The organism is Litoreibacter sp. JB4-2, from assembly GCF_055693445.1.
In genome coordinates this window covers 3,713,819-3,823,718 of record NZ_CM146334.1, presented here as the reverse complement: position 1 = coordinate 3,823,718, position 109,900 = coordinate 3,713,819, and the positions used below count along the sequence as shown (strand labels likewise).

The 109,900-nt window shown below is 57.5% G+C and carries 117 protein-coding genes, 1 tRNA gene, 3 pseudogenes and 1 riboswitch (2 of these 122 cut by a window edge); of the genes and pseudogenes, 64 read left to right on the top strand and 57 right to left on the bottom strand.

Translation table 11 applies throughout. The annotated features are described in order from the left end of the window. Positions 1-615, top strand: the 3' portion of a protein-coding gene (locus ACZ1G7_RS19175) for a hypothetical protein (protein WP_472660974.1). Its footprint begins 324 nt before the window's first position; the window shows 615 of its 939 coding nt (coding positions 325-939); its start codon lies beyond the left edge, outside the window; it ends in the stop codon at positions 613-615. Between the two features lie 10 nt (positions 616-625). Here the strand turns inward: ACZ1G7_RS19175 and ACZ1G7_RS19170 are convergent, their stop codons facing one another. Continuing rightward, positions 626-886, bottom strand: a complete 261-nt coding sequence (locus ACZ1G7_RS19170) for a DUF2312 domain-containing protein (protein WP_472660973.1) — start codon at positions 884-886, stop codon at positions 626-628. A gap of 111 nt (positions 887-997) precedes the next feature. On the opposite strand from ACZ1G7_RS19170, the gene ACZ1G7_RS19165 reads away from it, so the two are divergent. Continuing rightward, positions 998-1,213 carry a hypothetical protein gene (locus ACZ1G7_RS19165; protein ID WP_472660972.1) on the top strand — a complete coding sequence of 72 codons (216 nt, stop codon included), beginning with the start codon at positions 998-1,000 and terminating at the stop codon, positions 1,211-1,213. On the opposite strand, the gene ACZ1G7_RS19160 is transcribed toward ACZ1G7_RS19165, so the two are convergent. Continuing rightward, positions 1,210-1,734 carry a GNAT family N-acetyltransferase gene (locus tag ACZ1G7_RS19160; protein WP_472660971.1) on the bottom strand — a complete coding sequence of 175 codons (525 nt, stop codon included), beginning with the start codon at positions 1,732-1,734 and terminating at the stop codon, positions 1,210-1,212. The two genes, ACZ1G7_RS19165 and ACZ1G7_RS19160, sit on opposite strands and share 4 nt — an antisense overlap. A gap of 73 nt (positions 1,735-1,807) precedes the next feature. On the opposite strand from ACZ1G7_RS19160, the gene ACZ1G7_RS19155 reads away from it, so the two are divergent. Next, positions 1,808-2,278 carry a DM13 domain-containing protein gene (locus ACZ1G7_RS19155; RefSeq protein WP_472660970.1) on the top strand — a complete coding sequence of 157 codons (471 nt, stop codon included), beginning with the start codon at positions 1,808-1,810 and terminating at the stop codon, positions 2,276-2,278. Positions 2,279-2,568: 290 nt separating this feature from the next. On the opposite strand, the gene ACZ1G7_RS19150 is transcribed toward ACZ1G7_RS19155, so the two are convergent. From ACZ1G7_RS19150 to ACZ1G7_RS19120, 7 genes and pseudogenes are all read right to left on the bottom strand, one after another. After that, on the bottom strand, positions 2,569-3,738 hold the full coding sequence (locus tag ACZ1G7_RS19150; RefSeq protein ID WP_472660969.1) for a sugar-transfer associated ATP-grasp domain-containing protein: 1,170 nt from the start codon (positions 3,736-3,738) through the stop codon (positions 2,569-2,571). 103 nt (positions 3,739-3,841) lie between these two features. Next, complete coding sequence (locus ACZ1G7_RS19145; RefSeq protein WP_472660968.1) at positions 3,842-4,888, bottom strand: ABC transporter ATP-binding protein; 1,047 nt, start codon at positions 4,886-4,888, stop codon at positions 3,842-3,844. Positions 4,889-4,893: 5 nt separating this feature from the next. Then, positions 4,894-5,778, bottom strand: coding sequence for a carbohydrate ABC transporter permease (locus tag ACZ1G7_RS19140; protein ID WP_472660967.1), 885 nt, complete (start codon positions 5,776-5,778; stop codon positions 4,894-4,896). Then, positions 5,775-6,805: pseudogene (locus tag ACZ1G7_RS19135) on the bottom strand (carbohydrate ABC transporter permease). The gene ACZ1G7_RS19140 and the pseudogene ACZ1G7_RS19135 overlap by 4 nt, the downstream one beginning before the upstream one ends. Positions 6,806-6,917: 112 nt before the next feature. Further along, positions 6,918-8,159 carry an ABC transporter substrate-binding protein gene (locus tag ACZ1G7_RS19130; protein WP_472660966.1) on the bottom strand — a complete coding sequence of 414 codons (1,242 nt, stop codon included), beginning with the start codon at positions 8,157-8,159 and terminating at the stop codon, positions 6,918-6,920. Between the two features lie 171 nt (positions 8,160-8,330). Beyond that, positions 8,331-10,376, bottom strand: a complete 2,046-nt coding sequence (locus tag ACZ1G7_RS19125) for a 3-hydroxyacyl-CoA dehydrogenase NAD-binding domain-containing protein (protein ID WP_472660965.1) — start codon at positions 10,374-10,376, stop codon at positions 8,331-8,333. After that, positions 10,373-11,401 (bottom strand): phosphotransferase family protein, encoded by a 1,029-nt coding sequence (locus ACZ1G7_RS19120; protein WP_472660964.1) that lies wholly within the window; start codon positions 11,399-11,401, stop codon positions 10,373-10,375. Before ACZ1G7_RS19120 ends, ACZ1G7_RS19125 begins: the two co-directional genes overlap by 4 nt. Positions 11,402-11,490: 89 nt before the next feature. Between ACZ1G7_RS19120 and ACZ1G7_RS19115 the strand changes: the two genes are divergently transcribed. Next, positions 11,491-12,711 (top strand): acyl-CoA dehydrogenase family protein, encoded by a 1,221-nt coding sequence (locus ACZ1G7_RS19115; RefSeq protein ID WP_472660963.1) that lies wholly within the window; start codon positions 11,491-11,493, stop codon positions 12,709-12,711. Between the two features lie 6 nt (positions 12,712-12,717). Here the strand turns inward: ACZ1G7_RS19115 and ACZ1G7_RS19110 are convergent, their stop codons facing one another. Continuing rightward, positions 12,718-12,900: a hypothetical protein gene (locus ACZ1G7_RS19110; protein ID WP_472660962.1), complete on the bottom strand. Its 183-nt coding sequence runs from the start codon at positions 12,898-12,900 to the stop codon at positions 12,718-12,720. A 237-nt stretch (positions 12,901-13,137) separates the two neighbouring features. On the opposite strand from ACZ1G7_RS19110, the gene ACZ1G7_RS19105 reads away from it, so the two are divergent. From ACZ1G7_RS19105 to ACZ1G7_RS19075, 7 genes are all read left to right on the top strand, one after another. Beyond that, positions 13,138-13,566, top strand: a complete 429-nt coding sequence (locus tag ACZ1G7_RS19105; RefSeq protein ID WP_472660961.1) for a YeeE/YedE family protein — start codon at positions 13,138-13,140, stop codon at positions 13,564-13,566. Next, positions 13,566-14,045, top strand: a complete 480-nt coding sequence (locus ACZ1G7_RS19100) for a DUF6691 family protein (RefSeq protein ID WP_472660960.1) — start codon at positions 13,566-13,568, stop codon at positions 14,043-14,045. Before ACZ1G7_RS19105 ends, ACZ1G7_RS19100 begins: the two co-directional genes overlap by 1 nt. Then, a complete protein-coding gene (locus tag ACZ1G7_RS19095; RefSeq protein ID WP_472660959.1) occupies positions 13,997-14,407 on the top strand; it encodes a protein tyrosine phosphatase family protein in 411 nt (136 codons plus the stop codon). The genes ACZ1G7_RS19100 and ACZ1G7_RS19095 overlap by 49 nt, the downstream gene beginning before the upstream one ends. A 54-nt stretch (positions 14,408-14,461) precedes the next feature. Continuing rightward, positions 14,462-14,767, top strand: coding sequence for a ScnB-like protein (locus ACZ1G7_RS19090; RefSeq protein ID WP_472663765.1), 306 nt, complete (start codon positions 14,462-14,464; stop codon positions 14,765-14,767). After that, the gene (locus ACZ1G7_RS19085) at positions 14,760-15,038 is read left to right on the top strand and encodes an SH3-like domain-containing protein (RefSeq protein ID WP_472660958.1); all 279 of its coding nucleotides are present in this window, start codon (positions 14,760-14,762) and stop codon (positions 15,036-15,038) included. The genes ACZ1G7_RS19090 and ACZ1G7_RS19085 overlap by 8 nt, the downstream gene beginning before the upstream one ends. Next, the gene (gene nthA, locus ACZ1G7_RS19080) at positions 15,028-15,672 is read left to right on the top strand and encodes a nitrile hydratase subunit alpha (protein WP_472660957.1); all 645 of its coding nucleotides are present in this window, start codon (positions 15,028-15,030) and stop codon (positions 15,670-15,672) included. The genes ACZ1G7_RS19085 and nthA overlap by 11 nt, the downstream gene beginning before the upstream one ends. Before the next feature lie 68 nt (positions 15,673-15,740). Beyond that, on the top strand, positions 15,741-16,670 hold the full coding sequence (locus ACZ1G7_RS19075; protein WP_472660956.1) for a lysophospholipid acyltransferase family protein: 930 nt from the start codon (positions 15,741-15,743) through the stop codon (positions 16,668-16,670). On the opposite strand, the gene ACZ1G7_RS19070 is transcribed toward ACZ1G7_RS19075, so the two are convergent. The 3 genes from ACZ1G7_RS19070 to acnA form a co-directional block, all read right to left on the bottom strand. Next, entirely contained in the window at positions 16,667-17,446 is a 780-nt protein-coding gene (locus tag ACZ1G7_RS19070; RefSeq protein WP_472660955.1) for a DUF1223 domain-containing protein, read from the bottom strand. The genes ACZ1G7_RS19075 and ACZ1G7_RS19070 overlap by 4 nt on opposite strands. Further along, entirely contained in the window at positions 17,443-17,889 is a 447-nt protein-coding gene (locus ACZ1G7_RS19065; protein ID WP_472660954.1) for a methyltransferase family protein, read from the bottom strand. The genes ACZ1G7_RS19070 and ACZ1G7_RS19065 overlap by 4 nt, the downstream gene beginning before the upstream one ends. 96 nt (positions 17,890-17,985) lie before the next feature. Beyond that, the gene (gene acnA / locus ACZ1G7_RS19060) at positions 17,986-20,673 is read right to left on the bottom strand and encodes an aconitate hydratase AcnA (protein WP_472660953.1); all 2,688 of its coding nucleotides are present in this window, start codon (positions 20,671-20,673) and stop codon (positions 17,986-17,988) included. A gap of 176 nt (positions 20,674-20,849) precedes the next feature. On the opposite strand from acnA, the gene ccmA reads away from it, so the two are divergent. The 4 genes and pseudogenes from ccmA to ccmD all read left to right on the top strand — a co-directional run bounded on the left by ccmA (position 20,850) and on the right by ccmD (position 23,116). Then, complete coding sequence (gene ccmA, locus ACZ1G7_RS19055; RefSeq protein WP_472660952.1) at positions 20,850-21,473, top strand: heme ABC exporter ATP-binding protein CcmA; 624 nt, start codon at positions 20,850-20,852, stop codon at positions 21,471-21,473. Continuing rightward, a pseudogene (gene ccmB, locus ACZ1G7_RS19050) lies at positions 21,470-22,125 on the top strand (heme exporter protein CcmB). Before ccmA ends, ccmB begins: the two are co-directional and overlap by 4 nt. Positions 22,126-22,199: 74 nt before the next feature. Then, positions 22,200-22,934 carry a heme ABC transporter permease gene (locus ACZ1G7_RS19045; RefSeq protein WP_472660951.1) on the top strand — a complete coding sequence of 245 codons (735 nt, stop codon included), beginning with the start codon at positions 22,200-22,202 and terminating at the stop codon, positions 22,932-22,934. After that, positions 22,931-23,116 carry a heme exporter protein CcmD gene (ccmD, locus tag ACZ1G7_RS19040; RefSeq protein ID WP_472660950.1) on the top strand — a complete coding sequence of 62 codons (186 nt, stop codon included), beginning with the start codon at positions 22,931-22,933 and terminating at the stop codon, positions 23,114-23,116. Before ACZ1G7_RS19045 ends, ccmD begins: the two co-directional genes overlap by 4 nt. On the opposite strand, the gene ACZ1G7_RS19035 is transcribed toward ccmD, so the two are convergent. The 3 genes from ACZ1G7_RS19035 to ACZ1G7_RS19025 form a co-directional block, all read right to left on the bottom strand. After that, complete coding sequence (locus tag ACZ1G7_RS19035) at positions 23,113-23,610, bottom strand: MarR family winged helix-turn-helix transcriptional regulator (RefSeq protein ID WP_472660949.1); 498 nt, start codon at positions 23,608-23,610, stop codon at positions 23,113-23,115. The genes ccmD and ACZ1G7_RS19035 overlap by 4 nt on opposite strands. A 91-nt stretch (positions 23,611-23,701) precedes the next feature. Continuing rightward, complete coding sequence (locus ACZ1G7_RS19030; protein ID WP_472660948.1) at positions 23,702-23,986, bottom strand: succinate dehydrogenase assembly factor 2; 285 nt, start codon at positions 23,984-23,986, stop codon at positions 23,702-23,704. Then, entirely contained in the window at positions 23,986-24,378 is a 393-nt protein-coding gene (locus ACZ1G7_RS19025; RefSeq protein WP_472660947.1) for a helix-turn-helix domain-containing protein, read from the bottom strand. The genes ACZ1G7_RS19030 and ACZ1G7_RS19025 overlap by 1 nt, the downstream gene beginning before the upstream one ends. 109 nt (positions 24,379-24,487) lie before the next feature. On the opposite strand from ACZ1G7_RS19025, the gene ACZ1G7_RS19020 reads away from it, so the two are divergent. Then, positions 24,488-25,690: a pyridoxal phosphate-dependent aminotransferase gene (locus tag ACZ1G7_RS19020; RefSeq protein ID WP_472660946.1), complete on the top strand. Its 1,203-nt coding sequence runs from the start codon at positions 24,488-24,490 to the stop codon at positions 25,688-25,690. Between the two features lie 158 nt (positions 25,691-25,848). On the opposite strand, the gene ACZ1G7_RS19015 is transcribed toward ACZ1G7_RS19020, so the two are convergent. Further along, positions 25,849-26,340 carry a DUF2306 domain-containing protein gene (locus ACZ1G7_RS19015; protein ID WP_472660945.1) on the bottom strand — a complete coding sequence of 164 codons (492 nt, stop codon included), beginning with the start codon at positions 26,338-26,340 and terminating at the stop codon, positions 25,849-25,851. A 103-nt stretch (positions 26,341-26,443) separates the two neighbouring features. Between ACZ1G7_RS19015 and ACZ1G7_RS19010 the strand changes: the two genes are divergently transcribed. From ACZ1G7_RS19010 to ACZ1G7_RS18995, 4 genes are all read left to right on the top strand, one after another. Beyond that, positions 26,444-27,220 (top strand): LytTR family DNA-binding domain-containing protein, encoded by a 777-nt coding sequence (locus ACZ1G7_RS19010; protein WP_472660944.1) that lies wholly within the window; start codon positions 26,444-26,446, stop codon positions 27,218-27,220. Between the two features lie 273 nt (positions 27,221-27,493). Further along, positions 27,494-27,904 (top strand): hypothetical protein, encoded by a 411-nt coding sequence (locus ACZ1G7_RS19005; RefSeq protein WP_472660943.1) that lies wholly within the window; start codon positions 27,494-27,496, stop codon positions 27,902-27,904. Positions 27,905-27,941: 37 nt separating this feature from the next. Beyond that, entirely contained in the window at positions 27,942-28,466 is a 525-nt protein-coding gene (locus tag ACZ1G7_RS19000) for a hypothetical protein (protein ID WP_472660942.1), read from the top strand. Positions 28,467-28,714: 248 nt separating this feature from the next. Further along, positions 28,715-30,175 (top strand): CAP domain-containing protein, encoded by a 1,461-nt coding sequence (locus ACZ1G7_RS18995; RefSeq protein ID WP_472660941.1) that lies wholly within the window; start codon positions 28,715-28,717, stop codon positions 30,173-30,175. Between the two features lie 58 nt (positions 30,176-30,233). Here the strand turns inward: ACZ1G7_RS18995 and ACZ1G7_RS18990 are convergent, their stop codons facing one another. Further along, the gene (locus tag ACZ1G7_RS18990) at positions 30,234-31,577 is read right to left on the bottom strand and encodes an MATE family efflux transporter (protein ID WP_472660940.1); all 1,344 of its coding nucleotides are present in this window, start codon (positions 31,575-31,577) and stop codon (positions 30,234-30,236) included. Between the two features lie 86 nt (positions 31,578-31,663). Beyond that, positions 31,664-32,737 carry a tetratricopeptide repeat protein gene (locus tag ACZ1G7_RS18985; RefSeq protein ID WP_472660939.1) on the bottom strand — a complete coding sequence of 358 codons (1,074 nt, stop codon included), beginning with the start codon at positions 32,735-32,737 and terminating at the stop codon, positions 31,664-31,666. A gap of 120 nt (positions 32,738-32,857) precedes the next feature. Here ACZ1G7_RS18985 and ACZ1G7_RS18980 point away from each other — a divergent pair. From ACZ1G7_RS18980 to parE, 3 genes and pseudogenes are all read left to right on the top strand, one after another. Next, positions 32,858-34,179: pseudogene (locus ACZ1G7_RS18980) on the top strand (mechanosensitive ion channel family protein). A 170-nt stretch (positions 34,180-34,349) separates the two neighbouring features. After that, positions 34,350-35,015 carry a VPLPA-CTERM sorting domain-containing protein gene (locus tag ACZ1G7_RS18975; protein WP_472660938.1) on the top strand — a complete coding sequence of 222 codons (666 nt, stop codon included), beginning with the start codon at positions 34,350-34,352 and terminating at the stop codon, positions 35,013-35,015. 127 nt (positions 35,016-35,142) lie between these two features. Beyond that, positions 35,143-37,098, top strand: a complete 1,956-nt coding sequence (gene parE / locus ACZ1G7_RS18970; protein WP_472660937.1) for a DNA topoisomerase IV subunit B — start codon at positions 35,143-35,145, stop codon at positions 37,096-37,098. Here the strand turns inward: parE and ACZ1G7_RS18965 are convergent, their stop codons facing one another. Next, positions 37,099-37,701: a hypothetical protein gene (locus ACZ1G7_RS18965; protein WP_472660936.1), complete on the bottom strand. Its 603-nt coding sequence runs from the start codon at positions 37,699-37,701 to the stop codon at positions 37,099-37,101. 527 nt (positions 37,702-38,228) lie between these two features. On the opposite strand from ACZ1G7_RS18965, the gene ACZ1G7_RS18960 reads away from it, so the two are divergent. The 3 genes from ACZ1G7_RS18960 to ACZ1G7_RS18950 all read left to right on the top strand — a co-directional run bounded on the left by ACZ1G7_RS18960 (position 38,229) and on the right by ACZ1G7_RS18950 (position 40,393). Next, the gene (locus ACZ1G7_RS18960) at positions 38,229-38,861 is read left to right on the top strand and encodes an MT-A70 family methyltransferase (RefSeq protein WP_472660935.1); all 633 of its coding nucleotides are present in this window, start codon (positions 38,229-38,231) and stop codon (positions 38,859-38,861) included. A 3-nt stretch (positions 38,862-38,864) separates the two neighbouring features. Then, positions 38,865-39,590, top strand: coding sequence for a BglII/BstYI family type II restriction endonuclease (locus tag ACZ1G7_RS18955; RefSeq protein WP_472660934.1), 726 nt, complete (start codon positions 38,865-38,867; stop codon positions 39,588-39,590). A gap of 101 nt (positions 39,591-39,691) precedes the next feature. Next, the gene (locus ACZ1G7_RS18950) at positions 39,692-40,393 is read left to right on the top strand and encodes a hypothetical protein (RefSeq protein ID WP_472660933.1); all 702 of its coding nucleotides are present in this window, start codon (positions 39,692-39,694) and stop codon (positions 40,391-40,393) included. On the opposite strand, the gene ACZ1G7_RS18945 is transcribed toward ACZ1G7_RS18950, so the two are convergent. The 8 genes from ACZ1G7_RS18945 to ACZ1G7_RS18910 form a co-directional block, all read right to left on the bottom strand. After that, positions 40,390-42,279 carry an acyl-CoA synthetase gene (locus ACZ1G7_RS18945; protein ID WP_472660932.1) on the bottom strand — a complete coding sequence of 630 codons (1,890 nt, stop codon included), beginning with the start codon at positions 42,277-42,279 and terminating at the stop codon, positions 40,390-40,392. The two genes, ACZ1G7_RS18950 and ACZ1G7_RS18945, sit on opposite strands and share 4 nt — an antisense overlap. A gap of 142 nt (positions 42,280-42,421) precedes the next feature. Then, positions 42,422-42,850 (bottom strand): peptidoglycan-binding protein LysM, encoded by a 429-nt coding sequence (lysM, locus tag ACZ1G7_RS18940; RefSeq protein WP_472660931.1) that lies wholly within the window; start codon positions 42,848-42,850, stop codon positions 42,422-42,424. A gap of 68 nt (positions 42,851-42,918) precedes the next feature. Beyond that, positions 42,919-44,706, bottom strand: a complete 1,788-nt coding sequence (locus ACZ1G7_RS18935; RefSeq protein WP_472660930.1) for an ABC transporter transmembrane domain-containing protein — start codon at positions 44,704-44,706, stop codon at positions 42,919-42,921. A 172-nt stretch (positions 44,707-44,878) separates the two neighbouring features. Beyond that, positions 44,879-44,952 (bottom strand) — tRNA-Gly (locus ACZ1G7_RS18930). A 274-nt stretch (positions 44,953-45,226) separates the two neighbouring features. Next, positions 45,227-45,946 carry an alpha/beta fold hydrolase gene (locus tag ACZ1G7_RS18925; protein ID WP_472660929.1) on the bottom strand — a complete coding sequence of 240 codons (720 nt, stop codon included), beginning with the start codon at positions 45,944-45,946 and terminating at the stop codon, positions 45,227-45,229. Continuing rightward, a complete protein-coding gene (locus tag ACZ1G7_RS18920; RefSeq protein WP_472660928.1) occupies positions 45,943-47,496 on the bottom strand; it encodes an ABC transporter permease in 1,554 nt (517 codons plus the stop codon). The genes ACZ1G7_RS18925 and ACZ1G7_RS18920 overlap by 4 nt, the downstream gene beginning before the upstream one ends. Continuing rightward, entirely contained in the window at positions 47,493-48,548 is a 1,056-nt protein-coding gene (locus tag ACZ1G7_RS18915; RefSeq protein WP_472660927.1) for a quaternary amine ABC transporter ATP-binding protein, read from the bottom strand. The genes ACZ1G7_RS18920 and ACZ1G7_RS18915 overlap by 4 nt, the downstream gene beginning before the upstream one ends. 75 nt (positions 48,549-48,623) lie before the next feature. Then, the gene (locus tag ACZ1G7_RS18910) at positions 48,624-49,589 is read right to left on the bottom strand and encodes an ABC transporter substrate-binding protein (protein ID WP_472660926.1); all 966 of its coding nucleotides are present in this window, start codon (positions 49,587-49,589) and stop codon (positions 48,624-48,626) included. Positions 49,590-49,836: 247 nt separating this feature from the next. Here ACZ1G7_RS18910 and ACZ1G7_RS18905 point away from each other — a divergent pair, with 247 nt between their 5' ends. Further along, the gene (locus tag ACZ1G7_RS18905; RefSeq protein ID WP_472660925.1) at positions 49,837-50,721 is read left to right on the top strand and encodes a LysR family transcriptional regulator; all 885 of its coding nucleotides are present in this window, start codon (positions 49,837-49,839) and stop codon (positions 50,719-50,721) included. Positions 50,722-50,725: 4 nt separating this feature from the next. Here the strand turns inward: ACZ1G7_RS18905 and cuyA are convergent, their stop codons facing one another. The 3 genes from cuyA to ACZ1G7_RS18890 form a co-directional block, all read right to left on the bottom strand. Further along, positions 50,726-51,739, bottom strand: a complete 1,014-nt coding sequence (gene cuyA, locus ACZ1G7_RS18900; protein WP_472660924.1) for a D-cysteate sulfo-lyase — start codon at positions 51,737-51,739, stop codon at positions 50,726-50,728. A gap of 225 nt (positions 51,740-51,964) precedes the next feature. Beyond that, complete coding sequence (locus ACZ1G7_RS18895; protein WP_472660923.1) at positions 51,965-52,369, bottom strand: hypothetical protein; 405 nt, start codon at positions 52,367-52,369, stop codon at positions 51,965-51,967. A 16-nt stretch (positions 52,370-52,385) separates the two neighbouring features. Further along, positions 52,386-53,237: a nuclear transport factor 2 family protein gene (locus ACZ1G7_RS18890; protein WP_472660922.1), complete on the bottom strand. Its 852-nt coding sequence runs from the start codon at positions 53,235-53,237 to the stop codon at positions 52,386-52,388. Positions 53,238-53,344: 107 nt separating this feature from the next. Between ACZ1G7_RS18890 and ACZ1G7_RS18885 the strand changes: the two genes are divergently transcribed. After that, on the top strand, positions 53,345-53,836 hold the full coding sequence (locus ACZ1G7_RS18885) for a MarR family winged helix-turn-helix transcriptional regulator (RefSeq protein ID WP_472660921.1): 492 nt from the start codon (positions 53,345-53,347) through the stop codon (positions 53,834-53,836). Here ACZ1G7_RS18885 and ACZ1G7_RS18880 read toward each other — a convergent pair. Next, positions 53,833-54,312: a luciferase domain-containing protein gene (locus ACZ1G7_RS18880; protein ID WP_472660920.1), complete on the bottom strand. Its 480-nt coding sequence runs from the start codon at positions 54,310-54,312 to the stop codon at positions 53,833-53,835. The two genes, ACZ1G7_RS18885 and ACZ1G7_RS18880, sit on opposite strands and share 4 nt — an antisense overlap. Before the next feature lie 69 nt (positions 54,313-54,381). Further along, the gene (locus ACZ1G7_RS18875; RefSeq protein ID WP_472660919.1) at positions 54,382-55,137 is read right to left on the bottom strand and encodes a globin domain-containing protein; all 756 of its coding nucleotides are present in this window, start codon (positions 55,135-55,137) and stop codon (positions 54,382-54,384) included. 110 nt (positions 55,138-55,247) lie between these two features. Here ACZ1G7_RS18875 and ACZ1G7_RS18870 point away from each other — a divergent pair, with 110 nt between their 5' ends. Further along, positions 55,248-55,583, top strand: coding sequence for a winged helix-turn-helix transcriptional regulator (locus ACZ1G7_RS18870; RefSeq protein ID WP_472660918.1), 336 nt, complete (start codon positions 55,248-55,250; stop codon positions 55,581-55,583). 228 nt (positions 55,584-55,811) lie between these two features. On the opposite strand, the gene ACZ1G7_RS18865 is transcribed toward ACZ1G7_RS18870, so the two are convergent. The 3 genes from ACZ1G7_RS18865 to ACZ1G7_RS18855 are packed head-to-tail and all read right to left on the bottom strand — an operon-like array spanning position 55,812 to position 57,945. Then, positions 55,812-56,357 carry an amino acid synthesis family protein gene (locus ACZ1G7_RS18865; RefSeq protein WP_472660917.1) on the bottom strand — a complete coding sequence of 182 codons (546 nt, stop codon included), beginning with the start codon at positions 56,355-56,357 and terminating at the stop codon, positions 55,812-55,814. 2 nt (positions 56,358-56,359) lie between these two features. Beyond that, positions 56,360-57,532, bottom strand: coding sequence for an MFS transporter (locus tag ACZ1G7_RS18860; RefSeq protein WP_472660916.1), 1,173 nt, complete (start codon positions 57,530-57,532; stop codon positions 56,360-56,362). Further along, positions 57,532-57,945: an ester cyclase gene (locus ACZ1G7_RS18855; protein WP_472660915.1), complete on the bottom strand. Its 414-nt coding sequence runs from the start codon at positions 57,943-57,945 to the stop codon at positions 57,532-57,534. The genes ACZ1G7_RS18860 and ACZ1G7_RS18855 overlap by 1 nt, the downstream gene beginning before the upstream one ends. Positions 57,946-58,130: 185 nt before the next feature. Here ACZ1G7_RS18855 and ACZ1G7_RS18850 point away from each other — a divergent pair, with 185 nt between their 5' ends. Both ACZ1G7_RS18850 and ACZ1G7_RS18845 read left to right on the top strand, forming a co-directional pair. After that, the gene (locus ACZ1G7_RS18850) at positions 58,131-58,937 is read left to right on the top strand and encodes a LuxR C-terminal-related transcriptional regulator (RefSeq protein ID WP_472660914.1); all 807 of its coding nucleotides are present in this window, start codon (positions 58,131-58,133) and stop codon (positions 58,935-58,937) included. Then, positions 58,934-60,388, top strand: coding sequence for a LuxR C-terminal-related transcriptional regulator (locus ACZ1G7_RS18845; RefSeq protein WP_472660913.1), 1,455 nt, complete (start codon positions 58,934-58,936; stop codon positions 60,386-60,388). Before ACZ1G7_RS18850 ends, ACZ1G7_RS18845 begins: the two co-directional genes overlap by 4 nt. Positions 60,389-60,703: 315 nt before the next feature. On the opposite strand, the gene ACZ1G7_RS18840 is transcribed toward ACZ1G7_RS18845, so the two are convergent. Beyond that, positions 60,704-61,537, bottom strand: coding sequence for a class I SAM-dependent methyltransferase (locus tag ACZ1G7_RS18840; RefSeq protein ID WP_472660912.1), 834 nt, complete (start codon positions 61,535-61,537; stop codon positions 60,704-60,706). 619 nt (positions 61,538-62,156) lie between these two features. On the opposite strand from ACZ1G7_RS18840, the gene ACZ1G7_RS18835 reads away from it, so the two are divergent. Beyond that, entirely contained in the window at positions 62,157-63,188 is a 1,032-nt protein-coding gene (locus ACZ1G7_RS18835) for a GlxA family transcriptional regulator (RefSeq protein WP_472660911.1), read from the top strand. On the opposite strand, the gene ACZ1G7_RS18830 is transcribed toward ACZ1G7_RS18835, so the two are convergent. From ACZ1G7_RS18830 to ACZ1G7_RS18785, 10 genes are all read right to left on the bottom strand, one after another. Beyond that, positions 63,166-64,830, bottom strand: a complete 1,665-nt coding sequence (locus ACZ1G7_RS18830) for an SDR family oxidoreductase (protein WP_472660910.1) — start codon at positions 64,828-64,830, stop codon at positions 63,166-63,168. The genes ACZ1G7_RS18835 and ACZ1G7_RS18830 overlap by 23 nt on opposite strands. Beyond that, on the bottom strand, positions 64,830-66,248 hold the full coding sequence (locus tag ACZ1G7_RS18825) for a gamma-aminobutyraldehyde dehydrogenase (RefSeq protein WP_472660909.1): 1,419 nt from the start codon (positions 66,246-66,248) through the stop codon (positions 64,830-64,832). The genes ACZ1G7_RS18830 and ACZ1G7_RS18825 overlap by 1 nt, the downstream gene beginning before the upstream one ends. A 10-nt stretch (positions 66,249-66,258) precedes the next feature. Further along, positions 66,259-67,191, bottom strand: coding sequence for a 3,5-dioxohexanoate:acetyl-CoA acetone transferase (gene kce, locus ACZ1G7_RS18820; protein WP_472660908.1), 933 nt, complete (start codon positions 67,189-67,191; stop codon positions 66,259-66,261). Next, positions 67,191-67,985: an SDR family NAD(P)-dependent oxidoreductase gene (locus ACZ1G7_RS18815; protein WP_472660907.1), complete on the bottom strand. Its 795-nt coding sequence runs from the start codon at positions 67,983-67,985 to the stop codon at positions 67,191-67,193. Before ACZ1G7_RS18815 ends, kce begins: the two co-directional genes overlap by 1 nt. Next, positions 67,982-69,490, bottom strand: a complete 1,509-nt coding sequence (gene betC, locus ACZ1G7_RS18810) for a choline-sulfatase (protein ID WP_472663764.1) — start codon at positions 69,488-69,490, stop codon at positions 67,982-67,984. The genes ACZ1G7_RS18815 and betC overlap by 4 nt, the downstream gene beginning before the upstream one ends. Before the next feature lie 23 nt (positions 69,491-69,513). Beyond that, positions 69,514-70,635 (bottom strand): aromatic ring-hydroxylating oxygenase subunit alpha, encoded by a 1,122-nt coding sequence (locus ACZ1G7_RS18805; protein ID WP_472660906.1) that lies wholly within the window; start codon positions 70,633-70,635, stop codon positions 69,514-69,516. Between the two features lie 431 nt (positions 70,636-71,066). Then, positions 71,067-71,567 (bottom strand): SRPBCC family protein, encoded by a 501-nt coding sequence (locus ACZ1G7_RS18800; RefSeq protein WP_472660905.1) that lies wholly within the window; start codon positions 71,565-71,567, stop codon positions 71,067-71,069. A gap of 85 nt (positions 71,568-71,652) precedes the next feature. After that, positions 71,653-72,882: an RNA polymerase sigma factor gene (locus ACZ1G7_RS18795; protein WP_472660904.1), complete on the bottom strand. Its 1,230-nt coding sequence runs from the start codon at positions 72,880-72,882 to the stop codon at positions 71,653-71,655. Next, positions 72,879-73,232: a YciI family protein gene (locus ACZ1G7_RS18790; RefSeq protein WP_472660903.1), complete on the bottom strand. Its 354-nt coding sequence runs from the start codon at positions 73,230-73,232 to the stop codon at positions 72,879-72,881. Before ACZ1G7_RS18790 ends, ACZ1G7_RS18795 begins: the two co-directional genes overlap by 4 nt. Positions 73,233-73,261: 29 nt before the next feature. After that, entirely contained in the window at positions 73,262-73,774 is a 513-nt protein-coding gene (locus ACZ1G7_RS18785; RefSeq protein WP_472660902.1) for an SRPBCC family protein, read from the bottom strand. Positions 73,775-74,220: 446 nt separating this feature from the next. Between ACZ1G7_RS18785 and ACZ1G7_RS18780 the strand changes: the two genes are divergently transcribed. From ACZ1G7_RS18780 to ACZ1G7_RS18765, 4 genes are all read left to right on the top strand, one after another. Continuing rightward, positions 74,221-74,973, top strand: a complete 753-nt coding sequence (locus ACZ1G7_RS18780) for an ABC transporter ATP-binding protein (protein ID WP_472660901.1) — start codon at positions 74,221-74,223, stop codon at positions 74,971-74,973. A gap of 4 nt (positions 74,974-74,977) precedes the next feature. Continuing rightward, positions 74,978-76,606 (top strand): hypothetical protein, encoded by a 1,629-nt coding sequence (locus ACZ1G7_RS18775; RefSeq protein ID WP_472660900.1) that lies wholly within the window; start codon positions 74,978-74,980, stop codon positions 76,604-76,606. Positions 76,607-76,771: 165 nt separating this feature from the next. After that, positions 76,772-77,197 (top strand): ABC transporter ATP-binding protein, encoded by a 426-nt coding sequence (locus ACZ1G7_RS18770; RefSeq protein WP_472663763.1) that lies wholly within the window; start codon positions 76,772-76,774, stop codon positions 77,195-77,197. Continuing rightward, the gene (locus ACZ1G7_RS18765; protein ID WP_472660899.1) at positions 77,194-77,679 is read left to right on the top strand and encodes a TOBE domain-containing protein; all 486 of its coding nucleotides are present in this window, start codon (positions 77,194-77,196) and stop codon (positions 77,677-77,679) included. The genes ACZ1G7_RS18770 and ACZ1G7_RS18765 overlap by 4 nt, the downstream gene beginning before the upstream one ends. On the opposite strand, the gene ACZ1G7_RS18760 is transcribed toward ACZ1G7_RS18765, so the two are convergent. Continuing rightward, positions 77,676-78,038: an RNA polymerase factor sigma-54 gene (locus ACZ1G7_RS18760; protein ID WP_472660898.1), complete on the bottom strand. Its 363-nt coding sequence runs from the start codon at positions 78,036-78,038 to the stop codon at positions 77,676-77,678. The two genes, ACZ1G7_RS18765 and ACZ1G7_RS18760, sit on opposite strands and share 4 nt — an antisense overlap. Continuing rightward, positions 78,020-78,964: an RNA polymerase factor sigma-54 gene (locus ACZ1G7_RS18755; RefSeq protein ID WP_472660897.1), complete on the bottom strand. Its 945-nt coding sequence runs from the start codon at positions 78,962-78,964 to the stop codon at positions 78,020-78,022. Before ACZ1G7_RS18755 ends, ACZ1G7_RS18760 begins: the two co-directional genes overlap by 19 nt. 88 nt (positions 78,965-79,052) lie before the next feature. On the opposite strand from ACZ1G7_RS18755, the gene ACZ1G7_RS18750 reads away from it, so the two are divergent. The 21 genes from ACZ1G7_RS18750 to ACZ1G7_RS18650 all read left to right on the top strand — a co-directional run bounded on the left by ACZ1G7_RS18750 (position 79,053) and on the right by ACZ1G7_RS18650 (position 95,623). Beyond that, positions 79,053-80,066 carry an ATP-NAD kinase family protein gene (locus ACZ1G7_RS18750; protein ID WP_472660896.1) on the top strand — a complete coding sequence of 338 codons (1,014 nt, stop codon included), beginning with the start codon at positions 79,053-79,055 and terminating at the stop codon, positions 80,064-80,066. Positions 80,067-80,101: 35 nt separating this feature from the next. Further along, the gene (locus ACZ1G7_RS18745; RefSeq protein WP_472660895.1) at positions 80,102-81,082 is read left to right on the top strand and encodes a thiamine pyrophosphate-dependent dehydrogenase E1 component subunit alpha; all 981 of its coding nucleotides are present in this window, start codon (positions 80,102-80,104) and stop codon (positions 81,080-81,082) included. A gap of 30 nt (positions 81,083-81,112) precedes the next feature. Next, positions 81,113-82,123: an alpha-ketoacid dehydrogenase subunit beta gene (locus ACZ1G7_RS18740; protein WP_472660894.1), complete on the top strand. Its 1,011-nt coding sequence runs from the start codon at positions 81,113-81,115 to the stop codon at positions 82,121-82,123. A gap of 2 nt (positions 82,124-82,125) precedes the next feature. Continuing rightward, positions 82,126-83,226, top strand: coding sequence for an acetoin dehydrogenase dihydrolipoyllysine-residue acetyltransferase subunit (locus ACZ1G7_RS18735; protein ID WP_472660893.1), 1,101 nt, complete (start codon positions 82,126-82,128; stop codon positions 83,224-83,226). Between the two features lie 69 nt (positions 83,227-83,295). Then, positions 83,296-83,628 carry a carboxymuconolactone decarboxylase family protein gene (locus ACZ1G7_RS18730; RefSeq protein WP_472660892.1) on the top strand — a complete coding sequence of 111 codons (333 nt, stop codon included), beginning with the start codon at positions 83,296-83,298 and terminating at the stop codon, positions 83,626-83,628. 21 nt (positions 83,629-83,649) lie between these two features. Further along, a complete protein-coding gene (locus ACZ1G7_RS18725; RefSeq protein WP_472660891.1) occupies positions 83,650-84,129 on the top strand; it encodes a redoxin family protein in 480 nt (159 codons plus the stop codon). A gap of 159 nt (positions 84,130-84,288) precedes the next feature. Then, the gene (locus tag ACZ1G7_RS18720) at positions 84,289-84,468 is read left to right on the top strand and encodes a hypothetical protein (protein WP_472660890.1); all 180 of its coding nucleotides are present in this window, start codon (positions 84,289-84,291) and stop codon (positions 84,466-84,468) included. A gap of 377 nt (positions 84,469-84,845) precedes the next feature. Next, positions 84,846-86,585, top strand: coding sequence for a sigma-54-dependent Fis family transcriptional regulator (locus ACZ1G7_RS18715; protein ID WP_472660889.1), 1,740 nt, complete (start codon positions 84,846-84,848; stop codon positions 86,583-86,585). A 103-nt stretch (positions 86,586-86,688) separates the two neighbouring features. Beyond that, positions 86,689-86,789: riboswitch (TPP riboswitch) on the top strand. A gap of 61 nt (positions 86,790-86,850) precedes the next feature. After that, complete coding sequence (gene thiD, locus ACZ1G7_RS18710) at positions 86,851-87,645, top strand: bifunctional hydroxymethylpyrimidine kinase/phosphomethylpyrimidine kinase (protein WP_472663762.1); 795 nt, start codon at positions 86,851-86,853, stop codon at positions 87,643-87,645. Further along, positions 87,645-88,625 carry an FAD-dependent oxidoreductase gene (locus tag ACZ1G7_RS18705; protein WP_472660888.1) on the top strand — a complete coding sequence of 327 codons (981 nt, stop codon included), beginning with the start codon at positions 87,645-87,647 and terminating at the stop codon, positions 88,623-88,625. Before thiD ends, ACZ1G7_RS18705 begins: the two co-directional genes overlap by 1 nt. Continuing rightward, positions 88,609-88,806, top strand: coding sequence for a sulfur carrier protein ThiS (thiS, locus tag ACZ1G7_RS18700; RefSeq protein WP_472660887.1), 198 nt, complete (start codon positions 88,609-88,611; stop codon positions 88,804-88,806). The genes ACZ1G7_RS18705 and thiS overlap by 17 nt, the downstream gene beginning before the upstream one ends. A 1-nt stretch (position 88,807) precedes the next feature. After that, on the top strand, positions 88,808-89,578 hold the full coding sequence (locus ACZ1G7_RS18695; RefSeq protein ID WP_472660886.1) for a thiazole synthase: 771 nt from the start codon (positions 88,808-88,810) through the stop codon (positions 89,576-89,578). After that, positions 89,575-90,171, top strand: coding sequence for a thiamine phosphate synthase (locus ACZ1G7_RS18690; protein WP_472660885.1), 597 nt, complete (start codon positions 89,575-89,577; stop codon positions 90,169-90,171). Before ACZ1G7_RS18695 ends, ACZ1G7_RS18690 begins: the two co-directional genes overlap by 4 nt. After that, positions 90,168-91,142, top strand: a complete 975-nt coding sequence (locus tag ACZ1G7_RS18685) for a HesA/MoeB/ThiF family protein (RefSeq protein ID WP_472660884.1) — start codon at positions 90,168-90,170, stop codon at positions 91,140-91,142. The genes ACZ1G7_RS18690 and ACZ1G7_RS18685 overlap by 4 nt, the downstream gene beginning before the upstream one ends. Before the next feature lie 11 nt (positions 91,143-91,153). Continuing rightward, the gene (locus ACZ1G7_RS18680) at positions 91,154-92,089 is read left to right on the top strand and encodes an ABC transporter substrate-binding protein (RefSeq protein ID WP_472660883.1); all 936 of its coding nucleotides are present in this window, start codon (positions 91,154-91,156) and stop codon (positions 92,087-92,089) included. Beyond that, a complete protein-coding gene (tenA, locus tag ACZ1G7_RS18675) occupies positions 92,086-92,757 on the top strand; it encodes a thiaminase II (RefSeq protein WP_472660882.1) in 672 nt (223 codons plus the stop codon). The genes ACZ1G7_RS18680 and tenA overlap by 4 nt, the downstream gene beginning before the upstream one ends. Then, entirely contained in the window at positions 92,754-93,449 is a 696-nt protein-coding gene (locus ACZ1G7_RS18670; RefSeq protein ID WP_472660881.1) for an ABC transporter ATP-binding protein, read from the top strand. The genes tenA and ACZ1G7_RS18670 overlap by 4 nt, the downstream gene beginning before the upstream one ends. Positions 93,450-93,471: 22 nt before the next feature. Beyond that, complete coding sequence (locus ACZ1G7_RS18665) at positions 93,472-94,122, top strand: TenA family protein (protein WP_472660880.1); 651 nt, start codon at positions 93,472-93,474, stop codon at positions 94,120-94,122. Then, positions 94,123-94,863 carry an ABC transporter permease gene (locus ACZ1G7_RS18660; protein ID WP_472660879.1) on the top strand — a complete coding sequence of 247 codons (741 nt, stop codon included), beginning with the start codon at positions 94,123-94,125 and terminating at the stop codon, positions 94,861-94,863. Positions 94,864-94,922: 59 nt separating this feature from the next. Continuing rightward, a complete protein-coding gene (locus tag ACZ1G7_RS18655) occupies positions 94,923-95,267 on the top strand; it encodes a Lin0512 family protein (RefSeq protein ID WP_472660878.1) in 345 nt (114 codons plus the stop codon). Next, positions 95,264-95,623: a Lin0512 family protein gene (locus ACZ1G7_RS18650; RefSeq protein WP_472660877.1), complete on the top strand. Its 360-nt coding sequence runs from the start codon at positions 95,264-95,266 to the stop codon at positions 95,621-95,623. Before ACZ1G7_RS18655 ends, ACZ1G7_RS18650 begins: the two co-directional genes overlap by 4 nt. A 278-nt stretch (positions 95,624-95,901) precedes the next feature. Here the strand turns inward: ACZ1G7_RS18650 and ACZ1G7_RS18645 are convergent, their stop codons facing one another. Further along, the gene (locus ACZ1G7_RS18645) at positions 95,902-96,915 is read right to left on the bottom strand and encodes a zinc-binding alcohol dehydrogenase family protein (protein WP_472660876.1); all 1,014 of its coding nucleotides are present in this window, start codon (positions 96,913-96,915) and stop codon (positions 95,902-95,904) included. Between the two features lie 23 nt (positions 96,916-96,938). Next, the gene (locus ACZ1G7_RS18640) at positions 96,939-97,229 is read right to left on the bottom strand and encodes a putative quinol monooxygenase (protein WP_472660875.1); all 291 of its coding nucleotides are present in this window, start codon (positions 97,227-97,229) and stop codon (positions 96,939-96,941) included. A gap of 101 nt (positions 97,230-97,330) precedes the next feature. On the opposite strand from ACZ1G7_RS18640, the gene ACZ1G7_RS18635 reads away from it, so the two are divergent. Together ACZ1G7_RS18635 and ACZ1G7_RS18630 are read left to right on the top strand one after the other, a co-directional pair. Next, complete coding sequence (locus ACZ1G7_RS18635) at positions 97,331-97,876, top strand: LysR family transcriptional regulator (RefSeq protein WP_472660874.1); 546 nt, start codon at positions 97,331-97,333, stop codon at positions 97,874-97,876. Next, on the top strand, positions 97,806-98,231 hold the full coding sequence (locus tag ACZ1G7_RS18630; protein WP_472660873.1) for a substrate binding domain-containing protein: 426 nt from the start codon (positions 97,806-97,808) through the stop codon (positions 98,229-98,231). Before ACZ1G7_RS18635 ends, ACZ1G7_RS18630 begins: the two co-directional genes overlap by 71 nt. Before the next feature lie 258 nt (positions 98,232-98,489). On the opposite strand, the gene ACZ1G7_RS18625 is transcribed toward ACZ1G7_RS18630, so the two are convergent. After that, the gene (locus ACZ1G7_RS18625; RefSeq protein WP_472660872.1) at positions 98,490-98,981 is read right to left on the bottom strand and encodes a MarR family winged helix-turn-helix transcriptional regulator; all 492 of its coding nucleotides are present in this window, start codon (positions 98,979-98,981) and stop codon (positions 98,490-98,492) included. A gap of 88 nt (positions 98,982-99,069) precedes the next feature. On the opposite strand from ACZ1G7_RS18625, the gene ACZ1G7_RS18620 reads away from it, so the two are divergent. Next, positions 99,070-100,230, top strand: coding sequence for a cytochrome P450 (locus ACZ1G7_RS18620; protein ID WP_472660871.1), 1,161 nt, complete (start codon positions 99,070-99,072; stop codon positions 100,228-100,230). A 2-nt stretch (positions 100,231-100,232) separates the two neighbouring features. Here ACZ1G7_RS18620 and ACZ1G7_RS18615 read toward each other — a convergent pair whose 3' ends face one another. Continuing rightward, positions 100,233-100,997 carry a DNA alkylation repair protein gene (locus tag ACZ1G7_RS18615; protein ID WP_472660870.1) on the bottom strand — a complete coding sequence of 255 codons (765 nt, stop codon included), beginning with the start codon at positions 100,995-100,997 and terminating at the stop codon, positions 100,233-100,235. A 226-nt stretch (positions 100,998-101,223) separates the two neighbouring features. After that, the gene (locus ACZ1G7_RS18610) at positions 101,224-101,673 is read right to left on the bottom strand and encodes an Rrf2 family transcriptional regulator (protein WP_472660869.1); all 450 of its coding nucleotides are present in this window, start codon (positions 101,671-101,673) and stop codon (positions 101,224-101,226) included. A 481-nt stretch (positions 101,674-102,154) separates the two neighbouring features. Between ACZ1G7_RS18610 and ACZ1G7_RS18605 the strand changes: the two genes are divergently transcribed. The 3 genes from ACZ1G7_RS18605 to ACZ1G7_RS18595 all read left to right on the top strand — a co-directional run bounded on the left by ACZ1G7_RS18605 (position 102,155) and on the right by ACZ1G7_RS18595 (position 106,175). Continuing rightward, positions 102,155-102,991: a bifunctional allantoicase/(S)-ureidoglycine aminohydrolase gene (locus ACZ1G7_RS18605; RefSeq protein WP_472660868.1), complete on the top strand. Its 837-nt coding sequence runs from the start codon at positions 102,155-102,157 to the stop codon at positions 102,989-102,991. A gap of 522 nt (positions 102,992-103,513) precedes the next feature. Continuing rightward, positions 103,514-105,049 carry a phosphate ABC transporter substrate-binding/OmpA family protein gene (locus ACZ1G7_RS18600; RefSeq protein ID WP_472660867.1) on the top strand — a complete coding sequence of 512 codons (1,536 nt, stop codon included), beginning with the start codon at positions 103,514-103,516 and terminating at the stop codon, positions 105,047-105,049. A 208-nt stretch (positions 105,050-105,257) separates the two neighbouring features. Beyond that, positions 105,258-106,175 carry a type IV pili methyl-accepting chemotaxis transducer N-terminal domain-containing protein gene (locus ACZ1G7_RS18595; protein WP_472660866.1) on the top strand — a complete coding sequence of 306 codons (918 nt, stop codon included), beginning with the start codon at positions 105,258-105,260 and terminating at the stop codon, positions 106,173-106,175. Between the two features lie 187 nt (positions 106,176-106,362). Here ACZ1G7_RS18595 and ACZ1G7_RS18590 read toward each other — a convergent pair whose 3' ends face one another. Then, positions 106,363-107,148, bottom strand: a complete 786-nt coding sequence (locus tag ACZ1G7_RS18590; protein WP_472660865.1) for an MBL fold metallo-hydrolase — start codon at positions 107,146-107,148, stop codon at positions 106,363-106,365. Positions 107,149-107,285: 137 nt separating this feature from the next. Here ACZ1G7_RS18590 and ACZ1G7_RS18585 point away from each other — a divergent pair, with 137 nt between their 5' ends. After that, positions 107,286-108,203: a LysR family transcriptional regulator gene (locus ACZ1G7_RS18585; RefSeq protein WP_472660864.1), complete on the top strand. Its 918-nt coding sequence runs from the start codon at positions 107,286-107,288 to the stop codon at positions 108,201-108,203. Here the strand turns inward: ACZ1G7_RS18585 and tcuA are convergent. Both tcuA and ACZ1G7_RS18575 read right to left on the bottom strand, forming a co-directional pair. Next, positions 108,185-109,651: an FAD-dependent tricarballylate dehydrogenase TcuA gene (gene tcuA / locus ACZ1G7_RS18580; RefSeq protein WP_472660863.1), complete on the bottom strand. Its 1,467-nt coding sequence runs from the start codon at positions 109,649-109,651 to the stop codon at positions 108,185-108,187. The genes ACZ1G7_RS18585 and tcuA overlap by 19 nt on opposite strands. Next, positions 109,648-109,900: the 3' portion of a D-2-hydroxyacid dehydrogenase family protein gene (locus tag ACZ1G7_RS18575; protein ID WP_472660862.1), read on the bottom strand. 722 nt of this gene lie beyond the right edge of the window; the window shows 253 of its 975 coding nt (coding positions 723-975); its start codon lies beyond the right edge, outside the window; the stop codon is at positions 109,648-109,650. Before ACZ1G7_RS18575 ends, tcuA begins: the two co-directional genes overlap by 4 nt.

Here is a 109,900-nt window from a genome sequence, read left to right as displayed (position 1 = left end):
GTGGCGAAACGGGCAGTTGAACGCGATGTGCTCTATGTTGGCGCGGGCTACCGGATGCCGCGCATACGCAACCTGTTTGCGTCCTGCGAGATGGAGCTGTTTATCGGGCTCAGCAACCCCGCCACATTCGTGCCCGGCGTGTTTGCAAAATCGACCGAGAAAGACTTCGCCACCTTTCTGGGCGACAGCGACCCGATGAAACTGCGGTGGTCCGACCTGCTGGCGCGTCTGACTGAAATCATGCCCACCGCGCGCATCTGGGCGTGGTGCAACGAAGACACGCCATTGATCTGGCACAAATTACTGCGCCACGTATCCGGCCATGACGAGTTCACGCATCTTGACGGGCGCGACGATTTTCTGGGCGAGTTGATGACCAAAAACGGGTTCGCGCGCATGCAGTCCTATATGGAAGCGCACCCACCTCAGAATGACCTACAGCGTCAGCGCGTGATGGAGGCGTTTCTAGAAAAGTTTTCGCGCGAAGACGCTTTGGAGCAGGAGGTTGACCTCCCTGGTTGGAGCGACGCCTATGTCGACCAGCTCACTGACCTCTATGATGCCGATCTTGCCGTGATACGCGGCATGCCGAATGTGCAGCTGATTGAGCCCTAGATCGGCGCGCCTACATCCCCAACGCTTCTTTATAGAGGTCGAGCACGGCCTCTTCTTCCGAGATATCCTGCGGGTCGCGTTTGCGCAAAGCCACCAGCTTGCGCAGCACTTTCGTGTCGTAGCCGCGCCCTTTGGCCTCTGCCATGACCTCTTTTTGCTGGTCAGCAAGGTCCTTTTTCTCCATTTCCAAACGCTCGTAGCGTTCAACGAATTGGCGCAGCTCGTCGGCTGTGACGCGGTAGCTGCTATCGATGACGGATGTATCGGACATGGGCTTTCCCTTGCTTGAAACGCGGCAGAGCCCATGGGATATAGCGCGTGGGCGCGGGCTTCAAGCGCCTATTCTGCGGCATGCGGGCCGCGTGTCAAAAGGGTTAAATACATGGGTTACTTGATCCCGATCGGGGCCATTGTCACCGTTGCCGGGTTGGCGCTTTTGATGATTTGCATCGGCAAGATCAGCAAGGCCAAGAAGGCGGGGCTTTCCGATGATGAGATGCGCGGCGTGTTGCAAAGCGTGGTGCCGATGAACCTGGGCGCGCTTCTGTTGTCGGGGCTTGGGCTGATGATGGTCGTTCTGGGGATCATCCTGACCTAACCCTGCGTTTCGGCCAACCACTTATACATCACATGCGCATCGACCAGCCCGTCAGACGGGTGATCAAACACGTGGGGCAACATCCCGACCGTCTCAAACCCAAGCTTGTGCCATAGCGCGACGGCACCGACATTTGTCGCAAGCACCATGTTGAACTGCATCGCCCGATACCCCAACGTCACGGCCTGCGCTTGCGAATGCAGGCACATGTCCCGCGCGATACCCCTGCCCCGCGCGGCCTCAGACGTCACGTATCCACAATTGCACACATGCGCGCCACCGCCCGCGGCGTTGGTCTTGATGTAATACGTCCCAAGCAAGACGCCTGCGTCTTCGACCACAAACGACGCGCGCGGGGCCGCGCACCACATTTCAAGCGCATCCTCGCGGGTAATTTTGCGGTCCACAGCATAGGTGTCGCCTGCGCGAAAGACGGGGTTCAGGATCGCCCAAATGTCGGCGTGATCTGCGGGTGTGGCGGCTCGGACAATCATAAGCGCAAGGTAGTCAGGCCCGCGCATACAGACAAGCGCAAGACGCTCGCCATCAAACCCGTTTTGACCTAACCTGATGAAGCCTCAGACGGAGACAGCTATGAAACGCCTAATGCTCGCCCTGATCACCCACGGGATCACCTTGGCCATTGGTTTTGCTCTTGGCGTTTATTTTCTTCCCATTCTGACCGCCCCCGACGCGCCCGATGCGGCCATTTTGGAGGAAAGCGCCCGCGACGCGGTCTATTCCGCCGAGCTGACCCGCGACCTGCGTGGCAGCGATCTGCTGCATTGGGGGGAAGGCACGATCAGCCTCACGCCTACGCAAATTGTTCACGAAGGCGCGCTCGCACCGGGGCCGGACTACAAGATCTATCTGTTGTCCGAATTCGTCGAGCATGAGGACGAATTTAACCCGCTCAAGTCTCAGGCAGCACTGATTGGTGACGTCAAAACCTTTGATGGCTTTCTGGTCGATGTCCCCGAGGGCATTGATATCGATGACTATTCAACGCTGGTCGTGTGGTGTGAAAGCTTTGGCGAATTCATCACCGCCGCCAAATATCGGTAGCGCAGATCTGTTTTGATACGGAAACACACTGTTTCCAATTCACGCCGGAAATTCTCTTACAAATTGGCGCCTCTATCGCGATATTAACCATGACGACGCGCTTTTTTGTTTTGCGTCATCCGTGTTGTGTAATGAGTAATGGAATACCCCGATGCCTTATGAACAGCTGATCACCACCTTTGTGGTCATTTGCAGTGCAGCGATTGTCTTTCGCCTGATCAAAATCGTCATCAAATAGCGCGGCCATCGGGCACTTAATGACCCGAACGCCCCCGTTCAATCAGTCAAGATCACGCTTTCGCTTTGCCTGCGGCCGACAGGATTGCTGCCTTTTCATCCGCTATGCGTTTGAAAACCGGCGCGAATTCGGGGTTGAGGATACCTCGCCCGGTCGCGATTTGATAAAGCGTGTGAAACGGGTTGGTATTGCACTCCACAATGACCGGGCCCGCCTCGCTGATGCCCATATCGAACCCCAGGATGCCGTTGCCAAGTGCCAATGCATGCGCGTCGCAGGCAAGTTGCGTAGCCTTCTCCCACTCCGGGATGGACACGCCGCATAGTGGCTTGCCGCTGACCGGGTGGTTTTCGATGATCTCCATCTCCAGCCCAGACCCGCGGCGCACTTGTTTGACCTCACCGGTCGCCACATCAAGCTCCGCCAACATGCTTCCTGCTTGCCAGAAATTGTCCGACATCGCGTCTGGCGCCGGTATTTTCCACAGTGCGTAAAGCGGGCGCGGCGCGCCGTCCTCAACGACAGTGACAATCCGCATGGTGCCCAGCGCAGGACCGGCAATGTCAGACAAGCTCTTGTGCTGAACGACCGCGTCCTCAAAGCAATAGCCTTTGGTAAATTTGGCGACGATTTCTTTGACTGTCGCAGTCAACTCGACCTCCCGACCATTGCCAAGGGTCAGTGTTCCCGCCTCAGCATTCACAGATGTGAACAGGGCTGAGCCCACGCTTTTCGATCCTTCAACCGGTTTGCCGAATAGTGGAAACTGCGCTGTCTGGGTCAGAAAATCAACAATCTCAGCCTCGTTGCGCAAGGTCGTCAGCCTGCCAAATGAGCGGCGGGTCGAAAAGACAGCCTGCGTTTTGGTGGCGGAAAAGCCCAGCTGCGCCAGCAGCGCCGTATACAGCACTTTGTCCTGTAAGAAATCGCTGATCCGCGCGATCTGTGGCGGCGACATCGACAGGTTCAATTCTTTGTTGCGCAGCTCACCGACGAATTGACGTTTTTCTTCAGCGCTGAGCTCCGGGCGATAAAGCTGCGCGTCGTAATATTCGTTCGACGCCAGTTTGGTCGCGCCGAGCCGTAACTTGGTGACATCCAAAAATTGCTTGAACGGGCTCACACCATGCTCTTGCGCCACACGCACCACCACGGATTGCGCAGCGTCAGAACCACCTTTAGGTGTTGAGACCAAGGTTTGCGGCATCGCTGTATCGGACATGGAATTACCCTGCTTTCAGAAACTGTTGTTTCCAAAAACCAAGGTAATCAGGCGAGATTATGGCCAGAAACGGCCACCCCTAAGACAGTTGTCGTCAATCCGACTAAAGCCGCGCGCCGGTTGCCTGATCAAACAGGTGGCAGATCGAAGCTGGCACATTGGCAGAGAAGCTGTCGCCGATCTCCGCGCGGAACTCTTTATCCGCTTTGACCGCCATCAAAGCGCTGCCAGATTTGACCGTGATCATCGTCGCATCCCCCAGCAGTTCCATTGAATAGACCGGCGCTGTGATCTCGGACCCAGCCCCTGTCGCAACCGACGCATCCTCCGCCCGGTAGCCAAGCGTCACAGCCCCGTCGCGCCCAGTCAGCCCTTTGACCTCAATATTGGGTGCGGTGAAGGTGCCATCTTTCAGCTGCCCATCAATCAGGTTCATCGCCGGGTTGCCGATGAAGCTGGCCACAAAAGTATTCGCTGGGTTGTCATAGATATCCGTAGGCGTGCCAACTTGCTGCACGATCCCTTTCTCCATCACGACAACGCGGTCGGCCAAGGTCATCGCCTCAATCTGGTCGTGGGTCACGTAAATGGTGGTCGCCTGCAGCTCATGGCTGAGGTTTTTGATCTGAGCACGCGTAGACACACGCAGCTTGGCATCCAGATTGGACAGCGGCTCATCCATCAAGAACACTTCCGCCTTGCGCACAATCGCACGGGCCAGGGCCACACGCTGGCGCTGTCCGCCTGACAAAGCCGCCGGTTTGCGCTGCAAGAAATCGTCAAGCTCCACCATGGCAGAGGCGCGCATGACCCGGTCATGATGCTCTGCCTCCGGCACTTTGCGCACCTTCAGCGGGAACCGGATATTCTCATAGACCGTCATGTTGGGGTAGAGCCCATATGACTGGAACACCATCGAGATGTCGCGATCTTTTGGCTCGACATTGTTCACAACGCGGTCGCCGATCCAAATCTCCCCTTCAGTCGGATCTTCCAGCCCCGCAATCATCCGCATGGTCGTCGTCTTCCCGCAGCCCGACGGCCCCAGCAGCACCAGAAACTCCTTGTCCGGGATGGTCAGGTCAAAATCCTTGACCCCGACAAACGAACCCCAGCGCTTATTGACGTTTTTGAGTTTAATCTCAGCCATCTCGATCAGCCTTTCACGGCGCCGGCGGTCAACCCGCTGACAATTTGACGTTGGAAGAAGAGCACCAGCACAAACAGCGGTGCAGTGGCCGAGACCACGGCGGCAACGGCGAACATCACGTTGCCCTCCTGCTGGGTCGAGCCAAGGAAGCTAGCGATTTTGGGCACCATGGTCTGGTTCTCTTTTGACAGCAGCATGGCCGTGACCGCAAAGTCGTTATAGGCCAGCAGGAAGGAAAACAGCCCCGTGGTGATCACGCCCGGCCACATGACCGGGATGATCACATAGCGGAACGCCTGGAACCGTGTGCAACCGTCGACCATGGCAGATTCGTCCAGATCCTTGGGGATGTTCATAAAGAACGACCGAAGCATCCAGATCGTAAACGGCTGGTTGATCGCCACCAGCACAATGACCGTCGTCGACAGATACCCCCAAACATTCAGCTCAAAGAAGGGCAGCAAATAGCCTGAGACCAGCGTGATATGCGGCATCGCGCGGAACACCAGCGCGACCATCAGGATCCAGAACGTGTAGTTGTAAGACGACCGGCTCAGCGCGTAACCGCCAAGCGTGCCAAAGGTTAGCGAGATGGCAACCACGAAGATCGTCACGATCAATGTGTTGAACACAGCGGTGCCGAACAGCTCTGTCACCCAGGCGCCGTAATAGCCGTTTGAGGTGAAGGTGTCGCCGGTCTCGATCACCGTCCGCGTCCCCCAAAGGGCGTTGCGCCAGTCTTCAATCGAGAAGAAATCCGACTGCACTTTGAAGCTACCCCAAAGCGTCCACATGAACGGAAAGGCTGCGGCGATAAGCCAGATAATCAAGAACGCCATAAGCGTGAACTGCAGCGGTTTGGAACGGCGGGTTGCGAGGGCTTCACTCATGGTTTCGCTCCTTTAAAGTCGCGCCATGTCCGGATCAAAACCGGCGCCAGCAATACGGCCACACCCAAAATGGTCAACATCGAGGTGGCGGCGGCGGAACCGAATAGCTGCACCTCCCCCTGAGATCGTTGTAGATGATCCAACTGAGCGATGTGGCCGAGGCCTCCGCCGAGAAGCCTACAATCGGCTCAAACACCCGGAAGTTATCCATCAACTGGATCAGCGCGATGAATGTCACCAGCGGCATCAGATAAGGCACGACCACGAAGCGCACCTGCTCCCACCGCGACGCGCCATCGATCATGGCCGATTCAAGCGTGTCCTTCGGCACCGATTGCAGCCCTGCGTAGAACACAACGAAGGCAAAAGGCGCAGATGACCAGGTGCCGTAGACCATCAACATGATCCATGTCAGCGCCGGGCTGGCCTTCAGCGACAGCCCCGGATCGCTCATAATGACCTGTATCGTCTGGCCCAGCACCCCGCGGCTATCGATCATCCAAAACAGAATGAGGGAGCCCACAAGCGGCGTCACCATCATCGGCAAAAGCGAGAAGAAGATCGCGAGCCCCTTGAACATCTTCGGCAAAGCATTGACCGCCAAGGCGATGCAAAAGCCCAGAATGATCACCATCGGCGTCACCAGGAATGTGTAGGTCAGCGTGAAGGACAGCGCTTTGTAAAACGGCAACCCGTAAACCTGTTTGGCGAAATCACCAAGCCCGTCGCTGGTGCGCCAGAACTCCGCAATCTCAGCCGTCGCCAGATGGTTGCGGTTGGTGTAGGTGCCAAACCCGTTGAACACGCCCAGCGGGCGTTCCTCTTTCAGCCGGGCGGAAGCTTCGGTGTCGACAACCGTTTCGGTGGTGCAGCCGCCTAGCGGCACGCAGTTTTCCACCTCAATCAGAACCTTTTCGTTCTCGATATAGAGCGATTGGACGAAGACAGAGGCGATGGGCAGCGCGATAAACAAGAGCATCGCAAATGCCGATGGCAACATGAACCAGAGAAATGTCTTGTGCTTCATAGCGTCCCCCGAAGCCTGAAATACTGTCGCCGCGTGTTATGCCGGGCGAAAGCTGTGAGCGGGGCCTTGTAAAAAGGCCCCAGCCCTTGATCTTAGCGAGCGCATCAAACGCTTACTGCAGGAAACCCGCTTCTTTGGCTGCCGCTGTATAAGCAGCTTCCACGTCCGCCAGAGCTTGTTCCGCGGACTCGTTGCCCTGCATGAAGTCTGTCAGTTCCGCGCCCAAAGCGGTGTGCAGCAAGCTGCCATAAGGCACCATTGGGTAAGGCGTCGCCTTAGCGGAGGCGAAGACGCCCACAGCCGCAGCACCGGGTTTGTACCCGGGCATCAACCAAACAGCCTGATCCGGGTTCGCATTCGCGGTCTCATCCGTGATGCCGCTGATCATCGCCTGGAAGGTCGCCTCTGCGTCCTCATCGGTGATGTTGGTGGCGATCGTGAAACCGTCCCACCACAAAGTCGTGGCCAGCTCGTCGCCCTCGCCCAATGTCGGAGCGGCGGCGAATTTTGTCGCGGCAACGATCTCAGGGGTTGAGCCCTCATTATCGGTTACCGGCCCTGCGCGTGAGCCCCACATATTCATGATCGCCACGTTACCCGCTTCCCATTCGGCCGCGGCGGCATTGGAATCGTAGGTCAGGTAGTCGGGGTTCATATATTCCGACAGCGCTTTCATCATGTTAAGCGCGGCGACCCCGTTTTCGTTGTTAATCGCAACCTCGGCGGTGCCGTCTTTGAACATCGGCGCGCCGGTGCCCATATACATGTTGTTGAATTCCTGACCGAGGTTCCAACCGGCTTTGTAGGTGCCCGAAAGCGGGTAATCCATCAGGCCTTTGTCTTTGATCGCTTTTGCGGCGGCCAAAACATCCTCGTAGCTGGTCGGCACGTCAACACCAGCTTCGGCCAGAATATCTTCGCGGTAGAACATGTGCTGCGCGTTCGCCATAAAAGCAACCGCCATCACCTGACCGTTGATTGTGATCAACTGGCCTTTGGGAAAATCAGGCGCGTATTTTGCGACCAGATCGTCGAGCGGGCGCACCAAGCCTTCATTCATCAGCGGAACCAGCGTGCCGTTCGCAACGATGGAGGTCGTGTATTCGGCCGGATTTGGCGTCAAAGCAGCAACTTGGATATCGCGGTTGTCTTTGGTCAGGTTCGTGGTGATCGTCGCGTCGCCCGAGATGCATTCACGCGCCTTCGCCACAATCGTCTGGATCGCGGGGAATTCATTGCCCAACACCCGAACAGAGCCGGACGTGACCGAACACGCGTGGCCATCTGCGTAGGCAGCGCCCATGACCGACAGAACGGCTGCGCCACTCAGCATAGCGGTTTTGATATGTTTCATAATAGTCTCCCTTTTGTCGTTACGACTGGAACAGAACAGCAGCCGCCACCTTTTTCAACGCCCGAGCCGGCGTTTCTTTAATCCTTGAATACGTATTCTGACGCCAGTTTCTTGCTACGGTCAAGCACGATCCCGCCCCAAAGGATGATTTTTTAGGAACCTGCCTGTTGCTTAGGCAAATGTTTCGCGCTCCGCGGCGCGCTTGCGCAACAGCGGTGCAATCTCGCAAAATGCAGGTCCCGCGGCCTGCGCCCGCTCCAACCGGGTCAGGACATCAAACGCGCCGATCACATCCGCCTGATGCATTGGCCCGCCCTTTTCACGCGGAAACCCAAACCCGTGCAAAAGCACTGTGTCGATATCGCCCGGCCTCGCGGCGACGCCGTTTTCCAACAGCCAAGCGCCCGCATTGATCATCGCACCCAAAATGCCCTGCTGAATGTCTTGCGCCGTTGAAGGGCTGGTTTGAACCTTCTTTTCCGACCGCTCCAACGCGAGCAGCTGCATCACCTCTTCATTCAGCAGCGCTTTGCCCGCGTCAGTATAGGTGTAATAGCCCTGCCCTACTTTGCGCCCAATGCAGCCCGCCTGCACCATCCGGCTCGACAATTCTAGCACAGGCGACCCGTCTCGAAGTCCGTGGCGCGCCTGCCCGACATCCAGCCCCGAGGCATCCTGCGCCTCATACGGCCCAAGCGGCATACCGAATTCCCGCATCGCCATGTCTACTTGGTAAGGGCTGGCGCCCTTCAGCAAAAACGCGTCGGCCGCATCGCGGTAAGCCGACAGAACCCGGTTGCCAATCAAACCCGGCACCGCCGCGCAACGCACGGGCAGTTTGCCAAGCTGGCGCGCAAATTGATGCGCCGTGGCAACCGCCACGTCTGAAACCTGTTCTGTGACCCCAATCTCGACCAACCGCATTCGGTTTGCTGGGGCAAAGAAATGCATCGCCAAAAACTCCGACGCGCGTCCGGTCGCGGCACCAAGCTGCGCGATATCCTGATAAGAGGTGTTGGAACACAGAACTGCGTCGGCTTTGCAAATTTTGCCCAGTTTCGACAGCACCGCGACTTTCGCAGGGGTATCCTCGGTCACGGTTTCAATCACCAGATCAGCCTGCGCGAGAGACCCAAGGTCGGTAGTCAGGTTCAGCTGCGTCAGCGCCTCCGCGCCCTCACCCTGGGTGATCCGCCCGGCCTGCGCCTCTTTTTGATAATGCGCACCGATCCGATCCAGCGCCTGCGTAACGCCGGCCTCCCCTTGTTCGACCAGACTGACTGACAACCCGGCATTCAAGCACGAAATCGCTATCCCGCTGCCCATCAATCCGCCGCCAACAATACCCACACTGTTGACCGGCCTTGGTTGGGCACGCGCAACTTCGGGAAATTTCTGCGCGGCGCGTTCGGCAAAAAACGCATGGCGCAGCCCGGCAGAGGCGTTTGAGGCAAGGCAGTCGGAAAACGCCTCGCGCTCCATCTCCAAAGCGGCGTCAAAGGGCACAAGCAACGCGGCCTCAACGCAATCCACAATGCGTTTGGCCGCGAAAACCCCGCGCGTCTGGGAACGCGCTTGCGCCGTCGCCGCCATAAATGCCGCGCCATCCGACAAATGCGTCCGCAACGCGCGCGTCGGGCGCGGCTCGGTCAGTTCGCGCGCCAGATAGCGCAGGCTTTCGCGCAGGTCCCCTTCAACAATTCCGTCGATCAGGCCAATTGCCTCGGCCCGGTCCGCCAGGATCGGACGCCCGGTCAGCATCATTGTCAGTGCATCCGTCACAGGCATCAGGCGCGGTGCGCGCTGCGTGCCACCGGCGCCGGGCAAAAGCCCCAATTTGATCTCGGGCAGGCCGAACTGGGTGTTCGGGCTCGCAATGCGGTAATGCGCGGCCATCGCCAGCTCCAACCCGCCGCCCAGCACAGTACCATGCAAAGCCGCGATCACCGGCTTGGGCGAGGCTTCAATCAGGTCGCACAGATCAGGCAGCGACGGCGCGCGGTCGGGCTGGTCGAACTCTTTGATATCGGCGCCCGCCGGAAAGGTCCGGCCATTGGCGGCCAGCAGGATCGCGTCAATGCTGTCATCTTGCAAGGCCGCCTCAAACGCCGCCAGAATGCCCAGCCGCACCGAATGCCCCAACGCATTGACCGGCGGGTTGTCAATTGCGATTAGCGCCTGCCCGTTGCGGCGTTCCAATCTGACGGGGTGTTTCATGCTGTTCTTTCGTCGATAAGTCTGTTTGCCTCAGCCGCCAGCAAGGGGATCGCCGCGGCATATGTCTTGGCCGTTTCCGGGTTGGATGCGTTGCCATCCTGCGCCCGGCGTACGACACCTTCAAGGATCGCAGCAAGACGGAAGAATGAAAAGGCCAGATAGAAAGCCCAGTTGCGGGGCCGCTCTATCCCGCGCCGGGCGCAGTAGCGCGCCACATAGGCGTCTTCATCCGGCAGTCTCAATGCGGCGCGGTCAAGCCCGCCCAGACCACGCATGCCACCCTTATGCGGCAGCCGCCATTGCATGCATTGATAGGCCAGATCTGCCAGCGGGTGGCCCAAAGTGCTCAGCTCCCAATCCAAAAGCGCCCGCACCTGCGCGCCGCCGTTGTCAAAGATCATATTGTCGAGCCGAAAATCGCCATGCACCAACGCGACCTGCCCATCATCGGGTGGCATGTTGGCCTCCAACCACGCCATCAGTCGGTCCATATCCGCATTGTCGCGCGTCTTGGAGGCGCAATATTGCCGCGACCACCGATCCGTTTGCCGCGCAAAGTAATTGCCGGGTTTTCCATAATCTCCCAACCCCGCGGCTACGACATCCACGTCATGCAGCGCTGCAAGAACACGGTTCATGTCATCATAGATTGCGGCACGCTCGCTCTGGTCCACCTCTGGCACCGCCGGATCCCAGAAAATGCGCCCCTCAACCATCTCCATCACAAAGAATGCGCGCCCCAGTGGCGAGACATGATCCTCAGCCAGAAACACCATGCGCGGCACCGGCACGCCGCTTCCCGCAAGTGCTGCCATGACCCGGTATTCGCGCTCCACCAAATGCGCGGATTTCAACAATTTGCCGGGCGGTTTTGCGCGTAGAACATAAAAGACCCCGTCGCAATCCAGCTGATAGGTCGGGTTCGACTGCCCGGACGGAAATTTGCGGATCCCTGTCAGCGTCGGCAATTCGGTCGCATGCTCGGCCAGAAAAGGCGCAAGGGTGTCGATGGAAAAATCGTCCATGGCGTGAGCTTACCCGCCGCATCAGGATTGACAAGCGCCCGCTGCCCCATAGGCTTCGCGCGAAACCCGCATGCCATTCAGGACACAAGATGAACCTAGGACCCAGCGAGCGCCTTTTGCCGATCCGCGATGCCACAGCCCAAATGGTACGCGACGAGATCGCCCCGATGGAGGCCCCCTATTTCGCCGAAGTCGAAATCAGCGACCGCTGGGCCTTTACCCCGCGCCAAAGCGACATCATCGAGACATTGAAATCCAAGGCAAAAGATCGCGGCCTATGGAACCTTTGGTCATCGAAAACTGGGCACCAGCTGTCGACGGTCGAATATGCCTATCTTGCCGAAGAAATGGGCAAAGCGCATCTGGCCCCTGAAACCTTCAACTGCAACGCACCAGATACCGGCAATATGGAGGTTTTTGAGAAGTACGGCACGCCTGAGATGCGCGAACGTTGGTTGCAGCCGCTGCTGGACGGCAAAATCCGCTCCGCTTATTTGATGACGGAGCCGCAAGTCGCCTCATCCGACGCCACAAACATCGCTCTCAGCTGCACCCGCGACGGCGATGACTACGTGCTTAACGGCGAAAAATGGTGGGCCACTGGCGCGGGCGATCCGCGCTGTGCGGTCTACATCATCATGGTGCGCACCGCGCAAGATGGCCCCAAGCACCAGCGCCATTCCATGATCGTCATCCCGTCGGACACGCCCGGCATCGAAAAGCTGCGCGCCATGCAGGTCTACGGCGATGACGAGGCGCCGCATGGCCACATGCAAATCCGGTTCTCGGACGTGCGCGTTCCCGCCGCGGCAATGCTGCTGGGCGAAGGGCGCGGCTTTGAGATTGCGCAAGGTAGGCTTGGCCCCGGCCGCATCCACCATTGCATGCGCGCCATCGGTATGGCCGAACGCGCGCTCGAGCTGATGTGCAAACGGTCGCTACAGCGTGAGGCGTTTGGCAAGAAGCTCGCCCAGCTTGGTGGCAATTACGACTATATCGCCAATGCCCGCATGCAGATCGAACAGGCCAGGCTGCTTTGTCTGAAAGCCGCGTGGATGATGGATCAGGGCGACGCGCGCGCCGCCGCCCCCTGGATTAGCCAAATCAAGGTGGAGGCCCCGCGCATCGCGCTGGAGATCACCGATCAGGCCGTCCAGATGTTCGGCGCGCAAGGCATCAGCCAAGACACGCCGCTCGCGCGCCAATGGGCGCATTTGCGGACGCTACGGCTGGCTGACGGCCCGGATGCGGTGCATCGCAGGCAGGTCGCGCGCGCGGAATTCAAAAAATATACTCAGGAAAAAATGTAGACGGTCTTAGATCGGCAAATTGTCGAACATGTCTTCAAGATCGTCATTGCGTGCCTCAGATTTGCGGTAGCGGCTCTGAAATGCGGATGCACCAGTTTGAATGGTCTGTTTGACCTCATCCAGCTTGCCGGGGTCGGCAATCAGTTTACGAAGGGCAGCGTCCAATTCGGTCGTGGTGAGTTGCGTCATGAAATCCTCCCAGATTTACGTTGGCCACCTACAAACCATACCACGGAAAAGGTCCCAAAAATAGCGTTTAACTGGAAGTGTTAACGGAATAGGCCGAAAAAACAGGCAAAATTAACCAGTTTACCGATGAAGCGCTCATTTCTTGAGCTTGTCGCCAAACCAACACATATCCAAAACCGCTCTTGAAGCCCTGACGCAAGGCACAGTAACTCAGCACAACACATGACGGAGATCGCTATGCCAATAGACTGGATTTGGGGGCTCATCGGCGGGCTGATGATTGGCGGCGCAGCGGCGCTGCTGCTGTTGGCGAACGGGCGCATTATGGGCGCGTCGGGCTTGTTGGGCGGCGTCGTTGACGGCTCCCAGACCGGGAAGGCGCGCACCGAAGCGATCCTGTTTTTGGCGGGTCTCATCGGGGTGCCCGCTTTATGGCACCTGCTTGCAGGCGCGCCGCCCACGCATGCAACTTCCAACATCGTGGTCCTAATTGCGGCGGGCCTCTGCGTGGGGTTCGGTACACGGTTGGCCAATGGCTGCACGTCGGGGCACGGGGTCTGCGGCATATCGCGTTTGTCGCCACGCGGGATCGTGGCCACCTTGATCTACCTCGCAACGGGCGCGCTCAGCGTCATTTTGTTCCGAACCGTTTGGGGGGTCATCTGATGCGGCGGTTAATCGCGGTCGCGGCTGGCGGCCTGTTCGGGATGGGGTTGCTCACGTCTGGCATGACGGACACGCGCAAGGTGCAAGGCTGGCTCGATCTGTTTGGCGCATGGGACCCGACCCTGGCCTTCGTTCTGGGCGGCGCCATCATCCCAATGTTTTTCGCATGGCGCGTCGCCGCAAGGCGGACACAAGCCATGTTCGGCGGCCCGCTGCCACAAGCCCCAAGTTCGGAAATCACACCAAGGCTTGCGCTGGGCTCCGGGTTGTTTGGCATCGGTTGGGGGCTGTCGGGCCTTTGCCCCGGTCCGGCCATGGCCTCGCTCAGCTTCGGCGGCTGGCAGGGTCTGGTGTTTTTTCTGGCCATGGTCGTCGCCATGATGGCGCAACCTCGGGTGACAGCCGCTTTCGCACCGGCTAAGCAAGGCCCATGGATATTCGCCCGCTCTCCCCCGATTTCGCTGTGTCCCCGCAAATAACCGCCGCCGATGTCGCGCTGCTGGGCACTGCCGGGTTCACCCATGTGATCTGCAACCGGCCGTCCTATGAAAGCGCGCCTGAAGATGCACCCGACGTGATCAAAGCGGCCGTCGAAGCCGCAGGCATGGGATGGAGCGACAATCCAATGGCCGCCAACGAGCTGACCTTGGACCATGTCGAGGCACAAAAAGTCGACGGAAAAGTGCTGGCATACTGCGCCTCTGGAACGCGGTCAGCCATCCTCTGGGCCCTGTCGCAAGCGGGTCTCATGGAAACGGACGCGATCATCGCTGCGCTCGAAAAAGCGGGCTATCCGCTCGGCGGATTGCGCGGCCAGATCGAGGCGCTTGCGAACCGCTGACGCGCGCTCTAGCTTGGCGCCATGAGTACAAATCCAGACCACCGTTGGCACGATATGGGCGGCAGCGACGCCGGTCCCATCCCCGATGACCAGCATGATTTCGCCCTTTGGGAAAAACGCGTCGATGCGCTGATGATCCTGGGCTCTGCCCGCGGGCATTTCACGGTCGACGGGCTGCGCCGCGCGCTCGAAGACATGGGCGAAAAAGCCTTTGAAGAGATGAGTTATTACGAGCGCTGGATCGCCTCCATCAATCAAAACCTCATCGAGGCCGGTGTCTATTCCATCGAAGAGCTCGGCGCGAAGATGGAAGAGGTCAAATCGCGCGGCGACACCTACGGGGCGGCGCAAGATGTATGAACCCGGCACACAGGTACGCATCCGCGATCTTTGCCCGCCGGGCCACGTCCGCACGCCGCATTACCTGCGCGGAAAAACCGGCGTAATTGAACGCCGCCTTGGCCCCTATGAGAACCCCGAACAGCGCGCATACATGCTGCCCGCCCCCGAAAAGCAGCTCTATCGCGTGCGCTTTTCAATGGCCGAGCTTTGGGGCAGCGCCGCCGAACGCCCCGCTGATACGCTGGACGCCGAAATCTACGAGCATTGGATCGACCAAAATGCCCCATGATCATCACGACCATGACCACCTGTCCCCCTCCGGCCACCCGTACCGCGCCGACAATGACGGCCCGCTCAGCTATTGGCAGGTCATGGAAATCGCGGTGCGCGAGCTGATGATCGAGAAAGGCGAAGTCACCGCCACCGAAGTCGCCACCCAGATCGAAGCCATGGACGCGCGCAACCCAACCAATGGCGCGCAGGTTGTGGCGCGCGCCTGGCTTGAGCCGGATTTCAAAGCCGCGCTGCTGGCCGATGGTTCGCAAGCCACGCGGGAAATGGGGTTCGATATCGGCCCGATGAACCTGGTTGCCGTCGAAAACACGTCCGACATCCACAACGTGGTCGTTTGCACCTTGTGCAGCTGCTACCCGCGCAACCTGCTGGGCCTGCCGCCCGATTGGTACAAAACCCGCGAATACCGCTCCCGCACGGTCAAGGAGCCGCGCAAGGTTTTGGCAGAATTCGGCGTCGATTTGCCCGACACCGTGACCTGCCGCGTCCATGACAGCACCGCCGATATGCGCTATATCGTCCTGCCCACCCGGCCCGACGGCACGGATGGCTGGACCCAATCGCAGCTGGCAGAGCTGGTCACCCGCGACAGCATGATCGGCACAGGGCTTGCCAAAACGCCCGACTAGCTTGCGCGCACGCGCCCACGCTTTTATGTGAGGGCGCTGATCACATTGAACGGACTGCACGGGCGAGTATGGCACTAGGCGAAACAGCATCCGGGCGCAGGGGCATGGCGGAATATGCCTCAAACCTCGCGATCCGCGCCTTGATCGGCGCGGCTTTGTTGGTGCCTTACCGATTGCGGGTGCCAATGGCGGGCTGGCTCGTGTCGCGCGTCGTCGCCCCGCTGGCGGGCTACAGCAAACGGGTGCGCGACAATCTCGCCTATGTCTGCCCCGACCTGCCAGAGGCAGAGGTCAAACGCCTGATGCGCGCCGTCCCCGACAATGCCGGGCGCACGTTGATCGAGATCTATTCAGGCAAGGGCTTTACCGACCGCTTCGCGGACGCGCCCTTGACGGGCCCCGGCGTCGCGGCGCTGGAAGAGGCCCATAATGCCGGTCGCCCAGTGGTCTTGGTCACAGGGCATTTCGGGAATTACGACGCCCCGCGCGCGGCCTTGATCGCCAAGGGCTTCAAAGTGGGCGCGCTCTACCGCGAAATGAACAACGGCTATTTCAATGATCACTACGTGGCCGCGATCAGCCAGATCGGCACGCCGGTCTTTCCTCGCGGGCGGCGGGGCCTGTCGGGCTTGCTGAAATTCCTGCGCGCGGGCAATATGGGCGGGTTCCTGATCGACCAATATATGCGCGACGGCGCGTCGGTCACATTCTTCGGAAAACCCGCCCCAACAGCGCTTTCGGCGGCGGAGCTGGCGCTCAAATACGACGCGCTGGTGGTGCCAACCTATGGCATCCGTCAGGAAAACGGGCTGGATTTCGAAGTGATTTGCGAAGCGCCCATCGCGCATTCATCCCCACGGGAAATGACGCAGGCGCTCAACGACTCCCTCGAAGCGCTTGTGCGTCAGCATATGGAACAATGGTTCTGGATCCATCGACGCTGGAAGCCCGAACAAGAGGAATGGCGTCGAAAAACTTACGAAAAAGCAGACACTTAATCCGCTTTTTGTGCGGCCAGAATAGGGCCAATCGCGCCGTCCTGCACAATGACAACGGCCGGGTCATCACTGGTCAGGTCAACCTCAAGCGACAAAGGCGCCTGCCCGTCCCACTTCGCCAGCAACGCCCAATTCGTCACCACATTGTGGTAGGTGATAGTGCGCCCGGCATTCTCGCCGCGTTTGATCTCGACGGATGACTTGGGGCTGTATTGCACCAGATAAACCGCCATCACGTCGGGCGCGTTCGCAGGCACCTCTGCCGACAAGGCCAGGGTGTCATCGGCGCGTTCCAGCGACAGCGCGACAGGTTCAGCGCGCGCCGCGTGTTTGGCAATCAGCTCGGAAAGTTTCATCGCTTTGGTGCCCACGACCTGATCGCTGCCCCCAACCACCATTTGCGGCGTGTAAATCATCGTGGAGCCTGACCGTGCCGCGTAGCCGCGCTGTCTTTGGGTAAAGGCAGGGTTGGCAAACGCGTCTTTCCAGCCAAGATAGTCCCAGTAATCCACATGCAACGACAGCGCGATCACGTCGTCGCGCTCTGCCAGCTCGCCCAACAATGCGTCTGCAGGCGGGCAAGAACTGCAGCCTTGCGAGGTGTAAAGCTCAACAACCACATCCGCCGAGACCGTGCTCACCGGCATCGTCGACAAAAACCCCGCAACTGCGGCTGCAAAAAACCTGCGCATCAAAGCAATCCTGTGTTTACGTGCCAGTCTGCGTACCGCGCCAGACCCGTCAGCGCCAATCAAGCCTTCGCGAGAATTTGTCATATCCAACGCCGCGTGGCGCTCAGGTAGCGTTCCGCCTCGGCGCCAAAGCTGGCACGCAGCCCCTCTTCTTCCGGAATAGCGAAACGCCGATCTAAGACCACCCAAAACGCAACCAACAGCAAAAGCCCAAGCGGCTGCCCCCGGCCGATTATGGCGCCCAGCAGAATAATAAGCATCGCCAGATAGATCGGGTTACGGCTGATCCTAAACGGCCCCTCAACGATTAAAGCTTGCGCGCTGTGATGCGGTTCAATCGTCGTCTTACGGCGCCAGAACCAAAACGCAGCCCAGCCAATCAGGCCAAGCCCCGCCAAAATCAACGCCCAGCTGACAGCGTTGGCAATAGGCCCAACGGCCAGCCCCGGCACAGCTTTGGCAAGCAGCCAATTGAGCACCAGAAACAAGATCAGCCAAAGCGGCGGTAGATCAGGAAAGCCTTTCATGCCGCCAGAATGCGCGACACCGCCCGAAACACAACCCTAGATACAAAGAAGCCGCCCCTAAACGCTGGGGCGGCTTCCCTGAAATTTGGTCAGATATCAGGCTGCGGCCAGATCGCGCAGCACATAATGCAACACGCCGCCATGCTCGATATATTCTTTCTCGATGGCGGTATCGATGCGGCATTTCAGGGTGATGTTTTTCACTGTCCCGTCGGCCATGGTGATCACGCAAGGCACCTCGGAAAGCGGCTTCAGATCGCCTTCCAGACCAGTGATCGAAACAGTCTCGTCGCCCGTCAGGCCCAGTGATTTACGCGTGTCGCCACCCGTAAATTCGAACGGGATCACACCCATACCCACAAGGTTGGACCGGTGAATACGCTCGAACGTCTCAGCGATAACCGCCTTCACGCCCAGCAGCGCAGTGCCCTTCGCAGCCCAGTCGCGCGACGACCCGGCACCGTATTGCTCACCCCCGAAGATCACCAGCGGTGTGCCTTCTGCCTGATGCGCCATCGCGGCATCAAAGATCGACATCTGGCTGCCATCGGGCCCTTTGGTGAAGCCTCCCTCCACGCCGTCCAGCATCTCGTTCTTGATGCGGATATTGGCGAACGTGCCGCGCATCATGATCTCGTGGTTGCCGCGGCGCGACCCGTAAGAGTTGAACTCGCGCGGGGCAACTTGGCGGTCGATCAGGTATTGCCCGGCAGGTGTCGATTCCTTGAACGCACCGGCTGGCGAGATGTGGTCAGTCGTGATCATGTCGCCCAACACCGCCAGCACTTTCGCGCCTTCAACGTTGGAAATCACGCCCGGCTCAGCGCCCATGCCCTGGAAATAGGGTGGGTTTTGAACATAGGTCGAGGTCGCGGGCCAGTCATAGGTCTGGCTGTCCGTGGTCTCGACGCCCTGCCATTTTTCGTCGCCGGTGAAGACTTCGGCATATTTCGACTGGAACGCTTCGCGGGTCACGGTTTGCTCAACCAGTTCCGCCACCTCCTGCGACGTCGGCCAGATGTCTTTCAGGTAGACATCATTGCCGTCCTTGTCGGTGCCAATGACGTCCTCGGCCAGGTTGATATCCAGCGTACCGGCCAAAGCATAGGCCACCACCAGCGGGGGCGAGGCAAGGTAGTTCGCGCGCACGTCGGGTGAAATCCTGCCCTCAAAGTTGCGGTTGCCCGACAGAACGGATGTCGCAACCAGATCGCCTTCGGCAATCGCCTCAGACAGCTCTTTCTGGATCGGGCCAGAGTTACCGATGCAGGTCGTGCAGCCGTAGCCCACCAGGTTGAACCCGATCGCATCCAGATCGTCCTGCAGCTCAGCCGCTTCCAAGTAAGCGCTGACCACTTGGGATCCGGGGGCCAAGGACGTCTTGACCCAAGGCTTTCGGTTCAGACCCAAAGCGCGCGCTTTGCGGGCCACCAGACCGGCGCCGATCATCACGTAAGGGTTCGATGTGTTGGTGCAAGATGTGATCGAGGCGATCACAACCTTGCCCGATTCCATCGTGTAGTCTTCGCCTGCAACCGCGACCTCTTTGCCCATCGGGCGTTTGAACGTCTCTTCCATTTCGCGGCGGAACGCGCTGCCGCCTTCGGTCAAGGCAACGTAGTCCTGCGGGCGTTTCGGCCCGGAAATCGCTGGCACAATCGTGCCCATATCCAGCTTCAACGTGTCGGTGTAGATCGGGCGGTAGCCCGCATCGCGCCAGAAGCCGTTCTCTTTTGCATAGGCCTCAACCAGCGCGATCGTGTCTTCCTCGCGGCCCGTGGTGCGCAGGTAGCGCAGCGTCTCGTTGTCAATCGGGAAGTAGCCGCAGGTCGCGCCATATTCGGGCGCCATGTTGCCAATCGTCGCGCGGTCGGCCAGCGGCAGGCGGTCAAGGCCTTCGCCGAAGAACTCGACGAATTTGCCGACAACGCCTTTGGCGCGCAGCATCTCGACCACTTTCAGAACCAAATCGGTGCCGGTCGTGCCTTCTACCATCGCGCCGGTCAGCTCAAAGCCAATGACCTCAGGGATCAGCATCGAAATCGGCTGGCCCAGCATCGCGGCCTCAGCCTCAATGCCGCCAACGCCCCAACCCAATACGGCCGCACCGTTTACCATGGTCGTGTGGCTGTCTGTGCCCACAAGCGTGTCCGGATAGGCCACCATATCGCCGTTCTGATCGGTGTCGGACCAAACTGTCTTGGCCAGATATTCCAGGTTCACCTGGTGGCAGATGCCGGTGCCGGGTGGCACAACGCGGAAATTGTTAAACGCCGATTGGCCCCATTTCAGGAACGTGTAGCGCTCCATATTGCGCTCATATTCGCGGTCCACATTCATCTGGAAGGCGCGCGGGTTGCCAAACTCGTCGATCATGACCGAGTGGTCGATGACCAGATCAACCGGGTTCAGCGGGTTGATCTTTTCAGGGTCGCCGCCCAGCGCCACCAAACCGTCGCGCATCGCAGCCAGATCAACCACTGCTGGCACGCCGGTAAAGTCCTGCATCAGAACGCGGGCCGGACGGTACGCGATTTCCTTGGGGTTCTTGCCGCCCTGCTTGCCCCAATCGGAAAACGCCTTGATGTCGTCAGTGTGAACCGTCTTGCCATCTTCAAACCGTAGCATGTTCTCCAAGACAACCTTCAGCGCCGCGGGCAGGTTGGTGAATTCGCCAAGCCCTGCTTCCTCCGCCGCTTTGATCGAATACATGGCGTAGCTTTTGTCGCCTACTGTAAGAGTTTTGCGGGTTTGGGAACTGTCTTGTCCAACGACGATCGGCATGGGCTGTCTCCTTTGGGAAATGGCAATGGCTACGGAATTTGCCCTGCTCTACCCTCAACAGCCAAAGCGGATCAAGGGGAGATTGCAGTTTTGGTATGCAATAGCATACAGAAAATTAACCATCTCTCCCTCCCTTGGTCTTTCCCGCCCTTGCGTAATCCGCTATTCGCGGGCCTATGGCCTTTTCCGTTCAAGACCTGAGCTGCGCGCGCGGTGAGCTGACCGTCCTGTCCGGCGTGCAATTTGCGCTTGAGGCGGGACAGGCGCTGGTGCTGCGCGGCCCGAACGGATCGGGCAAGACCACGCTTTTGCGCTGCATCGCCGGGCTGGCACCCAAAACATCGGGCACGGTCAGCTTTTCCGCCGACCAGGTCGCCTATGCCGGTCATGCCGACGCGCTGAAATCGCAAATGACAGTGGCCGAGACTCTTGGCTTCTGGACGCAGGTTTTCGGCGCCGCCAATCCCGATGCCGCCATTGACAGCTTCGATCTGCATCCGCTTCTGACGCGGCGCATCGACACATTATCCGCAGGCCAAAAACGCCGCGTCTCGCTGGCGCGTCTGGTCATTTCAAACCGTCCGCTCTGGGCGCTGGACGAGCCGACGGTCTCCCTTGACGCAACCACCGTTGCCCGATTTGGCGCGCTGGTGGACGCACATCTGGCCGGTGGCGGCGCTGCCCTGATCGCAACCCATATCGACCTTGGCCTCGGCGCGTCGCGGGATCTCGACATCACCACTTTCCGCGCCACCGAGAAACGCGATCTCGACCCGTTTCTAACTGGTGCTCTGGAATGATCGCGCTGTTAAAACGCGACCTTATTCTGGCCATCCGCGCGGGCGGCGGGTTCGGTCTTGGCCTCGCGTTTTTCCTGATCCTGTGCGTGCTGGTCCCATTTGGCGTGGGGCCAGAGCCGCAACTGCTCGCGCGCATCGCGCCCGGCATCCTCTGGGTTGGCGCAATTCTGGCCTGCCTCTTGTCACTCGACCGCATCTTCCAGCTCGACTTTGAAGACGGCACGTTGGAGATCCTTGCGACCTCCCCCTGCCGCTTGAAGGCGTCACACTGGCCAAAGCGCTCGCGCATTGGCTCACAACCGGCCTGCCGCTGACCCTGGCCGCTGCCCCATTGGGCCTTTTGCTCAACTTGCCCGTGCCCGCAATGCCCTGGCTGGTGCTGGGTCTTGCCCTCGGGACCCCGGCTCTCTCCGTAATCGGGGCGTTTGGCGCCGCACTGACCGTCGGCCTCAAACGCGGCGGTTTGCTGATATCCCTGCTGGTCCTACCGCTCTACATGCCCGTTTTGCTGTTCGGCGCAGAGGCCGCGCGGCGCGGCGCTGAAGGCCTCGACCCGAGCACGCCACTTCTGCTCATGGCAGGCATCAGCGCGGCATCGCTGTCGCTCATGCCCTTCGCTGCCGCCGCGGCACTCCGCATGAACCTTAGATGACAACCATTCTGACAAAACCGTGCGCGCGGCCCTGTCATATTGAAGCCCGCCCGAAGGTCACGTAGACAGCGCCCATGTCGATCTGGAAATATGCCAACCCCAAGCAGTTCATGCAAACCACAGGCTGGTTGCTGCCGCTGTTTTCCTACGCGGCGGCGGGCTGCCTGATCGTCGGGTTGGTCTGGGGGTTCTTCTTTACGCCCGATGATTTCCGGCAAGGCTCGACCGTGAAAATCATCTATCTGCATGTGCCCTCCGCCTTGATGGCAATCAATGCCTGGCTGATGATGCTGGTGGCCTCCCTCATTTGGCTGGTGCGGCGCCACCATGTCTCCGCCCTCGCCGCCCGCGCGGCAGCGCCGGTTGGTCTGTTCATGACCCTGATCGCGCTTGTCACCGGCGCTATCTGGGGTGAACCGATGTGGGGCACCTATTGGGCCTGGGACCCGCGCCTGACATCCTTCTTGATCCTGTTCCTGTTCTATCTCGGCTACATCGCGCTATGGCAGGCGATTGAAACCCAAGACGTCGCCGCAGATTTGACGTCGATCCTGTGTTTAGTCGGCTCCGTCTTCGCGCTGCTCAGCCGCTATGCGGTGAATTTCTGGAACCAGGGGTTGCATCAGGGCACCTCTGTCCCTGTTGCCACGGGCGAACGCTCTGTGGCCGACGTCTTCTTCGTGCCTTTGGTCATCTCAATGGTCGGATTTGGGCTGTTCTTCATAGCTCTCGTCCTGCTGCGCACGCGCACCGAAATTCGCGCCCGTCGTCTCAAGGCGCTGCTGGCACGTGAAAGGGCCGCACAGTGATCCCCGATCTAGGAAAATACGCAGATGCCGTGCTGTCGGCCTATGCCGTGTCGCTTGTCTTGCTGGCCGCGATTGTGGCGGTATCGCTCTGGCGCAGCCGGGCCGTGAAACGCCAATTGGCTGAGGTCGAAGCGCGCAGCTCAGACACTCAGGCCAACCAATCTGAAGACGCCGCGCTTTAGTAGATATAGCGGATCTGGTCGCTCCAATAGCGTTCCATCCGGCGCAGGGATCCGTTGATGTCGTCAATCCCGTCATTGCCCAGAAGGCCGTTCTTTTCCATCCCATCGGCATGGCGGCTGAACAGCTCTTGCACATGGTCACGAACCTTGCGGCCCTTCTCAGTCAAGCGGACGCGCACGGACCGGCGGTCAATTTCGCAGCGTTGGTGGTGCATATAGCCCATCTCAACCAGCTTCTTGAGATTGTAGGACACGTTCGAGCCCTGATAATAGCCGCGCGATTTCAGCTCGCCCGCCGTCACCTCATTGTCGGAGATGTTGAACAGCAGCAGCGCTTGTACCGCGTTGATATCAAGCAGTCCCAGCCGCTCAAATTCATCCTTGATGACGTCCAAAAGAAGTCGGTGCAGGCGCTCGACCAAAGCCAAACTCTCTAGGTAACTGGTCATAAAATCGCGGGAATCCGTTTTTACAAACCGTTGCTGAATACTCATACTAATCTCCGTGGCAAAACGCTCGTTGCACAGCAGATAAGCCAGAAGGTTTGAACAATCGGTTAAACGATAGGCGAGATTGAGAAAAATTTTAGCGCTTCACGCCAACGCCATGGGTAACGACATGCGCCATCAGCGCGGCAAACCGCTCCGGCGCATCTACCTGACCCGACGCCCAAGCATACATGTCATGGTCGTTTTCGCTGAGCATTTCGTCATAAAGCGACAAATCTTCGTCGCTCAGTTGCGCCAGACCCGTGTCTGCAAAGCCGCCCAAAATCAAATCCATCTCTTTGATACCACGCCGCATTGAGCGCAGCTTCAAGCGCCGAATGCGGGTGTCGCGCGGTTCATCATGGCGGGGTTCCTCGCGCATCAGCTGGTCTCCATCGCCTTGACCAGGCGGCGTTCCATGCGGCCCATTCGGTCAGCCAGGTTTTGCATCTCGGACTTTGTGCGGCGCAGATCGGCCAACAGCTCGGACATGTCGCCCGTGTCGGTCCCCTCGGGTGAGGGCTCGGGCGGGCCGTCCCCTTCGCCCGTCAGAAGCCAGCGCATGGACACATTCAACATGCCCGACATCATCTGCAGTTTGTTGGCCCGCGGCTCGCCCAAATCCTGTTCCCAGCTGCGCAGGGTTTTCAGTTTCACGCCAAGTTTGCGCGAAAAGCTTTCCTCCGTCAGACCCATCGCTTCACGCGCGGCGGTCACGCGGTCGCCGAATGTGGCGCTGTCATTGTGAAAATAGTCTTCGTGCAAGTCGGTCATATCGGCCCTTCGCATTGCCGGCCCGCTCGGAAGTTTCCGCGCTTGTAGGCCCGCTTGACCCTCCGTAAAAGCTCTGGTGACTCTATGCAACCTGACGAGGTGTCCCATCATGTCTTTCCTGTCCGAAACGCTGTCCCGTGTGAAACCATCCCCTACCATCGCGGTGACGCAAAAGGCGGCGGAACTAAAGCGCGCGGGCAAGGACGTCATCGGGCTGGGCGCGGGCGAGCCGGATTTCGACACGCCGCAAAACATCAAGGACGCCGCCGTCAAGGCGATCGCCGATGGCAAGACCAAATATACCGGCGTCGACGGCATCCCTGAACTGAAGGACGCGATCTGCGCCAAATTCAAACGCGACAATGATCTCGACTACACACCATCGCAGGTCTCCGTCGGAACGGGCGGCAAGCAGGTGCTTTACAACGCGCTGATGGCCACGCTGAATGAAGGCGATGAGGTGGTAATCCCCGCCCCCTATTGGGTCAGCTACCCCGACATGGTGCTGCTGGCGGGTGGCACGCCCGTGGTGGCGGAGGCCTCGCTGCAAACCGGCTTCAAGCTGACCGCCGATCAGTTGGAGGCCGCGATCACCGACAAGACCAAATGGCTGATCTTCAACTCGCCTTCCAACCCAACCGGCGCGGGCTACACATGGGACGAGCTGAAAGAGCTCACCGACGTGCTGATGCGCCACCCCCATGTCTGGGTGCTGACAGATGATATGTACGAACACCTCGCCTATGATGATTTCAAATTCTGCACCCCCGCGCAGGTGGAACCGCGCCTCTATGACCGCACTCTGACGGTCAATGGCGTCTCCAAAGCCTATGCGATGACCGGTTGGCGGATTGGCTACGCGGCAGGCCCTGAAAAGCTGATCGGGGCCATGCGCAAGGTGCAGTCCCAATCCACCTCAAACCCCTGCTCGGTCAGCCAATGGGCCGCCGTTGAGGCGTTGAACGGCACCCAGGATTTCCTGGCGCCCAACAACGAAAAGTTCGTGCGCCGCCGCAACCTGGTGATCGAGATGCTGAACGCGGCCGAGGGCATCAGCTGCCCAACGCCAGAAGGCGCGTTCTACGTCTACCCTTCCATCGCGGGCTGCATCGGCAAAACCTCCGCCGCAGGCACGGTGATCAAAGACGACGAAACCTTCGCCACCGCGCTACTGGAAGAACACGGCGTCGCCGTCGTCTTCGGGGCCGCCTTCGGCCTCAGCCCAAACTTCCGCGTAAGCTACGCCACCTCGGATGAGAACCTGAAGGAAGCCTGCACCCGCATCCAAACCTTCTGCGCGGGTTTGCGCTAGGCCAGCCCAACACCCGGATTGCCGCCGCAAGATCGGCAATCCGGGCCGCGGGACAGGTTGTCCGCTTTGAGCCCCATCTCCCGAATGTCTGCTGCGACGAATGGCTATGAAGCGTCATTTGCCTAACTTTGACTGAATAGCGAAACTATTCGGCTGGCTTACCGTGGTGCGTTTGCTTTCCGGTCATTGAAGACGAACCAAACTAAGCCCCCTCCGATCACCGCGCACATGATCAAGAACCCGGATATCGAGGCCTCGCCAAAGAGCGCGATGTTCATACGACGGTCGGGCAAAAAGGTGAACAGGCCCGCAATTCCGATCGCCCAGAAATAAAGATCGCGCATTTCCTTTTGATGCGCGGCGATGCGGTGCTGGCGCGCGGCTCTAATGCCCTTCCATAGCCCGAGCAGGGTCACAACTGACAAAAAGTGCACTGGGCTAACCGGGCCCGGGCCGATCTGAGCCGTAATGGTAAATGAAGAAAGCGCTGTCAGGCCCATAGCAATTGTCCAGACATAGCCAAAGGCCTTGTGCAGGGCATCGCGGGACCGTCGCAGCAATGCCAATGGCCCAAAAACCACAGCGAAAAGTGCCGCGATGATATGCAGTTGAATAGTAGGCGGCGCGCTTAGAATGGGGTCTAGTGACATGGAATGGTTTTCTTCTTGGCAGAGGTGACCTTAGGTGCGAGGTTTCTGGCGTCCAAAGGCGATGAGGTTCAATTCTAGATGCGTGAACGGGTGTGCATTTGACGTGACTGACAGGCTGCTACCGTTGGCGCTTCGCGAGTTGCGGGCTGAGTTTAGCAAGAAGCCGGTCGTTGTTGGTTTGCTTGCACTTGGGTTGATTCTTGGGATTTCAGGACCGTTCAACACGCTAGAGCTTTTGCCAGCGGCAGCGCGTGTGTTGTATTGGCTCGCGGTTGTGACGCTAACCTTTGCAACCGGGTCACTTGTCAGCACCATCGTCCACACCACTCTGGATCGGCGTCTGGGGTGGCTTGCCTATGGTGTGAGTGCGGTTGCAATAAGTTTGGCCGTCAACGTCACTTTATCCCTGATCAACCTCGCTGCGTTCGGGTCCTGGTACGACACGTGGAAGGGGGTCTTCATTCAGCTTGGCAATGTGCTGCTCATTTCGAGCGTGATCGAGTTCGGCATCTTTGCCCTGCGCGGGGAAAGTGTTGAAACGACGGATGCGCATGTTCGGTTGCTGAATCGTCTGCCTGTCGAAAAGCGGGGTGCTATCATAGCCCTAAGCGCGGAAGACCACTACGTGCGGGTGGCAACGACCAAGGGAACAGAGTTAGTCCTGATACGCCTGTCAGATGCAGTGAAAGAGGTCGGAGAAACAGTTGGACTCCAAGTGCACCGATCCCACTGGATTGCAGTCGAGCACATTCGTGATGTCAAACGCATCGCTGACCGAGCCGAGGTTCTGAGCTCTGACGGGACGACGCGCCCGATCAGCCGAAGCTACATGGCTGCCGCGCGCGAGGCTGGCTTGTTTCCAACTGGCCGAAACAGCTGAATAGGATGACGCATTGCCTGCCTCGCATTGCACAAAAAGCCGCGAAACGCTCAAATCAGTCGTCAATTCCAGCAGAATAAATGACAACTCTGTCCGCCTAACGGCCGCACGAACGACATCATGCGAGCCGCAGCGGCGGCAAACGCGCCCGGCCAAATGCATCCAACCACGCCCCTATGGACACCGCTCTCCCGCCCCCTGCAGTCAAGATTTCCGTTCCCGCGCGTCTCATGCTAAATCGTTTCAAAGGCACTGAGACGGGCACCAGAAAAAATGGCCAGCGAGCTTCCTGAATTTTACTTCCGCGTCCGCGAAAATGGCGCGACCGTGTTTTTGGTGGATACCGAGAACCGGCAGCGCCGCATCGAGATGAACGAGATCGCCGTGGTCAACATCAAAAACGGCCAAGTGCGCCCGCATGGCGACCATGAGCTGACCAAGGACGAGATGTCCGTCATTCAGGACTGGATGGAAGAACGCCGCGCGGTGCTGGCGACCCGGGATATCGACGATATTTACCGCGCCGTCGACTATCTCAACCTCACCACCCACTGGGCGCAAACCCGGGCGGAGCCGGAAATGCTGGAGGAGGTCACCGACGCCCTGCTTCTGGCCATGCATGACCTGCGCAGCGTGTTGGTGCGCAAAAAAGCCGACCGGCTGCTGAAAGACCGCGACACGTGACGCCCGCCACGCCAACCCCTTCATCACGCAACCGGCCATGAAGATACTCAAACACTTGTTTTCCGCACGCGACAGGGTGCCCGCCGACAGCGCGATCTTCGATCGGCTCGATGCCTGCGACGTCCCTTTTCGCGGCACCGTCGCGCAGCTCACCGCGCAATTTGGCACCCACCCGCTGGGCTGGCAGGACGATATCGACATCTGTGTGTTCGAGCACGCAGCCCCCTTTATCGCCTCGCAATCGGGCCCGATGGTGTTTGAGCTGTCGGCGCAGACCGACCCGGACGCGCCGCCCCCGATGCTGCGCTGCGCCGTGCGCGACAACCCAGCGCCCGCCCTGAATTATGCCAAAGCGATCTCGGACCTCTCCAAGCTCTTTGGCCGGGGTGAGGAAATGACCCACCCCGAACGCGTCCAGCGCCGCTGGCAGATCGGCGGGGCGGAGCTGATCTGCTTCGTGCATCCCCCCGACCGCCCGGTTTCCGAGGCGCGCGCGCGGCGCATCGCGATGTTCCCCGACCGCGCCAACGAGGCGGCCATTCATATTCGCCCCAACCTCTGACCAGCCCCTTGGCGGCGCCGGTCTGCCGGAACGCCTGCTTGCCCAAAGCGGGGTCTTGCCAGTGGGCGTGGCAGCCGTTTTTCTCGGCTGTTTCGCGCCCTTCACCCGCCCGGCAGTGCGCAACCAGATGCGCAAAAATGAGGCAGTTCCGCCTACGCCTTGGACAGTTTCCGGGCGCCTGTATCCCTGAGCGCACGACCGATGCCACACGCATAACGCGTTGTGGCGCAACGCAAAAGGAACAGACCATGATTAATGCTGACGCGTTTGAGCGCGACATGCTCGCGCTGATCAACGCCGAGCGAAGTGCGCGCGGGTTGGATGATTTGCAGCTGGAGCTCAACCTCAACCAATCCGCCGAAAACCATTCCGACTGGATGCTGGCGCAAGATCAGTTTTCGCATACCGGTGTAGGCGGCAGCTCTGCGACGCAGCGCATGACGGATGCCGGGTTCGATCTGTCTGGCAGCTGGCGCACAGGCGAAAATATCGCCATTCAGTCAGAGCGCGGGGCCGAGGGTATTTCCGATGACGTGGCCGATCTGCACGCCTCTTTGATGAACAGCCCCGGGCACCGGGCCAATCTGCTCAACCCCGATTTCGACTATATCGGGATCGGTATTGAGCTGGGTGATTTCGACTTCGGCTCTGGCACATTCAACTCTGTCATCGTGACGCAAAACTTCGCCAGCACCGGTGGCGAGGTCGATCTTGATGAGGAGGACACGACCGGATCAGGTGCGGGCGCCGGTGGTCAAACGCCGCCCCCTGAAACCAGCGAAGAACCGGATACCGACATGTCCGACCCGGAGCCGGAACCCACGCCCGAACCGGAGCCCGAACCCGAGCCGGACACGGACGACATGCCCGATCCGGAACCGGAAGACGAAACGCCCCCAGCGGAAGACGCGCCGGATGACGATCAGGACGACGACCCTGACGAGACACCCGAAGAACCGACCCCGCCCGTAGACGAGACGCCTGAGCCTGAGCCTGAGCCTGAGCCTGAGCCTGAGCCTGAGCCTGAGCCTGAGCCTGAGCCTGAGCCTGAGCCTGAGCCTGAGCCTGAGCCTGAGCCTGAGCCTGAGCCTGAGCCTGAGCCTGAGCCTGAGCCTGAGCCTGAGCCTGAGCCTGAGCCTGAGCCTGAGCCTGAGCCTGAGCCTGAGCCTGAGCCTGAGCCTGAGCCTGAGCCTGAGCCTGAGCCTGAGCCTGAGCCTGAGCCTGAGCCTGAGCCTGAGCCTGAGAAGTTGGACGGCACAAATGGCGCCGACACAATAGAGGGCACGTCAGAAAATGACGACATCAACGGGATGCGCGGGCGCGATATGCTCTCGGGTGGCGATGGTGACGACATGATCGATGGCGGTCGCGGCGCGGATCTGCTTTTGGGCGAGGCCGGTGACGATACGCTTGATGGCGGTCGTGGTCGAGACGAGCTTGACGGCGGTGCGGGCAGCGACATGCTCACCGGTGGCCGCGGCGCAGATATGTTTGTGTTCTCGCCGGGCAGTGGTGCCGACACGATCACCGATTTCGAGGACAATCGCGACAAGTTGGATCTAGGCGATTTCGATTGCGCCGAGATCATCTCAGCGCTCTACAACGCTACGGAAAGTGATGGCGCGCTGGTGCTCGATTTCGGCGAGGGTGACACGCTCACCATCAACGATATGGGCATGTGTCAGCTGGTCGACGATATCTTCATCTAGACGCAAACCAAACGCAAAACGGGGGTGCGCCAGCCAATGGCGCGCCCCTACCCCGCCGTTACCCCATAGCGCGGTACAGCCTCAAAAACCGCCACCACAGCAGCACCGTGGCAAACAGCAGGCCCACGACAAGCCCCATCCAGACGCCAACGCCGCCGCCACCCCAGGTGATCCCGAACAGGTAGCTGGCAGGGATCCCCATGCCCCAATAGCTGAACGCCGCCATGATCATCGGCACTTGCGTGTCCTGAATGCCGCGCAGCATGCCCAAGGCCATCACCTGCCCCGCATCGACCAGTTGGAACAGCCCGGCCACGGCCAGAAGCGAAACACCAATGGTCAGGATCGCCGCCCGGTTCGGCTCATCCGGTGAAATGAAACCTGCGATCAGCAGCTCCGGCACGCCCAGAAACAGCACAATCGTGCAGGCCACAACGCAGCCCGACAGGGCCACCACCGCGATTGCGCCCCGCCCAAGCCCGTCTATATCGCGGCGCCCTGTCGCGCGTCCGGCGCGCACCGTCGCGGCCTGACTTAACCCGATATGGATCATGAACGTGGCGGACGCGATCTGCAGCGCGATCCCATGTGCGGCCAGCGGCAACTTCCCGATCAAACCGATAATGAAGGCGGAGGCCGAAAACATCCCCGACTCCGCCAGATTGGTCAGCCCAATCGGCCAGCCCAACCGGAACACCTCGCGCAGGGCCGGACCATCCGGGCGCCAAATGCGTTGAAACAGCGCATGCTCGCGCAGACCCGCCACCCGCGTCGGGTAAAAGGCCAGCGCCAAAAACGTCGCCACCTGCGTTAGCACGGATGCCAGCGCAGCGCCGCGCAACCCCATTTCAGGGGCGCCAAGATTGCCAAAGATCAAAACCCAGTTCAGCGCCGCATTGACGCCCACCGCGGCCACGGTCACCCAAAGCACGACCTGCGTGCGCTCCATCGAGGCCAGATAGCTTTTCAGCACCATCACCATCAGCGCCGGAAACAGGCCAAAGCCTGCGACGCTCAGATACTCTTGCGCCAGCAGCGACAACTCCTCGGTCTGGCCCAACAGCTGCAGCAGCGGCGCGGACCAGATCATCACCGGCAAGAACACCGCCGCGTAAAGCAGCGACAGCCACAGCCCCATGCGCGTGACGCGGCGGATGCGGGTATGGTCGCTCTGTTCAGCCGCTTCGGCCACCATCGGCATCACCGCGAAGGCGAACCCCGCCCCCATGATGAACACCACAAAAAAGACCGAAGTCGCCAGCACCGAGGCCGCCAATTCGGTCACCCCGTACCAGCCCAGCATGATCGTATCGACCACATTCACCGCAAACTGCGCCAGATGGCTGCCGATCAGCGGCAGCCCCAAAACCAAAATGGCGCGCATATGTTGGGCGTAGGTCATGGACCAGACCTATCAGAGCCGCGTGGCCGCGCCAGCCCAGAATTTTCATGCGCCGTCTTCGCAGTGCTGGCCCTAGCGTCAGGACCCTAGCCTTTGAATTCCAGATCCGTCCCCGAAATGACGTCCAGCACGCGCGGGTAAAAACCGATCACGTCGTCCAAGTCGGCATCGTCCCATTTGTCGGTTTGCGCCTGCAATGCACGCGCCGCTTTGTAATCTGCGAGCGCGCCCGCGATATCGCCTTGCACGTAGCGCCAATAGGCGCGTTCGGCATAGCTGTCACGGTCTGTGGCCTCAGTTGCAACTCCGAGTTTTGACTTGGATTTGATTTCATCAAATGTCGCGTGAATCGTATCCGCGACAAGGCCCAACTCTTCGCGCTCGGCCGGTGTCATATCCTGTTCGACCTCAGGGCTGCGCGAGATGATCTCAAACCAACGCACCCCGTCACGTAGAGCAGGCTCTACAAGCCCAAGTTTTTGCAAGACCTCCATCCGCGCCTCATAGTGGCCATAGACGTCGGGATCATAGGCAATTGAACGGGTCAGGTCCGCCAATTGCGTCAGGGTCAGATCGGGTTGCGGGTAGTTCTTTGCAAACTTCTCAAGATGCTTGATCCGGCGGTGCAGCGTTCTGCGGTCCTGTGGGATGCCCGCAAGGTAGAGTTTCGCCAATGCGTCGGCGCGCGCGGTGTCACCTGAGTCCTGCGCCCGGCCGCGCAGCATCCGCAACGCCCCGAAGTAGTTGCGGTCGCGCATATCGGGCCAGTCGGCGATGATCCGTTCATTGTCGGCGGCCATCGCGTCACTATCCCCGGCCTCTTGGTAAAGAATGGCGCGGTTGTTCAAAGCTGAGCGTTGGAACTTGGACGCGTATTTGATGGACTGGGTGTAGACGCGTATCGCCGCGTCCTTTTCGCCCATGTTGCGCAGCACGTAGGCCTTGCGCCAGTTCAGCTCGCCGCGGGTGTTGTCCGCCAGACCCTCCAGGGCAAGCACCCTGTCGCAGGCCGCGACAGCCGCCGCGCCGCCGGTTTTGATGCTGCAGCTGCGCAGCGATGCTGACAGATCTTGTGATCGGACGCTGGCTTGGCTGTCACGCGTCACATAGACGCCCAAAGAAATCGCGGCGATCAAAGGCAATGAAATAATACGTCTCATGCCGCGCGTTTAAGCCAAAGTTCTTGGCGAAATCATGGCCTTCATGTCAAAATCCGCCTGCCCGTTTGACCTTTGCGCAGAGCCAGGTAAGACAGGGCCAGACCCCGGGGGACCCACGCTATGGACATCGACACTTTGCCGCCTTTCGTAGGCCAAGCGCTTGAGCTGCTCTACAAGGGCCTGGACGTGGCCCAAGGCTGGCTATTGTCGCCCGCCGCGTGGTCGCAGTTTGCCGTTCTGATCGCGTCTTATTTTCTGGCCGTTCTGGCCACGCGCATCATCGTGCCGCGCCTGTCCTCGCTGCTGTCGCCGCCCGCGGACAGCAACACCCTGCTGTCGACCGCTCGCCGCTTCACGCTGCAATTCCTGCCGCTTTTGCTGCCGCTGATTGCCTTCGCCCTGACCGGCATCGGCGAGCAGGCCACCCGGTCGATCTTCGGCTCGGGCGAGGTGATCGCCTTCGGCAAACGCGTCTTCATGTTCATCGCAGCGCGCATATTCGTGCGCGACATCCTAAAAATCCCGTTCCTGAAGCTCTTGGGCAAATACATCCTGATCCCAATCGCGGCGCTCTATGCGGTGGGGCTTTTGGACGACGTCACGCTGCTGCTGGAGGAAACCCGCGTCCAGATCGGCAATATAGGCTTCTCGCTAATGAGCATCGTGCGCGGCGTCATTGCGGGCTCGATCCTGTTCTGGCTGGGCGGGTGGTCCAACCAGCAATCGGCTGACTATCTGACCCAACAGGATATGCGTCCGTCGCTGAAAACGCTGACCATCAAGGTCGTCGAGTTCATGATCTTCGGGCTCGCCTTCCTGCTGTTGATGAACATCATGGGCATCAACCTGTCGGCGCTTGCCGTGCTGGGCGGTGCCATCGGTGTCGGCTTGGGCTTCGGCCTGCAAAAGATCGCGTCGAACTTTATCTCCGGCGTCATCTTGCTGCTGGAAGGCCAAGCCACCGTCGGCGACTATGTTGAGCTGGATGGCGGCGAGCAGGGCAAGATCGTCAAGATGATGGCCCGCGCCGCCATTCTTGAAACCTTCGATGGGCGCTGGATCGTGGTCCCGAACGAGGATTTCATCACCACCCGGGTGGTCAACTACTCCGATAGCGGCTCCGCAAACCGGTACGAGGCCCCGTTTTCTGTCACCTATGAAACAGACATCAACCGTGTGCCAGACATCGTGGAAAAAGCCGTGTCCACCCATAAAGGGGTGCTCAGCAAACCCTACCCCCCGATTGCGAGCTGCGCGGCTTCGGCGAAAGCGGCGTCGATTTCGCCTGCGAGTTCTGGGTTGAAGGCCTTGACGACGGTGACAACAAATTCACCTCTGATGTGCTGTTTCTGATCTGGAACGCGTTGAAGGACGAAGGCATCGAAATGCCCTATCCGCGCCGCGTCATTGAAATTAAGGGCGGGTTGCCGACCTCCACCTGACCAAATCCGCACCGCCCCACAGCCGAAAACCCATGATGCGGAATCGCTAAATGCCCTCTGCAAAAGGTTAATATTTTCTTAATCATGAGCGGAATCCTGCTAAACTCACGCACCGGGTTTTTGGGGATGCCCGTGAAATTTGTCCCTTAAAGAGTATGAAAGAGACATACATGACACTTAAAAAAGGCCTCGTTGGCCTCCTTCTATCGGCTGCCATCGGCGCAACAGCGACCGTCGCATCCGCATCCACCTATGTGTTCGACCTTTTCGATCACGATGGTGCGTCTAAAGCTGCCACGCAAGACTATGGTATTCGCCTCGACAACGCGAACCCGCTTGGCAACTTCTTCTCGTTCGAGAACCTTGGCTCGGACACCAACTTTGCCAAGCTGACCTATGATGACGTTGCATTGACAGCGACCATCAAAGGCAAAGTTGCGCGCAACAGCGATGATCGTCGCTATTGGCTGAACTACACTTTCACCGGTCTGACTGACCTTGGTGGCGGTGCCTTCACAGCCCTGAGCGGTTCGGGCATGCTCGACCGCAACAACCCAACAGAATCCTTGGCGCTCGGCTCAGCTGCCGACAGCAGTGGCGTCGGGTTCTACTTCAAAAATGACGGCTTCCGTCTTCCGGGCGATCTCGGCGTTGGGTTTGTCGGCAATGGCTGGATCTTCAAAGGTGAAAAATCCGGTTTTGCAAACGACTTCCTGTTCACAGCTGCATTGAACCGGGACGATTCTGTCATCTCGCCAGTGCCGCTTCCGGCCGCTGGCTTCATGCTTCTTGCCGGCCTCGGCGGTCTGGGCGCAATGCGTCGCTTGCGCAAATAAGCTGACCTTCCAATAGACAATTTAAGAGGCCCGGTCTTGCTGATCGGGCCTTTTTTGTAGCGCAGCTCAGCCCTTCCCCCTCCTCCCCGCTCTGGCATACTGCCACAAAACAAAAACGAGAGCGGCAATGGCAGACGATCTACTCAACGCAGGCGCGGACGCCTATGACGCCTCCTCCATCGAGGTGTTGGAGGGGTTGGAACCCGTCCGCAAGCGCCCCGGCATGTATATTGGCGGCACCGATGAACGCGCGCTGCACCACATGGTGGCCGAAGTGCTCGACAACTCCATGGATGAGGCCGTCGCAGGTTTCGCCAACCGGATCGAGGTTGAGCTGAACGACGACTATTCCATCACCATCAAAGACAATGGCCGCGGCATCCCGATCGACCCGCACCCGAAATTCCCTGACAAATCCGCGTTGGAGGTCATCCTTTGCACGCTGCACGCTGGCGGCAAGTTCTCCGGCAAGGCCTACCAGACCTCCGGCGGTTTGCACGGGGTCGGCGCCTCCGTGGTCAATGCGCTGTCAGATTCCATGGTCGTCCAGGTCGCCCGCGACAAAACCATCTATGAGCAGCGGTTTTCACGCGGCCTGCCCCTTGGCCCCGTCGAAAAAGTCGGCACCGCCCCCAACCGGCGCGGCACCACCACAACCTTCCACGCGGACGAACAAATCTTCGGCAAGCACCGCTTCAAGCCCGCGCGCCTCTTCAACTCCATCCGCTCCAAGGCCTACCTGTTCTCCGGTGTTGAAATCCGCTGGAAATCGGCCATCGACGACGGCGAAACACCCACCCAAGCCACCTTCCACTTCCCTGGCGGCCTGTCGGACTACCTCACGGAAACGCTGGGCACCGCCACAACCTACGCCGACACAGCCTTCGCCGGCACCGTCGAATTCAATGAGAAATTTGGCGAACCCGGCAAGGTCGAATGGGCCATCAACTGGACCCCGTCGCGCGACGGCTTCATCCAGTCCTACTGTAACACCGTCCCCACGCCCGAAGGCGGCACCCATGTCGCGGGCTTCTGGGCCGCCATCCTCAAGGGCATCAAGGCCTACGGCGAGCTCACAAACAACAAAAAAGCCGCCCAAATCACCCGCGACGACCTGATGTCGGGCGGCTGCGCGCTGGTCTCCTGCTTCATCGCCGAACCCGCCTTCGTGGGCCAAACCAAAGACCGCCTCTCCACCGAGGCCGCCCAGAAAATGACCGAAGGCGCCGTCCGCGACCATTTCGACAACTGGCTCGCCGCCGACACCAAATCCGCCGGCGCCATCCTCGACTTCCTGGTCCTGCGCGCCGAAGAGCGCCTCAAACGCCGCCAGGAAAAGGAAACCGCCCGCAAATCCGCCACCAAGAAGCTGCGCCTCCCCGGCAAGCTCACCGACTGCACCTCCAAAACGCGCGAGGGCACCGAGCTCTTCATCGTGGAAGGCGACAGCGCCGGCGGCTCCGCCAAAGGCGCCCGCAACCGCGAAAATCAGGCGCTCCTGCCGCTCAAGGGCAAAATCCTCAACGTGCTCGGCGCCGCCTCCGGCAAGCTCACCTCAAACGCCGAAATCTCCGACCTGTGCGAGGCCTTGGGCTGCGGCATGGGCACGCGCTTCAACATCGACGATCTGCGCTACGAGAAGATCATCATCATGACCGACGCCGATGTCGACGGCGCCCATATCGCGTCGCTCTTGATGACCTTCTTCTTCGTGCAAATGCGCCCGCTCATCGACAAGGGCCACCTCTACCTCGCATGCCCGCCCCTCTACCGGCTCACCCAAGGCGCCAACCGCATCTATGTCGCCAATGATCTGGAGAAGGACGCGATGTTAGAGAAAGGCCTCGGCGGCAAAGGCAAAATCGACGTCCAGCGCTTCAAGGGCCTGGGCGAAATGGACGCCAAGGACCTCAAGGAAACCACTATGCACCCCGCCACGCGGCAGCTGATCCGGGTGACAGTGGACGAGGACGTGCCGGGCGAAACCGGAGACCTCGTCGAGCGCCTCATGGGCAAAAAACCCGAGCTCCGCTTCGAATATATCCAGGAGAACGCCCGGTTCGTTGAGGATGTGGATGTTTGATTACCCGGCACAACAACAATAATTCGGACCGAAACTCGGATTTGCGTCACTCGCGGGGTAAACATGCGTAGCCAGACCCGACATATAGGATTGCTGACCATCCGCTAGAAAAGGAGCTTGACTGTCATAAACATGCACAGCCCCAACAATTGAACCAGTCTTGCCTGTTCCTGTCATGGTAAATCTCGTGCAGATATCTGGGCATCGCTCCCCTACAAGACCTCCATTGGCGTCTCTTCCGGTTGCCTGACGATACACAGCCATCACGGTTGTTCTTTTAGGTGCAATGGATGTGCAGATAGCCTGAGCTTGCAGTTGCGCTGTCACACCATTTTCACCAAACGCGGCGATTAGGGCGCCTTCATTGACTGTCGCCGTTACCGCATTGTCAACTAGAGCTCTAACGCTCGAGATCCTTTGTTCCAATCCCTGCAATTCAACGTCCGCATTTGCTAAGTCAGAGCGGACCTCCTTGGCAGTACTCCAGACATATGTTGCAAATGCACCAAGGCCTAGTCCTAACACTACAAAAATGCCGATGATGGTCTTTACTCTAAGCGCGGTATCTTCGAGTTTACGCACCCTATCTTCAACTTCAGACATAATTACTCCACAGAAAATCACTTTTAGAATGCGCGAATAGTACACGAATTCTTGTACAATTCCTAGATAGAGCAAATCATGGTACTAAAAGAGCGTAGGGTGCGTGTTTCCACGAACCTTCCAGCGCATCGCCGTCACGCAGGAAGGCGATCCTCCCTATGAACGCAAGCGCTTTATGTCAGCCAAGCACATCCCACCGAAAGAACGCCCCACAGACACCAACAAAATCGTCGCCCGTCAAACCGGAGGTTTGCCTTTGGCAAAAAGGGGCGTGACGGCGATGCGCGGCGGGCTCCGCCCTTGATTCCGCGCGAAGGTGCGTAGAACCGAGGCCCTTTATCCCGGTCGGACCTGTAGAGTGGGCAAATTTGCCCACCTCCCCCATACCAACCACACACGGCCTCTCGGGCATTTTTGACAAAATACCCTGTCGGCTTTCGGCGATTGCTTTGCAATCGCCTGAACTAAATCTTGTGATCTGCACCCAAATTTGCTCTACATAAACCCACCTCATTCGAAAGCGCCGCATGTCCCATGAAGCCTCAAAAGACCTGACAGACTTCCTCGAAGGGCAGAAATTCGCGACCGTGATGGCGGACCCACCGTGGCGCTTCACCAACCGCACCGGCAAGGTCGCACCCGAACATAAGCGCCTCGCGCGCTATCCCACGATGGAACTGGACGATATCTGCGCCCTGCCCGTCGCCGACCATCTCGAAGACACTGCGCATTGCTATATGTGGGTACCAAATGCGCTGCTGCCTGACGGGCTGCGTGTGCTCGACGCCTGGGGCTTTCAGTACAAATCCAACATCATCTGGCACAAGGTCCGCAAAGATGGCGGCTCCGACGGGCGCGGTGTGGGCTTCTACTTCCGCAACGTGACCGAAATCCTGCTCTTCGGTGTGCGCGGCAAGAACGCCCGCACCCTGCAACCGGGCCGCACGCAGGTGAACCTCTTTGCCACCCGCAAGCGCGAACATTCCCGCAAACCAGATGAGCAATATGACATCATCGAAAGCTGCTCCTGGGGGCCCTATCTGGAACTGTTCGGCCGTGGGAAGCGCGACAACTGGACCGTCTGGGGCAATCAGGCCGATGATGATTACAAGCCCACTTGGGACACCTATAAATACAATTCCGGCGTCGCGGCGGAGTAGCAGATGGACGATCTTTTCGACGCCCATATCTCCGCCGGCCAAGTCGCGGATGAGGCGGGCGCGGTTGATCGCGCTTTTCCTACCAGTCTCACCAAAAAATTCGAAATCTACAGCTACCGCAACGCAGCCACCTTATTAAAGGGCGCGTTCGAGCCGCAATATGTTGAAATACTGCAAGCCCTGGAACGGTTCGAGATCACCAAAACCATGATCCGCACCCCCGGTGGCTCCAAGGGGCCCATCGCGTCCTACGTCGATACGCTCTTCAATGAGCATTGGCAGGAAACCCGCATCGCCGCCGATCTCAACGTCCGCCTGACCCATGCAAAACAGCCCGGAAAGATCCTGTCCAGCTACACAAGACACGGGTTTCTCGACGGGCACCGGATTGATTTCGTCAACGGCAAGGTCGCGCTGGATCTGGAATGGAACAGCAAGGACCAGACCTATGATCGTGATCTGTCGGCCTTTGCGGCCTTCTATGAGGCAGGCGCGATTGACGTGGGCATCATCCTGACCCGCGGCTCCTCCCTCGACATGTCTTACCTGCGCGGCTTGGGGCGTGTGCTCAACAAAGATGGCTCCGAGGGCACGGATGACGTCTACAAGAAGTTCGGCGCATCGACGACATGGATGGGCAAGCTGCTCTACCGTCTCGATGCGGGCCGCAATGGCGGCTGCCCGGTTCTGGCCATCGGCATCACGCCCGATTGCGTGGTGGAGGGCTAGAAAACCCTTTCCAAACAGTTAAGAAATTTTGGAAAGCGTTTTATTTCAGCGCCTTACAAGATTCCCCGCATGCGGGGAATCCCCTTGTAGGGCGGATAGTCATGGTCCAAGCTCGCCCCATGCGCCCGATTTTTCTGATATTTCTCTGCCTGATCACCGCCTGCGGCCGCCCTCTGACGGAGGGTGAGGAAAGCTTCGCCCGCGCCTTCCACGGGTCCGGCCTCGACACCAGCAAGATCAAAGTGATCCGCAACCCCCTGATCAAGCTCTACGTCGACACCGTCCCCTACCCGCCCCGCACGACCTGTTCTGAGAACATCCACCCACCGCCCAGCGAGACCCACTTCACCGGCTCCCCCGGCGCCACGGTCCTGTTCAACAAGATCACCATCAATCCCGACGCCTACGCCGGTGATTACCTGAAAAGCTGGCCCAACGCCGCCAACCTGCGCGCCGCGATGTTCATGGCCCACGAACTCGTCCATGTCTGGCAGTGGCAGCACCGCGCCCGCACCGGCTACCACCCACTCAAAGCCGCGCGGGAGCACCGATATTCGGAAGACCCCTACCTGTTCGACCTCGAAACGAATGCCAATTTCCTAGACTACGGCTACGAGCAGCAGGGCGCGATCGCCGCCGAATATGTCTGCTGCTCGGCCCTCGCCCCGAAAGCACCCCGCACGAAGCGTCTTCAGGCGCTCTTGGAGCAGGAATTCCCGATCCAAGAGCTCAACAAAACGCTGACGCAAACACCGGTGCTAATCCCATGGAAAGGGGCCGATCTCGACGCGATCTGTTCCTAGGCCGCATCGTTCCATTCCCACGGCTGGGTGAATTCACCCAGCACAGTCGTGACCGCCGTGTCGGACACGTCGCCAGTTTTGGTCAACTGCGCCACGAGCCCGCGTTTCTTATCCTCAAGAACGGAAGTCACCTGTGCCTCTATGCCTGCCTCATGAAGCGCTGCATTGTAAATGCGCGTAATCGCGGAACGGCGCAGGTCTGGTTTGAAGATCTTGCCAACAGCCGTCTTGGGCAGCTCATCCATCAGTTCGATATACTTTGGATGCGCCGCGCGCTCATGGACGTTCTCTTTGCAGAAGGCCATCAAGTCTTCGGTTGTTGCCGTGCCGCCATCTACCAGCTCGACATAGACGCACGGAATTTCGCCTGAATGCGCATCCGGTTGACCGATGGCGCCAGCAAAAGCCACGTCCGGGTGCCCGGCAAGCGCTTCCTCAATCTCGGCAGGGTCGATATTGTGGCCGCCCCGAATGATCAAATCCTTGGCGCGCCCAGTGATCCAAAGATATCCGTCCTCATCTATCCGCCCCAGGTCGCCGGTTCGCAGATAGGTGTCGTCCCAGAACAGACCAACATTCTTGTCAGCCTCGGTATAAGTATTGTTCGCGAAGACGCCCGGGTTTGAGACGCAAATCTCCCCGATCTCATCCGGGCCGCATTGTACGCCATCTGCGACCGCCCGGATTTGCACGTCGCAATACGGGAACGGAATGCCAATCGAGCCGATTTTCTTTTCACCATGCGGCGGGTTGATCGACACTAGGCAGGTCGCCTCGGTCAAGCCGTAGCCTTCGGTGATGGTTACATTGCAGGCGTTCTCAAACCGCTTATACAGCTCAACCGGCAGAGGAGACGATCCAGAGAACGCCATCTTCAACGAAGAAATATCGGCATCAACCGCACGTTGCATCAAGGCAGAGATCGCGGTTGGCACTGTGATCATAAACGTGACTTGGTAACGTTCGACCAATTTCCAGAAATTGTCGAATACGCCGTCGCCGCGATAGCCCTGCGGCGTCGGGAAAACCACATGCGCGCCAGAACGGATCATCGCCATCATGATCACATGCACCGCGAAGACGTGAAACAGCGGCAACGGGCAGATGACCACATCCTTCTCATCAAACAGCAACGTGTGGCCAAGATAGCCATTGTAGACCATGCCGGAATATTTGTGCTGTGCGACTTTGGGCATGCCGGTCGTGCCACCTGTGTGGAAATACGCAGCTACCCGGTCGCCGACACTATCAGCAAAATCGAGTGTCTTGTTCTGCTTCGCCATCTCCTTGTTAAAATCAAGGACCGTGGCGTGATGGCTATGCGGTTGTTTGGGTCGGATCAGCGGGACGATGAATTTCTTGAGCCCGGTGAGGTAACGCAGCAGGTCTACCTCTAACACGTGGGTGACACCGGGAGCGTCCTTGACGGCCTCAGCGACTTTTTGGGCAAGGTCCGTTTTGGGAAACGGCTTCAATGTGACCACAATCTTGGCGCCAGTTTCGCGCAGAATGGCACTGATCTGTTCCGGCTCAAGCAACGGGTTGATCGGATTAGCGATGCCCGCAATCATACCGCCCATCAAAGCATCAAGAGTTTCCGTGGCGTTTGGCATCACATAGGCCACGACGTCATCTTCGCCGACACCAAGTGCTCGAAACATGTTGGCAGCCTGACAGCTATGGGCGAACACATCGTTCCAGGTCAGTGTCTCTTTCGGGTCCGTCGCACCGGAGGTCAGTTGATATGAGAAGGCAGGACGCGCACCGTGGCGGTTTTTGACGTCCTCGATCATCTGATACATGGTTTTGGGCAGATCGCGATCTTCCCACGCGCTTTCAGCCTCGATCGCATCGCGGTCAACCTGACCGGCGTAAGTCTTTTCCATAGTATCCTCCCTAAGGCCGTTAACCGGCGCTGCCTTTAGTCCGAAAACACTATCGCCCTGACATCACCTTGCAAGTCTGACGCTACGCAAAAAACAAAAAAAGGGCGCCAAAAGCGCCCTCTTCCAGAATGTTCCAAGTCGATCAGGCCGCAGGAATACGCAACACCTGCCCGGGATAAATCTTGTCGGGATGTGTCAGCATTGGGCGGTTGGCTTCAAAGATCTTTTCGTAGTGAGCGCCATTGCCCAAAGTCTTGGCTGAGATCGCCCAAAGTGTGTCGCCCTTTTCAACCGTGTGGAATGTGGGCTCGACCGCGTCGTCTTTGTCCTCAACCTCAGCCACGCCCTCAACGTTGCCAACGGCCAGAATGACTTTTTCACGCTCCTCAGCCGACATGTCGCCGCCAGTGACGATGACTTTGTCCCCTTCAACTGCGATTTCGGCACCTTTGGTATCAAGACCCAGGTCGCTCAGTTCTTGCTCAAGCGCACCGGCTTCCGGCTCTGCGGCTTCTGCCTTGCCGCCAAACAACGACTTCCCTGCATTTTTTACGAAGCTAAATAGGCCCATTGGACTCCCCCTTGAATTGAATAGCTAACGGGAGGGTCGCGCAACATACCCGCATGAGGCAAGGGGAATTATTCCTCCGCCATCCCCGTTGTGAATTGCAGCTGTGCAAGACGCGCATATAGCCCACCTTCAGCCACCAAGCTGTCATGCGTGCCCTGTGCCACAATCTGCCCTTTGTCAAAAACGATGATGCGGTCAGCTTTTTTCACAGTGGCCAGCCTATGGGCCACCACCAACGTCGTCCGGCCCTGTGACAGTGTTTCAACTGCGCGCTGAACAGCCGCTTCGCTTTCCGCGTCCAAGGCGGATGTGGCTTCATCCAACAGCAAAATCGGCGCGTCCCGCAAGATCGCGCGCGCAATCGCTATTCGTTGCTTTTGCCCGCCCGACAACATGACACCGCGTTCACCCACGAATGTGTCGTAGCCATCCGGCAATTCACTCAGGAACACATGAGCGGCAGCGGCTTTTGCGGCGGCCTCCACCTCAGCATCGGAGGCACCGGGCCGCCCAAAGCGAATATTTTCGCGCGCGGAGGCGGCAAAGATCACCGGATCCTGCGGCACCAAAGCGATGGACTGCCGGAAGGCGTCGCGGTCGACCTGTCGCAGATCGGTGCCGTCGATCATCACAACCCCTGCATCGGGGTCATAGAACCGCAAGAGCAATTGAATGATTGTCGTCTTGCCGGCCCCTGACGGCCCAACCAACGCCACGGTTTCGCCTGCAGCCACGTCGAGTGTGACTTTGCTCAACGCGGGCACCTCGGGCCGTGCGGGATAGTGGAAGACCACATCTTCGAAACGTACCCGGCCTTCGGCGCGCCCCATCTGGAGTGGTTCAGCAGGGTCTTCGACACTGTCTTGCGCGTTGAGCAATTCGACCAAGCGTTCCGTCGCGCCAGCCGCGCGCTGTACCTCGCCCCAGATTTCTGAAAGGGCCGCGACCCCGCCCGCAACCATGATGGCGTAGATCAGGAACTGGACCAGTTCGCCCGGCGTCATGATCTCGGCACGCACATCGCGCGCACCGACCCAGAGGACACCAACGATACCGATAAACACGAGGAAGATAACGATCACCGTCATCACGGCCCGCACACCAATGCGCGCCTTGGCCGCGTCAAAGCTGCGTTCTGTCAGATGCGCAAAGGCAGAACGGCTCGGTGTTTCATGCGTGAAGGCTTGCACCGTTTGCACCGACAAAAGCGCCTCAGACGCATTGCCCGATGAGGCCGCGATATGGTCCTGATTTTCCCGGCTAAGCGCACGCACGCGGCGGCCAAGCAAAATAATCGGGATGATCACAGCGGGCACAATCAGAAGTACCAGACCGGTAAGCTTTGCGCTTGTCAGAAGCATCAAAAGCAGCCCGCCAAACAAGATCAGAACGTTGCGCAGCGCAATGGACGCGGAGGAGCCTATGACCGACAAAAGCAGGGTCGTGTCGGTGGTGATCCTGCTCAGCACCTCGCCGGTCATGATGCGTTCAAAAAACGCAGGGCTCATCCCGATGGTGCGATCAAACACCTCCTTGCGAATGTCTGCGACAACCCGTTCGCCTAAGCGCGTTACCAGATAGTAGCGCAGGCCAGTCCCCAGCGCCAAAAGTGCTGCAATGCCGACCGCTGCGCCAAAATACTGGTCCAGCAATTCGGCGTTTCGAGTGTCGAACCCGTCTACCACACGGCGCACGGCCAAGGGCAGGATCAGGGACACAACAGCCGTCATGGTCAATGCGACAAGAGCGGCTACAACTAGGGACGTGTAGGGTTTTACGAATGGCCAAAGAGCGGCAAGCACGCCGATCTTGCGCGACGACGCGCGCTCCGCCTCACTGGTCTCGGGGTTGGCCATTATCTCTCCAGCAGTTCTGCGCCTTGCCAATACCGAACCGCGCCCAGCGCCGCAAGCGACGGCGTGTCACAGCCCAGCGAACAGATTAGGCATCGTTCGAAGGGCCTGTGCAATTTCAATTCAGCGCAAATTTTTGGTCTGAGTTTGTGAGTTGGGAAGTTGGAGGAAATGGTGGAGCGGGTAGCGGGAATCGAACCCGCACCTTAAGCTTGGAAGGCTCTTATGATACCATTTCACCATACCCGCGCCGATGGGTAGCGTGGTATTTCAAGCACGTAGCCGGGTCAAGAACCAAGTAGATTTTGAGTGAGGTAGCCCGAGTGTACTCCCTACTTGCAAACCTTAAGAGAAGACCCGCGACACCATAATTCCGTTGAAACGTTCTCTTGAGTTCTGTCTGGCGACTTGGGCGGGAAGAAGCCATTCGCTGCAGCGCAGAACGGTCGAACAGGTTAGCCAAAAGCTGACATCTAAATTTCGAAAACGACGCGTGCACTTGAAAGTGGATATGAATAGCGGATCACCCAGTCAAAAAATCTCTGATGATATTATTGAAAAGCTCTGTTCTTTCTGAGTGTGCGGCATGGGCGCAATCGGGAATCACCGCTAAACTTGCTCCGGGTATTGATCGCCAAAGTTCTTCTGTTTGGGTCCATGGATAGGTGCGATCTTGATCACCCCAGACAATAAGAGTCCGTATCGTCAGGGAGCACAGCTTGGTCGTGCCGTTCCAACCACTCATTGCATCGAGCCCTGCTAGAATTGCTTGAATGCTGCTACGCTCAGCGATTGCGGCGCATGCCTCATAGGCGGCAGCCTTGTCTTGTTCCAAGAACCATGTCGCAGCGATACGCCTTGCAGTTGCGTTGGCTCCGTCTGTCCGGGCGCGGTGTTTGGACGTCTCGATCGTCTCGAACCTGCCCGGCAGAACGCCTTGCGCGCCAGTTCCGTAGAGTACCAATCGTTCCACGCGGTCAGGGGCCTTAGCTACCATGTCTTGGGCCACCATGCCGCCCATTGAATGACCGATAAGATGGAACCGCGAAATGCCTTGGGATGTGAGATCCTTCAAAACCCAGTCCGCGAAACCCGCAATCGTGTCGCAAGCTTCTAGATGGGCGTTTTCACCGAAACCTGGCAAATCCACGCAAACAGTGTTGATTGCACCAAGCGCCTCTTGTTGCGATCGCCATTGTTGGCTGCCGCCCATGAAGCCATGGACGAAAACGACAGGTATCATTTGCGACCGCCTTGAACGATACGATCTAGGATCATGGCGCAGAAGAGGATCGAGAACCCGGCAAGGATGCCTTGCCCGACATTGGCGTATTGCAATGCTTCAAGTACGTCTTCGCCAAGCCCCTTTGCGCCGATCAGAGATGCCACAACCACCATCGCCAGTGACAGCATAATGGTCTGATTGATGCCCGCCCGTATTGACGGACTGGCAAGCGGTAAATCGACTTTGGTGAGCAAATACCACTTGTTTGCGCCAAAGCTGATTGCAGCTTCTCGAACGCTTTCAGGCACCCCTCGTAGTCCCAATACCGTAAGGCGCACGACGGGCGTGCCTCCGAAAATCATTGTGGTGACCACCGCCGCTGGCTTGCCCGTTCCAAAAAAAGCGATGACTGGGATCATGAAGACGAAAGCGGGCATGGTTTGCATGAAGTCCATGATAGGTTGAATGAAGGAATAGAACCGCGGGCGGCGGGCGGCAAACATGCCCAAAGGGATACCGATCAAAATCGACAAGCATGCGGCGGTGCCCAGCAATGCCAATGTGGTCATCGCTTTTTCCCAGAACCCGAGCAGCCCCATATAGGCCAAAAATGCGCCGGAATAGATCGCCATGCGCACACCTGCGGTTAGCCAGGTCAGCAAGACAATCAGTGCGGCGACTACGATCCAAGGTGTGCTGACAAAGACCAGTTCCAAAGCGTCCAGCACCAGTCGAATGAAATAGGTGATCGCGTCGAACAGTGCTTCGCCGTTCAATACAGCCCAGTTAAAGAACGCCTCAACCCGGTCGATACTGACCAGCCGGATGTCGGGGTCTGTTGGGAAATCACTGAGCAGTGTGAAACGCCCGGGGAAGCTGTAATGCATCATTGCAGCTGCCACGATGAGAACCATGAATATGGCGCTGAATATGATCTGAGACATGGGCATGCCGGAGCGGAGGGAGCGGTCAGACAACCAGTCCGAGAACCGCGCTTCAAGCGCCCAGTTTGCCACTAAAGATTGCGCCAGCTTCACCACGATGAGGATCGCGAGGCCGGTCAAGGCAATCGTCGGGCCTTCCGCGGCCAAGGCCTCGGCCTCTGCGCGGATACCGCCAATATTGGCTTCTAGGGAGTCGACCGTTCGCTGGTAGACATCGATCTTGTCTGAGCCAGTTTCGATCGCCGAGGCCAATTGTTGTTTGCGAAGGGCCAATGTGCCTTCAATCGAGGCAATGCGCGCCATGGCATCTGCGGCGAGGTCACCAAACAAGCCACGTGCGATCTGAACAAAAGCCAACGCTTCTAGGATCAAAAAGGGCAGCGCCCAATTCCACAAGCCACGCGCCCCAAACCAAACCGGGCCAAACAGGCCGGCCATGGCGTTGAACGTCGCTGTGAACCGGGCCGACGCGCCGATTTTGTCGAACATGCGTATGTAGTATTCGGGACTGGTGCGCACGAAGGTGCGAATGTTGTCGCGGCGTTCTTCGGCATAGGCGATTGCGGCCTCCGACGAGGTATCTTCCAGCGGATTGACGCCAAGTTCTGCGTTCACGTCGGTCATGATACTTCCGTCCCTTCAATCACGGTGCGCAGCAAATCGGCGCGGGTGATGATGCCGAGATCTTTTCCCCCGGCGTGAATTACGATTGGGTTGTCGTCGTCTATGGCCAAGGTGATCAACGTGCTGAGCGTTTCATCCTCAGCAACGCGTGTTGCATCGGCCGGAATTGGGCCGTGTGCAGCGATATGTGTTTCAATCGGTTGCATCACCGCATGGGCATGCACCACTTTCAACCGCGAGATGCCTGCGACGAAATCGGCGACATAGTCATCCGCAGGGTCCATTACGATATCTTCGGCCGTGCCAATCTGAACCATCTTCCCATCGCGCATAATGGCGATGCGGTCGCCAATGCGGACGGCCTCGTCCAGATCATGGGTGATGAAGATTGTGGTCTTCTTTAGAATTTTGCTGAGCCGGATAAATTCATCCTGCAATTGCCTTCGAATGAGCGGATCAAGTGCGGAGAACGGCTCGTCCATGAGCAGCACATCTGGGTTTGCAGCCAAGGCGCGAGCAAGGCCCACGCGTTGTTGCATGCCCCCAGACAGCTCATGGGCGAATTTGGCCCCCCAAGCGCCCAGCTCCACGATGTCGAGAATAGCCGCGGCTTGGCGCATACGCTCATTCTTGGGCACCTGTCGGATTTCAAGCGGCATCGCCACATTGTCTAAGACGGATCTGTGCGGCATCAGCGCGAAGTTCTGGAACACCATCCCAATCTTTTGGTTGCGGAAGCGTTGCAGCTCACGCGGGCCCAGGGCCATGACGTCAGTACCCTCGATTTCGATTTTGCCGTCGGTCGGTTCTAGCAGGCGGTTGAAATGGCGCACCAGTGTCGACTTGCCGCTTCCGGACAAACCCATAATGCAGAAAATCTCGCCGCGGTTCACAGAAAGGCTGACATCAGCGACGCCGACAACTGCGTTGAATTCGGATAGGACCTGCGCCTTGGTCAAGCCGCGGTCGCGTACTGCGCGCAGGGCGTCTTCGGCGCGGGCGCCAAATATTTTCCAGACGTTGGATATCTCGACAACAGTGTCGGAGGCCATGGCGTGTCTCTTTTGAAAGGGAGGAGGGCAGGCGGCGCCAGTCTCTGTTCCGGCGCCGCCCGTATTCAGGTCAGTTTACAGACCCAGCATTGCGTCGACGCGATCAGAGTTAGCGTCGATCCATGCTTTGGCTGCGTCTGCTGGTTCCACGCCCTTGGCGGAGATTTCATAAGCCAGCGCGCTCACATCATCTGCTGTGACTTCGAAATTTGCGAAGAATTCAGCAATAGCGGGTGAGCGATCAGCCAGTGAGTTGGACCACGCAATCTGTACCTCTTTAAGTGCGTCTTTAGTGGCTACTGACGATTTTTCGTACCAATCAGCGTCATCTGAAGGCTGGATCATCGTGTATTTAGCGGGATCAAAGGTTGGTTCGGTCAGCATTTCAACGTCGAACATGAACCAGACCGCATGTGGCTTGTAGCAATAGAACGCGTAGCCTTCGCCTTTGGCGATGCTGTCCTTGATGCGTGCGGTCTTAACGCTTTCTTCCGCCCGGATCGGTTCAATGAAGTCCAGCAAGCCATAGTCACGGGTTTTTACCTCGTTGACATTGGCTGATGCCCAACCGGGTGCGCCAATCCACATCTCGCCTTTGCCGTCGCCGTCGCTATCCATCAGCGCTGCGACGTCGGGGCGACCCAAGTCAGCGATGTCCGTGATGGAGTTTGCCTGAGCAAAGTCTTGGGAGACGCAAAACCCTTGGTTGCCTTCATATGGGTTCGAGGACAGCGTGACTGTGCCTGCTCCGTCGACGTACTTCTTGGTGAAGCTTTCTTGGTTTGGCAGCCAGACATCGGGGTGCACATCAATGTCGCCCTTGCCCTGATCCATGGCTTGGAAGATTGTTGCATTGTTACCGGGCACGTATTCGACGGAGCCGCCAATACGGGATGTAACGATCTCGCCGAGCAGGTGTCCAATAGCCTGTGCACCCGTCCAAGATGGCAGGCCGATTTTAACCTCTTCAGCGGCGAAAGCTGGCAGCGCAAAGATGCTTACCGTTGCCGCGAGGCTCAGTGATTTCAGGGTAGTTTTCATAGTCGTCTCCTCTGTTAGGTTGCGCCGGTTTTGGCATCGCTTTAGCGGACAGAGCTTGTGCGTCTTGTCCTTGTTTGTCGGCATTTTTTAAGCAGGTGTTAGATTGTCCCCGGACGTTGTCTTCTCATGTTCAGTTTAGTGGCAGAAGCGAATTTGGAACAAATTCGAACATCTCATCGAACTATTCATAATTTGCATAGTTAGGTTTAGGCTTTGCAAAACAGCCCCTGGATGAGGTGAATCTGAGGTGGATCTAAATTGGCTTCGAGATTTCGAATGCTTGGCGCGCACGTTGAATTTCACCCGTGCTGCCGAGGAGCGCAATATCACTCAGTCGGCATTCAGCCGTAGAATCAAGGCATTAGAGAATTGGGTTGGTTTGCCTTTGGTCAACCGCGCGACTTATCCGATCCAAATCACAGAGGCCGGAAGGCAGTTTCTGCCTGTTGCGCTAAGCGCTGTGTCTCAGCTGGTCGAGACCCGCGAAACCATTAGGGATGCGGATGGTGGCGACCGTCGGTTTGTCAGAATTTCCGTGCTCCACACCATATCGGTGAATTTTTTGGCAAACCGGATCGAAACTATGCAGCAAGAAATCTCTGATCTTCGCACCCGCGTGATCTCCGATTCTCTGAGCACGTGTTGCGAGCTTTTGGTGGAGGGCGCGGTCGACATTATGTTGTGCTACTATCACGCGTCAGTCTCCCCGCGGATCGATGATGCGGTCTTCTCACGTAAGGATCTGCTGACCGATCGCTTGATCCCGGTGGCAACCGCAAAGCGCGCGCTTGAAGACGGCTGGGACCTCTCCGCAAATACCGGCAACCCGATCCCATATCTGGCTTACGAACAGTCTTCGTTCCTGGGGATGGTTGTGGAAAGCGCTGTCGGCCAGAAATCCACGAATGTTGAAACTATCTACGTTGACGGATTGGTCGAAACCATCAAACGCAGGTTGTTGCAGGGGAGCGGTTTTGCATGGATGCCGGAGACCGCTATTGCGCAAGAGCTCGCAACCGGCACGTTGGTCCCAATTGGCGATGAGACTTGGCACGCGCGTCTGACGATTGCAGCACTTGCCAACCCTGCGAGTTTTGATCTTCAGGCGCGCGCGCTTTGGGAGCTACTCTAGCAGGTCAGAGATTGACCCAGCGTTGCGTGTTATCAAACGCAAAATCGTAGCCACCCAAGGCCGCAGCGCCGCCAGTGTGCAAAAACACAACCCGCTCGCCTTTGAAGGTCCCTTTGCGCGCCAGATCAATGAGGCCAGCGGCGCCTTTCGCGGAATAGCAGGGGTCCAGCAAAATGCCTTCTAGCTCGGCGAACATCTTGATGGCTTCGGTACCGCTTTCAGTTGGGATACCATACCCTTCGCCAACGTAGTCCGTATTGGCTATTACGTCCTCGCGCTTGACCAAGCCCGCGCACCCTAATTTTTCAGCTGTTTTGCAGGCCAGATCATAGACCATTTGTTCTTGCTTGGGTTGTGGCGCGCGCGTGCCAATGCCCAGCACGGGGATAAGCGCATTCATTGCGCACATGCCTGTGACCAAACCGGCTTGGGTTCCCGATGAGCCCGTCGCATGCACAAGACGGTCGATCTTAAGGCCACGATCATTGGCTTGGGAAACCAGCTCGAATGCTGCGTTCACGTAGCCCAGGGCTCCCGTCGGGTTCGACCCGCCGCCGGGGATAACATAGACCTTGTGCCCTTTGGCGCGCATCGCCTTCGCCGCCTTTTCCATCTCGGCGGGCATGTCATGGCCGCCGGGAAACTTCTGCGTCGTGGCGCCGTGTAAATGGTCGAGCAGTACGTTGCCGTTGGTGTTGTAATTGCTGTCCTTATAGCCAGTGCGGTCTTCTAATAGGATGTGGCATTTCAGGCCGAGCTTGGCGGCGAAGGCAGCGGTTTGGCGTCCGTGGTTTGTCTGCGTGGCACCTTGGGTCATTACCATATCCGCGCCTTGCTCCAGCGCTTCGGCCATCAGGAATTCAAGCTTACGTGTTTTGTTGCCACCCGTTGACATGCCGGTGCAGTCATCGCGCTTGATCCATAGTTCGACACCGAGCACTTTTGAGAGCCGCTCCATCGGTTCAAGCGGTGTGGATAGGTGAGCAAGGTGGACGCGTGGGAAACGGGCAAGATGCATGCGGTGGCTCCTGATTGTGTTTTCTCAACATATCTGCGCGAAAACGTCATTCCCAATGCAAATTTCGCATCATCTTACGATGCGGCTGGAAGATAACGAAACTCACATGGAAGGCGATGTCCGCTTTTGAGAATTTGCATTGTAGCGTTCATAAATGCGGTGAATTTCCGCTTTGGGCCGCTCGCACTGACCTGCGGTCTCTCCACATAGACCTGTGCAAGGCCTTCATTGCGTCCGTGCTATGCCGCTCTGACGTTTGATGATTACAAACATCACCAAATGCAGTGCTGCAGTGCCGAAGCCGAGGTAGATGATCGGGGTGTTGCCGCCGATCAGCGCATGTGTGCCGTCTAGGAAGTCGACCACGACGCGGAATACCAGGAAGGCTTCGATCATCGGGCGGGACTTGTTCGCTAGGGCATAGATCCCAAACGCGGCGGTCCCCAGGTTGCGCGCACAAAACAGGCCGGCAGGCCCGTCAAGGCTGAAGGCTCCTGCAGTGCCTGCAGCTTCCCAGTTCGACCACATGGCCGCAGGGTTCACGTAGATCACGACAGCGAAGACTGCCGAGATGATGCTGACAAACCAGAGGTAATATGTGATCCATCTCGGGATGGGTTGATCAATCATGGCTCTGGCCTCCACATTAGAACTTGCCGGGATAGCCAGCGGGCAGGTTTTCAGTCTGGATTGGCGCTATGACGTCCCAATGTTCGACGATCAGCCCATCTTCGAGCCGCCACAGGTCATAGAACGCGGTTGGCGTTTCGCCCAGTGCGCCCGTCACACCGGTCAGCACAAAATTGCCCTCTGCCACAACGATGCCGATCTCATCATAGCGGATCTTGAGGCCTTTGGCCGCGTTCGCAGCCATCATTTCTTGCAAGCCTTGCAGCCCGTCCCCGGCGTCTGGGTTGTGCTGCAGGTACTTCGTGGGGTCGATGTATTGGGTCACATCCAGACGCTCACCGCCGATGAACATCCTCTCAAGCAGCTCGATCACAAGCGCTTTGTTTTCGGCGGTTTTGTATAGGTCCGTCGCCTCTTTCCAACCATCGGTCTGTGTGCGGCCTGCAGGGTTCGGACCGTCGCGCAGAGGTTGCAGGTTGTCCCAATGCTCAGCAATGCGCCCGCCTTCGATGCGGAAGATGTCAAATGCCACCAAAGGCGTCTCACCGAAGTTGTAGTAGGTGGAGTGCGTAGCAACCAGGTCGCCTTCGCCAATCATGCGATGCGTTTCGTTCTGGCGCGCATCTGAGGGGTCCGCGTCGCTTTGTGTGCTCAGGAACTTTTTGATGACTGCGGAACCCGATGGCAGTATCGGATTACGTTGGATGTAGGTCTCGGTAAAATAAGTGTCGACCGCGTCCACATTGCGACCGACGAAGACCTCCTCGACCATGTTCCGCACGATTTCTTTGTTTGCGCCGACATCTGCGAGCGCGGCGGTGGCGCAGGTCGCGAACATGCCAACAGCGACGGTAAGTGTTTTTAGCATCGGGGCCCTCATCAAACGAATCTATCTTTCCGGAAAGGTAATTGAGCAAGCGGGGGCTGACAAGTCTTTCTGGAAAGATTAATTGCTAAGGCAATTTAGGAGTTACGATGACCAAATCCGACGGACCATCTTGGCCGAAAGAACGTCCCGCGGAAGCGCGGATCGTGCCGGGCCTCTTTCGCAGCCGCAATTACATCTGGGACAATGATCACCGGATCGTCGAAAGCCACGGGGTGTCGTGGTCGCAGTTTCTCGCGCTATCGACGCTTAGATCGCAAGAGCCGGATTTCACCCTGTCACCCACGCAGCTTTATACCTCTGCGCAGGTCACCTCGGGTGGCATGACGAAGATGATGCACGGTCTGACCAAAGCAGGGCTTATCGAACGGATCGAAAATCCTGAGGACGGCCGCAGCCGCCTGGTGCGACTGACGGCTAAAGGCAAGGACCTGGCCGAAGCGATTGTGGATGCGCTGATCCAGACCAACAAAGCCCTGATCGGTGGCATACTGGAACCAAACGAGACCGAGCAGCTTGCAACGCTGCTCCTCAAGCTCAGCTTAGGGCTCGAGGCGCGTAAATCGTCAACTGGCGACTAGACCTCAACGGGCGTACCAGTCGCGAACGCATAGGACCGGGCGACGATGTGTTTGACGGTCTCAAGTTCGTCTTCATCGCGCGGGGAGAAGACCATGATCAATCCCGGTGGATAGTGCCCCTGCGTGACGAGGTAATGGTCCTCGCCCCAACTCGCATCCACCACAGCTTTTGCATCATCCGCATCCAGTTTGACATGCATCGACCCGTTGTCCTGATGCGGATGGATATGTGCAAATTCACGGCCAATCATGAAAGCGTCGTGGTTACACGCCGTACCTTCGTGCAAAACCAAGGCGCGCGCGCCCGGAACCGAGATCCCGCTATGCTCATTCGCAACACTCGGGAGCGCAAAACACCAGTCATGCAGCTTTTGAATAACCTCGTCCGGCCCGTGTTGGGTCACTTGAGAGTGCGGTAGGCTGTTGGTTGTTTCGGGTGGGCGCCCGGAGCGGCGCACCAGCTTTAAGTTTGCCATGTTTTCTCCAATGCATTGGCTTTGATACGGCGCGGAAAGACGCTCGGTACGATTGCGTGTCGTTTTCGTTCAAACCATGAGAGCTTTGTTCACCAAGGCTTCTTTGGTCTGGTACTGCGAGACATCGACACCTTGCTCGGTCAATGCCTCGCTGAGTTCTTGTTCGCTTAAGGCTTCAATCGCCGCTTCGGTCATTTTCATGAAGTTAATCCGGCGCTTGAGTGCCGGGTTGGTCTCACCAAACAGATGCCGATCATCAAAGCCAAAATCCTCAGCATACTTGGTCATGAAATGGGCCAGGAACGTATTGATGCTTCTACGCACGCGCTGATCCTTGGTCATCAATACAGATGACGCATCCAATGTATCTCGCATCAGCGTGACCCATCGTTCAGCACCCTTGTCGTTCATCAGCGCCATCGCGTTGTGCGTGTGGTGAAAGTTCAAGCGAAACTCCGCACCATGATAATACGGGCCACCACCCATTACATCGATCCACATCGAGGCTTGCGTGCCGATATGATGATTGAGGCCACCCACTTTTTCAAAGATGGATGTAAACCAGGGCTCATCGGCAAAGACACGTTCATAGAACCGTTGCACGATCCCGACGATTGGGTCTTGCCCCAAGACAGAATAGAGCTGCCAGAACTGGATAGGTTTTGTGCTATCACTCGTTGCCGTCAAAGAAAGAACCTCAGGCATGCGATGTGCTTCTGCAGGAAGCAATCCCTTGTCGATTGCAGCCGTGATGTAGGCATGCTGGATTTTCTCACTCATGTATCCGTGCCGGGTCGGAAATTTGGGTAGGTCGATGTGTGTCATAATTTGTTCTCTGGGGAGCCTTGACGTAATCTCCATTGAGTTTGTGTGAATTGAGGCCTACCTAGTTTTGCAAGATCACAACAGCAAGTACGGTCACTTAGGATACCACTATGAATGCCCTCCCACCCGAAGAGGAATGCCGAATAGAACCGCTCGTCTCGGCCATCTCGGGGCGATGGAAACTGTTGGTTATCTATTGGCTGACGCAACGCACGTTTCGCTTCAACGAGCTGCAACGGAACCTTGGCCGCATTACGCACCGAACGCTGACACGTCAGCTGAGTGAACTGCAGGAGGCTGGCTTTGTTGTCCGCAAGGATTTCAAATCCATTCCCCCGCATGTTGAGTATAGTCTCACGCCATTAGGAGAGAGTCTGATACCCTTGCTTCAAGCGATGCATGACTGGGCCGTGGCAAACGCAGACAGTTTGCCTGAAACACAGTAGTGGGACGACGGGGATGGAGTTAAGATTGCGGCATATCACTGCCAACGTCCGCTTTGCGGGCTGCGACCGCAGCATTTGAAGACCTCATTCAACGGCCGTTTAGGGCCGTCCTGGAAGCATAGCTTGGGCCCACGGCTGAAATGCTGCATTCGCTCCGCTGGCGGCAAAAAGCTCGATATTAGCGATGCTGCGTTTGTGTCTAATGGCGGCTTTGAGAAAGAAACGCGATCAAGTAGGACTTGGGCCTTTTCCAACGCGCGGATGCACCCGTGTTCCGTCCGACAGTGCGATGCACAATACGATTTCTTCTGCGCGCGGTGCGTCAGGCACCCAGAGCGTCATCGTATCGATATGGTCAAAAGACCAGGCATCGTCTTTATGACCTAGTGGCAGGTCAATGAACCCGCCCAAAGCCCCAACCTTGTGGTTGGACGGCATCAGAGACTTACCGCCGCCGATGGCTGCCCGCACCGGTTTGCCAAGCGCGGGGTGCAACAAGGCAGCCCCGTGTTCCATCGCACCCGAAGATCCGACAAGAGCGGCTTTGCCATAGCAGACAGCAGGTGCTCCCAGCATTTTGACAAGCTCCTGTGTCAGCAATTCTCCAAGCTGCGCACCAACATCGAAGAGCTGCGACAGGTCGTCTTGATGGATACCAGCGAAGGGGTTTTTCACAACCGCCATAGCCACAACGCGTGTGATGCGGTCGCACGCCTGCCCCATTTCATCTGCGGTGATGATCTCCCTGGTGAAAATCGTTTTTCGAATATTCATCGTCACACTTTCCTTTCCTGACACATCACGGGCGCACCTTTGAAAAACTGGAACGCAATGCCAAGCGGCACCACCGCCGCGAAAAGGACCATTGCAAGCCACAATGGGCCTTGCGGATTACCAGTCGCATCAAGGATCGCACCTGCGACCGGCGGTGTGATCCACATAATCGCATAGTAAACCGTAAAGAATACACCCATGCCAAAGGCCCTGACGTCGGGCCGCATCGCTTGCCCCGCCATTGCCATGATAACCCCAGCAGGTGCCATGCCGATCAGTCCAAACAGAATGCTTGCGCCAACGCCAGCGCCAGGCAGGTCGATTAGCAAGAGCGCTGCGATAGCACCGCCCATGCAGACAGCCAAGACTATGTTTCGTCCACCAATACGATCCACGATCTGTCCGCAGGCCGCACCGGAAAAGATCATGATCCAGCTGCCCACACTGATGATACCAGCGGCAGCAATGGCGCTTTGGGCGTGGCTTTCAAGAACTTTTGGCGCAAAGGCAAGATAGGTGACGTAGGCGGCGTTAAAGACGCCCCAGGCAGCCGCCGCACATAAGACCAAACGCCATTCCTGTGGTGTAAGCGCAACCTGTGCACTGTCCGTCACCTCCGGCAAATCATGCGGTGGACGGTAGAGCAAAAAGACCGCAAGCGCTGCGATCAGACAATAAGCCGAAGCGGCCTGAAACGGGACCTGCCAGCCGTATGTCTGGGCCAACCACGCGTGGCCAACTTGGCCCATGGCAATGCCAAACGGCCAAGACATCACAAGGACGCTCATAGCCGTTGCAATCTCGCGACCTTCAAACCAATCCGCCACCATCTTGGTGAAATATAGCGTCGTGAACAGAAACCCGGCCCCGGCAAAGATGCGGCCCAAGCCAATAGCCCAGCTATCCGTCGCAAGCGATGACGCGGCCCCACCCAACGCCAATGCGCATAGGCCTAGCACCACCATTATCCGGTCTGACACGTAACGCCCCCAATACCCGGCAGGGATGGCCAAAAACAATCCGGGTGCCATGAACAGCCCAATCAGGAAGCCGATATCGGCGTAACTGAGGCCAAAGGTGCCGACAAGATCGTCGCCAACAGACGCTACGGTCTGAAACTGAAGCCCGAGTCCGACACGCGCAAAAAACAGCAAGCCCAAAATGCGCCAGCGCATCACGCCCAGCCAAGCGCGCGCAGCGCGTGCACATCGTTCCAGATTTTGGTCATATGGCTGATTTTATCACCGTCAAACTGCATCATATAGGCGTAATCCGAGACAACAGTTTTACCGGTAGGCGCAACTGGTCCGCCTTCCCCGGTTTGCGTACCGTGGAATTCAGCGGCGGCAACAACGGTGCCACGCGTTTCATCCGCGGCAAAAGCCGTCAGCTTATAGCGGCCATCCGGTACGGGGGTCAGAAGCCCTTTCATCCACTCAGCGTAATCAGCAAGGGTTGTCGTTTCTGCCAGAACGTCAGCCTGACAGGAAAAACGCGCCCCTTCGTGGCAAAAAAGCTTGCAGCCTTCCCACCCTTTGCCTGTTTCGCAGGCTTCGAAAAAGGCTTTGGCGGTTTCGTATTGTGTCATTGTGCTGTTCTCCATGATGATCCGATGGCAGCAGCTTAGATCAGCGCTGATCAATTCGGGTATCGTGCAGATGCTGTAATATCAGCATTGGACGTGCAGTATTAAAACTACAGCATTTGCAGGATTGCTTGTTGAACGCGTTCTTACCAAACTCAGCACAAGTTGTTCTTTTCGGAGTATTTTAAGTGTCTGGACAATTAGGTCTCAGCCAAAGGGAATTGCAAATCGCGCAGTCTTATGCGGATGGAAAGACCTATCAGACCATTGCCGACACACTTTGCATAGCACCATCTACTGTGCGGACGCATCTGGCGACTATCTACCGCAAGCTTGAAGTCTCCTCGAAACTGGAGCTGGCAATACACCTGCGTGGCGAGACCCCGCAGCCACGCAACCCGTCCGAAATGGCCGCCGTGGTTTCAGAGCTGGCTTTGAGCCTGGAAGAGGCAATCAGCCGTGAAAAGGCCCTCAGCGAAGTCTTGCGGATTATTGGTGCGTCCCAAGGTGATCTGGACGCCGTGATGCCGCTGATCCTGACCTACGCACTAGAACTTTGCGACGCGGAATTTGGCATCCTGTTCGAATGTCAGCAAGACGACAGGTTTCTTGCCAATCACACAGTCGGCATTCCTAAACCGTTTCGGGCCTGGCTGGACGCGCAAGGTGTCTTCACCGTCAGCCCCGAAACGGGTCTCGGCCGCATGAATAATCAGCGTGACGTCATCAATATCATCGACGTCAAATCAGAGGCGATTTACCAGACGGACGACCCCTTGCGCTATGCCACAGCCGATCTTGGCGGGGCGCGGTCTTTTGTTGCAATCCCTATGCTTGCTGGTGACAGTTTGGTTGGCGCTTTCACGATCTATCGCCAGACCGTGCGCCCTTTTTCTGAAGACAGCACGCGACTTGCGCAGATGTTTGCTGCTCAAAGCGTGATCGCATTGGAGAACGCGCGCTTGATCAAAGCCATTCAGGCGGCGCATTCGTGACCGAGAAACCCGATGAGACAAGCATACTCACCACCCGCGAGAACCAAATTGCGGCGGACTATGCAAAAGGCGAAAGCTATCAGCAGATCGCGGATCGCTTGTGTCTTGCGCCTTCGACCGTGCGCACGCATTTGGCGACGATCTATCGCAAACTCGGTGTTTCCTCGAAGTTGGAACTGCGCGATAGGTTGACACCTGTGGCAACTACGCTCGCTGATTTGCCCATTGAACATCCCAACCGGCCTGAGAAACCGTCTATCGCCGTGCTGGCTTTCGAAAACATGTCCGGTGACCAAGAGCAGGAATACTTCTCAGACGGGATCAGTGACGACATCATCACGGCCTTGTCGCGGTCCCCTTGGCTTTTCATAATCGCGCGCAACACAACATTTACGTACAAAGGTACATCCGTCGATGTCCGCCGCGTTGCTGAAGAGCTCGGGGTTCGGTTTGTCTTGGAAGGCAGCGTTCGGCGATCGGGCGAGAGGGTGCGTGTTACTGCCCAATTGATCGATGGCATAACAGGCGGGCATGTCTGGTCCGAACGCTACGATGGGCAGCTTGAGGACGTCTTTGACCTGCAAGATGAGATCACCCGCAACGTTGTGGCGTCTATCCAGACGACAGTGCATCTCAGCACTATTCAAGAGCCAGTCGAGCGTGCATCACGACCCGATCTCACCGTATGGGAGCTGACGATGCGGTCCTGGCATCTGCTGTATGACTTCACGCCCGAAAGCTACGCCTACGCCAAAACCTTGCTGGAACGTGCTTTGGCTATTGATCCCGAGAGCGCCGAGGCGAACATGATCTTGTCGTTGATCAACCACCACATCGCGATCATGGGTTTTGTCCCTGACGTCCAGCCTGCAATGGAAACGGCTTATGCATTGGCGCGACGGGCCACGCAGTTGGATGACCGCAATGAATACGCGCATTGGGCTCTGGGCATTTGTTGCTGGGGGTTGCTCAAATACGACGAATCCCTTGCAGCCTTGGAACGCGCCGTGGCTCTAAACCCAAACTGTTCACTGGCCTATGGCAGTCTTGGCACCTTGCTGGGTATCCTTGGACGCTCGGATGAGGCTATCGCCAATCAGGAAATCGCCATCCGCTCCAACCCTCTCGATCCAAGCATTTTCTTTCGCTTTTCGGGTCTTGCGTTGGCACACTATATGGCTGGGCGCTTTGAGGCCGCGATCGAATGGGCCGAGCGGGCAATACATCGAATGCCAAGATGGTATTTCGCACATTTTGTCTTAGTCGCGAGTTGTGAAGCACTCGACCGCCAAGAAGACGCGGCGAATGCAGTCAAATATTGTCAGGACATCCTTCCCGACACCAGCATCAAAGATGTTGATCGTGTGCCTTTGAAAGACACCGGCAAACTGAATGAATTGCGAGCACGTTTGATCAAGGCAGGTTTTTCTGGACAACCGATAGTCCACTAGAGCATCCCATGGCGGAACCGCAGGGAATTATCGCTTTGTCCAGGATGTGTGTTCGGTCACCGATGAAGTTTGCGCCCGCAGCGAACGGCCGGTTTGACGGGCCGCACCGCAGCATTGCTGAGCGTCGGCCAACGACAGCAATGGGCAGTACCTGCTAGGTATGGATGACCTGGTCATCGAACATGCTGTGACCGATCTAATGACCGCGAAGAGCCCAGAATGAACGATGCTGCGTGCTGCACGAATGTCTGTTATTCTATGCTAGCCGTCGATGTCGAACCCACCGGCCTCACCACAACGCAAGATCCCAAAGTTCTAGGCGTCTTTAATCGCGATCATTTCGATTGGTGAAATGCGCCCTGCAGCCAAATTTGCTACCATATTTGGGATTTTTTCTGCGGTGGACTGTTGCATGAGTACATGTAAACCCAAAGGGGGTGGTCCTCCAGCGGCTTCGGATGCGGCCTTCATCTTTTTAAAGAAATCCATTGCAAAGTCGTGACGATTGTTTTCTTGAGCAACGACGAAACCATTGGCTTCGAGGGCCATTCGATAGTCTTTGGGCGCTGCAACCCAGCTTGTTTCATGTGTTGTTGCCCAAGGAACAGGGTAGATTAGCTCTTCGTCGTTACCCTTCATGATATCGTAGATTCCAAACTTTGCGCCAGATTTTAGAACACGGGACACCTCAGACATCAGAACCTGCTTGTCTTTGATGTTCATACCAACATGCATCATGAATGCGCCGTCAAAACTTGCATCCTCAAAAGGAAGCGTAAGTGCACTACCTTGCTGGAGTGTTATGCGATCCGACAAGCCGACCCATTCGCAAAGTCGCTGCCCGACATCAACGTATTCAGATGTCAGATCAATCCCAGTGATCTTCGCCCCGTAGGTCTTCGCGGTGAAACGCGCTGAACCTCCCAAACCGCAGCCGATATCGAGTATGGTTTGGGAGGGCGATATGCTAAGCTGGTCCAGGAAATGGATGCTCGCTGTCCGCCCACCGATGTGAAATTCGTCTACTGGACCAAGATCCTCAACACTGGCGTTTTCGGGTTCAATACCCTGCTTTTTGAGGCCTGCCTCAATCGCGGTTAGTAGGTTTCCGTGGTTATAGTGGGTGGAAATACTCTTATCGTTGTTCATGACAATCAACTTTTCCAATTGGTGAAGCGCGACACTACCACGTTTCGCCAAATCGCCTAAGCTGTCATTGGTGCACCCGCGGCGAACAGCAGCTCCCTCCGCGATCTGTAAGTTCACCCTACATCAGATTGCGCTACTGCGGCGAATGTCCGCAATGCGGGCTGCGAGCGCAGCATGTTGATCGGTCGGTGAACGGCAGGATTGGGCCGATTCCGAAACTTTGCAAAGCCTGCTTTCTGCGCGTCTTTGAAATTAGTCATACGCGCAGCATCAGTTAAAATGTGCTCATTGCTGTCGTTAGATCGAATGCAGCATCTGCCAAATCGCTGCTTCGAACCGGGTCAAGGACGGCCCATTCCAGACATTGGGCACCCAGTCTGGATGCTGCAATCGCGCCCGCATTGCGGACCTTCGCTGCGGGCGCAAAATCAGGGGCTAATCGAATTCACAATTCGCGGACAAAGCGCCAATTCGCTGCGGTTGCACTTATGTCCGCTTACAGTGCGCCAAGCTGTAGCTCGACTACTTTGATCATCTTCCGACTTAGGATTTCAGCAATCCAAATCTCAACCAAGGGAATTTTGTTGATGTTTTTGGACGGGGCTTTACAAAATCAGCCATGGCTAGCCAAGATCTTCAAACATTAGACATCGTTGTTTTGGTGAGCCCGCACTTCAATATTTCGGCGACGACGTCTTTTGTTGATCCTTTCCGCATCGCGAACTACCTTTCAGGATCATCTCGGTTCTCTTGGACCTACGCCTCTGACGTTGGTGGCCCAATTAAATCTAGCAGTGGCTTGGCTGTTGAAACCGTGCCACTTCTGAATGTGGCCAATCGCACACCATGGCTGGTTCTCGTCAGCACAAGTTGGACCCCCGAACGTCACGTGACACCTCAGTTTAAGGTCGCGCTTCAAAAATGGGATGCAGGTGGCACAATCATTGGTGGATTGGATACCGGGGGGATTGTTCTTGCGCAGGCAGGGTTGCTAAAGGGCAAGACCGCAACAGTTCACTATGAACACATTGATGCCTTCGCCGAAATTGCGCGTGACACCACGGTTTCGGAAAACACGTTCATAACGGATGGCAGGATATTTACGTGCAGCGGAGGGACCGCCGCAACGGATCTGGGATTGCGTTTTGTTCATTCGGTGTACGGTGAAAGCATCGCCAATGCATCGGCGCGATATCTTTTCCACCACACAGTGCGCGGCGAAGGGCAGTCTCAGAACCCCAAGGATATGGAACCATTGGGGTATGTCACATCTAGCATCGTCCGAGAGGCCATTGACCTGATGGAGGCGCATTTGGAAACGACTTTGTCGATCCCATCAATATCAGAGAGGTTGGGTGTTTCTCAAAGGCAGTTAAGTCGCTTGTTCCGGCAATATGTCCAAAAGTCACCGGTTGAGTATTACCGAGATATCCGCCTTGATCGCGCCCGCGGGTTGGTCACACAAACCGAGCTGAAATTCAGCGAAATTGCGCAGGCGTCAGGGTTCAATGGACAAGTCCATTTCAGCCGCGCTTATCGCAATCGTTTTGGCCTGACACCAACCGCCGATCGCGTAGAAGGCCGTGTGCCGTTCGAGTTTCGTGCGTGGCCGATGTTCAAGCCCGATATCAAGTCCGAAGGTGTCTCGTAGCTTTTTGCATTGCAATGAGCATCTCATCACGCTGCGCTGATAGCTCTTCGGTGCTTTGCCCCCGCGCTTGCGCATCCATGCCGACGACCAATTGTCTGATCACATCATCGGTCAAGCGCGGATCACCAAGATCATCCCACCAGCCATTGAACGTGTCTTTAAAGTGGTCACAGAAGGCCTGTAGGCCCCCTTTGCCTGCGCCCAAGTGAAACAGAGACGTTGGCCCCATCGCCGCCCATCGCAATCCCGGCCCGGCCCACATCGCTTTGTCGATGTCTTCGACACTTGCAACACCTTCAAAGGCCATATGGACGGCTTCGCGCCAAACAGCGGCTTGCAAACGGTTGGCGACATGTCCCGGCATGCCCTTTTTGATGCGGATCGTCACCTTGCCGATATCGCTGTAAAACGCCTCTGTGCGGTCCAGAACATCTGACCCAGTGGCGTGGTTCGCGGTGAGTTCCACCAGTGGGATAAGGTGCGGCGGGTTGAAGGGGTGGCCAAGGATCAACTGGCTTGGATTGCGCCATCCGGTCTGCAGAGCTTCCAGTGTCAGACCGGATGTTGAACTTGAGACGATGGCGTCCGCGCGCAAAGCCGGTTCAATCTCTGCGTAAGTCGCATGTTTGATCGGCAAGCGTTCTGGTACGTTCTCTTGGACAAATTGTGCGTCCGCGACTGCTTCAGCGGCTGATGATGCGAAACGAATGGCATCCGGTGTTGCGCTGTCGGTAAGCCCCAGTTCTTCCAGTGCAGGCCACGCTTTCTTAACATAAGCGTGTACGGTTTCTTCGATGTTTGGATCAGGGTCAAAAACGCTCACACTTCGGCCCGCTGCAAGGAACAATGCAGCCCAGCTTGCCCCGATAACACCGCCGCCGAGAATAGCCGTTCTTTCTATCTGTGACATCAGAACAATCCCGGATTTAGGGGAGGCCGCTGTCATGCCGCCGTCCACAGTGAAGAGCTGACCCGTCGCAAAGGATGACTCCTCAGAAGCCAACCAAAGCGCCATCGCCGCGATATCCGCAGGTTTGCCGAAACGCTTTACCGCATGCCGTGCCAACGCATCGGTCTTGGCTTGTGCTGGGTCATTGGCCAATTCAAACCCGGCGTCCAGCATACCTGTTTCAATCCACCCCGGACAGATTGCATTGCAGCGAACCGCAGGACCATGATCCACCGCGATCGAGCGGGTAAGCCCATGCACGAACGCCTTTGATGCATTGTAGAGCGCCATCGACGGATCAGCGACATTGCCCGAGATCGAACCAATGTTGATGATCGAACCGCCGGCTCGCATATGCGGGATCAATGCGCGGCAGACGTTGAAAACACCTTTGGCGTTGGCTCCCATGACCAAATCCCAATCCGCATCGGTGCTATCCACGACAGTTCTCTCGACTTGCACACCGGCGTTGTTCACGACGATATCCAACGCACCAAGGTCTTTCGCCGCTGTACCAACGGCCTTGGCATCAGACACGTCCAACGAAAGCCAGGCGGCTTCCAGACCATCGGGAGCGGACCCGCGCCCACAAGTGATGACTTCGGCACCTTCGGCGATGAAGGCATCAACAATCCCGCGACCGATCCCTTGCCGACCGCCGGTTACAAATGCACGCTTGCCAGCTAACCTCATCAGTGTGCCACCATAACGTGACGGATCGCTGTATAGGCATCCAAGGCATAGACGGACATGTCACTGCCGGTGCCAGAGCCTTTCATCGCAGCCCAAGGCATCTCGGGTGTGGCGACCCCATGCGTGTTTACCCAGGTGAACCCATAGCGCAGTTTTGAGGTCATCTGCATCGCGCGCCCGACATCGCGCGTCCACACAGATGACGCCAATCCATAAGGCCCGGAGTTGGCGATTTTCAACGCCTCTTCTGCATCTGAAAATCTTGAAACTGTCACGACTGGGCCAAAGACCTCGTTACAGGCAACCTCTGCATCATTATCGACATTTGCAATGACCGTTGGTTCATAAAAGAACCCGTTTCCGTCGCCAGCGTTTCCGCCAGACACGACCTCGGCCGCACTGCGCGCACGATCTACAAATCCAGCGACCCGATCTCTTTGCGCCGCCGAAACGAGTGGCCCCATTTCGGTTCCCTCTGCTTTCGGCGCTCCGATCTGAATTTGACCAACTTGATCGGCAATCGCCGCGACAATTTTATCATAGGCTCGATCTGCCACCATCACGCGACAGGGCTGTGCGCAGTCCTGACCCGCATTAAAATAGCTGCCATATCGGATGGTTTCAGCGACAGCATCCAGATCGGCGTCATCAAACACAATGACCGGAGCTTTGCCGCCAAGCTCCAGATGCACGTGCCTGATCTGTTGCGAGGCTGCCCGCATCGCGGCCATGCCTGTAGCAGGTGATCCGGTCACGCTGATCCCTTCCATTTGCCGGCTGTTGATCAAAGCATCGCCGACGCTGGCCCCACGTCCGTGAATGACATTCAGCACACCCTTCGGCAAAACATCTTGCAGCAACTCGGCCAGCCGTAGCGTAGAAAGCGGCGTGATTTCGGACGGCTTTAGCACGACGGGACAGCCTGCCGCGATGGGTGCGGCGATTTTCCAAGACGCCATCATCAACGGATAGTTCCAAGGTGCGATGGCAGCGATTGGGCCTATTGGATCGCGCCGGATCATTGATGTGTGGCCCGCGACGTATTCACCTGCGGCGGAACCCGTCATTGTCCGCGCAGCGCCCGCAAAAAACCGAAACACATCGATCGTCAACGGCATTTCGTCGTCATGTGCCGACGGCCAAGGTTTGCCCACATCCAGACTTTCGAGCCCTGCCAATTCTTGACTGTGCGCTTCGATTACATCCGCGATCTGCAACAAAAGTGCCGCGCGTTCTGCCGGTGGAATGGCCGAGAAGCTCTCAAACGCCTCCTCTGATCCTCGCACTGCGGCTGCAATCTGTGCATCGCTCGCCTCGCGCACCTTATGGATGACCTCGCCGGTTGCGGGGTTCACAATCTCAAGCGCTTCCCCGTCGCCTTCAACCATTTCGCCGTTGATCAACATTTTCGATTGCATGTGCGTCTCCCTAGAACCCAACCTGATCGCCGCCCTTAAGGGCAAGCCGCGCCCGTGCTTCTGACGGTGTGGCCACTGTGAGGCCGAGGTTTTCGATAATTGTGCGAATGCGGGTCACTTGTTCCGCATTTGATTTGGCCAGCTCACCTTTACCGATGAACAGGCTGTCTTCGAGACCCACCCGCAGATTGCCACCGCGCATCGCACTTTGCGTCGCAAAGGGCATCTGGTGGCGGCCAGCTGCAAGGACAGACCATTCGTAGTTTTCCGCACCAAACAGTTTGTCTGCGGTATTGTGCATGTGGGTCAGGTGATCAGGGTCGGCGCCAACCCCGCCTAGTATCCCAAAAACCATCTGGATGAAGAACGGCGGCTTGATCAGCCCCTGATCAATGAACCATTTAACGTTGTAGAGATGGCCAAGATCATAGCATTCAAACTCAAACTTCGTCCCATGATCGCCCCCCAGTTTTTCAATCGCATAGCGGATTGTTTTGAACGTATTGGGAAAGATGAAGTCTTCGGTCATCTCCAGAAAAGGACGTTCCCAATCATGCTGAAACTCGGTGTATTTCTGCAGCATTGGGAAGATACCAAAGTTCAATGAGCCCATATTCAGCGAGGCCATCTCGGGGCTGGTTGACGTTGCCGCCAGCAGTCTTTCGTCCATCGACATGCCCAAACCGCCACCGGTTGACACGTTCATGACCGCATCCGTGGCTTGTTTGATCACCGGCAAAAACTGTTTGAACAGCTCTGGTCGGGGGTCGGGTTTTCCCGTTTCGGGGTGCCGCGCGTGCAGGTGGATGATGGATGCGCCTGCCTCTGCCGCCTCGATGCTGGCTGTTGCAATTTCAGACGGTGTGATCGGCAGGTAGGGTGACATGGATGGTGTATGAATGCCGCCCGTCGGCGCACAGGTGATGATGACGGATTTGGGCATCAGAGCTTCATCTGTTGCACTTGTGCAGACAGCCCGCCGTCAAGCACCCAGAGTTGGCCTGATGCATAGCGCGCTTCATCGCTTGCCAACCAATTGACCAGGTTTGCGATGTCTGTTGGCGTGCCATAAGTCCGCATTGGATGCACATCGCGGACCGCCTTTTGCAGTGTTTCAATGTTACCGCCGCCGCCACCAGATCCATCGCCTTCAAAGAAGCTTTGCAACATCGGGGTGTCGATGTAGCCGGGGCAGATCGCGTTCACGCGGATGCCTTCTGGACCGTGATCGCAAGCCATGGCGCGGGTCAGGGCATGAACGGCCCCCTTGGTTGCGCAATAGGCGGCAAGGCCCGGATCTGCGATAAAGCCGTCGTAGGAGCCAAAGTTGATCAAGCTTGAACTACTACCCGACTTCGCAGCTTCTCGCATAAGGGGAAGGGCGTATTTGGAGGTCAGGAACGTGCCCGTAGAGTTCACCGCAAAGCTTTGGTTCCATTCCGCAAGCGTGGTTTCTTCGACCGTCTTCTCAATCTCAATACCGGCCGCGTTTACAAGGATATCAAGCTTCCCATGTGCGGCGCGGACATGATCCATCGCCGCAATCGCGTCTGCTTCTTGAGTCACGTCCAGCTTGACGAAATGGCTGCCATCGTCGTCATGCGCGGCGAGCGATCCGTGGGGCGTAAGATCGGCGGCATAAACGGTTGCACCCTCTTTCAGAAAACGCGCGACAATGGCACGGCCAATCCCGCCTCTCGCGCCTGTAACAAGGGCGACTTTTCCGTCAAGTGTCATTGGTTTTGATCCTTCATTGGCGGATAGCGATAGCGGTTTGCCGCAACCGTCCAATCCATGTTGTTGCGTACATATTGCTGGCTTGCGTCCGACGGCGGGTTGTAGTCCCAAGGCTCGCTTGCACCTGCCTCCATCGCCGCATGCAGCGCACGGCGGGATTTTTGGGTTGCAATGATCTGCTTGCGCAAGGCTTCACCGTCCCAACGCGCGGCGACGTCTTGGGCAAAGGCGCGCGCCGCCTTTTCATAGGCTGGGTCAGCGACGCAGTTGGTCGTCTCCATTGGATCAACGCTTAGATCATAGAGCTGCGGCGGATCACTATCGCAGTGGATGTATTTTAATGGACCCCGCCTGATCATGATGACCGGATAGCCGGTCATTTCAGCGCAATATTCACCAATCGCTTCGTCAACGGGATCGGCCTCACCGCGCGCCAAAGGCATCAGACTGCGGCCATCTATTGTCTCCCCGATCATGCCCATGTCGCCGCCCCCAATCTCGATAAAGGTTGGCAAAAGGTCCACCAAGGATACCGCGTTCTGTGCAGTGCCGATGGCAACACCGGGCCCTGCCATCACCAGTGGCACACGGGCCGAGTGTTCAAAGAAGTTCATCTTGTACCACAACCCACGCTCGCCCAGCATGTCGCCGTGATCTGCTGTGACAATCACGATTGTATTGTCCAGCTCGCCAGTTTCTGCGAGCGTTTGGACCAGCTCACCAATCTTGCTGTCAAAATAGCTTACATTCGCCAGATACGCGCGGCGGGCACGGCGAATTTCTGCCTCACTAAGCGGGACGTAAGAGGCTTCGATCCCATCCATTAAGCGGCATGAAAAAGGGTCCTGATCTTCCAGAGCCGGTACAAATGCCGGCATATCGACGTCATCGTCCGTGTACAGGTTCCACCATTCAGGTCGCGCTACATAAGGGTCATGCGGGTGGATAAAGCTCGCGACCATCGCAAAGGGCGCATCCTGTCCAAGCGCCTTGTCTCGGGCCGCATCAAAGAGCCAACGCTTGGCTGCAAAGCCGACCTCGTCATCATAATCAATCTGGAACGTTGCATGGGCCAAACCGCTCTCTTTGACGGTTTGCATGTTGTGATACCATTTATCGATCCGCTCATCCGGCGCTTCCCAATCAGGTGTCCACGCAAAATCCGAGGGGTAGATGTCTGTTGTCACCCTATCTTCAAACCCATGCATCTGATCAGGGCCGACAAAGTGCATCTTGCCCGAGAGGCAGGTTCGGTAGCCGAGTGATTTGAGATAATGCGCAAACGTCGGCACGGAAGCTTTGAATTCTGATGCGTTGTCATACGCCGCGATCCGGCTGATGTGTTGTCCCGACATAAATGCAAACCGCGAAGGCGCACACAGGGGTGAGTTGCAATAGGCGGCATCAAAGCGCATCCCGCGCGCTGCTAACGCATCAAGATGCGGAGTTTTTGCGACTTTATGTCCGTATGCCCCTGTGAAGTGCGGAGCCAATTGATCCGCCATGATCACAAGGATATTCGGACGCGTCACGCAGCACCTTTGGCATAGGCTTCCAGCACAAGACCGTGGAAGTGATGCACGGCATGTTCGGATTTTCCTGATCCATCCGGGTCATTGACGATCCGGCCTTGCGTGAAAGCAGGTGTGCTCATCCCGCGCTGCACGCTTTCGACCAAACCTATGTCCTCGACCTGCAGCACCTCGTCCAGATAGCGAATGGCGTCCAGCTCCATCGCGTCTGGCTCTGGTGTTTCAAGGAAGAAGTCATAGGTTTCTAGGGTTCGATCGGGGCCTACGGGAATGATGTTCAACACAATCATGCTTGACCGTCCGGGATAGCGCATCAGGCACGTTGTCGGATAAAGCCACCAAACGGCATGCGTCTTAACGGTCGCGTTCGAGACATCATAGGCGGCATTCGGGCTATTGCCTGCATCGGCCATGTGGCTGGAATAGATGCCGTAGGTCGTAACCTTGTAGGTATCCATATCCACCAGATCGCAGAAGTCCTTGTGCGCCGTCGGGCAATGGTAGCATTCAAGGAAGTTATCGACGACGTTCTTCCAATTGGACTTGATGTCGTAGGTCAAACGGTGCCCGAAAGTCAGTTGATCAACATCCGGTGCCCAATGGCGCACTTCGGTTTCCAAATTCCCGGACTGCTCAGACAATGACGCAGCTTTGGGGTCTAGATTGACGAATACAAATCCACAAAACTCTTCGACCTGCACCGCATCGAGACAGATTTCGTCAATGCTAAAGTCGTCAAGGTTTTCTGTATGAGGTGCGCGGGCCAGTTGCCCATCAAGTTTGTAGACCCATGCATGGTACGGGCACATGATCCGCGACGTATTGCCTTCACCGGAGAGCAATTCATGGGCCCGGTGTTTACAAACATTATAGAAGGCGCGAAGCGTGCCTTCTTTATCTCGTACCACTGCGATAGGCTGGCCCGCTATTTCAACGGTGACGAAAGAACCTGGTTCACGTGTTTTTTCGACATGACACACCCATTGCCAAGTTTTTGACAGGACTGAACGAAGGTCAGCGTCAAACCATTTGTCTTCGGTGTAGGCTTCTGCCCGTAAAGAACTGGAGCGCGATGGATCTTGATCATATCCAAGAGAAATTGATTCTGAATCTGTCATGTTGTCCCTCCCACGGTCATGACAGGTTATTTCAAGTGCCGCTCTACGATATACAAAATTGGTCACTGGCTTAATCTTTTTAGACGCAAGCATCCCCACGGCAACCAACCCAGAGGTCATTCTCACCCGCGTAGAACAAGACTCCGATCGCTAATGAAAAGCGGTCGTTCGCGCACGCTGCAGCATCTGGAACTTTGGGCTCTGTGCCGCCATTAGATCGACGGCAGCATGTCCGCTGGATCATTAGCACAACCTAGGCAAGGGCGGCCCAGACCCGACATTCAGCCAACTGTCCGGATGCTGCGGTGCCGCCCGTCAGAACGGACTTTCGCTGCACGCGCATAATATTGTTAGAAACAATGAACTGATTGTCACGCAGCAAAAAAAAGGCGGACACGAGGCCCGCCTTCGCGATGACATAGGCCTGATTTTCAAGCCAGAGCTGCGATGTTATTGAGGCCCAGTTCATAGGTCTTGCCGAGCATACGGTCCATAAACAGGCCGAAGATGCGGAAGACGGGGTTGTAGCCCATGTCAGAGGTCACGGTCCATGTGACGTGGGATCCGGCACCATCTGACTTAGCTTCAATGGTTTGAACCGGTTTGCCCATCGCGCCGAGGTCGATCAGGTGTGTGACGCGCGTGGCGGTGACATCGGTGACGGTCTGTGTGCCTTTGCCTTCTTTACCTTCAAAGCTGAACCCTGAGCCAACGCCTTCGGCCGGACCAAAAGGCGTGACTTTCAGATCTGGGTCTGTGGTGCAGTAGGGGTTGAAGGTCTGGAAGCCGGAGGTCGAGGCCACGCGCGCGATGACGTCCTCGGGGCGCATGGCAACATCTGCTTGGCGGGTGACGATGACTTTGCGGGGCAGCATCAGAGCGATCAGGGCGATGGCGGCGATAATGGTTGTGATTGTGTAAACAATGGTCATTGGTCTGTTCCTTTTCTCTGTTGGCTGGAAGTGTTTTTCTTCCCTTCTGCCCACACGACGAAGACCAACGCCGCTAATCGACACCTCATGACATTTTTTTTCGTAAATCTTCGATTTTATTCTCAAGCCACAATTCAGATGGGCGATCTGTGCAAAGCGCACGCGCTTTTGCGTAGGCCTCCGCCGCGTCTGCGGTCCGTCCAAGCTTGGCTAGGCAGTGCGCGCGTATAGCATGGTATGGTTGGTAGTCCTGCAATCCGTCGTATTGGATGACATCCAGCATCTTCAGCCCTTCGGCCGGTCCCGCATCTTCGGCCACGACAGCCGCACGGCTCACGGCCCCGCCGATCGATGGGTAGGCCTGCATCAGTCCGGCGTAGAGTTGCGACAACGCGCGCCAATCAGTTTTGCCCGTAACAGATCTGGCCGCGTGCACAGCTTGAATAGCAGCCTCCAGCTGGAACCGACCGGGAATGCTTTTCGGCGCGCGTTTTAGCGAGGCTTGGGTCAACACACTCACCGATCGTTCGATGAGTCGGCTGTCCCACAGGCTGGTTTCCTGCTCTGGCACAGGAACCAAGACGCCATCGCTAGTCCGTGCATCCCGTCGCGCTTCAATGAAGCCAATCAAAGCCGTCAGGCCAAGCGTCTCGGCGTCCTCGGGCGCCAGTTCGGCCAGTATATTCGACAAAAAGAAGGCTTCGTGGCTGATATCGCCATCGCCCTCTAGCCAATCGACGGAATAGGCCCCGTACACAGCTTCAAGGACGGCCACCATACGGTCGGGGTAAGCTTCGGGTTCCGGCACGACAAACGGAATACCGGCGGTTTTGATCTTCTTCTTTGCGCGGACAAGCCGCTGTGCCATCGTTGCCGGCTTGACCAGAAAAGCCTTAGCGATCTGCTCTGCCTCCAACCCCAGAACGGTCTGCAACATCAGCGGCGTGCGGATGCCTTCGTCAAGGGCCGGATGAGCGCAGACAAAAAGCAGCTTGAGCCGGTCATCCAGTTGCGCCTCTTCGGGTTCTATTGCGTGTGCGTCGGCCATATCATTTGCCTCATCTGTGATGACCAAACGGGCATCACGGCGCGCCTGGTCGATGCGTCTGTTCTTGGCCACGGTCAAAAGCCAGGCCTCGGGTTTGTCGGGAATGCCGCGCTCCGGCCAGGTTTTCAGGGCAGCCACAAAGGCGTCAGCGAGCGCGTCTTCGGCAGCAATGATGTCACCGGTCTTGCAGGCCAGCATCGCAATCAGTTTGCCGTAGACGGCGCGGGCGACATCTTCCGCCCGCGCCTGTGCGTCGGTTTTGCTCACACGCTGCCCATGGCAGAGGCGCGGATTTCCAGCTTGCCATAGTGAACATGCGGGCATTTCTCGGCCCATTTCATCGCTTCATCCAGGTTCTCGACATCAATGGCAAAGAAACCGCCAAGCGTTTCCTTTGTCTCGGCAAAGGGGCCATCCTGCACCCGTTTTTCGCCACCAGCCAGTGTCACGGTTGTCGCTGTGTCCGCCGGGTGCAGCCAATCGGTATCAATGAACACGCCAGCTTCTTGCAAGGCGCCGATATATTGGCCGTAAATTTCCTTGGACTTTGCCCAGTCCTCTTCGGTCATGTTGGCGGCCATTGCAGGGTCGGAATAAAGAAGAAATGTATAACGCATTGTTTTAGTTCCCTTGTTGGTTGTGAGGATTAAGCCGCAACGTCGGCGATGTTGGCAAGGCCAAGCTCAAAGTTCGGACCGATCATACCGTCCATGAACAGACCCATCACGCGGAAGACCGGGTTCATTCCAAGGTCCATGTCCATGCTCCAGGTCACCTGCGTCGCGCCATCAACTACCACGGTCGAGATCGCCTGCGTCGGCTGGCCCAATGGGCCGAGATCAAGGTCAAAGACGACCTGATCGGCTGTGACAGACGCCACTGTCTGCTGGCCCGCGCCGTCTTTGCTTTCAAAGGAAAAGCCGGAGCCGACGCCTGAGGTCGGACCAAACAATTCAACCCGAAGGTTCGGATCGAGGTCCTTGTAGGGGTTAAAGGTTTGATAGCCAGTATTGGACGCGGCCAGTTCAATAACAGCTGCCGGGGCCGCATCGATTACGGCGGTGCGTTCGATGCTAACGTGGCGTGGTAACGCCAAGGCGGCCACGGCAAGAGCGACGACGCCGCAAGCTGAGTAAGTGGCGATTTTCTTGATTTTCATAAGTCTGTCCTCTCGTCTGTGTTGGAGAAGGGCTCTATGCCTCTTCACCCACACGACGGACGAGAAACCCGCCAATCGACACCGAGCAGAAAAAAGTTTGAGATTTTTTGATCGGCCAATGAAGGACATTAACTTCCTCGCTGAGAAGCTGCGGAAGCAACGCGCATCGCGGACATTCGCTGCCGGCGCTCATTTCCCGACATGGATCGCAGCTTCGCTTGCTCTATGGGCAGTCCTTCGAGTTTCCATTCAACCAACGCAAAAAAGCCACCAACATGTTACTTCCGCTGATTTGTTCTATTGCGGACACAATAATCGCCTGAAGCACGGAATTTGAACTTAGATTTGACATGAATCGGTGCGAGACATCGCCACTGTGGCGGCGATGCAGAGCAAGCCAGTTCGCGAAGCTGTCGGCATACCGGAAAATTCTGAGCTATGAGCATATGATTAAAGTTACGAATTTCAGCAAGCAATACAAAGACTTCTCGGCGGTGAAGGACCTCAGTTTTTCGGTCGAGCCAGGTCAAATCCTCGGATTGCTCGGGCCAAATGGGGCGGGCAAGACGACCACCTTGCGTACACTGTGCGGAATTATCCCGCCCACCTCCGGGAGCCTTTTGGTCGCGGGCCATGACGTTGTCCAAGCGCCAATCGCGGCCAAAAAGAACCTCGGCTATATCCCTGACGATCCACGGCTCTTTGACACGATGACAGTTTGGGAACACCTGGCGTTCACCGCGGCGGCTCACAAACTCTCACACTTCGAAAAAGATGCCGAAGAGCTCCTCGCGTCATTCGAACTCACGCACAAACGCAATACGCTCGTCCACAACCTGTCGCGGGGTATGCGGCAGAAGGTGGCAATCGCCTGTGCCTTTTTGCATGATCCAAAAGTGATCCTCTTCGATGAACCCCTGACAGGACTAGACCCCCAAGGTATCCGAGGAATTCAACAAGCGATCCGCGACCGTGCGCGGGCTGGCGCTTCCATTATCATTAGCTCGCATCTTTTGAGCTTATTCGAGAATTTGTGCACACATATCATGGTGCTCAACCTTGGCGAGTGCCGCCGATTTGGCACTATGGAAGACCTGCTGAGCGAAGTCGGCCATACAGACAGCACCTCAGCCCTTGAAGAAGTTTATTTCTCAATCACACAAGGGTCGGATCAGACCTCAGAGTCGGCGGCGGCCTAAAAAAATGGATGCCGCACTTTGCCAACTTCTTGTGTTGCGACTGCGTGGCGGTCTGCGCCAGCGTTTGCTCCAGTTAGCAAGCGTGCGTGGTCTGCTTTTCTCTCTCGCTTTCGGGGTGATCATTTGGTTTTTGATCGCGTCAAACGGCTCCCCAGACACGAGCTTTTTAGGTGCCGCTGCTCTGGACCAACAAGCACTAAGAGAGCAGATCATAACTTATATGCCGCTCAGCATGCTCGGACTGTCACTCCTCACCGTATTGATGACAACAGGTCCCACGTTTCATTTCTCGCCGAATGAAATCAATTTTCTCTTTACCGGACCATTCCGCCGACGGGATCTGATCCTCTATAAGTTTGGCGCTTATGCTGCCGGGGTCACCTTGACGAGCGTGTTCATCACGCTCATTGCACCGCCGCAAACCGGATCGGCTCTGTTAGTCTTTATCGCCACGTTTCTGACGCTCGTGTTTGTTCAGTTGAACAGCGCTGTTATCGGAATGACCGGGCATGTGCTCGACGGAAGTAAGCTTGCAAAGATACGATGGCCCGCAACGGTTTTGCTGTGCGCAATAGGTGCAGCAACCGCGCTTTACGCATGGATGACGCCCGATCGCGGCCTTTTCGACCTTTTGTCCGAGTTCCGGCACTCATGGATCGGGACCATAATCTTGCTCCCCTACATCGTATTTGCCGAACTCTACGTAGCGCCATCATTTTCACAGCAAGCCCTTTGGGCGCTGGTTGCGCTTATCATCAATGCGGCGCTGTTGCACGCTGTCATCGTCCTTGATGCACGCACAACCGACCGCTCGCTCGCGGAAAACGCCCGGCTCAGCAACCGATGGGAGCGCATCAAACAAGGAGGATCTTTTTGGGCCACACAGCGGACCGAGGTGCGCTCGATCCGTCGCGCACCAATTTTAGGCGGCTTGGGTCCCATCGCCTGGCGTCAGGCCCTCAATGCATCGCGGAACTCGTTCAAACTTATCGCAATATTTATCGGTCTCGCCGCCTCTATCGCGCCGATTTCTTCGGCATTCGACGCGCCGATCACACAACCACAGACTATGATGATTATCTATATCTTCATCGCCTTCATCCTACCTCGCAATATTGTCTGCGATTTTCGCGGTGACCTGAGCCGGATGGAAATCTACAAGACACTGCCTATCGCTCCCTGGCGCATTTGCGCTGCCCAACTCGTAGTTCAGACACTTCTAGGCTATATCATTGCCTTGACAATTATAGTGAGCGCACTTGTCTTCGAGGAAAGGGTAACGATGCAAGTTGCCTTGGTAGTTACAGCTTTTGCATTGCCCCTGACTTTTCTTATCTATGCCATCGAAAACACTGTACACCTTCTGTTCCCTACAAAGCTAGTTGCTATGGGACGGGCAGACTTCGAGTTTCTTGGTCGCTCAATCGTCGAGTTTATCGCAAAAACGATTTACGTTTTCGCTGCTTTGACGGCATCAGTTGCCATGGGGCTAATCGCATTCAAAAAGATGGGAACCTCATTCGTTCTGCCTGGAATTATCAGCTGGCTCATACTGACATTGATTGGACTTCTGACACTGGTCGCACTGCAATATGCTTTCCAGCGCTTCGCGGTCGCAGAAACCATCGACTAGCTTCGGCATTTTGTCTTTTTTTGTCGGAAACGGCGTGACGCTACATTATACTTGATGAACTCTCCTGCAGCTCATTAGTAAATGAAATGAAGTAGTTAGCGACCCCATGCAGCTCAGTGAAGTTCACGCGACTTGCTTGGAAGGCCCTTATGATTCCATTTCACCATACCCGCTCAGGGCGGTGAGTTCACCGTTTTCGAGAATGCCAACTTCGGCATCGAAAAGGGCGAATTTGTCTGCATCCTGGGCCATTCTGGCTGCGGCAAGTCCACGATCATGAACATCCTTGCGGGTCTTTCGGACCCCACCAGCGGAGTGGTCAAAATGGACGGCTACGAGGTTTCGGGTCCGAGCCTAGACCGCGGAGTGGTGTTTCAGAATTACTCCCTGTTGCCATGGCTGACAGCCTTGAAAAACGTGACCTTCGGTGTCGCCGCGCGCTTTCCCGATTGGAGCAAGCAAAAGGTTATCGACCATTCCACGGCTTTTCTGGAAAAGGTCGGCCTGACGGGGGACGCGATCCACCGCAAGCCCATTCAATTATCTGGCGGCATGCGACAGCGTGTGTCCATCGCCCGCGCCTTTACGTGACCCATGATCAGGTCGAAGCGATGACCATGGGCGACCGGATCGCAGTTGTGAACCAAGGCGGTATCGAACAGGTGGGAACACCGCTTGAACTTTATCGCGACCCCAACAACATCTTTGTCGCGGGCTTCATCGGCTCCCCACCGATGAACTTTCTGCCCGCAAAGGCGCAAGGGCATAAGGCGACCACGTCGGATGGACAGCAGGTGACAATTCCGGTGGAGGCACAGGGCGACGTCATGATCGGCCTGCGCCCTGAGCACATCTTCTTTGACAAAGAACCGCATCATCAAACGCTGAAGGGCAAGGAAAGCCGGCATTTTGATCTGGGGTCGTCGCTGCAATATTTCTTTGACCTTGATGGTGAAGAGATCGAAGTCTCCGCCAGCGGGGCCATTCGCGATCACGTGGGGGTTGAGGTGGAAATCCACTTTGACCCACAGGATGTGCTGGTCTTTGGTCCTGAAGAGGCGCGGATCCGTTAATTGCGCCCCGGGCGCTTGCGCCGCTTATGCGCGTTGGGGATACCAGCAATCCCGCGATATTTCGCAACAGTACGACGTGACAGGTGAAAATCGAGGCTGGCCATCTGCGCCGCCAATTGTTCATCCGACTGCGGGGCGCGGCCATCCTCCGCCGTGATCAGGGTCTTCAATCGCCGGATCGCCTGTTCCTGCGTGCGTTCCCCACAGGCGCTGCTAATATCGCGGGCCAACAGATCATTGGCTGTGATGACGCCGCGCGCTGTTTTGATGCGACACTCCCGCAGGGCCCTGCTGATGGTGCTTTTGTGCACGCCAACCTCCGCCGCCAGCATCGCCATGGTCAAGGGGCGCTTATGCATAGGATGTCCGGTGCGAATGAACTTGTCCTGCATCGTGGCGAAAGCCCCCCAATCGTAAGCAGCGTATTTGCGCGTTTCTGAAACGCCGCCACCACCCGGCCTGCGGTCTGATAGCAGTCGCGGTAATAGGCCTTGGCCTCATCATCCAGCACGACCTTTTCTTTGGTTGAAAACAGGCCGTCATCCAGCAGCAATTGGGGCACGGCGGCTTCGTTCAGGCTGGCTTCGATGGTCCCGTCATCATCTTCGGCCAACAGCAGATCAGGCTCCACCGGCAGGCTGAGCGTTTCCTGCTCGACGGCCATAGGCGCGGCGCAGAGGTCACGAATGTCGGCAAGCATGTCGACCGCGTCTTCCCGGTCGACCTCCAACTCGGTGCTGATATCGTCGACCGACTGGCTTGCCACCAGATCAAGGCGGTCCAGAAGTTTTGCGATGATCGGGTCAAATCTGTTGGCATCCTCAAGCTGCAGGCGAAAGCAATCCTTAAGCGACCAGGCAAAAAGCCCGACCGGCTCAATCGCCACCTGCAATTGCGCCACCACCCGGCACAGTCGGACCTCATGCACCCCCAGAAGGTCAGAGAGTTCTTTTGGTGTGTCCGCCAACAACCCATAGTCGTTCAGGCTATGAACCAGCTCGCGCGCGATTTCAGTGTCGCCGGGTTGTTCGAACCGAATGAGGCCGATCTTGGCGTCAATCTCCTGCCGCGGGTCATGTATGTCGGGCCGGTCAGCGGGCATTTCGTTACTGCTGCCCGCAGCTTTGAGCGGAGGCAGGACCTTGAGGTAAGGGTTACGTCGCGCTTCTTTGGCGACCCACGCGACAGCATCCTGCTGACCCAGCGACAAGACCTGCAGCGACAGGCGCATGCCCAGCGTCAGGCTGAGCTCCTGCGTCATCTTAGGTGCCTGGATCTGGCGCATCGCCTCCCCCTTTTTCCGCTACAAAACTACCCAAGACCTCCAAATGGCACAAGTGTTGCTTCCTGCGTTCTAAAGGAGCGACATCACTGTGAAAGTTGGAATTGTAGCAAATCCAGTTTCCGCCAGAGACATTCGTCGGATTATCTCACATGCGGGCAACTTGCCGATCAATGACCGGGCTAACATTGTTTTACGGCTTATGACTGGGATGATGACGGCTGGCGTCGAAGACGTCGTGATCATGCCAGAGAATGGCGGCATCCGCACCGCCTTGATGCGCACAATCGACCGTGAAACCAAGCAGGGCCATCAGCGATTCCCAAATGTGGAATACTTGGACATGCCCGTGACGGGCACGGCCATCGACAGTGCGCGCGCCGCTGAGATTATGAATAAAATGGGCGTCGGCGCGATACTTGTTCTGGGCGGTGATGGCACCAATCGCATGGTGATCTCACGCTGCGGGGACACGCCTATTAGCGGGGTTTCCACTGGGACGAACAACGCATTCCCGGAATTGCGTGAACCCACGATCACCGGGCTGGCCGTCGGGCTGGCCGTGACCGGGAAGGTACCGCCCGAAGAAGCCTTTATTGGCAACAAGCGGCTCGATGTCGTCGTGAACGACAAGAAGGAAGTTGCACTGGTGGATGTGGCTGTCGTGTCGGACCGCTTTATTGGCGCGCGCGCGATCTGGAAAACCGATAGCTTCCGCGACCTGTTTGTGACCTTCGGCGAGCCGCACGGCATCGGCATGTCATCCATTATTGGCCTGCTTGCACCTGTGGGTCGGCAAGACACCGAAGGCCGCCGCGTCCGGCTGGTCGATATGGATGAGGCCAGCAGCCATTTGATGGCGCCAATTGCGCCGGGTCTGCTGGAACGGGTGGGCTTCAAAGACGTCGAAGCTTTGGTGCCGGGCAAGGCCTATTTGCCAAGCATCACCGGGGGGTCCCTCGCGCTTGATGGTGAGCGGGAGATGACCTTCACCGAAGGAGATGACGTCAGCATCACGCTGGTGTCGGACGCGTTCAAGACCGTGAACGTACCAAACTGCATGGCCTATGCCGCCGAACACGGGCTGCTGGTCACGAAGATTTAGACGATGTTCCGAAAGCTCAAAAGGGAGGAAACAACATGAGCAATCCATTCCCATTGGATAAAGATGGCCTATTAGACGCCTATCGACAGATGAAGACCATTCGGGAGTTCGAAGAACGCCTGCATGTGGACTTTGGGCGGGGCGAAATCCCTGGCTTCGTACACTTGTCCGCCGGTCAGGAAGCTTCGGCCGCCGGCATGATGATGAACATGAAGAAGGGCGACTATATCGCCACCCACCACCGGGCCCATGGCCACTGCATCGCGATTGGCGTCGATGTGAAGGAAATGATGGCCGAGATCTACGGCAAAGCCACAGGGTGTTGCGCTGGTAAAGGCGGTTCTATGCATATCGCGGATATGTCCAAGGGCATGATGGGCGCAAACGGTATTCTTGGTGCGGGATCCGCCTTGGCCTGTGGTGCTGCATTGGCGGCGCAAAAGCTGGGTCATGACGGCATCGGCATTACGGCCTTTGGCGACGGTGCGTCGAATGAGGGGACCGTTCTTGAGACGATGAACCTCGCCGGGGTCTGGAACCTGCCTGTGATTTTCGTGGTTGAAAACAACGGCTATGCGGAATCGACCTCAGTTGATTACGCGACCAAGTCAGACAGCTATGTCGACCGTGCCGCAGGCTTCGGCATGCCGGGCATCACAGTGGATGGTACCGATTTCTTCGCCGTCTACGAGGCCATGGGCGAAGTGGTCAAACGTGCCCGCGAAGGCGGCGGCCCGTCGCTGATCGAATTCAAGACTGTCCGCTTCTTTGGGCACTTTGAAGGCGATGCGCAGACTTACCGCCCAGAAGGCGAGGTCGAGGACGCGCGTGCCAATCAGGACTGCCTGAAGATCTTCCGCGCCAAAGTGACCGGTGCGGGGATCATCACCGACGCAGAGCTTGACGCCATCGACAAGCAGGCGCTCGCAGACATCGAAGAATCCGTCCAGTTTGCATTGTCTTCGCCAGTTCCAGCGCCTGAAGCACTGCTGACCGATGTGTACGTGTCGTACTGATACAACTGAAATTTAAGGGAGATTTATGACATGGCACGCATGTTAAGTATGAAAGACGCGATCAACGAGGCTGTGGATCAGGAAATGACCCGCGACCCCACGGTGATTATGATGGGCGAAGACATTGTTGGCGGCGCGGGCACTGCCGGCGAAGAAGACGCCTGGGGCGGAGTTTTGGGTGTTTCCAAAGGTCTCTACCATAAGCACCCTAACCAAATGATGGACACGCCGCTGTCAGAAAGCGCCTATGTCGGGGCCGCCATTGGCGCCGCGACCTGTGGGTTGCGCCCGATAGCGGAGCTGATGTTTGTCGACTTTCTAGGTGTCTGCTACGATCAGATCTACAACCAAGCGGCGAAGTTTCGATATATGTTTGGCGGCAAGGCTGAGACGCCTGTTGTCATCCGGGCGATGTGCGGTGCGGGCTTCCGGGCTGCGGCGCATCATAGCCAGATGCTGACACCCGTCGTCACTCATATTCCGGGACTCAAGGTTGTTTGCCCATCGAATGCTTATGACACGAAGGGCCTTTTGATCCAGTCGATCCGGGACAATGACCCGGTGGTCTTTCTGGAGCACAAAGCGCTCTATGCAACCGAGGCTGATGTCCCGGAAGAGCCCTACGCGATCCCATTCGGCGAGGCGAATGTGGCTCGTGAGGGCGGCGATGCAACCATCGTGACCTACGGTATGATGGTCGGCAAATCGCTGGAGGCCGCAGAGGCGCTGAAGAAGGAAGGTGTTGACGTTGAAGTGATTGACCTGCGCACATTGTCGCCGATCGACATGGACACAGTGATCGAAAGCGTCGAGGAAACAGGCCGTCTGATCTGCGTCGACGAAGCGCATCCGCGCTGTTCGATTGCATCCGATGTCTCGGCATCCGTAGCACAAAATGCCTTTAAGGCACTCAAAGCGCCAATCGAAATGGTCACAGCACCGCATGCACCGGTCCCCTTTGCACCGTCGCTTGAGGATCTCTACATCCCGACGCCCGAAAAAATCGCTGATGCGGTGCGCAAATCGATGCGGGCGAACTGATCATGAGTGATGAGATCATCCCGATTCTGATGCCCAAATGGGGTCTTGCCATGAAGGAGGGCACACTTGCCGCCTGGCATGTCGAGGAAGGCACAGAGATCTCTCAAGGTGACGAGATCATGGACGTGGAAACGGACAAGATTTCAAATGCTGTGGAGGCCGCCGATGGCGGCCTCCTACGGCGACGCGTCGGCGATGCGGGCGAAATTTACCCAGTCAAAGCGCTGTTGGGGGTTTTGGCCCCGGCCAGCGTGTCGGATGCCGATGTTGACGCCTATATCGATGCGTTCGAAATGCCGGAGGTCGAGGAAGAGGAAGACACCGGCCCAAGTTACGAGTTTGCAGAATTGCCTGTTGGACGTATCCGCTACACCCGCCGTGCGGGTGACGGAGATCCTGTCCTGCTGATCCACGGGTTTGGCGGCGATCTGGACAATTGGCTGTTCAACATTGACGCCATTGCCGAAAACGCGCCGGTTATCGCGCTGGATTTGCCCGGTCACGGGCAATCGGTCAAAGCTGTGGCTGACCCAACTGCCGATATACTGGTGGATACGGTTGTTGCGCTGTTGGATGATATCTCCATCGGCAAAGCCCACCTCGTGGGGCACTCTATGGGTGGCCTTGTCGCGGGCCTTGTCGCGGCGAAACACCCGGATAGGGTTGGGTCTTTGACGTTGGTCGCCTCTGCCGGGTTGGGCTCTGATGTGAATACCGCGTATCTCGACGGGTTCGTTTCTTCCGCCAGCCGGAAAGAGCTCAAGCCGCATCTCAAGAGCCTTTTTGCGGATGAAGGCCTCGTAAGCCGGGCCCTTGTCGATGATCTGATGAAGTTCAAACGGCTCGACGGTGTTGGCGCGTTTCTTGAAGCGCTGAAGACCAGCATGTTCCCATCAGGCAAACAGGGCGTCATGCTCGCCGATCAACTTGGCGGTTTTGGCGGGAAAGTGCAGGTCATCTGGGGCGACGGTGATGCCATCATACCGGTGGCGCATGCCAATGCGCTTTCTAGGGCCGATGTTCATATCGTGCCCGCCACCGGACATATGGTGCAGATGGAAGACGCAGCCCGGGTCAACGATCTCATCAAATCTGTGATCTAGGCAACTCGGGGACACACCCGGCTCACTCCCGGCCGGGTGTGTGAAATTCCTTAACGCGAAGGAGATTTTATGGCGACGCATACGCAAAAACTGACCGCGGCCAACGGGCGCATCATGGGGCTGTTCAAGGCCGAGCAAGGCACGATGATGGCCTTCAAATCCCTCAGCGAAACAGCGTCGCGGGAGGGCAAAGTGTCCAGGGCGATGAAAGAAACCATCGCGGTTGCAATTTCCGTGGCCGAAGGCTGCGAGGATTGCATCCTGTTTCATGTCGACGCCGCCAAGAAACACGGCGCTGACCGCGAAACCATGGTCGAGGTTCTGGCCGTCGCCGTCGAAATGGCCGGCGGACCCGGCGTGGTCTACGCCGCCAAAGCGCTTGAGGCTTATGACAACCTCTAACCAAGTCAAAAAGGTGAACGGATGAAAATCGGATCAAAACTACCCAGCGTCCCTGTCCAACAATTTGCGGATGAAGACATCAAACAAATTGACCTTGCTGCCTACGGGGCCGGAAAAACGATGGTTCTGGTCTCCGTCCCGGGTGCGTTCACACCCGCCTGTTCGGACACCCATGTGCCCGGATATCTGGCGCATGCCGATGCCTTGAAGGCAAAGGGTGTCGACGAAATTGTCATCCTTGCCGCCAACGATTTTTTCGCCGTCAAGGCATGGGCAGACAGCTACGGCGCGCCGGATAGCATCACATTTATGGCCGATGGCAGCCAGAAATTCGCGGAGGCGACCGACCTCGTTTTGGATCTGACAGAGCTGGGTCTGGGACGCCGCGCGCATCGCTATGCGGCGGTCGTTGAGGGTGGCACCGTCAAAAGCTTTGCGCAGGAACCGGATCCGGGTGCCGTCACGGTGTCCAGTGCCGAAGAGGTTCTGAAAGGGCTTTAAGCCGTTCAAGGGAATTGTGCCAAGCCTGACCGTTTCAAAAAGACACAAAAACAGCGTTCAAAGGAGGAGAACATGAAAGCAGCACTTTGGTAGGGAGCCAAAGATATCCGCGTCGAAGATGTGCCGGAGCCCAAAATCAAATAAGGGGTCGTCAAGGTTATGGTGGCATGGACCGGAATATGCAGGAGCTACCTGCATGGCGGCAAGGTGATCGAAATCAGAAAGGGCGCGACCAATGTCGCGATCCGCAACAGTAAAATCAAGGCGGGTGACAAGGCGGCCGTCTATGGCTCGGGCCCCATTGCTATCGCAATGTCTACCCTGCGGTCATGGCTCTGATGGCCAAAGGGTTCTACTCCGCCGACAAGCTTGTGACTAAACGAGATCAAGCGAAGACATCGCCACCGAAGGGTTTGAGACGCTGTCCAACGAGAAGACTCAGGTCAAAGTTCTGATTGAGGCTCCCTAATCAACGGAGATTCCGTGTGTGATCAAACATCTCACACGGGATCTCGGCCGAACTTGACGCCGGCATCGTCAACCAAGGCGGACAGCTTTCAGAAATTTCAGTGTTTTGCCGCTATTTACGACGGATTGAGTCCCAAAAGCCCAAGTTTTCCTCCCTTTCTCGCTTTCCTGTGCTAACGTTTCGTTAAGAAATTTCGCACGGCGTCAGCCGCTCAGCACGTACTGTTAGCTTTGGGAGGAGTGTTACAGTGGGTATAAATCTTGATTTCTCAAACCACATAGACGAGGTCATCGCCGTCGCGGAAGGCCATCCGTCCCAAAGAGACCGGGATGTCGTGAATTCGTGGCTGCGCTGCGTGAATGAACACAACCTCAGCCCCGAACGTAAGGGCGAGCCTCGCATCATCACCGAAAAGGCCTTGCGTCACCATCAGCAGGAATCCGAGGACCTGATCAATATCGCCCGCTACGGGATGGAAGACCTGTACCGACGGGTCGATGCCATGGGCTACGTGCTTTTGCTGACGGACACAAAAGGCGTCGTTATTGACTTTATCGGGGACCACAAAGTCGACCGGGAGCTGAAACGCGCGGGCCTTTATATGGGCGCGGCCTGGACGGAGGATGACAGTGGCACAACCGGCGTAGGGGCCTGTCTGAAAACAGGTGAGGCCATTGTCGTCCACCAACGTGACCATTTCGATGTCAACAACACCCCGCTCAGCTGCACGGCGGTGCCGATTTATCACCATGACGGCTCCCTGATCGGCTGTCTGGATGTGTCGCTTCTGATCTCTCCCATCGAAAAACACAGCCAGGCTTTGACGCTGGAAGTGGTCAAATCCTGCGTGCGGCGGATCGAGCTGGCCCATTTGATGGCAAGCCGCAAGTCCGATTGGCTGATCAAGCTTAACCAGAACTCCGAATTTCTTGACGTCGATCCCAGCGCGGCCATTTCTGTGGCAAGTGATGGTACGATCTCTGGCGTCACCCACACGGCGCACCAGCTTTTGTCGAAAGCATCCAACACTGACTGGACCGAAACCGACAAATTCATCGGGCGACCGTTTGAAGACGTGTTTGACTTTAGGGCTGACGACATTCCCCGTTTGACCGAGGCTCAAACGCCCGGCGAACGGGCGCTGGAGCTGTGCAATGGTGAGCTTTTGTTCGCAGGCGTCACACCGCCCGCGCCCAGAAAGACCAAAGCGGTCGATTCCACAGTCTCAACCGCTTTTTCCGGCATTCATGGCGGCGATCCCGCATTGCAGGATTTGTGCGAAAAAGCCGAACGCGTGCATGGGAAACAGATCAGCATCGTGCTGCAAGGCGAAACCGGCGCGGGCAAGGAATTCGTCGCCAATGCGATCCATTCCGCCCACAAGAAGAAGGGCAAATTCGTTGCGATCAACTGCGCGGCCTTGCCAGAATCCCTGATCGAAAGCGAATTGTTTGGCTATGCGCCCAACGCGTTTACCGGGGCAAATGCCAAGGGCAAAAAAGGGCTGATCGAACAGGCAAACGGCGGCACGCTGTTTCTTGATGAGGTCGGCGACATGGATCTGGGTTTGCAATCAAGGCTCCTGCGGGTCCTTGCTGAGCGGGAGGTCCTTCCCCTTGGTGCAACCAAGGCGATCAAGGTGGATTTCCGTGTTATTTCAGCATCTTATCTTGATCTGAAAGAGCTGGTTGACCAAGGCAAGTTCCGGCAGGATTTGTACTACCGGTTGAACGGCATGGTGCTGAAAATCCCGCCCGTGCGCGAGCGTCACGACCTGCCATGGCTGGTCCGCAAGATTGCCAAACGCGTGTCCGGGGACACACCGCTGGCCTTCTCAAAAGAGGCTGAAGAGGCGCTTTTTGCTTACCGTTGGCCCGGAAATACCCGCGAAATGGTAAACGTGTTCGAACTATGCGCCGCCCTGTGCGACGTGGCCCGTGTCGAGCTTGAAGACCTGCCGGATGCCATTCGTAATTCAGCCTCGTGACCTGAAAGCCGCCCGAAAATACCCGACAACAAGCGCTTGGCACAGTCGTTGCTTTTCTAAAGCGACTTGTTGAAGTCTGTCGGGCTGGACGCTAACATCCAGCGAATATCTGTTGGGGTGCTCCTATTGGGGCTGAGATGCGCAAGCGAACCCACTGAACCTGAACCGGTTAGGACCGGCGTAGGAAACAGAGCATGTGGACCACCCTGAATGCCCTCTGTTTTTTCGCCCGGCCCAACCCGAATGTGGAATGGGGTGCATGAAAATGGTCGCCAAAGCGCTGACAATCGCGGGCTCCGACAGCGGCGGCGGGGCGGGTATTCAGGCCGATCTCAAGGCGTTTTCCGCGATGGGGGTCTACGGCGCGAGCGTGATCACCGCGATTACGGCGCAAAACACCCAAGCGGTCACCGCCGTCTACCCAATCCCTGACGAGATCGTCGCCAAGCAGATCACCGCGGTGTTGGATGATATCGATATCGGCGCGATCAAGATCGGCATGCTGGGCACGCCAAGCCTGATGCAAGCCGTGGCGGACGCGATCAGCGGTTTCAGCGGCCCCGTGGTGCTTGACCCGGTGATGGTCGCAAAATCGGGCGACGCGCTTTTGCAAGACAGCGCAATCGATGCGCTGCGCACCACCCTGCTGCCGCGCGCGGACCTGTTGACGCCGAACCTGCCGGAAGCGGCCAAACTGCTAGACCAATCGGACGCTGACCCCGTTGATATTGCGGCACAAGCGCAAGAACTTTTGTCCTTGGGGCCCAAGGCCGTGTTGATGAAAGGCGGCCATGCCGAGGGCGACAGCTGCACCGATTTGCTTGTGCAACAAGGGTCAACCAAGTCTTTCACCGCGCCACGGATCGCGACGCAAAACACCCATGGCACTGGATGCAGCTACTCCTCGGCGATTGCGGCCCAGCTTGCGGCGGGGGTCGGGCTGACGGAGGCCGTGGAATTTGCCCACACATGGCTGCATGAAGCGATTGCCGCAGCAGATGATCTGGGCGTCGGCCATGGTCACGGGCCGGTGCATCACTTCCACTGGCTGTGGTCTTAATGGGCGCGGATTTCACCATTCTGGGCGCAGGCGTTGCGGGGCTGTCCATGGCGACGGAGCTGACCGCGCGGGGCGCCACAGTGCAGCTGATCGATCCGGCAGGTTCGCCGGGCCAGCATGCGTGCAGCTGGTGGGCGGGCGGCATGTTGGCGCCGGAATGCGAAGGCGCTTTGGCCGAACCAGCCGTCGTGCATCACGGCCGCGCGGCGGCGCAGTGGTGGGACGGGCACGGCGCGAAAGTGATCCGCAAAGGCACGCTTGTCATAGCCCTGGGCCGCGACACCAGCGAATTGCGCACCTTCCAACGCCGGGTGCCGGCGTCTGAGGTTTTGGACGCCAAGGGGATTGCGGAGCTTGAGCCTGATCTCGACGGGCGCTTTCGTCAGGGTCTGTTCCTGCCAAGCGAAGCGCATCTCGATCCGCGCGCGACGCTGGCGCATTTGCATACCCAACTCAACGCATCTGGCGTGCGCATCCATGCGGAGGCCTCCGCCGAGGGACAGGTGATTGATTGCCGTGGACTGACCGCGCGCGCGGACCTGACTGACCTGCGCGGCGTAAAGGGCGAAATGGTCGTCGTGCGCAGCCGTGATGTCACGCTGAACCGTCCCGTCCGCCTGCTGCACCCTCGTTTCCCGCTTTATATTGTGCCACGTGGTGACGGCGTCTTCATGTTGGGCGCGACCCAGATCGAAAGCGGCGAACGCACGCGCGCGACAGTACGTTCCGTCATGGAATTGTTGAACGCCGCCTATGCCTTGCACCCCGCATTTGGCGAGGCGGAGCTTTTGGAGATCGGCGTCGACGCACGCCCCGCCTTCCCGGACAACCAGCCGCGCATCCGCCAGACGGCGACCCGGACCTATGCCAACGGGTTGTTTCGCCACGGGTTTTTGTTGGCCCCAGCGCTTGCGCGAATGACGGCGGATTTGATGCTGGACGGACAAATACCGGAGGATTGGTATGAAGATCATCGTTAATGGCGCGACCATCGACACAGAGGCTGCGACCCTCGAACAGCTTTTGCAGGACCAAGGCAAGGCCGGGGCCAAAATCGCGACGGCCGTGAACGAGGTGTTCGTGCCTGCAACCGCACGCGGCAGACACACACTGGCCGAAGGGGATCGTATTGAAATCGTGGCCCCAAGGCAGGGAGGATAGAATGCGCAGCTTCTATGGAAAAACACTGGCGACCCCGCTGATGTTGGGCACGTCGCAATACCCGTCGCCCGCGATCCTCGCAGATGCGTTTCGCCGCTCTCAGGCCTCCGTCGCCACGGTCTCTGTCCGGCGCGAAGCCGGGGGCGACAGCGCGGGGCAGGATTTCTGGGCGCTGATCGAACAATTGGGCGTCGCGATCCTGCCAAACACGGCTGGCTGCCACTCGGTCAAAGAGGCGGTGACCACGGCGCATATGGCGCGCGAATTGTTTGATACCAAATGGATAAAACTGGAGGTGATCGGCCATGGCGACAGCCTGCAGCCTGACCCGTTCAACCTGTTGGAAGCCGCGCAGATCCTGTGCGAGGACGGGTTCGAGGTCTTCCCCTACTGCACCGAAGACCTCGTGCTGTGCGAGCGTTTGGTGGATGCCGGGTGCGAGGTGCTGATGCCCTGGGGCGCGCCGATTGGCACGGGGCTGGGGCTCAACAACATCTACGGGCTGCGCGCGGTGCGCGCCCATTTCCCGGATATTCCGCTGGTCATTGACGCAGGGCTTGGCCTGCCAAGCCAAGCAGCCAACGCGATGGAGCTGGGCTATGACGCGGTGCTTTTGAACACCGCTGTGGCCAAGGCAGGCGACCCTGCCACCATGGCCGAAGCGTTTGGAAAAGCGGTTAGTGCCGGGCAATTGGCGCAAGACGCCGACCCGATGGAACCGCGCGACATGGCGGCCCCTTCCACCCCCGTTCTTGGGCAGGCAATCCTATGAATTTGCATGGTTTTTACCCGATTTTCGACGATGTTCTTTGGCTGCGGCGGTTGCTGCCTCTGGGGATCAAGCTAGTACAATTGCGTCTCAAAGATCGCACCCCGCAGGACCTGCGCGCGCAACTAACGGAAGCACGCGACCTCTGTGCCGACGCAGGCGCGGTGCTGGTGGTCAATGACTATTGGGAACTGGCGGTTGAGCTAGGCTGCGACTGGATCCATTTGGGCCAAGAGGATTTGGACGATGCAGACATGGACGCGATCCGCGCGGCGGGTCTGAAGCTTGGCGTCTCAACCCATGACAAGGCTGAGCTGGCGCGCGCCCTGGCGCTTGATCCGGACTATATCGCCCTTGGTCCCATCTACCCGACCATTCTGAAGAAGATGAAATGGCACCAGCAGGGCGTTGAGAAGCTCACCGATTGGAAGGCCCGCATCGGGGATATTCCGCTTGTAGCCATTGGCGGCATGTCGGTTGACCGCGCACCGGGGGCATTGGCAGCCGGGGCCGATATCGTGTCGGCAGTGACCGATATCACCTTGCACGACGACCCAGAAGGCCGGGTCCGCGAATGGTTGGGGCTTTTTGAATGAGCCGCTATGCGCGCCAGATCACGGTCGCAGGCTTTGGCCCACATGGCCAGCGGCAGCTGCAAGACGCAGCCGTTTTGGTGATCGGCGCAGGCGGGCTCGCCGCCCCAGTGTTGCAATATCTTGTGGGCGCAGGTGTCGGGCGCATCCGTCTTGTGGATCCCGACGAGGTTGAGGTCAGCAACCTGCACCGGCAAACGCTTTATCGCATGTCCGATATCGGACAGCCCAAGGCCGCGACAGCCGCGCGCCATATGAATGGGCTGAACCCTGATTGCCATATCGACCCGTATCAAACCAGTTTTGACCCAGCAGGTGCCGCCGCCTTGGCGCAGGGCATGGATCTGTTGCTGGATTGCGCCGACAGCTTTGCCGCCAGCTATGTCGCCTCTGATCTGTGTCAGGACACAGGCCAACCGCTGATCAGCGCCAGCGTGGTCGGGCGTTCGGGCTATGTGGGCGGGTTCTGTGGCGGGGTGGCCCCCGGGCTGCGTGCAATCTTTCCTGATCTACCTGATCAGCTTGGCTCCTGCGCCACGGACGGCGTGCTTGGCCCGTCGGTCGGCGTCGTCGGGGCTTTGCAGGGGGAAATGGCGATTGCCGTGCTGACGGAGGCTGCGCCTTCACCGCTTGGCCAGCTTGTCACCTACGACGCCGATGGCACGCGTTTTGGGGGGTTCCGCTTTGACGCCGCCACCAACCCCGCCCGCGACCCGGCCTTTATCTCCCCCGTTGAGATCACTGAGACTGATTTTCTGGTCGATCTGCGCGCGGTGGACGAGCCGGGGCCGCGCCTGCCACAACTCGCACGGCGTCAAAGTGTCGATCATTTCGCGACGGGCGATCTTGCGCCCGAACCCGGCCAACGCGCCGTTCTGGCCTGCCGCTCCGGCCTGCGTGCGTGGCGGGCCGCCCAACAGCTATCAACCTACTGGCAAGGCGACATCAAACTGATCGCCCTTGGAGACAACTGAGGAGACCACCGATGAAACACCTATTCACAGCCGCAGCCCTGCTGCTGGCGGCCCCAGCGCAAGCGCAGGATGAGATGACCATCCTTTTGGATTGGTTCATCAATCCTGACCACGGCCCGATCATTTTGGCGCAAGAGCTTGGCTATTTCGCGGATCAGGGCCTTGAGGTTGAGATCGTGCCGCCTGCTGATCCTTCGGCTCCGCCGCGTCTTGTTGCCGCCGGGCAAGGTGATTTGGCCGTCAGCTACCAGCCCAGCCTGCATCTGCAGGTCGCCGAAGGCCTGCCTTTGGTGCGCGTCGGCACGCTGGTCGCCACCCCACTCAACTGTCTGTTGGTGCTGCGAGACGGCCCCATCAAGGAGATTGGCGACCTGAAAGGCGGCAAGATCGGGTTCTCCGTCGCCGGTGTGGAAGAGGCCGTGCTAACGGCCATGCTGTCGCGCTACGGCGTCTCGCTTGATGATATCGAGTTGGTCAATGTCAACTTCTCGCTCTCCCCGTCACTGATGTCTGGGCAGGTCGATGCAGTCATCGGGGCCTACCGCAATTTCGAGCTGAACCAGATGGATATCGAAGGCGTGCCCGGCAAATGCTTCTATGTCGAGGAAGAGGGCGTGCCCACCTATGACGAGCTGATCTATGTTGCCAACCCAGAGCTGATGGACCGCGACATGCTGCGCCGCTTTATGCGCGCAACCGAGCTGGCGACGCAGTATATTGTCAACAACCCAGATGCCAGCTGGGAGGTCTTCAAAGGCTTCTCCGCCGAGCTGGATGATGAGCTGAACGCCCGCGCTTGGGTCGACACCCTGCCACGTTTTGCTTTGCGGCCGGAAGCACTTGATGCCGGTCGCTACACGCGGTTCGAGGCGTTTTTGGCCGAAAGCGGCCTGATCGAAGGCACCCGTAGCGTGCCGGAACTGGCGATAGATCTGGGGGCAGAATGAGCTACGGCGCGACATTTGCGACTTGGCGGGACTGCGCCGGGCCGGTCTGGCCCGCCTACACCCAGCACGCCTTTGTGCAGGGTCTGGGCGACGGCAGCCTGCCCCGCGACTGCTTCTTGCACTACCTGGTGCAGGATTATGTCTTCCTAATCCACTTTTCGCGGGCCTGGGCCTTGGCGGTGACTAAGGCCGACACAGTCGAAGAAATGCGCCTGGCCGCAGGTACCGTGAACGGGCTGATCAATGACGAAATCGCGCTGCATATCGACATCTGCGCCAAGGCGGGTATCTCAGAAGACGCCCTTTTTGCCGCCGAAGAACGCCCCGAAAATCTGGCCTATACCCGCTACGTGCTGGATGCAGGCCATTCAGGCGATTTCCTTGACCTGCTGGCGGCCCTTGCGCCTTGCGTGATGGGGTATGGCGAGATTGGCCAAAGCCTTGCCAAGACAGCGACGTCGCAGACATTTCGCGACTGGATCGACACCTATGCGGGTGATGAGTATCAGGCGCTTTGCGCGGATGTGGGCACCCTGATCGACGCTGCCGCGACCCGTCGGTTGGGCGATACGCCGGCATCCAGCCCACGATGGGCGGCGTTGCAAAACCGTTTCACAACCGCGACACGGCTGGAGGTTGGGTTTTGGGATATGGGTCTGACCCCGTGACCGCGCCCGCTTTGCATCTGTCGGGCGATGCCTCGATCGGGGGCGCGGCGATTTTCACCGGGATCGATTTTGCAGCCGAGGCGGGCGACTGGACCGTGATCCTTGGGGCCAGTGGGGTGGGCAAATCTACCGTTCTGAACCTCTTCGCAGGGCTTGCAGAGAGGATTGAGCTGGCCGGTCGCCTTGGCTGTTCCGACGGTGCGCTTGAAGGTCGTGTCGCCCTGATGGCGCAGGATGATCTGCTAATGCCTTGGCTCACAGCACTGGACAATGTGTTGATCGGCGCGCGCCTGCGAGGGCAACGCCCCGACAAGGACCGCGCGCGCGAACGGCTGGCGCAGGTCGGGCTGGCCGACAAAGCAAACGCGCGCCCAAGTGAGCTGTCCGGCGGGCAACGTCAACGCATAGCCCTCGCCCGCACCTTGATGGAGGACCGCCCTGTCGTCCTGCTGGACGAGCCATTCTCCGCCCTCGACGCCCTGACCCGCGCGCAGATGCAAGATCTCAGCGCTGAGCTTCTGATCGACCGTACCGTGCTGCTTGTCACGCATGACCCTGGCGAAGCGGTGCGTCTGGGGCATCGCATCTACATCATGACGCCCACAGGGCTGCGCCCGGTGCCGGTGCCTGAGGGGGCAACCCCCGCCCATTCGACGCGCCGCATATTTTTGCGGCGCAAGCCAGCCTTCTGAACCAATTGAGAGCCCCGATCCAATGAGCATTTGCAATGACCTGCGCGCCAGCGTGCAATCCGACTGGGACGCGGCCACGCGCCACCCCTTCACCAATGCGCTTGTCGATGGCAGCATCGATCCCGCCCTGATGGCCGGTTACCTGCAACAGGACTACCACTTCATTGACGGCTTTGTCCGCCTGCTGGCCTCCGCCATTGCGCATGCGCCAAGCTTGGCCGACAGCGTGCCAGCCGCGCAGTTCCTTGGCCTCGTGACCGGGCCTGAGAATACCTATTTCCTGCGCAGTTTCGAAGCACTGGGCGTTGCACCCGATGCGCCCGCCGCACCCCATACCGTGGCCTTTCAGGACCTCATGACGCGCGCGCGCATGTCAGGGCGCTACGAGATCATGATCGCGGTGCTGGTCGTGGCCGAATGGGTCTATCTGGACTGGGCCGACCCCCATGAAGACCGCGCGGCTGAGTTGCCCTTTTGGCTGGGCGAATGGATCACGCTGCATGCAGGTCCGGAGTTTGCCGAGGTCGTGGCCTATCTGCAAGGCCAATTGGACAAAGTCTGGGACGGGTTGGACGCTAATGCCCGGACCGAGGTCACGCAGACCTTTCAGGAGGCCGTGCATCTGGAACGCGCCTTCTTTGACGCCGCTTGGGCCGGGTTCGAGGGGGCCTAGGTGACCGGTTGGCGCGCCGCCCTTCTGTCGTTCATTTGCGTCATTGCGGGCTGGCAGGCGCTGGTTATGCTGACTGGTCTGCCACGCTTTATCCTGCCCGGTCCGATGCTGGTGGCGGAGACAATCTGGACCAGCCGCCAAATCCTTGCTGAAAACGCCTGGATCACAATTCTTGAGGTGCTGATTGGGCTCACCCTTGGCGCGATCTTGGGCGCGCTGTCCGCCGTTGGGCTCGCCGCGTCCCCCATGGCGCGGGCCTTGATCCGCCCCCTGCTGGTGTTCAGCCAAGCCGTGCCGGTCTTTGCGCTTGCCCCCATTTTGACGCTGTGGCTGGGGTTCGGGCTGTGGTCCAAGGTCACCATGGCGCTGATCATCATCTACTTTCCCGTCACTTCGGCGTTTTTCGACGCGCTCATGCGCACCAACCGCGACTGGCTCGGGCTGGCGCGGGTCATGGGGGCGACGCCGGCGCGGATCATGTGGCATATCCGCATTCCCGCAGCACTTCCCGGTCTGGCCTCTGGGCTGAGGCTGGCTGCGGTTTACGCGCCTATCGGGGCGGTGATCGGCGAATGGGTCGGGGCCTCACGCGGGTTGGGCTATTTGATGCTTTTGGCGAACGGACGGGCCAAGACGGACCTGATGTTCGCTGCGCTGATCGTGTTGGCGATCTTTACGATCCTGCTGCACACGGGCGTTCACCATCTTTGCCGCCGCTATCTGGATCGCACCGAGAGCTAGGCGGCGCGGCCTATTGGCACGGCTGTTGCTTTTCTGAACCTAGTAAAGGGAGATATCGGATGCCAGAAACACAGTTTGCCGTTCAGATGGGCATGGGCACTGATCTGAAAGGGCAGGACTACACCAAAGCCGCCGCCGCCGCCGTGCGCGACGCCCTGCATCGGAATTTTCTGTCGATGCACCGGGCGTTTGACCTGCCGCTGGATGAGATGATCGTGAAAATTCGGGTCGGGGTCGGAAACCCCGACGCGGTTGATCTGGAGGTGGTCAAAGCCGAGGCCCCGGTTGGCCATATTACGGCCGAGGCCGTACAAGGCGGATTGGACCTGGATATGCTGGGCGAGACCCCGATCATCGCGCAGGCCATCGTCACCGTGTCTTACAACTTGAAGGACGTCGCATGAAACCGCTGATCATGGAACTTGGCATGGGCGCGGATGTCCATGGGCATGACTACACCAAAGCCGCGTTACGCGGGATCTCTGACGCGATCCGGCATAGCTCGCTGACGATTTTCTACAACTACAAGCACCCGTCCGAAATGAAGATCGAATTGACGATTGGAGTTTCAGAACCGGACAAGGTCGACAAACAAGCCGTCGCCGACGCGCTGCCCTTCGGCAGTGTGGATGTGAAGGTGGTGAAAGGCGGCCTCGATGACAAAGGCATGGGCGGCAAGGAAGACATTGTTCTGGCGTCGGTTGCGGTCAAGGCCATGCTGGACACCACTGGCCACGGGATGGAATTGGCCGAGGTCTAGGCGCGCGACGGGGTCGGCTTAGTTTGCGCCCTACCCTTCTGATGCGCCTGCTCTTTGTCATCCACGCGGCAATGTGTTGGGGCTACAATTAGGCCTTTTACCGGCCACTCAGCGCTTTTGCATCTGTGCGCATTCACCGAGTAGAGCCACGCCCCGCCAAAAGGGGTAGTCAGGCAGGGCCCCAGATCGCACCCCAAGAACCATTTTGTAGCAAACGTTCTATCTTTGCCAGCTTGGCATTTACGACAGTCACATGATCCATCCGCTAGATTTGCATTCTAGAACGCCTCCAGAACAATCTTTCCTTTCGCCTTGCCGCTTTCCAGCAGCGCATGAGCCTTCGTCAAATTTGCGGCGTTGATTTTGCCAAAGCTATCTGCAACCGTCGATTTGATTTTGCCCGCGTCGATTAGTGATGCCACCTCGTTCAGGATGTCACCCTGCCGCTGCATGTCGGCAGTCTCAAACATTGGACGGGTAAACATAAACTCCCAATGGACCGAGATCGCCTTGGGTTTGAACGGCATGATGTCGAAGGTCGCGGGGTCATCAATCAGCCCATAGCGGCCTTGGGGTGTCATGAAACCGGCGACGTGGGCCGAATAAAGGTCCGAATGGGTTGTCGAATAGACGAAATCGACACTGCCGATGCTTAGGGCCTCAATCTGCGGCCCGAGTGGCTCTGCATGGCTGATGACGTGATGCGCGCCCAGCTCTTCCACCCAGGCTTTCGTCTCGGGTCGGGACGCGGTTGCGATGATCGTGACATCAGACAGGGCACGGGCCAGTTGGATCGTGATCGACCCAACGCCACCCGCACCACCAATCACCAGCAGGGTTTTCTTGCCGCCGGGGATAGGGGCGTCGATCCGCAGGCGGTCAAACAGCATTTCATGTGCCGTCAGTGTCGTGAGCGGCATCGCGGCCGCCGCAGACGCGGCGACGGAGCTTGGCGCGTTGCCGACGATCCGTTCATCCACCAGATGAAATTCGGAATTTGTGCCGGGCCGATTCACAGTACCGGCGTAGTAGACGTTGTCACCCACCGAAAAACTGGTGACCGCATCCCCGATGCCGACAACTTCGCCCGCAGCGTCCCACCCCAGAATGTCAGGTGTCTGACCTGTCGGAGCACGCCGCTGCCGGATTTTCGTATCCACCGGATTTACCGATACCGCTGCGACCTTGACCAACAGATCATGGCCGATCGCAGTTGGCGTTTCAGCCTCGAAGTCGATCAGCGCGTCTGCGCGATCAATTGGTCCGGTCTCTCTATATCCGACAGCTTTCATGGCGTGCTCCTTTGGTTTGATGATCAGGCGATGATGCTCATCTCGTTCAATGTAAACTCTTCGACCGCGCCATCGGTTGCTTCCATGTAAGCGGCCAAATGGGAAGCGCCCATATGCGTCTGCCACAAATCGCGGCTCTCCCAGTTCTCGTAGAACACAAAATGCGCCGGGTTGTCGTTGTCCTGGTGCAGGTCGTAGTTGATGCAGCCTTCTTCGGCCCGGGTGATGTCGATCAGCTTGAGCAGCTCGGCCTTCACGAGATCGACTTTTTCAGGGTTGGCTTTGATATTTGCGACGATGGTTAGTTTGGCCATTGGGGTCATCCTTTGTTGAATTTCTATCCATTAACTTTACGGGGTCGCCCTTTCGGGATAAACGCCTATCATTCGAATATATAATCCGGTTTAGGCGGCCAATGCTTCTCGATAACCTTCGACTGTTTATGATCATTGCCGAAAAGGGCAGCCTTGTCGCAGCGGCCCGCGAAACCGGTCTGTCCACAACGACCGTGTCGGAACGTCTTGCCGCACTCGAAGCCCATTTCGGCGTTGTCTTGTTCAATCGGACAACACGATCCATCAGCCTAACCGAGGAGGGTCGAACGCTTATCGACGGGGCCAAATCTGTTCTGAGTGAAGTCGCTGACCTCGACACACGCATTCGCTATGGGGCGGAAACACTCTCTGGACTGATCCGCATCTCTGCCCCCGTTGATCTGGGGCGTTCCATCATCTCCGACGCCATATCCACGTTTACTGACGAGAACCCGGCGGTTTCGATCGAACTGTCATTGTCAGACGGATATGTCGACTTGGTCGGCCAAGGGTTCGATCTGGCCGTGCGCTTTGGCAACGTGACGGATCTCGACCCTGAGGGTACGGAGCCTCGGGATGTTCCAACGCCTTGTCTGTGCTGCCCCCAACTATTTAGAAATGCATGGGACCCCAAGAGTACCCGATGACCTCAAAGACCATAATTGCCTGGTGATGCGCTTTGGGGAGGCCTTGGACAACACTTGGGAATTTGGGACAGGGCAAAAGCGCAAGCGCGTCACGGTTCGGGGAAGCCGTGTTGTGAACGACGGGTGGCTTATTCGGTCGTGGGCTTTGGCGGGACACGGTATCGTTTTGAAGTCAGAGCTGGATGTGGCTGAAGACATACGGGCTGGATCGTTGGTGTCATTACTTGGAGACCACCTACCGCCGCCAAACCCACTTCAAATGATGTTCCCACCAGGAAGGGCGCAACCACGGCGCGTTACCGCTTTTGCTGAGCATCTCCGTTTAACCGTTCCCGATACACATTTCGAAGCATAGGCTGTGCGCCTGTTTTTCAAATTTTGGCCAAAAAAAATGCAGTACCAAGCTGACGTCCAATGTAGGGCAGAAATTTCAGCGCCCTCCCGCAGAATGCGAGCTCTATCAGTGCCAGGTTCTGGCCCCGCAACGAATGTTTGCGATACGGGCTGCGAGCCCTTTTTCTGAGTGCTGCGCGATGTACGAATGTTGGCAATTGACCTGTCTACTTGGTTCGGGCCGATGCTTCAGCAAGTCGAAGCGCCAAATTGAACAAGGTCACAGATTGTCATGAAACTTGGCAAGTAAACGGGTAAATTCGGCGACCTCCTGATTGGAAAAGCTCCGCATCTGATGTTTTAGCCGTTCTAAAACAACTGGTAGGACCATGTCATGGAACGCCTGACCCTTTGATGTCAGATACCAGTCCCTCCGGCGCGGGTCGTTGTCGTGGGCCTTTCCTTTGGCCAGCTTCTTAGTGGCCAAACGGTGCAGGCTGCGGCTGACTGCAGCCTTGTCGATGCCGATAGTTTCGCTGGATAGCGCGACGGATGCACCCGGTTGGCGGGCCAACATGACCAGCATACGCCAATCCATTGCCCCAATGCCGAAACGCTCTTGCAACATGGCAGAGTTTTGCCGCGTGAACCGATTGGCGGCGAAGGTCAACAAGACCGTCGGCGTGCGAGAGAAGCTGAGGGTTTGGCGCACCAGATCGTTCTCTTCCGACACGACATCGACCAGAAATAGCTCGACCCACTCTGTAGCCACGACATCCCCGTCCTATTGCCTATTTGACAGCTCAGCACTAACGTGTTGTCATGTCAACACGTTGCACCCTGCGAGTGAAACCTGCCACATGCAACCACCTGTATATCACATTGATCCCGTCGCCTTCTGGGCCGACCCATATCCCGATCTAAAAGTTATGCGCAGGGATATGCCGGTGGCCTTTGTGCCTGAGCTAAAAGCCACTTTGATCACACGGCGCGATGACATCTTCGAGGTAGAAAAGAAGATTGCCTATTTCTCGTCCGAGCAGCCCGAGGGGCTGATGACGCAGCTCATGGGGCAGAACATGATGCGCAAAGATGGGGCGGCGCATCTGGCCGAGCGCAAGGCAATCTTCCCGACTGTCTCCCCCAAAACGGTCAAGACCGTATGGAAAGAACAGTTTGAGATGGCCACGAACGCGGCATTGGACGAGTTCAGACCGCTTGGGCGGGCAGATATGGCAATGCAGATTGCCAAACGCCTGTCTGGAGAGGCTCTGATCGCGATGACCGGCTTGCGCAATATGAGTTGGCAGGAAATGGACCGCGTCAGCCAGGGCATGATCGACGGCTGTGCTAACTATGCAGGCGACCCGAAAGTCACGGCGCTCTGCCATGATTGCACGGCCTCGATTGACCGGCATATCGACCAGATGATCCCGCACTTGAAGGCCGATCCCAACCATTCGCTTTTGTCTGTGCAGATGCAGGCAGGCCTCGGCCTTGAAAGCGTGCGCGCCAATATAAAGCTAGCCATCTCTGGCGGCCAGAACGAACCACGCGACGTGATTGCCGGACTTGTCTGGGCGCTCCTCACTCATCCCGAGCAGTTGCAGATGGTGCAACGCGGGCAAGCCACTTGGTTGCAGGCGTTCGAAGAATATGTCCGCTGGATGTCGCCCATCGGGATGAGCCCGCGCGAGATGGCGCAGCCCTACGATCTACATGGTGTGACGCTGGCGAAAGGCAGCCGGGTCTTCTTGATGTTTGGCTCAGGCAACCGCGACGAGACGGTGTTCTCCAGTCCCGACAATTTTGACATCACACAGGATTGCGGCCCCTCGATCGCCTTTGGCGCGGGCCCGCATTTCTGCGCGGGGGCCTGGGCCTCGAAATGCCTGATCGCCGAAGTTGTCATGCCCGCCCTGTTCGACGCGTTGCCGAACCTCCGGCTTGCGGGGCAGACCCGCTTTGGCGGCTGGGCGTTCCGCGGGCCCGTTTCGATGCCCGTAGCATGGGATACTTGACCCTATTTTTTGTTCCGCAGAGCGCGTTTGACGATGTAGTGCGTGGCGTCCACTTGGGATTGGGCCACCCAACGATCACATAGCGCCTCGACCCAATCGGGTTGGGATTTCCAGGCATCATTGAGCCAATTGGCCACAGAATCCTGCACATAGCGTGATGGGTCGGACCGCAGGGGCTCAAGCACTGGTAGCCCATGTTCGGGCGCGTCTTTTAACAGTTTGATATGGCTTGCCCAAACGCCGCGTGGACGAACGGCTTCGCTGGCAAAGCGGCGAAGATATTCTGACCCGTCCAAGGTCAGGGGTGTAAGTTCTGAAATAGCAACCTCTGGATCGGCCACAATGGCTGGGCGCAGTGCAAGCCAGGCCCATTCACGCACCCCAAAATGAGCGTCATCTGCAAAGGGCCGCATTGCGCGAAGTTTGTCGGGCAGTGATGCGATCGGGTCGGCCGCAATCAGGTAAGCGCCCCAGCCGCGCACGAGGTCGGACCGATGATTGGCGAGCCATTGCAATCGATCAAGGGCAGATTGTTCAAAAATGATCTGCGCCGCCGCAGCCATGCGCTTAGTCACACCTACTTTGGCATCAATCGTTTCAGCCTGGGCCGCTAACTCGGGCAAAACGGCTCCCATAAGAGCCGAAAAATCCGTTGCTAAATTCTCGGACAGGGTCGCGGCCTCGATCTCGCCCGCGTTCAGCTGGGCGAGGATGTCAGACGGCACGCCCGCCACACTTGCTGCACCCTTGCGCTTTGGTGTCACCATGTTCGCACGACCCTCACAGAGCTATTGAGATAGGTTTTGAACTTCGATGGCACCAAGAAATTATACATCGGGACCACTACGATTTATGTGTCTGCGACGAGCATCTCGCCGATTAGATTGTCCGAACTTTCTGATGTTCGTTTCATCCCGACGGTGGTTTTGTGACATCCAATGCCGCCTCAATACATAACAGACACTGTGCTTGTTATATATATAGGCAAAACCGTCAAGCATATTCCGCCCGTGCCAATAACTGATCGAGAGTGGTCGCGCGCAGCACCTCGGCGAAGGCCTCTTCTGCATCGCCAAACACCGACGTTATGGCATTGCTGATTGCCTCGCCCTCCACACAAGCCGCCTGCGGTGTTGCATTCGCTCGCGAAAAAATCCCCCTTTCTGAAATCGCGGAAAAAACATCCTGCAAAGTGATCTCAGCGGGGGACATGCACAGAACGTATCCACCATTCGCCCCGGAAACAGACCGGACGAGCCCCGCAGTTACGAGCTTGCCTGTGGCACGACGAATGACAACCGGGTTGACAAAAATCTGCTCCGCAATCTTTGAAGCAGGCACAGGGTCCGGGGCCAAAAACGCAATGACACACAGCGAATTTGCCGCGACGGCAAGGGATTGATCCAAACTCATTAGCTTCCTTTCGCGTGCAACTTGCCACAATACATACGGCAACCCCAGAGCAGGTGCGAGATTTCACAGACCCCAATTTTTCGACGCCGGCTAGTAGGTACGATTTTGTGGTCAATTTTTTCGAAATCAAAACCTCTCAGAAATGAAATTCCAAAAGTAGACGCTGAAATATACTGGGCATGAACCTGCTCCATCGACGTAACTGCAAGATCTTACGAACGTAGCTCTCCGTGTGCTTTGGCGAACTGTCTGCTGTGTGTCAGAAACAGTATGAAGGCGCATGAACCTGAATGCAGCCCTATTCAGCTCCCCAAAACTCATTTCATCCGCTTGGCGGGCTGAGAACTTGCCGCTGCATAAAGTCCGCTTGGCTTTGTGAAATTTGCGAAGGGTTGAGCGTGGCCAAGAGAAATACAATGTCCTGCTTGGTCGTCGCTAGATGTTTATGGGTGGTTTTTGGCAACTGCGGCGCACATACTTGTCCCAACGCACTGCCCGCACCGGAGATCTTATGACTGCGACCTACTTTTCCCCGACAGGCGGGCACCCGCCACAAGACCAGTTGCTAACGGACCGAGCGGTCTTTACCGATGCCTATGCCGTGATCCCAAAAGGGACGATGCGCGACATCGTCACCAGCCAACTACCGTTTTGGGAACAAACCCGTCTTTGGGTCATCGCCCGCCCCCTAAGCGGATTTGCGGAGACTTTTTCGCAATATATCATGGAAGTCTCACCCGGCGGCGGTTCGGACCATCCAGAGACTGATGCAGGCGCCGAGGGTACCTTGTTTGTCGTCGAGGGCACGGCAACATTGAGCGTCGACGGCGAAAACCGCACCCTAGCTCCAGGCGGATACGCCTATTTGCCGCCAACGACTGAATGGCGTTTGCACAATGAGACGAGCGAGATGCTTAAATTTCATTGGATCCGCAAAGCCTACGAAGCCGTTCCGGGTCTTGCCCATCCCGATGTGATCATCGCGAACGAAAACGACATAGCCCCGACCCCTATGCCTGGTACCGACGGCAAATGGTCTACGACACGTTTCGTAGACCCCGACGACCTGCGCCACGACATGCATGTCGCAATCGTCACGTTCGAGCCCGGCGCAGTCATCCCTTTCATGGAAACACATGTCATGGAGCACGGGCTCTACGTGTTGGAGGGCAAAGCCGTCTACCGCCTCAACACCGACTGGGTCGAGGTTGAGGCCGGTGACTACATGTGGCTGCGTGCCTTCTGTCCGCAAGCTTGCTATGCGGGCGGTCCGGGCAAGTTTCGGTACTTGCTCTATAAGGATGTGAACCGTCACATGGACCTGCGGCTTTTCCCCAAGAAGGGTTAAAACGCAAAACCAAACGCACGTCAGAGCAGCTTTGGTTCACATCGCCTCTAAGGCGGGTCCACTTGTTCGAAATGCCTTAACGCCGGAATACAACTGCGGCTGAAGATGCTAGCGGTACAGGCGCGAAAAGAGCGGGCAAGTTCCGGTCGATCCGCGGTTCCCAACCCGCAAAATGGGCAATTGCGCGGCAAGGTCGCAATTTGAGTTTCCGAATTTCAGCTTAAAATTCATGATGTTACGGCAAAAAAATACCTGCGCCAATTTTCATTAAACTGTCTTAAAACTAAACAAAAAACCCACATTTGGACACAATTTCCGCCAATTTACCCGCTTTGTTTCAGCCAGTGATTTAGGACAGAGCGTTAAGGCGTTCGTTCATTCGGACTGTTTTTGGTTTCAAGTTTCGAGGTTCGAGTGGTGGGTCCAATAGTCCTGAGCAAATTGGAGAGGAGAAAGACTGTTATGTACAGCCTTAAGAAGCGACTAAAAACATCTGCGGCGTCTGTCGCTATTGCATCCGGCATGTTGCTTTCAACAGCAGCCATTGCGGAGCAAGTCACACTGAAATCGACCGACGGCACAATCAATGTCGTTGGCGACTTCGTTGATTTCAAAGACGATTCCTACATCGTTCGTACGGCACTTGGTGACCTGCGCATCAACGCCAGCCGCGTTGTGTGTGAAGGCGCCGCTTGCCCAACATTCGGCAACGCGTCCGCCGACGTCACAATCGTAGGCTCTGACGCAATCGGGCTCGGCATGATGCCGCTCCTGATGACAGGTTATGCTGCGTCCATCGACGCAGACGCAGAGCTGACCAACCCGGCCACTGGCCAAGCACTTGCCACGATCATTGATGACGGTGGCTTTGGCGACGAAGTTGGGTCCTACCTCGTGTCGGCCACCAATGATGATGCAGCCTTTTCCGGCCTGCTTGATGGCAGCGCCCAAATTGGCATGTCTTCGCGTCGCATCACCAAGGACGAAGCACGCGCCCTTCGCGCAGCAGGTGCTGGCAGCATGGTCAGCCCAAGCCAAGAACGCATCATCGCGGTCGACAGCATGGTTGTTGTAACCCACGCTTCCAACCCGGTGAACCAGCTTGACTTCAACCAGCTTCGCGGGATTTTCTCGGGCGAGATCACAAACTGGTCCGAGCTCGGTGGTCCAAACAAGCCGATCAACGTCTTCTTGCGTGATCAGGACTCAGCCAGCCACGAATTCTTCGCAGACTACCTGTATGGCGAAGAGCGCCCCGAGTTCCTGCCACAAGGCATCACCGCAGATGACCAGGCACTGTCGAACGCGATCTACCACGACAAAAACGCCATCGGCTACCTCGGCTACGCCTTCCAGCGTGGCGCCAAGCCAATGACGCTGATCAACGAATGCGGCATCGCAACGACACCAGACGCCTTCTCCGCCAAAACGGAAGAATACGCCCTGAACCGTCGTATGTACCTGTATAACCGCGCCGACAACCTCGACGCAGAGGGCCGCGAATTCCTCGACTTCGTCACATCGGATCAAGCTGATGGCGTGATCGGGAAATCCGGGTTCATCGACCTCGGCATCACCCGTCGCGCTCAAAGCCTTGAAGAAGGTCGCGGCGCCGCCATGGCAGTTGAAGTTGCAAGCTACGACGCTGGTTTTGAAAGCGAAGTAATGCAGGAAATGATGGCTGAGATGGTGAACTATGACCGTCTGTCGACAACATTCCGCTTCCGCACAGGGTCTTCGAAAGTTGACGAACGTGGTAAGCTCGACATGCAGCGTCTGATCAACTACCTCGAAGGCGAAGATGACGGCACATCCGTGACCATCGTTGGCTTCACAGACGATGTGGGTGCTTTTGAAGCGAACCGTCGCTTGTCGCTGGGCCGCGCCGAAACAGTCGCTGACAACATCATCGAGACAGCTGGTGGCCGCCTGGATCACATCGACATGAAGATCGCAGGCTACGGTGAAGTTGCACCATCGGCATGTAACGTGTCGGATCGTGGCCGCTCCATCAACCGCCGCGTTGAAGTGTGGATCACGAAGAACCCACAGTCCTAAGACATAAGAAGATGCATGTTCGAAAGGGCATGCATCTTCTTCACCCATTGTCTGACGTAGCGGCCCGCGTGGGGGAGCCAATCAGACAAAAACACGTCGACCAGAATAGCCAAGCGACAGTTTGTAAACATCGTTCGCTCTACCAGTTATCGGCCAAGCAGCATGAAGGCTGCATGTGTCGAATGATACCGTACAAAGGACCTTCAAAATGACCCCCACTCTCCCAAATCTCGCCGCAGCGCTTGCCCTTGGGTGCGCCGCATTGGCGACACCGACCTTGGCCGAAGACGCCAAGATTGTCCCTGTCGCACTTCAAGAGGACACAGGCGCGCAAGAGCGCATCAACTTCTCCGGCAAGTTGCGCATGTTGTCACAACGCATCCCGTCCGCCGCATGCCACCTTTCAGAGGGGGTAGACCCTGAAGGCGCGCAGAAATTGCTGACAGGGGCGACCGCAGAGTTCGATAAGATTGTAAACGCGCTTGAATTCGGCGACCCGTCGCTCAACATCAACAGCGCTGAACCACGCCGTAAGACCAAAGCCACGATTGGCGAATTGCGCACCGCGTGGGTTCCGCTGAAAGACGCCTCACAAGCAATGATCGAAGGCGACGTAAGCGAAGAACATCTTTTGACCATCTTGAACAATAACATGGGCGTTCTTGACAAAGCCAAAGGCGTCGTCAGCCAAGTTGTGGGCCAATATTCGAACCCGATCGAACTGGTTCAAGCAGATTCTCTGCTGATCGACATCGCTGGTCGCCAACGGATGCTTACCCAAAAAATGTCGAAAGAATCTTGCATTGCAAACACAGGCCACGGAACGCCTGAAACGATTGCTGCCTTGCAAGGCACAGTTCAGACCTTCCATTCTTCGTTGGATGCTTTGATCAACGGCTTGCCAGCTGCAGGCATCCGCCGCCCACCGACACCGGCAATCGCAGAAGGTTTGAAACAGGTCTCAGCCAATTGGCAAAGCGTAAAACCACTGTTGGAAAAAGTTATCGCCGGCGAAACACTTGACGCGGCCGCCGAGACCAAGAAATTCCAAGGCCTGAACGCGACAATGAAAAAGATGAACGAAGTTGTCGGCATGTACGCGAAAGCCGTAACCAAAGAAAGCTAAACGCGTGAGCGCATGGTTTGAAACAAAGCAGCCCCGGCCCTGACAAACAGGACCGGGGTTTTTTCATCTTTGAATGGGCGTCACCGGTTCCAATATTCGGGGATAAGTGACAACAGAAAATCCCCGCCATAGCCCGGAAATGCTTCTTTGAGCTGGGCCGCTGCGTCGTCGGGCGTTGCGGCATTGCTCATCGCATCATCGAGCACTTTGATATAGGCGATCGCTGTATCAAACTCCCCCGGGTGGTCGGTAGCCCATGGCCAACAAGCAACGTATCAAAGGCTGGATCATCGCGCAGGCTTTCCAATGTTGCGATCCAGTTTTTCCGGTCAACGCCGGGTGCAAAGAAGACGCCGTTATAGACCAAGTCCTGCACGATTGCGACTTTCTGCTCAGGCAGAACGGTCACGATCAAATGCGGGGCCTCCGTGTTCTCATAGTGACGGAACTCGACCGGGACGCCCGATATTTCGGTCATACCAATGGAAATGTCAGGGCCGTTCAAAACTGTCGTCGGTTCCGGGAAGTCGCCTCCCGCGGCCTCCGCAGCAACGGCCGTACGAATTTGTGGCAGTGTGGAAAAAACCGTTCCTTCAATGAATGCCGAGCCGCCCCAGTGATCAGGATGTTCATGGCTTAGAACGGCCAGTCCCACCGGTTTGCCGGTCGCAGCGATCAAGGCAGAGACCTCCTGCGCTGTCGGCGGCAGCATTGTGCCATCGACGACGAGCAATTGATCTGAGAATTCCACCACATGCGACGTTACATTCACGGCCTGCGCTGGTGAGACATAAGTGTGAAACGTCACGCCACCGGTCGCAAAACTATGTACAGTGCCGGGCGGCAATTCCCCTTGAGCGTGCGCGATGTCAGGGCGCAAAGCCGTGCGCAGGAAGGTAGCCGCACCTATTGTAAGCGCGGCCCCTTTCATCAGATCACGACGGGTAAGTGTTGGGTTGGAAGGCTGGGTCATATCAAAAAACTCCATTTGGATTGGCATCAGACAAGACGTCTTGCACCGGCGCGGACGCCGATGAGCCCAAATTATTGACAAGTACCATTCTCAATAAGTAACCAAATGATGATTGAACAATTCTGGTAAAGTGAACAATGATCGAAAAACTACGGAGTATCGCGATATTTTCGACCGTGGTGGATCAGGGTTCATTCCGGGCTGCCGCGCATCACTTGGGTCTGGCGCCGTCGCGGATCAGCCAGGCCGTTTCTAACCTAGAAAAGGATTTGGGGGTCACGCTGCTTTACCGATCCACGCGGCAGCTATCGCTGACACAGCAGGGGCGGGCGTTACACCTTCAGGCGCGTGCCATGTTGGAAGCCGCCGAAACAGGGTTGGACGCCATCAACCCGCTTAGCAGTGACCCGGCGGGCCTTCTGCGGGTATCAGCCCCGGCCTTTCTGACGCAAACAAAGCTCATGGATGACATCGCTGAATTTGCAAAAACCTATCCTAAAGTGTCGCTCGACCTACATTTTACCGACCGGCGGCGGGACCTGATTAAAGACGGGTTTGACGTTGCTATCCGCGCGGGCTGGCTGGAAGACAGTGAGTTTCTGACCCGCAAGATCGGAACGATCGAGCGATTGCTGGTGGCCAGCCCCAACTACTTTTGCGGAAAGCCGCCCCCCATGACGCCGCAAGACCTAGAAGATTGGAACTGGATCCGCTTCTCCATGCACCCAGGTCGGACCGAATTGACGGCAAGATCAGGTGAGACGGTCACCGTCTCAGGCCGGTCCCATGTCACCGTCAGTTCGGCCAATGCGCTCTACGAATTCGCCATGCGCGGCTTGGGGGTTTCGACCATTCCGGAACATCTCGCCCGCAGCGGGTTTGAACGTGGAGAGTTGGTACATGTGCTCCCCGATTGGACGCTCAAACCGCTCGGAGTTCATGCCGTTTGGCCTGACCAATCACGGCGCGAAAATCTCACGACACTATTCGTGCGTTTTATTGCGCAAGGCCCGCCTGAAACGACAGACGTGGATGATCACCCAGCCGCACCGTAGCCCGCCCGGCGTCCGAACACCGCCCCTGAGGTCAGACCGGAACCACCGGGATAGCCATTGAAGAACACACCGCCGACCAGTTCACCGCACGCAAAAAGGCCGTCAATCGCGTGCCCCGCCTCTGTCAGCACAGCGCCACGCTCATCAACTTTCAACCCGCCATAGGTGAAGGTGATGCCACCTGTGACCGGGTAGGCGCGGAACGGGCCAGTATCCAGCTTCTGCGCCCAATTTGATTTGGCCAGCTCCAGCCCTTTTGTACCTTTCCCGTCAAGGACGGTCGGATCAAAAGGGACGTTCTCGTCGACAGCGTCATTGTAAGCCGCCAAAGTACCAGCTGCCGCGTCCTGATCGACGCCGTCTAGTTTGGGCAACAGAGATTCCAGACTGTCGGCCTCAACGAAGTGGGCATCATGGAAGTGGTATTCGCCGTAAAGCAGATCAAAGACCTTCGCGTCAAAAATCTGCCACGCGAAATGCCCAGGTTGGGACATGATGGCGGACCCAAATTGCGCATAGGTGTAGTTGCGGAAATTGATCCCCTCATCAACAAAGCGCGCGCCATTAGCATTCAGCATCACGCCCAGAAAATAGCAAATCTTGCGGTAATTTTTGCGCTCCGAAGGCGGTAGCTCAAGGTTGCCAAAATCCGCCATGTGTAAATCCATTGGCGTTGCGTGGCAGCCACCGAAAAAACCATAGCTTTGTGCGCCGAGTTTTTCTGCCATCACCAAGGCGTCGCCTGTATTGTGCGGTGTGCCGCGCACTTTGGCCTTGTCCCAATCCGGGCCAATATGGGTCTGACGCAGCGCGGCGCTCGCCTCGAACCCACCGCACGCAAGGATCACCGCATCAGCTGAAACGCGTGCGCCCGTGCTGGTGGTCACGCCAACAATCCTGCCCTGTTCGACAATCAGATCGGTGACAGCTTCTTCATATCGAATTGTCCCGCCCAGTCGTTTGAACGCCGCAAGCTCCTGATCGAACAAACCAACGCCCTCATTCTCAGCCGCTAGCGTTAGCCCGCCCCAAAACACATGGCGGCCATCCTTTTCAAAGCTCTGGCGCGCATAGATTGGTTCGAACCGAACATCATGCGAGCCTAGCCACTTCAGTGTTTCATAGCTTTGGGATGTCAAAACCTGTTGCTCAGGGCTGAGCGGGCGGCCGTCATTGAAGCCCAGCAAATCTCCAGCAAAGGTCTCTTCGGTGTAACCGCCGAATTCCGTATGTGCGAGCCGCGGATCATCGGGGTCCTTCAAGAGCGGCAGCAAATCATCGCCGGAACCATAGGCAAAGCGCATCGCACCCGCCGTATACTTGGTGTTGCCCCCTGCTAAAGCTTCATCGGCCTTTTCAAGGATTAAAACCTCAGCGCCCTTCTCGAGAGCCGCGATTCCTGCACAAAGGGCTGCATTACCCGACCCTGCGATAACGATTTTTTTCATCTGTGTGTCCAAACTTCGGGATTTATCATGTGGATGGGCGTACCGCTGGCAAAGGCGTTGATTTGATCGAAAATGTCCGAGAATTGCAAATCGAATTCATCCTCAGTGACATATCCAATATGCGGTGTGGCCAACACATTGGGCGCACGGAGCAACTCGTGGTTTGTGTCGGTCAATGGCTCTGTGTCGAACACGTCAACGGCAGCGAAGATACGGCCGCGGGCGACCTCTGCCTCAAGCGCACCGTCT

Excerpts from the sequence above, each read along its gene's own strand:
- ACZ1G7_RS19120 (WP_472660964.1), bottom strand. The coding sequence starts at position 11,401 with ATGGACGATTTTTCCATCGACACCCTTGCGCCTTTTCTGGCCGAGCAT.
- ACZ1G7_RS18600 (WP_472660867.1), top strand. The coding sequence starts at position 103,514 with ATGTTGCTTTCAACAGCAGCCATTGCGGAGCAAGTCACACTGAAATCG.
- ACZ1G7_RS19095 (WP_472660959.1), top strand. The coding sequence starts at position 13,997 with ATGGATATTCGCCCGCTCTCCCCCGATTTCGCTGTGTCCCCGCAAATA.
- ACZ1G7_RS18815 (WP_472660907.1), bottom strand. The coding sequence starts at position 67,985 with ATGACACTTGACGGAAAAGTCGCCCTTGTTACAGGCGCGAGAGGCGGG.
- ACZ1G7_RS18635 (WP_472660874.1), top strand. The coding sequence starts at position 97,331 with ATGCTTCTCGATAACCTTCGACTGTTTATGATCATTGCCGAAAAGGGC.
- ACZ1G7_RS19100 (WP_472660960.1), top strand. The coding sequence starts at position 13,566 with ATGCGGCGGTTAATCGCGGTCGCGGCTGGCGGCCTGTTCGGGATGGGG.
- ACZ1G7_RS18985 (WP_472660939.1), bottom strand. The coding sequence starts at position 32,737 with ATGAGACGTATTATTTCATTGCCTTTGATCGCCGCGATTTCTTTGGGC.
- ACZ1G7_RS18840 (WP_472660912.1), bottom strand. The coding sequence starts at position 61,537 with ATGAACAACGATAAGAGTATTTCCACCCACTATAACCACGGAAACCTA.
- ACZ1G7_RS19000 (WP_472660942.1), top strand. The coding sequence starts at position 27,942 with ATGAAGATACTCAAACACTTGTTTTCCGCACGCGACAGGGTGCCCGCC.
- ACZ1G7_RS18965 (WP_472660936.1), bottom strand. The coding sequence starts at position 37,701 with ATGTCTGAAGTTGAAGATAGGGTGCGTAAACTCGAAGATACCGCGCTT.
- thiD (WP_472663762.1), top strand. The coding sequence starts at position 86,851 with ATGGTCGCCAAAGCGCTGACAATCGCGGGCTCCGACAGCGGCGGCGGG.
- ACZ1G7_RS18910 (WP_472660926.1), bottom strand. The coding sequence starts at position 49,589 with ATGAAAACTACCCTGAAATCACTGAGCCTCGCGGCAACGGTAAGCATC.
- ACZ1G7_RS18785 (WP_472660902.1), bottom strand. The coding sequence starts at position 73,774 with ATGAAAATCAAGAAAATCGCCACTTACTCAGCTTGCGGCGTCGTCGCT.
- ACZ1G7_RS18760 (WP_472660898.1), bottom strand. The coding sequence starts at position 78,038 with ATGCATAAGCGCCCCTTGACCATGGCGATGCTGGCGGCGGAGGTTGGC.
- ACZ1G7_RS18655 (WP_472660878.1), top strand. The coding sequence starts at position 94,923 with ATGCCAGAAACACAGTTTGCCGTTCAGATGGGCATGGGCACTGATCTG.
- ACZ1G7_RS18735 (WP_472660893.1), top strand. The coding sequence starts at position 82,126 with ATGAGTGATGAGATCATCCCGATTCTGATGCCCAAATGGGGTCTTGCC.
- ACZ1G7_RS18990 (WP_472660940.1), bottom strand. The coding sequence starts at position 31,577 with ATGACCTACGCCCAACATATGCGCGCCATTTTGGTTTTGGGGCTGCCG.
- ACZ1G7_RS18685 (WP_472660884.1), top strand. The coding sequence starts at position 90,168 with ATGAGCCGCTATGCGCGCCAGATCACGGTCGCAGGCTTTGGCCCACAT.
- ACZ1G7_RS18995 (WP_472660941.1), top strand. The coding sequence starts at position 28,715 with ATGATTAATGCTGACGCGTTTGAGCGCGACATGCTCGCGCTGATCAAC.
- ACZ1G7_RS18925 (WP_472660929.1), bottom strand. The coding sequence starts at position 45,946 with ATGATACCTGTCGTTTTCGTCCATGGCTTCATGGGCGGCAGCCAACAA.
- ACZ1G7_RS18960 (WP_472660935.1), top strand. The coding sequence starts at position 38,229 with ATGTCCCATGAAGCCTCAAAAGACCTGACAGACTTCCTCGAAGGGCAG.
- ACZ1G7_RS18915 (WP_472660927.1), bottom strand. The coding sequence starts at position 48,548 with ATGGCCTCCGACACTGTTGTCGAGATATCCAACGTCTGGAAAATATTT.
- ACZ1G7_RS18895 (WP_472660923.1), bottom strand. The coding sequence starts at position 52,369 with ATGATTGATCAACCCATCCCGAGATGGATCACATATTACCTCTGGTTT.
- ACZ1G7_RS18830 (WP_472660910.1), bottom strand. The coding sequence starts at position 64,830 with ATGAGGTTAGCTGGCAAGCGTGCATTTGTAACCGGCGGTCGGCAAGGG.
- ACZ1G7_RS18720 (WP_472660890.1), top strand. The coding sequence starts at position 84,289 with ATGGTGGCATGGACCGGAATATGCAGGAGCTACCTGCATGGCGGCAAG.
- ACZ1G7_RS19130 (WP_472660966.1), bottom strand. The coding sequence starts at position 8,159 with ATGAAACATATCAAAACCGCTATGCTGAGTGGCGCAGCCGTTCTGTCG.
- kce (WP_472660908.1), bottom strand. The coding sequence starts at position 67,191 with ATGCCCAAATCCGTCATCATCACCTGTGCGCCGACGGGCGGCATTCAT.
- lysM (WP_472660931.1), bottom strand. The coding sequence starts at position 42,850 with ATGGGCCTATTTAGCTTCGTAAAAAATGCAGGGAAGTCGTTGTTTGGC.
- ACZ1G7_RS19065 (WP_472660954.1), bottom strand. The coding sequence starts at position 17,889 with ATGAAAGGCTTTCCTGATCTACCGCCGCTTTGGCTGATCTTGTTTCTG.
- ACZ1G7_RS18880 (WP_472660920.1), bottom strand. The coding sequence starts at position 54,312 with ATGGCAAACTTAAAGCTGGTGCGCCGCTCCGGGCGCCCACCCGAAACA.
- ACZ1G7_RS19090 (WP_472663765.1), top strand. The coding sequence starts at position 14,462 with ATGGGCGGCAGCGACGCCGGTCCCATCCCCGATGACCAGCATGATTTC.
- ACZ1G7_RS18935 (WP_472660930.1), bottom strand. The coding sequence starts at position 44,706 with ATGGCCAACCCCGAGACCAGTGAGGCGGAGCGCGCGTCGTCGCGCAAG.
- ACZ1G7_RS19075 (WP_472660956.1), top strand. The coding sequence starts at position 15,741 with ATGGCACTAGGCGAAACAGCATCCGGGCGCAGGGGCATGGCGGAATAT.
- ACZ1G7_RS18755 (WP_472660897.1), bottom strand. The coding sequence starts at position 78,964 with ATGCGCCAGATCCAGGCACCTAAGATGACGCAGGAGCTCAGCCTGACG.
- ACZ1G7_RS18680 (WP_472660883.1), top strand. The coding sequence starts at position 91,154 with ATGAAACACCTATTCACAGCCGCAGCCCTGCTGCTGGCGGCCCCAGCG.
- ACZ1G7_RS18730 (WP_472660892.1), top strand. The coding sequence starts at position 83,296 with ATGGCGACGCATACGCAAAAACTGACCGCGGCCAACGGGCGCATCATG.
- ACZ1G7_RS18705 (WP_472660888.1), top strand. The coding sequence starts at position 87,645 with ATGGGCGCGGATTTCACCATTCTGGGCGCAGGCGTTGCGGGGCTGTCC.
- ACZ1G7_RS19045 (WP_472660951.1), top strand. The coding sequence starts at position 22,200 with ATGTCGATCTGGAAATATGCCAACCCCAAGCAGTTCATGCAAACCACA.
- ACZ1G7_RS18870 (WP_472660918.1), top strand. The coding sequence starts at position 55,248 with ATGAATGCCCTCCCACCCGAAGAGGAATGCCGAATAGAACCGCTCGTC.
- ACZ1G7_RS19025 (WP_472660947.1), bottom strand. The coding sequence starts at position 24,378 with ATGACCGACTTGCACGAAGACTATTTTCACAATGACAGCGCCACATTC.
- ACZ1G7_RS19170 (WP_472660973.1), bottom strand. The coding sequence starts at position 886 with ATGTCCGATACATCCGTCATCGATAGCAGCTACCGCGTCACAGCCGAC.
- ACZ1G7_RS19015 (WP_472660945.1), bottom strand. The coding sequence starts at position 26,340 with ATGTCACTAGACCCCATTCTAAGCGCGCCGCCTACTATTCAACTGCAT.
- ACZ1G7_RS18775 (WP_472660900.1), top strand. The coding sequence starts at position 74,978 with ATGGATGCCGCACTTTGCCAACTTCTTGTGTTGCGACTGCGTGGCGGT.
- ACZ1G7_RS19070 (WP_472660955.1), bottom strand. The coding sequence starts at position 17,446 with ATGACAAATTCTCGCGAAGGCTTGATTGGCGCTGACGGGTCTGGCGCG.
- betC (WP_472663764.1), bottom strand. The coding sequence starts at position 69,490 with ATGGCGGATCAATTGGCTCCGCACTTCACAGGGGCATACGGACATAAA.
- ccmA (WP_472660952.1), top strand. The coding sequence starts at position 20,850 with ATGGCCTTTTCCGTTCAAGACCTGAGCTGCGCGCGCGGTGAGCTGACC.
- ACZ1G7_RS19105 (WP_472660961.1), top strand. The coding sequence starts at position 13,138 with ATGCCAATAGACTGGATTTGGGGGCTCATCGGCGGGCTGATGATTGGC.
- ACZ1G7_RS18955 (WP_472660934.1), top strand. The coding sequence starts at position 38,865 with ATGGACGATCTTTTCGACGCCCATATCTCCGCCGGCCAAGTCGCGGAT.
- ACZ1G7_RS18865 (WP_472660917.1), bottom strand. The coding sequence starts at position 56,357 with ATGAATATTCGAAAAACGATTTTCACCAGGGAGATCATCACCGCAGAT.
- ACZ1G7_RS18975 (WP_472660938.1), top strand. The coding sequence starts at position 34,350 with ATGACACTTAAAAAAGGCCTCGTTGGCCTCCTTCTATCGGCTGCCATC.
- ACZ1G7_RS18605 (WP_472660868.1), top strand. The coding sequence starts at position 102,155 with ATGACTGCGACCTACTTTTCCCCGACAGGCGGGCACCCGCCACAAGAC.
- ACZ1G7_RS18805 (WP_472660906.1), bottom strand. The coding sequence starts at position 70,635 with ATGACAGATTCAGAATCAATTTCTCTTGGATATGATCAAGATCCATCG.
- ACZ1G7_RS18590 (WP_472660865.1), bottom strand. The coding sequence starts at position 107,148 with ATGACCCAGCCTTCCAACCCAACACTTACCCGTCGTGATCTGATGAAA.
- ACZ1G7_RS18745 (WP_472660895.1), top strand. The coding sequence starts at position 80,102 with ATGAGCAATCCATTCCCATTGGATAAAGATGGCCTATTAGACGCCTAT.
- ACZ1G7_RS19115 (WP_472660963.1), top strand. The coding sequence starts at position 11,491 with ATGAACCTAGGACCCAGCGAGCGCCTTTTGCCGATCCGCGATGCCACA.
- ACZ1G7_RS19125 (WP_472660965.1), bottom strand. The coding sequence starts at position 10,376 with ATGAAACACCCCGTCAGATTGGAACGCCGCAACGGGCAGGCGCTAATC.
- ACZ1G7_RS18860 (WP_472660916.1), bottom strand. The coding sequence starts at position 57,532 with ATGCGCTGGCGCATTTTGGGCTTGCTGTTTTTTGCGCGTGTCGGACTC.
- ACZ1G7_RS18585 (WP_472660864.1), top strand. The coding sequence starts at position 107,286 with ATGATCGAAAAACTACGGAGTATCGCGATATTTTCGACCGTGGTGGAT.
- ACZ1G7_RS18630 (WP_472660873.1), top strand. The coding sequence starts at position 97,806 with ATGTTCCAACGCCTTGTCTGTGCTGCCCCCAACTATTTAGAAATGCAT.
- ACZ1G7_RS18650 (WP_472660877.1), top strand. The coding sequence starts at position 95,264 with ATGAAACCGCTGATCATGGAACTTGGCATGGGCGCGGATGTCCATGGG.
- ACZ1G7_RS18920 (WP_472660928.1), bottom strand. The coding sequence starts at position 47,496 with ATGACCGACGTGAACGCAGAACTTGGCGTCAATCCGCTGGAAGATACC.
- ACZ1G7_RS18665 (WP_472660880.1), top strand. The coding sequence starts at position 93,472 with ATGAGCATTTGCAATGACCTGCGCGCCAGCGTGCAATCCGACTGGGAC.
- ACZ1G7_RS19155 (WP_472660970.1), top strand. The coding sequence starts at position 1,808 with ATGAAACGCCTAATGCTCGCCCTGATCACCCACGGGATCACCTTGGCC.
- ACZ1G7_RS18825 (WP_472660909.1), bottom strand. The coding sequence starts at position 66,248 with ATGCAATCGAAAATGTTGATCAACGGCGAAATGGTTGAAGGCGACGGG.
- ACZ1G7_RS18855 (WP_472660915.1), bottom strand. The coding sequence starts at position 57,945 with ATGACACAATACGAAACCGCCAAAGCCTTTTTCGAAGCCTGCGAAACA.
- ACZ1G7_RS18890 (WP_472660922.1), bottom strand. The coding sequence starts at position 53,237 with ATGCTAAAAACACTTACCGTCGCTGTTGGCATGTTCGCGACCTGCGCC.
- ACZ1G7_RS18725 (WP_472660891.1), top strand. The coding sequence starts at position 83,650 with ATGAAAATCGGATCAAAACTACCCAGCGTCCCTGTCCAACAATTTGCG.
- ACZ1G7_RS19005 (WP_472660943.1), top strand. The coding sequence starts at position 27,494 with ATGGCCAGCGAGCTTCCTGAATTTTACTTCCGCGTCCGCGAAAATGGC.
- ACZ1G7_RS18615 (WP_472660870.1), bottom strand. The coding sequence starts at position 100,997 with ATGGTGACACCAAAGCGCAAGGGTGCAGCAAGTGTGGCGGGCGTGCCG.
- ACZ1G7_RS18885 (WP_472660921.1), top strand. The coding sequence starts at position 53,345 with ATGACCAAATCCGACGGACCATCTTGGCCGAAAGAACGTCCCGCGGAA.
- ACZ1G7_RS19145 (WP_472660968.1), bottom strand. The coding sequence starts at position 4,888 with ATGGCTGAGATTAAACTCAAAAACGTCAATAAGCGCTGGGGTTCGTTT.
- ACZ1G7_RS18695 (WP_472660886.1), top strand. The coding sequence starts at position 88,808 with ATGCGCAGCTTCTATGGAAAAACACTGGCGACCCCGCTGATGTTGGGC.
- ACZ1G7_RS18800 (WP_472660905.1), bottom strand. The coding sequence starts at position 71,567 with ATGACCATTGTTTACACAATCACAACCATTATCGCCGCCATCGCCCTG.
- ACZ1G7_RS19110 (WP_472660962.1), bottom strand. The coding sequence starts at position 12,900 with ATGACGCAACTCACCACGACCGAATTGGACGCTGCCCTTCGTAAACTG.
- ACZ1G7_RS19150 (WP_472660969.1), bottom strand. The coding sequence starts at position 3,738 with ATGTCCGATACAGCGATGCCGCAAACCTTGGTCTCAACACCTAAAGGT.
- acnA (WP_472660953.1), bottom strand. The coding sequence starts at position 20,673 with ATGCCGATCGTCGTTGGACAAGACAGTTCCCAAACCCGCAAAACTCTT.
- ACZ1G7_RS19030 (WP_472660948.1), bottom strand. The coding sequence starts at position 23,986 with ATGCGCGAGGAACCCCGCCATGATGAACCGCGCGACACCCGCATTCGG.
- ACZ1G7_RS19165 (WP_472660972.1), top strand. The coding sequence starts at position 998 with ATGGGTTACTTGATCCCGATCGGGGCCATTGTCACCGTTGCCGGGTTG.
- ACZ1G7_RS19020 (WP_472660946.1), top strand. The coding sequence starts at position 24,488 with ATGTCTTTCCTGTCCGAAACGCTGTCCCGTGTGAAACCATCCCCTACC.
- parE (WP_472660937.1), top strand. The coding sequence starts at position 35,143 with ATGGCAGACGATCTACTCAACGCAGGCGCGGACGCCTATGACGCCTCC.
- ACZ1G7_RS19140 (WP_472660967.1), bottom strand. The coding sequence starts at position 5,778 with ATGAGTGAAGCCCTCGCAACCCGCCGTTCCAAACCGCTGCAGTTCACG.
- nthA (WP_472660957.1), top strand. The coding sequence starts at position 15,028 with ATGCCCCATGATCATCACGACCATGACCACCTGTCCCCCTCCGGCCAC.
- thiS (WP_472660887.1), top strand. The coding sequence starts at position 88,609 with ATGAAGATCATCGTTAATGGCGCGACCATCGACACAGAGGCTGCGACC.
- ACZ1G7_RS19160 (WP_472660971.1), bottom strand. The coding sequence starts at position 1,734 with ATGCGCGGGCCTGACTACCTTGCGCTTATGATTGTCCGAGCCGCCACA.
- tenA (WP_472660882.1), top strand. The coding sequence starts at position 92,086 with ATGAGCTACGGCGCGACATTTGCGACTTGGCGGGACTGCGCCGGGCCG.
- tcuA (WP_472660863.1), bottom strand. The coding sequence starts at position 109,651 with ATGAAAAAAATCGTTATCGCAGGGTCGGGTAATGCAGCCCTTTGTGCA.
- ACZ1G7_RS18835 (WP_472660911.1), top strand. The coding sequence starts at position 62,157 with ATGGCTAGCCAAGATCTTCAAACATTAGACATCGTTGTTTTGGTGAGC.
- ACZ1G7_RS18780 (WP_472660901.1), top strand. The coding sequence starts at position 74,221 with ATGATTAAAGTTACGAATTTCAGCAAGCAATACAAAGACTTCTCGGCG.
- ACZ1G7_RS18950 (WP_472660933.1), top strand. The coding sequence starts at position 39,692 with ATGGTCCAAGCTCGCCCCATGCGCCCGATTTTTCTGATATTTCTCTGC.
- ACZ1G7_RS18620 (WP_472660871.1), top strand. The coding sequence starts at position 99,070 with ATGCAACCACCTGTATATCACATTGATCCCGTCGCCTTCTGGGCCGAC.
- ACZ1G7_RS18690 (WP_472660885.1), top strand. The coding sequence starts at position 89,575 with ATGAATTTGCATGGTTTTTACCCGATTTTCGACGATGTTCTTTGGCTG.
- ACZ1G7_RS18875 (WP_472660919.1), bottom strand. The coding sequence starts at position 55,137 with ATGACACACATCGACCTACCCAAATTTCCGACCCGGCACGGATACATG.
- ACZ1G7_RS18645 (WP_472660876.1), bottom strand. The coding sequence starts at position 96,915 with ATGAAAGCTGTCGGATATAGAGAGACCGGACCAATTGATCGCGCAGAC.
- ACZ1G7_RS18790 (WP_472660903.1), bottom strand. The coding sequence starts at position 73,232 with ATGCGTTATACATTTCTTCTTTATTCCGACCCTGCAATGGCCGCCAAC.
- cuyA (WP_472660924.1), bottom strand. The coding sequence starts at position 51,739 with ATGCATCTTGCCCGTTTCCCACGCGTCCACCTTGCTCACCTATCCACA.
- ACZ1G7_RS18740 (WP_472660894.1), top strand. The coding sequence starts at position 81,113 with ATGGCACGCATGTTAAGTATGAAAGACGCGATCAACGAGGCTGTGGAT.
- ACZ1G7_RS19035 (WP_472660949.1), bottom strand. The coding sequence starts at position 23,610 with ATGAGTATTCAGCAACGGTTTGTAAAAACGGATTCCCGCGATTTTATG.
- ACZ1G7_RS19085 (WP_472660958.1), top strand. The coding sequence starts at position 14,760 with ATGTATGAACCCGGCACACAGGTACGCATCCGCGATCTTTGCCCGCCG.
- ACZ1G7_RS18945 (WP_472660932.1), bottom strand. The coding sequence starts at position 42,279 with ATGGAAAAGACTTACGCCGGTCAGGTTGACCGCGATGCGATCGAGGCT.
- ACZ1G7_RS18595 (WP_472660866.1), top strand. The coding sequence starts at position 105,258 with ATGACCCCCACTCTCCCAAATCTCGCCGCAGCGCTTGCCCTTGGGTGC.
- ACZ1G7_RS18640 (WP_472660875.1), bottom strand. The coding sequence starts at position 97,229 with ATGGCCAAACTAACCATCGTCGCAAATATCAAAGCCAACCCTGAAAAA.